98 protein-coding genes, 1 tRNA gene and 1 other RNA gene are annotated in these 115343 nt (G+C 67.7%); 43 read left to right on the top strand and 57 right to left on the bottom strand.

Translation table 11 applies throughout. The features are described 5' to 3' along the window. Positions 1-17 precede the first annotated feature (17 nt). Positions 18-353, bottom strand: coding sequence for a Rieske (2Fe-2S) protein (locus ACVOKU_RS10355; protein WP_481559851.1), 336 nt, complete (start codon positions 351-353; stop codon positions 18-20). A 181-nt stretch (positions 354-534) separates the two neighbouring features. On the opposite strand from ACVOKU_RS10355, the gene ACVOKU_RS10350 reads away from it, so the two are divergent. The 4 genes from ACVOKU_RS10350 (at position 535) to ACVOKU_RS10335 (ending at position 3668) form a co-directional block, all read left to right on the top strand. Beyond that, a complete protein-coding gene (locus tag ACVOKU_RS10350; RefSeq protein WP_053517067.1) occupies positions 535-816 on the top strand; it encodes a hypothetical protein in 282 nt (93 codons plus the stop codon). A 78-nt stretch (positions 817-894) separates the two neighbouring features. Continuing rightward, on the top strand, positions 895-1611 hold the full coding sequence (locus ACVOKU_RS10345; protein ID WP_065181655.1) for a fumarylacetoacetate hydrolase family protein: 717 nt from the start codon (positions 895-897) through the stop codon (positions 1609-1611). 52 nt (positions 1612-1663) lie between these two features. Beyond that, a complete protein-coding gene (mscL, locus tag ACVOKU_RS10340) occupies positions 1664-2068 on the top strand; it encodes a large-conductance mechanosensitive channel protein MscL (protein ID WP_053517072.1) in 405 nt (134 codons plus the stop codon). A 178-nt stretch (positions 2069-2246) separates the two neighbouring features. After that, entirely contained in the window at positions 2247-3668 is a 1422-nt protein-coding gene (locus ACVOKU_RS10335) for a M28 family peptidase (RefSeq protein ID WP_053517073.1), read from the top strand. A gap of 137 nt (positions 3669-3805) precedes the next feature. Here ACVOKU_RS10335 and ACVOKU_RS10330 read toward each other — a convergent pair whose 3' ends face one another. The 8 genes from ACVOKU_RS10330 to ACVOKU_RS10295 form a co-directional block, all read right to left on the bottom strand. Further along, complete coding sequence (locus ACVOKU_RS10330) at positions 3806-5257, bottom strand: alanine/glycine:cation symporter family protein (protein WP_481559850.1); 1452 nt, start codon at positions 5255-5257, stop codon at positions 3806-3808. A 9-nt stretch (positions 5258-5266) separates the two neighbouring features. Then, entirely contained in the window at positions 5267-6256 is a 990-nt protein-coding gene (locus ACVOKU_RS10325; protein WP_481559849.1) for a hypothetical protein, read from the bottom strand. A gap of 246 nt (positions 6257-6502) precedes the next feature. Then, complete coding sequence (locus ACVOKU_RS10320; protein ID WP_481559848.1) at positions 6503-7339, bottom strand: TrmH family RNA methyltransferase; 837 nt, start codon at positions 7337-7339, stop codon at positions 6503-6505. Further along, the gene (locus ACVOKU_RS10315; protein WP_053517082.1) at positions 7340-8848 is read right to left on the bottom strand and encodes an alanine/glycine:cation symporter family protein; all 1509 of its coding nucleotides are present in this window, start codon (positions 8846-8848) and stop codon (positions 7340-7342) included. A gap of 168 nt (positions 8849-9016) precedes the next feature. After that, positions 9017-9601 (bottom strand): GNAT family N-acetyltransferase, encoded by a 585-nt coding sequence (locus ACVOKU_RS10310; protein WP_481559847.1) that lies wholly within the window; start codon positions 9599-9601, stop codon positions 9017-9019. Further along, positions 9594-12719 (bottom strand): efflux RND transporter permease subunit, encoded by a 3126-nt coding sequence (locus ACVOKU_RS10305; RefSeq protein ID WP_111186761.1) that lies wholly within the window; start codon positions 12717-12719, stop codon positions 9594-9596. Before ACVOKU_RS10305 ends, ACVOKU_RS10310 begins: the two co-directional genes overlap by 8 nt. Next, the gene (locus ACVOKU_RS10300; protein ID WP_481559846.1) at positions 12716-13822 is read right to left on the bottom strand and encodes an efflux RND transporter periplasmic adaptor subunit; all 1107 of its coding nucleotides are present in this window, start codon (positions 13820-13822) and stop codon (positions 12716-12718) included. The genes ACVOKU_RS10305 and ACVOKU_RS10300 overlap by 4 nt, the downstream gene beginning before the upstream one ends. A gap of 351 nt (positions 13823-14173) precedes the next feature. Next, complete coding sequence (locus ACVOKU_RS10295; RefSeq protein WP_053517088.1) at positions 14174-15157, bottom strand: LysR family transcriptional regulator; 984 nt, start codon at positions 15155-15157, stop codon at positions 14174-14176. Between the two features lie 207 nt (positions 15158-15364). Between ACVOKU_RS10295 and cysK the strand changes: the two genes are divergently transcribed. After that, on the top strand, positions 15365-16324 hold the full coding sequence (cysK, locus tag ACVOKU_RS10290) for a cysteine synthase A (protein WP_481559845.1): 960 nt from the start codon (positions 15365-15367) through the stop codon (positions 16322-16324). Positions 16325-16597: 273 nt separating this feature from the next. Further along, positions 16598-17197, top strand: a complete 600-nt coding sequence (locus tag ACVOKU_RS10285) for an O-acetyl-ADP-ribose deacetylase (protein ID WP_053517092.1) — start codon at positions 16598-16600, stop codon at positions 17195-17197. 74 nt (positions 17198-17271) lie between these two features. Here the strand turns inward: ACVOKU_RS10285 and ACVOKU_RS10280 are convergent, their stop codons facing one another. From ACVOKU_RS10280 to gap, 8 genes are all read right to left on the bottom strand, one after another. Then, entirely contained in the window at positions 17272-18411 is a 1140-nt protein-coding gene (locus ACVOKU_RS10280; RefSeq protein ID WP_481559844.1) for an ABC transporter substrate-binding protein, read from the bottom strand. Between the two features lie 129 nt (positions 18412-18540). Further along, the gene (locus ACVOKU_RS10275; RefSeq protein ID WP_481559843.1) at positions 18541-19545 is read right to left on the bottom strand and encodes a class I fructose-bisphosphate aldolase; all 1005 of its coding nucleotides are present in this window, start codon (positions 19543-19545) and stop codon (positions 18541-18543) included. A gap of 166 nt (positions 19546-19711) precedes the next feature. Continuing rightward, a complete protein-coding gene (gene pyk / locus ACVOKU_RS10270) occupies positions 19712-21178 on the bottom strand; it encodes a pyruvate kinase (protein WP_053518499.1) in 1467 nt (488 codons plus the stop codon). A gap of 214 nt (positions 21179-21392) precedes the next feature. Further along, positions 21393-22079, bottom strand: a complete 687-nt coding sequence (locus ACVOKU_RS10265) for an HAD hydrolase-like protein (protein ID WP_481559842.1) — start codon at positions 22077-22079, stop codon at positions 21393-21395. Continuing rightward, positions 22076-23251, bottom strand: a complete 1176-nt coding sequence (locus ACVOKU_RS10260) for a phosphoglycerate kinase (RefSeq protein ID WP_053518495.1) — start codon at positions 23249-23251, stop codon at positions 22076-22078. The genes ACVOKU_RS10265 and ACVOKU_RS10260 overlap by 4 nt, the downstream gene beginning before the upstream one ends. Positions 23252-23374: 123 nt before the next feature. Then, a complete protein-coding gene (locus ACVOKU_RS10255) occupies positions 23375-24748 on the bottom strand; it encodes a DUF3999 domain-containing protein (protein WP_481559841.1) in 1374 nt (457 codons plus the stop codon). Further along, a complete protein-coding gene (locus tag ACVOKU_RS10250) occupies positions 24745-27402 on the bottom strand; it encodes a DUF2339 domain-containing protein (RefSeq protein ID WP_481559840.1) in 2658 nt (885 codons plus the stop codon). The genes ACVOKU_RS10255 and ACVOKU_RS10250 overlap by 4 nt, the downstream gene beginning before the upstream one ends. 127 nt (positions 27403-27529) lie before the next feature. After that, a complete protein-coding gene (gap, locus tag ACVOKU_RS10245) occupies positions 27530-28534 on the bottom strand; it encodes a type I glyceraldehyde-3-phosphate dehydrogenase (RefSeq protein WP_053518489.1) in 1005 nt (334 codons plus the stop codon). A 192-nt stretch (positions 28535-28726) separates the two neighbouring features. On the opposite strand from gap, the gene ACVOKU_RS10240 reads away from it, so the two are divergent. Further along, positions 28727-29356, top strand: coding sequence for an OmpW/AlkL family protein (locus ACVOKU_RS10240; protein WP_053518487.1), 630 nt, complete (start codon positions 28727-28729; stop codon positions 29354-29356). A gap of 98 nt (positions 29357-29454) precedes the next feature. On the opposite strand, the gene ACVOKU_RS10235 is transcribed toward ACVOKU_RS10240, so the two are convergent. Then, positions 29455-30579 carry a GGDEF domain-containing protein gene (locus ACVOKU_RS10235; protein WP_481559839.1) on the bottom strand — a complete coding sequence of 375 codons (1125 nt, stop codon included), beginning with the start codon at positions 30577-30579 and terminating at the stop codon, positions 29455-29457. 114 nt (positions 30580-30693) lie between these two features. Between ACVOKU_RS10235 and ACVOKU_RS10230 the strand changes: the two genes are divergently transcribed. Both ACVOKU_RS10230 and ACVOKU_RS10225 read left to right on the top strand, forming a co-directional pair. Then, positions 30694-31512 (top strand): S1/P1 nuclease, encoded by an 819-nt coding sequence (locus ACVOKU_RS10230; protein ID WP_065175752.1) that lies wholly within the window; start codon positions 30694-30696, stop codon positions 31510-31512. Between the two features lie 11 nt (positions 31513-31523). After that, the gene (locus ACVOKU_RS10225; RefSeq protein WP_481559838.1) at positions 31524-32324 is read left to right on the top strand and encodes an MBL fold metallo-hydrolase; all 801 of its coding nucleotides are present in this window, start codon (positions 31524-31526) and stop codon (positions 32322-32324) included. A 55-nt stretch (positions 32325-32379) separates the two neighbouring features. Here ACVOKU_RS10225 and ACVOKU_RS10220 read toward each other — a convergent pair whose 3' ends face one another. From ACVOKU_RS10220 to ACVOKU_RS10210, 3 genes are read right to left on the bottom strand one after another with little or no spacing between them, the layout of a single operon-like run. Then, complete coding sequence (locus ACVOKU_RS10220; protein WP_481559837.1) at positions 32380-32940, bottom strand: hypothetical protein; 561 nt, start codon at positions 32938-32940, stop codon at positions 32380-32382. Then, positions 32937-34190, bottom strand: a complete 1254-nt coding sequence (locus ACVOKU_RS10215; RefSeq protein WP_481559836.1) for a M56 family metallopeptidase — start codon at positions 34188-34190, stop codon at positions 32937-32939. Before ACVOKU_RS10215 ends, ACVOKU_RS10220 begins: the two co-directional genes overlap by 4 nt. Further along, positions 34183-34548 carry a BlaI/MecI/CopY family transcriptional regulator gene (locus ACVOKU_RS10210; protein ID WP_481559835.1) on the bottom strand — a complete coding sequence of 122 codons (366 nt, stop codon included), beginning with the start codon at positions 34546-34548 and terminating at the stop codon, positions 34183-34185. Before ACVOKU_RS10210 ends, ACVOKU_RS10215 begins: the two co-directional genes overlap by 8 nt. 121 nt (positions 34549-34669) lie before the next feature. Here ACVOKU_RS10210 and ACVOKU_RS10205 point away from each other — a divergent pair, with 121 nt between their 5' ends. Together ACVOKU_RS10205 and ACVOKU_RS10200 are read left to right on the top strand one after the other, a co-directional pair. Further along, a complete protein-coding gene (locus tag ACVOKU_RS10205; RefSeq protein WP_340044992.1) occupies positions 34670-35227 on the top strand; it encodes a flavin reductase family protein in 558 nt (185 codons plus the stop codon). Positions 35228-35260: 33 nt separating this feature from the next. Continuing rightward, on the top strand, positions 35261-37213 hold the full coding sequence (locus ACVOKU_RS10200) for an acetyl-CoA hydrolase/transferase C-terminal domain-containing protein (RefSeq protein WP_481559834.1): 1953 nt from the start codon (positions 35261-35263) through the stop codon (positions 37211-37213). A gap of 88 nt (positions 37214-37301) precedes the next feature. Here the strand turns inward: ACVOKU_RS10200 and tkt are convergent, their stop codons facing one another. The 13 genes from tkt to ACVOKU_RS10135 all read right to left on the bottom strand — a co-directional run bounded on the left by tkt (position 37302) and on the right by ACVOKU_RS10135 (position 53024). Then, entirely contained in the window at positions 37302-39299 is a 1998-nt protein-coding gene (tkt, locus tag ACVOKU_RS10195; RefSeq protein WP_481559833.1) for a transketolase, read from the bottom strand. 202 nt (positions 39300-39501) lie between these two features. Further along, on the bottom strand, positions 39502-40821 hold the full coding sequence (locus ACVOKU_RS10190; RefSeq protein ID WP_481559832.1) for a dicarboxylate/amino acid:cation symporter: 1320 nt from the start codon (positions 40819-40821) through the stop codon (positions 39502-39504). A gap of 57 nt (positions 40822-40878) precedes the next feature. Continuing rightward, the gene (locus ACVOKU_RS10185; RefSeq protein WP_481559831.1) at positions 40879-42573 is read right to left on the bottom strand and encodes a BatD family protein; all 1695 of its coding nucleotides are present in this window, start codon (positions 42571-42573) and stop codon (positions 40879-40881) included. Continuing rightward, a complete protein-coding gene (locus ACVOKU_RS10180; RefSeq protein WP_481559830.1) occupies positions 42570-44369 on the bottom strand; it encodes a tetratricopeptide repeat protein in 1800 nt (599 codons plus the stop codon). The genes ACVOKU_RS10185 and ACVOKU_RS10180 overlap by 4 nt, the downstream gene beginning before the upstream one ends. Continuing rightward, entirely contained in the window at positions 44366-45370 is a 1005-nt protein-coding gene (locus tag ACVOKU_RS10175) for a vWA domain-containing protein (RefSeq protein WP_053518465.1), read from the bottom strand. Before ACVOKU_RS10175 ends, ACVOKU_RS10180 begins: the two co-directional genes overlap by 4 nt. Beyond that, positions 45367-45816 carry a DUF4381 family protein gene (locus ACVOKU_RS10170; protein ID WP_481559829.1) on the bottom strand — a complete coding sequence of 150 codons (450 nt, stop codon included), beginning with the start codon at positions 45814-45816 and terminating at the stop codon, positions 45367-45369. The genes ACVOKU_RS10175 and ACVOKU_RS10170 overlap by 4 nt, the downstream gene beginning before the upstream one ends. Beyond that, a complete protein-coding gene (locus tag ACVOKU_RS10165; protein ID WP_481559828.1) occupies positions 45813-46742 on the bottom strand; it encodes a DUF58 domain-containing protein in 930 nt (309 codons plus the stop codon). Before ACVOKU_RS10165 ends, ACVOKU_RS10170 begins: the two co-directional genes overlap by 4 nt. A gap of 8 nt (positions 46743-46750) precedes the next feature. Then, positions 46751-47776, bottom strand: a complete 1026-nt coding sequence (locus tag ACVOKU_RS10160) for an AAA family ATPase (RefSeq protein ID WP_481559827.1) — start codon at positions 47774-47776, stop codon at positions 46751-46753. A gap of 172 nt (positions 47777-47948) precedes the next feature. Next, complete coding sequence (locus ACVOKU_RS10155) at positions 47949-49919, bottom strand: type IV pilus secretin PilQ (protein ID WP_481559826.1); 1971 nt, start codon at positions 49917-49919, stop codon at positions 47949-47951. A gap of 21 nt (positions 49920-49940) precedes the next feature. Beyond that, positions 49941-50474: a pilus assembly protein PilP gene (locus tag ACVOKU_RS10150; protein WP_053518457.1), complete on the bottom strand. Its 534-nt coding sequence runs from the start codon at positions 50472-50474 to the stop codon at positions 49941-49943. Beyond that, a complete protein-coding gene (locus ACVOKU_RS10145; RefSeq protein WP_460255958.1) occupies positions 50474-51130 on the bottom strand; it encodes a type IV pilus inner membrane component PilO in 657 nt (218 codons plus the stop codon). Before ACVOKU_RS10145 ends, ACVOKU_RS10150 begins: the two co-directional genes overlap by 1 nt. Continuing rightward, on the bottom strand, positions 51127-51966 hold the full coding sequence (locus tag ACVOKU_RS10140) for a PilN domain-containing protein (RefSeq protein ID WP_481559825.1): 840 nt from the start codon (positions 51964-51966) through the stop codon (positions 51127-51129). Before ACVOKU_RS10140 ends, ACVOKU_RS10145 begins: the two co-directional genes overlap by 4 nt. Further along, on the bottom strand, positions 51966-53024 hold the full coding sequence (locus tag ACVOKU_RS10135) for a pilus assembly protein PilM (RefSeq protein ID WP_053518451.1): 1059 nt from the start codon (positions 53022-53024) through the stop codon (positions 51966-51968). Before ACVOKU_RS10135 ends, ACVOKU_RS10140 begins: the two co-directional genes overlap by 1 nt. A 219-nt stretch (positions 53025-53243) precedes the next feature. Here ACVOKU_RS10135 and ACVOKU_RS10130 point away from each other — a divergent pair, with 219 nt between their 5' ends. Further along, positions 53244-55664 (top strand): penicillin-binding protein 1A, encoded by a 2421-nt coding sequence (locus tag ACVOKU_RS10130; RefSeq protein ID WP_481559824.1) that lies wholly within the window; start codon positions 53244-53246, stop codon positions 55662-55664. 155 nt (positions 55665-55819) lie between these two features. Beyond that, positions 55820-56467 carry a hypothetical protein gene (locus tag ACVOKU_RS10125; RefSeq protein ID WP_459040106.1) on the top strand — a complete coding sequence of 216 codons (648 nt, stop codon included), beginning with the start codon at positions 55820-55822 and terminating at the stop codon, positions 56465-56467. Positions 56468-56551: 84 nt separating this feature from the next. Here the strand turns inward: ACVOKU_RS10125 and ACVOKU_RS10120 are convergent, their stop codons facing one another. The 13 genes from ACVOKU_RS10120 to gmk all read right to left on the bottom strand — a co-directional run bounded on the left by ACVOKU_RS10120 (position 56552) and on the right by gmk (position 77521). Then, positions 56552-62755 (bottom strand): ESPR-type extended signal peptide-containing protein, encoded by a 6204-nt coding sequence (locus ACVOKU_RS10120; RefSeq protein WP_481559823.1) that lies wholly within the window; start codon positions 62753-62755, stop codon positions 56552-56554. A 53-nt stretch (positions 62756-62808) separates the two neighbouring features. Beyond that, complete coding sequence (locus tag ACVOKU_RS10115) at positions 62809-63516, bottom strand: pilus assembly protein (RefSeq protein ID WP_481559822.1); 708 nt, start codon at positions 63514-63516, stop codon at positions 62809-62811. Positions 63517-63538: 22 nt separating this feature from the next. Further along, positions 63539-64648 carry a CfaE/CblD family pilus tip adhesin gene (locus ACVOKU_RS10110; RefSeq protein WP_481559821.1) on the bottom strand — a complete coding sequence of 370 codons (1110 nt, stop codon included), beginning with the start codon at positions 64646-64648 and terminating at the stop codon, positions 63539-63541. Positions 64649-64665: 17 nt separating this feature from the next. Continuing rightward, positions 64666-67425 carry a TcfC E-set like domain-containing protein gene (locus ACVOKU_RS10105; protein WP_481559820.1) on the bottom strand — a complete coding sequence of 920 codons (2760 nt, stop codon included), beginning with the start codon at positions 67423-67425 and terminating at the stop codon, positions 64666-64668. A gap of 52 nt (positions 67426-67477) precedes the next feature. Continuing rightward, positions 67478-67996: a CS1 type fimbrial major subunit gene (locus ACVOKU_RS10100; RefSeq protein WP_065181680.1), complete on the bottom strand. Its 519-nt coding sequence runs from the start codon at positions 67994-67996 to the stop codon at positions 67478-67480. A gap of 291 nt (positions 67997-68287) precedes the next feature. Continuing rightward, positions 68288-69565, bottom strand: coding sequence for a citrate synthase (locus ACVOKU_RS10095; RefSeq protein WP_164150898.1), 1278 nt, complete (start codon positions 69563-69565; stop codon positions 68288-68290). Positions 69566-69861: 296 nt separating this feature from the next. Beyond that, on the bottom strand, positions 69862-70104 hold the full coding sequence (locus tag ACVOKU_RS10090; RefSeq protein ID WP_005410871.1) for a type B 50S ribosomal protein L31: 243 nt from the start codon (positions 70102-70104) through the stop codon (positions 69862-69864). An 88-nt stretch (positions 70105-70192) separates the two neighbouring features. After that, on the bottom strand, positions 70193-71131 hold the full coding sequence (locus ACVOKU_RS10085) for a nucleoside hydrolase (RefSeq protein WP_481559819.1): 939 nt from the start codon (positions 71129-71131) through the stop codon (positions 70193-70195). A 390-nt stretch (positions 71132-71521) separates the two neighbouring features. Continuing rightward, positions 71522-73633, bottom strand: coding sequence for an ATP-dependent DNA helicase RecG (gene recG / locus ACVOKU_RS10080; protein ID WP_481559818.1), 2112 nt, complete (start codon positions 73631-73633; stop codon positions 71522-71524). Between the two features lie 7 nt (positions 73634-73640). Beyond that, a complete protein-coding gene (locus ACVOKU_RS10075) occupies positions 73641-74027 on the bottom strand; it encodes a RidA family protein (protein ID WP_053519454.1) in 387 nt (128 codons plus the stop codon). 149 nt (positions 74028-74176) lie between these two features. After that, positions 74177-76339, bottom strand: coding sequence for a RelA/SpoT family protein (locus tag ACVOKU_RS10070; protein ID WP_481559817.1), 2163 nt, complete (start codon positions 76337-76339; stop codon positions 74177-74179). A 106-nt stretch (positions 76340-76445) separates the two neighbouring features. Then, positions 76446-76745: a DNA-directed RNA polymerase subunit omega gene (gene rpoZ / locus ACVOKU_RS10065; RefSeq protein ID WP_005410877.1), complete on the bottom strand. Its 300-nt coding sequence runs from the start codon at positions 76743-76745 to the stop codon at positions 76446-76448. A 110-nt stretch (positions 76746-76855) separates the two neighbouring features. After that, positions 76856-77521 carry a guanylate kinase gene (gmk, locus tag ACVOKU_RS10060; RefSeq protein ID WP_053519456.1) on the bottom strand — a complete coding sequence of 222 codons (666 nt, stop codon included), beginning with the start codon at positions 77519-77521 and terminating at the stop codon, positions 76856-76858. Between the two features lie 351 nt (positions 77522-77872). Between gmk and fdnG the strand changes: the two genes are divergently transcribed. From fdnG to selD, 9 genes are all read left to right on the top strand, one after another. Beyond that, positions 77873-80941, top strand: coding sequence for a formate dehydrogenase-N subunit alpha (fdnG, locus tag ACVOKU_RS10055; protein WP_481559816.1), 3069 nt, complete (start codon positions 77873-77875; stop codon positions 80939-80941). Between the two features lie 10 nt (positions 80942-80951). After that, entirely contained in the window at positions 80952-81869 is a 918-nt protein-coding gene (gene fdxH / locus ACVOKU_RS10050) for a formate dehydrogenase subunit beta (protein WP_065175731.1), read from the top strand. Continuing rightward, positions 81866-82513, top strand: coding sequence for a formate dehydrogenase subunit gamma (locus tag ACVOKU_RS10045; protein ID WP_053519460.1), 648 nt, complete (start codon positions 81866-81868; stop codon positions 82511-82513). Before fdxH ends, ACVOKU_RS10045 begins: the two co-directional genes overlap by 4 nt. A gap of 209 nt (positions 82514-82722) precedes the next feature. After that, the gene (locus tag ACVOKU_RS10040) at positions 82723-82887 is read left to right on the top strand and encodes a hypothetical protein (RefSeq protein ID WP_481559815.1); all 165 of its coding nucleotides are present in this window, start codon (positions 82723-82725) and stop codon (positions 82885-82887) included. Then, the gene (gene fdhE / locus ACVOKU_RS10035) at positions 82868-83851 is read left to right on the top strand and encodes a formate dehydrogenase accessory protein FdhE (protein WP_481559814.1); all 984 of its coding nucleotides are present in this window, start codon (positions 82868-82870) and stop codon (positions 83849-83851) included. Before ACVOKU_RS10040 ends, fdhE begins: the two co-directional genes overlap by 20 nt. A 4-nt stretch (positions 83852-83855) precedes the next feature. Beyond that, positions 83856-85280: an L-seryl-tRNA(Sec) selenium transferase gene (selA, locus tag ACVOKU_RS10030; protein ID WP_481559813.1), complete on the top strand. Its 1425-nt coding sequence runs from the start codon at positions 83856-83858 to the stop codon at positions 85278-85280. Further along, the gene (selB, locus tag ACVOKU_RS10025; RefSeq protein WP_481559812.1) at positions 85277-87208 is read left to right on the top strand and encodes a selenocysteine-specific translation elongation factor; all 1932 of its coding nucleotides are present in this window, start codon (positions 85277-85279) and stop codon (positions 87206-87208) included. Before selA ends, selB begins: the two co-directional genes overlap by 4 nt. Positions 87209-87232: 24 nt before the next feature. After that, positions 87233-87328: transfer RNA gene (locus ACVOKU_RS10020), tRNA-Sec, on the top strand. Positions 87329-87354: 26 nt separating this feature from the next. Further along, entirely contained in the window at positions 87355-88434 is a 1080-nt protein-coding gene (gene selD / locus ACVOKU_RS10015; protein ID WP_481559811.1) for a selenide, water dikinase SelD, read from the top strand. Between the two features lie 33 nt (positions 88435-88467). On the opposite strand, the gene ACVOKU_RS10010 is transcribed toward selD, so the two are convergent. After that, entirely contained in the window at positions 88468-89328 is an 861-nt protein-coding gene (locus tag ACVOKU_RS10010; RefSeq protein ID WP_340044974.1) for a YicC/YloC family endoribonuclease, read from the bottom strand. 123 nt (positions 89329-89451) lie between these two features. Here ACVOKU_RS10010 and rph point away from each other — a divergent pair, with 123 nt between their 5' ends. The 7 genes from rph (at position 89452) to pepQ (ending at position 96657) form a co-directional block, all read left to right on the top strand. Then, on the top strand, positions 89452-90177 hold the full coding sequence (rph, locus tag ACVOKU_RS10005; protein WP_053519465.1) for a ribonuclease PH: 726 nt from the start codon (positions 89452-89454) through the stop codon (positions 90175-90177). Continuing rightward, positions 90174-90563 (top strand): VOC family protein, encoded by a 390-nt coding sequence (locus tag ACVOKU_RS10000; RefSeq protein ID WP_053519466.1) that lies wholly within the window; start codon positions 90174-90176, stop codon positions 90561-90563. Before rph ends, ACVOKU_RS10000 begins: the two co-directional genes overlap by 4 nt. Continuing rightward, entirely contained in the window at positions 90560-91156 is a 597-nt protein-coding gene (gene rdgB, locus ACVOKU_RS09995; protein WP_481559810.1) for an RdgB/HAM1 family non-canonical purine NTP pyrophosphatase, read from the top strand. The genes ACVOKU_RS10000 and rdgB overlap by 4 nt, the downstream gene beginning before the upstream one ends. 56 nt (positions 91157-91212) lie before the next feature. Further along, positions 91213-92439 carry a radical SAM family heme chaperone HemW gene (hemW, locus tag ACVOKU_RS09990; RefSeq protein WP_481559809.1) on the top strand — a complete coding sequence of 409 codons (1227 nt, stop codon included), beginning with the start codon at positions 91213-91215 and terminating at the stop codon, positions 92437-92439. A 172-nt stretch (positions 92440-92611) separates the two neighbouring features. Continuing rightward, a complete protein-coding gene (locus tag ACVOKU_RS09985) occupies positions 92612-94879 on the top strand; it encodes a DUF1631 family protein (protein WP_481559808.1) in 2268 nt (755 codons plus the stop codon). After that, positions 94876-95250 (top strand): PilZ domain-containing protein, encoded by a 375-nt coding sequence (locus ACVOKU_RS09980; RefSeq protein WP_065175725.1) that lies wholly within the window; start codon positions 94876-94878, stop codon positions 95248-95250. Before ACVOKU_RS09985 ends, ACVOKU_RS09980 begins: the two co-directional genes overlap by 4 nt. A 75-nt stretch (positions 95251-95325) precedes the next feature. Further along, on the top strand, positions 95326-96657 hold the full coding sequence (gene pepQ / locus ACVOKU_RS09975; RefSeq protein WP_481559807.1) for a Xaa-Pro dipeptidase: 1332 nt from the start codon (positions 95326-95328) through the stop codon (positions 96655-96657). 458 nt (positions 96658-97115) lie between these two features. Here pepQ and ACVOKU_RS09970 read toward each other — a convergent pair whose 3' ends face one another. After that, positions 97116-98438 (bottom strand): aminopeptidase P N-terminal domain-containing protein, encoded by a 1323-nt coding sequence (locus ACVOKU_RS09970; protein ID WP_154582389.1) that lies wholly within the window; start codon positions 98436-98438, stop codon positions 97116-97118. A 5-nt stretch (positions 98439-98443) separates the two neighbouring features. Next, positions 98444-98992, bottom strand: a complete 549-nt coding sequence (locus tag ACVOKU_RS09965; protein ID WP_053519828.1) for a UPF0149 family protein — start codon at positions 98990-98992, stop codon at positions 98444-98446. 153 nt (positions 98993-99145) lie between these two features. On the opposite strand from ACVOKU_RS09965, the gene ACVOKU_RS09960 reads away from it, so the two are divergent. From ACVOKU_RS09960 to ACVOKU_RS09925, 8 genes are all read left to right on the top strand, one after another. Continuing rightward, the gene (locus ACVOKU_RS09960; RefSeq protein WP_005410898.1) at positions 99146-99367 is read left to right on the top strand and encodes a TIGR02449 family protein; all 222 of its coding nucleotides are present in this window, start codon (positions 99146-99148) and stop codon (positions 99365-99367) included. Then, positions 99364-99660, top strand: coding sequence for a cell division protein ZapA (locus ACVOKU_RS09955; RefSeq protein ID WP_053519829.1), 297 nt, complete (start codon positions 99364-99366; stop codon positions 99658-99660). Before ACVOKU_RS09960 ends, ACVOKU_RS09955 begins: the two co-directional genes overlap by 4 nt. A 98-nt stretch (positions 99661-99758) precedes the next feature. After that, positions 99759-99944: non-coding RNA, 6S RNA (gene ssrS, locus ACVOKU_RS09950), on the top strand. An 83-nt stretch (positions 99945-100027) separates the two neighbouring features. Beyond that, positions 100028-100621, top strand: coding sequence for a 5-formyltetrahydrofolate cyclo-ligase (locus tag ACVOKU_RS09945; protein ID WP_481559806.1), 594 nt, complete (start codon positions 100028-100030; stop codon positions 100619-100621). Continuing rightward, positions 100618-101097, top strand: a complete 480-nt coding sequence (locus ACVOKU_RS09940) for an EVE domain-containing protein (protein WP_111186787.1) — start codon at positions 100618-100620, stop codon at positions 101095-101097. The genes ACVOKU_RS09945 and ACVOKU_RS09940 overlap by 4 nt, the downstream gene beginning before the upstream one ends. A 22-nt stretch (positions 101098-101119) precedes the next feature. Then, positions 101120-101767, top strand: a complete 648-nt coding sequence (gene rpiA / locus ACVOKU_RS09935; RefSeq protein ID WP_065175077.1) for a ribose-5-phosphate isomerase RpiA — start codon at positions 101120-101122, stop codon at positions 101765-101767. 23 nt (positions 101768-101790) lie between these two features. Next, positions 101791-102237, top strand: a complete 447-nt coding sequence (locus tag ACVOKU_RS09930; protein ID WP_074899705.1) for a DUF192 domain-containing protein — start codon at positions 101791-101793, stop codon at positions 102235-102237. Between the two features lie 133 nt (positions 102238-102370). Continuing rightward, complete coding sequence (locus tag ACVOKU_RS09925; RefSeq protein WP_053519834.1) at positions 102371-103216, top strand: SirB1 family protein; 846 nt, start codon at positions 102371-102373, stop codon at positions 103214-103216. A 39-nt stretch (positions 103217-103255) separates the two neighbouring features. On the opposite strand, the gene ACVOKU_RS09920 is transcribed toward ACVOKU_RS09925, so the two are convergent. Beyond that, on the bottom strand, positions 103256-103480 hold the full coding sequence (locus ACVOKU_RS09920; protein WP_053519835.1) for a rubredoxin: 225 nt from the start codon (positions 103478-103480) through the stop codon (positions 103256-103258). A 34-nt stretch (positions 103481-103514) separates the two neighbouring features. Between ACVOKU_RS09920 and thiE the strand changes: the two genes are divergently transcribed. Next, the gene (gene thiE / locus ACVOKU_RS09915; protein ID WP_481559805.1) at positions 103515-104141 is read left to right on the top strand and encodes a thiamine phosphate synthase; all 627 of its coding nucleotides are present in this window, start codon (positions 103515-103517) and stop codon (positions 104139-104141) included. Positions 104142-104156: 15 nt separating this feature from the next. Next, on the top strand, positions 104157-105446 hold the full coding sequence (gene hemL, locus ACVOKU_RS09910; RefSeq protein WP_065175080.1) for a glutamate-1-semialdehyde 2,1-aminomutase: 1290 nt from the start codon (positions 104157-104159) through the stop codon (positions 105444-105446). A 159-nt stretch (positions 105447-105605) separates the two neighbouring features. Here hemL and azu read toward each other — a convergent pair whose 3' ends face one another. Further along, the gene (gene azu / locus ACVOKU_RS09905) at positions 105606-106055 is read right to left on the bottom strand and encodes an azurin (RefSeq protein ID WP_050509801.1); all 450 of its coding nucleotides are present in this window, start codon (positions 106053-106055) and stop codon (positions 105606-105608) included. 123 nt (positions 106056-106178) lie between these two features. Here azu and ACVOKU_RS09900 point away from each other — a divergent pair, with 123 nt between their 5' ends. Next, positions 106179-106781 carry an HAD-IA family hydrolase gene (locus ACVOKU_RS09900; RefSeq protein WP_481559804.1) on the top strand — a complete coding sequence of 201 codons (603 nt, stop codon included), beginning with the start codon at positions 106179-106181 and terminating at the stop codon, positions 106779-106781. A gap of 268 nt (positions 106782-107049) precedes the next feature. Here ACVOKU_RS09900 and ACVOKU_RS09895 read toward each other — a convergent pair whose 3' ends face one another. After that, positions 107050-108276: an acetylornithine transaminase gene (locus tag ACVOKU_RS09895; RefSeq protein WP_065175082.1), complete on the bottom strand. Its 1227-nt coding sequence runs from the start codon at positions 108274-108276 to the stop codon at positions 107050-107052. 63 nt (positions 108277-108339) lie between these two features. Between ACVOKU_RS09895 and ACVOKU_RS09890 the strand changes: the two genes are divergently transcribed. Next, positions 108340-109212, top strand: coding sequence for an ion transporter (locus tag ACVOKU_RS09890; RefSeq protein WP_277381802.1), 873 nt, complete (start codon positions 108340-108342; stop codon positions 109210-109212). A 105-nt stretch (positions 109213-109317) separates the two neighbouring features. Here the strand turns inward: ACVOKU_RS09890 and ACVOKU_RS09885 are convergent, their stop codons facing one another. Together ACVOKU_RS09885 and ACVOKU_RS09880 are read right to left on the bottom strand one after the other, a co-directional pair. After that, complete coding sequence (locus ACVOKU_RS09885) at positions 109318-110298, bottom strand: YiiG family protein (protein ID WP_481559803.1); 981 nt, start codon at positions 110296-110298, stop codon at positions 109318-109320. Positions 110299-110374: 76 nt separating this feature from the next. Then, complete coding sequence (locus ACVOKU_RS09880) at positions 110375-111193, bottom strand: SDR family oxidoreductase (protein ID WP_481559802.1); 819 nt, start codon at positions 111191-111193, stop codon at positions 110375-110377. A 108-nt stretch (positions 111194-111301) separates the two neighbouring features. On the opposite strand from ACVOKU_RS09880, the gene ACVOKU_RS09875 reads away from it, so the two are divergent. Further along, positions 111302-111985 (top strand): hypothetical protein, encoded by a 684-nt coding sequence (locus ACVOKU_RS09875; RefSeq protein ID WP_111186792.1) that lies wholly within the window; start codon positions 111302-111304, stop codon positions 111983-111985. 34 nt (positions 111986-112019) lie between these two features. On the opposite strand, the gene ACVOKU_RS09870 is transcribed toward ACVOKU_RS09875, so the two are convergent. Together ACVOKU_RS09870 and ACVOKU_RS09865 are read right to left on the bottom strand one after the other, a co-directional pair. Further along, the gene (locus tag ACVOKU_RS09870; protein ID WP_481559801.1) at positions 112020-112508 is read right to left on the bottom strand and encodes a DUF2867 domain-containing protein; all 489 of its coding nucleotides are present in this window, start codon (positions 112506-112508) and stop codon (positions 112020-112022) included. A 14-nt stretch (positions 112509-112522) separates the two neighbouring features. Continuing rightward, positions 112523-113185, bottom strand: coding sequence for a serine/threonine-protein kinase (locus ACVOKU_RS09865; protein ID WP_481559800.1), 663 nt, complete (start codon positions 113183-113185; stop codon positions 112523-112525). Positions 113186-113270: 85 nt separating this feature from the next. Here ACVOKU_RS09865 and ACVOKU_RS09860 point away from each other — a divergent pair, with 85 nt between their 5' ends. Continuing rightward, positions 113271-115268, top strand: coding sequence for a bifunctional DedA family/phosphatase PAP2 family protein (locus ACVOKU_RS09860; RefSeq protein ID WP_481559799.1), 1998 nt, complete (start codon positions 113271-113273; stop codon positions 115266-115268). Positions 115269-115343 lie beyond the last annotated feature (75 nt).

The raw sequence follows: 115343 nt of genomic DNA, 5'->3' as shown, positions 1-115343 counted from the left end.
CCGCCCCCTAGCCGGCTTCAAGCCAGGTAGACCTGCCCATCACGCACGTCCACCGGCACCGCGCGCAGGCGGTCGCCCTTGCAGGGGCCGGCGATGCAGTCGCCGCTGTCCAGCGCGAACGAGGCGCCGTGGGCGGCGCAGACCAGATGCCCCTCGCGGCTCTTCAGGAACTGCCCCGGCGCCCAGTCCAGGCGACGGCCGGCATGCGGGCAGATGTTCATGAAGGCGCGCACCTGTGCGCCGTCGCGATACAGCAGCAACGACTCGGCATCGCCCTCGACCACTGCTTCGACCTCGGCAAACGCACCATCGGCAATGGCATCAAGGGCGATCAGGGCAACAGCGGAAGTCATGGCGAAGGCTCGGACAGTAAAGATGCATTGTCGCACGCCTGCTCAGGTGACTGGCTGCAGGATGAACACAAGTCATTGATTCGTAATAAGCACAGGCTATATTTAACGAGTTTTTCACTCAATGACAGTGCCGGCTCCGGATACTCTGGTTTCGCTGATTTCCCAGCCTAATCGAGCCGCCATGTTCAATCGCGATTCCGCCTTCAACCAGTTCCGCACCCTGTTCGCGCCGCGCAAGCCGCGCCACCCGCTGGTGCGTGTTGCCGTGGGCCTGCTCGGCCTGGCGATCCTGGCCGCGATGGTGTTCATCGGCGTGTTCGTCGGTGCGGCGATGATCCTGGTCGGCCTGGCGTGGAAGCTGCTGGCCTCGCGCAAGACGGGTGCAGCCCGACCGGCCGACCCGACCGTGGTCGAGGGCGAGTACCGGGTGGTGCGCAAGCCGGTGCTGCCGGCCTCGCGCTGAGCCCTGCCGGCCGGCGTGCCCGCTGACGGCGGGCGCCATGCGTTCTAGACTGCGGGCACTCCCTTTCTGGATGCCCGCATGTCCGATGTTTCCGATGTGATCCCTGCACCTGCCACGCCGCGCGTTCCGGTGGTGGGCGGTGGCAGCTTCCCCGTGCACCGCGTCTACTGCGTGGGTCGCAACTTTGCCGACCATGCGCGCGAAATGGGAGCCGCGGTGCCGGCGGCCGACGACCGCGGCCGGCCGATGTTCTTCAGCAAGCCTGCCGATGCGCTGGTGGTCGGCCATGACGATGCCATCCCCTACCCGCCCGCGACGGCCAACCTGCATCACGAAGTGGAGCTGGTGGTGGCGATCGGCCGTGACGCCCCGGCCGGCGAGCTTCCCGTGGCCGATGCCGAAGCGCTGGTGTACGGCTACGCCGTCGGCCTGGACCTGACTCGCCGCGATCTGCAGGCGGCCGCCAAGGAGAAGGGCCATCCCTGGGATGCCGCCAAGGGCTTCGATGCCTCCGCACCGATCAGCGAGATCGTGCATGCCGGCGAAGTGGGCGATCTGGCGGCGCTGAACCTGTCGCTGGAAGTCAACGGCGAAGTGCGCCAGCAGGCCCTGCTGGACCAGATGATCTGGAACGTGCCGGAAATCCTGCACGAGTTGTCCAAGCTGTGGCAGCTGCGCGCCGGTGACCTGGTGTTCATGGGCACGCCGTCCGGAGTGGCCGCACTGAAACCGGGCGACCGTTTCAGCGCGCGCCTGGAAAACGTGGCCGAGCGCCACGGCGTGATCGCCGGCTGACACCACCTGCGCTACTCTGCGCGCTGTCCACATCCCCCACAGGAGAAAACACATGGGAGTGCTCACCGAATTCAAGGAATTCGCGATGCGCGGCAACGTCATCGACCTCGCCGTCGGCGTGGTGATCGGCGCCGCCTTCGGCAAGATCGTCACTGCACTGGTCGAGAAGATCATCATGCCGCCGCTGGGCCTGCTGATCGGCAAGGTGGACTTCTCGCAGCTGGCGTGGACGCTGTCGCCGGCACGCATCGGGCCGGACGGCAAGGAGATTCCGGCGGTGGTGATCGGCTACGGTGATTTCATCAACACCCTGATCCAGTTCGTGATCGTGGCGTTCGCCATTTTCCTGGTGATCAAGGTCATCAACCGTCTGTCGCGCAAGAAGGAAGCCGCTCCCGCCGCCCCGGCCGAGGAAGTGGTGCTGCTGCGCGAGATCCGCGACAGCCTGAAGAAATAAGGCGTAGCGCCGGGCCGTACCCGGCGAGGCTGCCGCATGTGAAAGCCCCGCTCCGGCGGGGCTTTCGCTTTGCCGGACGTGGCGGAAAACAGCGTTCGCTCCGGACATGACCTCCCGCCCATGCGCGCGTCTGAACGACTGTTAAGCTCCAAGGCTTGGTCCCTTCCCGGAGTTGTCCATGCGTCGCCGCGTCCTTGCCATCGCATCCTCCCTTGCCCTGCTGGCCGCCCCGGCCTTCGCAGCACCGCGCGCCACCACCCTGCCCCCGGCGTCGCTGGCTACGGCCGCGCAGCTGCGCGATCAGGCCCTGGCCGATGACACCGGCTGGAAGGTGGTCGAGTCGCTGACCACCGAAATCGGTCCACGCATCGCCGGCAGCGAAGCCGACGCGCGTGCGGTCGCCTGGGCCGAAGCCAAGTTCAAGGCCCTGGGTTTCGACAAGGTCTGGAAAGAACCGGTGACCTTCCCGAAGTGGGAGCGCCGCAGCGAACACGCCGCCGTGACCGGCAGGAACCCGCAGCCGCTGCAGATCACCGCACTGGGTGGCAGCCCGGGCGGTACCGTTGAAGCCGAGGTCGTGCGCTTCGCCGACCTGGCCGCGCTGCAGGCTGCGCCCGCCGGTTCATTGAAGGGCAAGATCGCCTTCGTCGATTACCAGATGCTGCCGTTCCGCGATGGCCGCGACTACGGCCGTGGTGGCGCGATCCGCAGCAAGGGACCTTCCGAGGCGATCCGCAAGGGCGCCGTCGGTTTCCTGATGCGCTCGGCCGGCACCGATTCGCATCGCGTACCGCACACCGGCATCACCCGATTCGATGACGGCCTGACCCCGGTACCGTCCGCGGCCCTGTCGGTGCCCGATGCCGACCAGCTGGCACGTCTGCTGGCACGTGGCAGCACTACGGTGAAAGTCGCGCTGGACTGCGGCTGGGACGGTACTGCGACCTCCTACAACGTGATCGGCGAGATCACTGGCCGCACCCTGCCCAAGGAAGTCGTGGTGATCGGTGGCCATCTGGATTCGTGGGATCTGGGCACCGGTGCCGTCGATGACGGCGCAGGTGTCGGCATCACCATGGCCGCGGGGCATCTGATCGGCCAGCTCAAGCAGGCCCCCAAGCGCACGATCCGGGTGATCGCGTTCGCCAACGAAGAGCAGGGGCTGTACGGCGGCAAGGCTTACGCCGAAGCACATGCAAAGGACGTGGCGCTGCACCAGCTGGCTGCCGAGAGCGATTTCGGTGCCGGCCGCATCTATGCGTTCAATACCGGCTCGCCAAACCCGGAAGGCTCGCGCGAAGCGACCCGGCAGATCGCCGAGGTGATGAAGCCGCTGGGCATCGAGTACGCAGCCGACAAGGGCGGCCCGGGTCCGGATATCGGCCCGCTGGCGGCCAAGGGTGGCGCCTGGGCGTGGCTGGCACAGGATGGTTCGGACTACTTCCACCTGCACCACACCGCCGACGACACGCTGGACAAGATCGACCCGAAGGCGCTGGCGCAGAATGTGGCGGCATACACCGTATTTGCCTATCTGGCCGCAGAGGCCGACGGCAACTTCGGCAGTGAAGCCAAAGCGACGACACCGCCGAACGAGTGATGCGGCAGCGCCAGGCCATGCCCGGCGAGCGCAGCGGGAAAGGAGGTGCGGACCAAGGTCCGCACCCACCAGAAGGGATCGCATCCACCAGAGGGGATCGCGCCCGCCCGGCTGGGTCACCCCATCTGCCCGGACAGTTACCGTTCCCACGCGCGGGTGTTGCGAACACCAAGCCGGTGCGGATCGAACAGGGGATCCGTCCCGATGCGACGGTGGTGTTCGTAATCGCGCAGCGCGGCCAGCGCCGGCTTCTGCAGCAGCAGAATGGCGATGATGTTCAACCAGCTCATCAGGCCGACGCCGATATCCCCCAGCGACCAGGCGACCGTGGCACTGTTCAGCGCCGAGTAGCCGGTGGCCAGCAGGAACAGCAGCTGGAACCCGCCCATCACCCACGGCATCCGGCGGTCCCGGCACAGGTAACTGATGTTGGTTTCGGCCATGTAGTACAGCGCCAGGATGGTGGTGAATGCAAAGGGCAGGATGGCCAGCGCCACGAATGAACGGCCGAAGCCCGGCAATGCCGATTCCACCGCGTACTGCACGAAACGCGGTCCGGCCTCGACGCCCGGCAGATTGCCCAGCAGCAGGCGCGCATCATCCGGAATGCCGTTCACCGCCGGGTCGTAGACGTTGTACAGGCCGGTCGAAAGAATGAGGAAGGCGGTCGCACTGCACACCACCATCGTGTCGATATAGACCGAGAACGACTGCACCAGGCCCTGCTTGACCGGATGGGAGACCTCCGCTGCGGCCGCCGGGTGCGCACCACTGCCCATGCCGGCTTCGTTGGACAGCACGCCGCGGCGCACGCCCCACTGGATCGCCGTGCCGATCATGGCGCCGAACGCCGCATCCATGCCGAAGGCACTGCGCAGCACCAGCCCTGCGACCTCCGGCACTTTGTCCGCGTTGAGCACCATCACCATCGCGGCCACCAGCAGATAGGCGATGGCCATCAGCGGTACCAGCCACTGGGCGACACCGGCGATGCGGCGTACACCGCCGACAAGGATGGCACCCAGTGCAACCAGCAGTGCGCCGGTGGTGAACACGACCGGTACGTCCCAGGCTTCATTCACCGCGCTGGTGATCGCATTGGACTGCGTACCCGCCAGCATCGCGCCGGCCAGCACGGCGACCAGTGCAAACAGCACCGCATACCAGCGCTGGCCCAGTCCCTTCTCGATGTAGTAGGCCGGGCCACCCCGATACTGGCCACCGGCGTCGCGATCCTTGTAGATCTGCGCCAGCGTCGATTCGATGAAGGCGCTGGACGCACCCAGGAAAGCGACAACCCACATCCACAGGATCGCACCGGGACCACCGAAGGCGATGGCCATCGCCACACCGGCGATATTGCCAACGCCCACCCGGCTGGACAGCGACAGGGACAACGCCTGGAACGGGGACACCCCTGCATCGGACCGCTCATGGCGGAACACCAGGCGCAGCATGTCCGGCAGCGCGCGCAGCTGGATGAAGCGGGTGCGCACGCTGAAGTACAGGCCGGCGAGCAGGCACAGCACCACCAGATAAGGGCTCCACACCACGCCGAGAAGGGCATTGACGATCGATTCGACGTTCATCGCGCCCCCTCAGAAGGACATGCCCAGGGCGACCTGGGGGCTGATGAGGCGGGCGGCATTGCGGCCGGCCACGGTGACCTCCACGCCGGCGATCAGGCCAAGCGAGGGGGTGAAGTGGTACTGCAACGCGGGGGCGAAGGTCAGCGTACGGCTGGCCGGGCGCCATTCGTCGACGCGCGCGATGGCGCCGTCGGCGCCGGGAGCGAAACCGCTGAGGCGTTGCCGGGTCTCGCGGCTGGCTGCCACTTCCATCACCGCTACCCAGCGGGGGTTGACGCTGTATTCGGCGCCGATCGACAGGCCCAGTACCGAACCACGCGCGATATGGCCCTGGAAGCCCGCGGCGGTACCGTACACGCTGGCACCGGTGAGGGCCGTGCGGGAAGGCGCCGGACCTGCGCTGAGCTGGGCACGCCAGCGCAGCGGCCGCTCGTTGCCCAACCACACCACCTGCTGCACGCCCAGCGCGGCGACGGTACGCTGCACGCCGTCACCCTGCGCGTCGAGCGGATTGCCGGTGATGCGGTCATGGCTGCCCGTGCTGAAGCGCTGCACGAGCGCTACTGAAACCGCGGGCCGGGTGCCATCCGCATTGGCCGCCTGCAGCAGATACTGCAGGCGCGCGGTGGTGTCACCCGCGCGGAAACCCCGGCTGTGCGCGGCACCGGATTCGGCGCGTGACGCGCTCAGGTTGACCTGGCCGGTGATCCGCTCGCCCAATCCATAGGCGATGGGCACCACCACCGTCCAGCCGCCACTGCGTTCGCCACTGCGCTGGCGCTGGCCACGGTCATCGAAGTGATCGCGGCTGTCGACACGTACCAGATAGGGTTCGATGTAGCCGTGCCCCTTCGGCATGCCGGCCGGATTCGGGGTGATCAGCGGACCCGTGAAATTGACGCCTTCCAGACTGCGTGCGCTGGCATGCACATCGACCGACGCAAGCAGGCTTGACAGCGAGAGGAGCGCGCCGAGGGCGCAACGATGACGACCATGCATGTGGAACACCTTGCCTGACAGGAATGGAACTCCAACCTGCGTCGAGCAAGAGGGCGCAACAATGAGGCAAGTTTCAAAAGCATGCTTGATCGGAAAAATCAGGCTGTACGCAACGCAAGACGACGCAATCCGCCTTAAGCCGCCTTGACGCTGCACGACGTCCGCGGCGGTCCCGCCGGCACATCGCGCAAAAAGAACCCGGCCACGGGGGCCGGGTCCTGGCAGCCGATGGCGGCGACCTGTCCGTCAGCCGTCGCGACGGCTCGCCCACTGCGCCAGCAGCACTGCGGTGGCCGAGGCCACATTGAGGCTCTCCACCGCGCCACTGCCGGGAATGGAGACCTGCAGGTCACATTCACCGGCCAGGTCGCGGTCCATCCCCTCGCCTTCGGCACCCATGACGTAGACCAGACGCGCCGGCAGCGACGTGCGGAATACATCGTCACCGCCATCGACGAGTGTGGCCGCCAGACCGAAGCCGGCATCGCGCAGCTGGGCCATCGCCTGCGGGGTCGCAGGCAGCTGCACCAGCGGCACTGCTTCGGCACCGCCTTCGGCCACGCGGGCAGCCGCACCGGACAGCGCCAGCGTGCTGCCGGCCGGCAACAGCAGCGCCTTCGCGCCGAAGTGCGCCGCCGAACGCAGGATCGCGCCGAGGTTGTGCGGATTGCCTACGCCATCCAGCCACAGCGCCAGTGACGGGCCTTCGCCGATGTGCTGCAACCACTGCGCCAGCGGCACGGTCGGCGCACGCAGCACGTCGGCCACCACGCCTTCGTGGTGGGTGGTGCCGGCCAGCTTGTTCAGATCGCCCTCCTCGACCACGCGGTAACCCACGCGGTTGGCCACGCACCACTTCAACAGCGGCTGCAGGCGCGGAATCCGGGCCTCCAGCAGGTACAGCTTGCGCAGTGCCTGCGGCCGCGCTGCGAACGCGGCCAGCACGGCATTCAGGCCGTACAGGCGCAGCTCATCGCTGCCTCCGCGTCCACCGCCGCCCGTTGCCGGCAGGTCCGTGCGCGGCAACGGTGTGGCGCGCGGCGGACGAGCGGACGGGCGGCGGTTGTTCCAGGGGTTGTTCACTTACACGTTCTCCTGCTTGCGCTGGCGCCAGAAATCGGCGTTCCGGATGCCCAGTGCATCGGGATCGAACGTCGGATCCAGGCCCAGCTTCTTCTGTCGTTCGTAATCGCGCAGCGCCAGCATCGCGGGCTTCTGGATGATGAAGATGGCGATGATGTTCAGCCAAGCCATCAGGCCCACGCCGATGTCACCCAGGCCCCAGGCCAGGGTCGCGTTGTGGAACGCACCGAACACCACCATGGCGATGATGCCCAGGCGCAGACACAACACGGTCAGCGGACGGTGCTTGTTGTGGTTCACATAGCTGAGATTGGTCTCGGCCATGTAGTAGTACGCCATGATGGTGGTGAAGGCGAAGAAGAAGATCGCCAGCGAGACGAACGACGCGCCCCAGCCCGGCAGCACGGCTTCAACGCCGGCCTGCGCATAGCCCGCCCCTTCCGGAATGCCGGCCAGGCCCTGGAACACCGGAGCCGCGCCTTCCACCGGCGAGTACACGTTGTAGGTGCCGCTGGCCAGGATCAGGAACGCGGTGGCGGTGCACACCATCATGGTGTCGAAGTAGATCGCGAACGCCTGCACGTAGCCCTGCTTGGCCGGATGCGAGACTTCCGAGGCCGCCGCCGCGTGCGGGCCCGAGCCCTGTCCGGCTTCGTTGGCATAGATGCCGCGCTTGACGCCCCATTCGATCGCCAGGCCCATCATCGCGCCGAACGCCGCATGGGTGCCGAACGCGCTGTTGAAGATGATGCCGAACATCTCCGGGACGCGTTCGTAGTTGATGATCATGATGACGACGGCAGTCAGGATGAAAGCCGCCGCCATGAACGGCACTACCACTTCGGCGAAACTGGCGATGCGCTTGACGCCGCCGAAGATCACCACGCCCAGCAGCAGTGCGACCACGATGCCGATGCCGAGCTTGAGCGCGGCAACCGATTCCATGCCGAAGGCCTGGCCATCCAGCGGACCGCACAGCGCACCGCCACGGCAAGCGTTGATGATGCTGTCGGCGATGGCATTGGCCTGCACCCCCGGCATCAGGAAGCCGGCGGCGATGATCGTGGCGATGGCGAAGGCCATGGCATACCACTTCAGGCCCATCGCCTTTTCAATGTAGTAGGCCGGGCCACCACGGTAGCGGCCTTCGGCATCCTTGGTCTTGTAGATCTGCGCCAGGGTGCATTCCACATACGAGGTGGATGCACCGAGGAAGCCCATCACCCACATCCAGAAGATCGCACCGGGGCCACCGAAGGCGATGGCCGTCGCCACGCCGGCGATGTTGCCGATACCCATGCGCCCGGCCATGGACATGGCCAGGGCCTGGAACGAAGAAACGCCGGCGTCGGACTTTTCACCCTTGACCGTGAGGCGGCACATTTCCACGAAGCCGCGGATCTGCATGAAGCGGGTGCGGGCACTGAAGTAAAGGCCGGCCGCCAGGCACACGAAGATCAGTGCCTTGCTCCAGATGATGCTGTTGACGAAATGTACGGTAGCTTCCACGCGCGCTCTCTCCAGTCGGCGGGGTGAATGGACGTCCCGTCGGCTGGAAGGGACCGGTCGATTCTCCCTGATCGAAGGTCGCTGCGATAGCGCCGGAAGGCATCCACCGGGCATGGCCCGGCGCTACCGGTTCCGCCGCGGGTAGCACCGGGCCATGCCCGGCGCCGTTCAGGGCAGCTCGGTGCGCACCCGCGCGAACCGGCGCAGGTCATGCAGGGTGCCGCGCTTGTAGATGGCGCAGCGCTCCACGCCCTCTTCCTGGAAACCGTTCTTTTCCAGCACCCGGGCCGACCCCAGATTGAAGTCCACCACGGTGGCCTGAAGCCTGAACAGGCGCAGTTCGTCCATCACCCACGGCGCGAAGACGCCCACCACGCGGGTCATGATGCCCCGCCCCCAGTACGCCCGCCCAAGCCAGTAACCCAGCTCGGCAGTATGGCCACGCTCGGCCAGGCCCGGCTGGGCACCGATGCTGCCGCAGGCCTGGCCGTCGATCTCGATGGCCAGTGCCAGGGTGCCCGGGGTCAACACGCGACCGGCAAGGAACGCCTCACCGTCCTCACGTGTGTAGGGATAGGGGAAGCGATCGCGCAGGCCGCGTGACACCTCGGCATCGTTGGCATGGCGCAGCAGCGATTCGAGGTCGCCGCCGCGCCATGGACGCAGCTGGAAACCGTCGCCGCGCAGCACTGGGGTCGGGGCCCTTTCCTGCGGGGAAAGGGATCCGCCCCCGTCGGCGCGACGGTCAGGCATGCCCGCCCACCGACGGCGACGCTGCTTCCTGCTTTTCCAGCTCGCGCTTCACTGCTTCCGGCGAGCGGGTGTACGGGGCCAGCCGTGCGTAGAACGCTGGCACCACGAACAGCGACAGGAAGGTGGACAGGGTGACGCCAAAGATGATCACGATGCCGATCGTGCCACGGCTCGCCGAACCCGGTCCACCGGCCACCACCAGCGGAATCGCGCCGACCACGGTGGCGATGGAGGTCATCAGGATCGGACGCAGGCGCACCATCGATGACTCGATGATCGCCTCGCGTACGCTGCGGCCGTCGTCGCGCAGCTGGTTGGCGAACTCGACGATCAGGATGCCGTTCTTGGCCGCCAGGCCGACCAGCATCACGATGCCGATCTGGCTGAACAGGTTCACCGTACCCCCGCTCAACCACAGGCCGACCAGCGCGCCGAGCACGCCCAGCGGCACCGTCAGCATGATCGTCAGCGGATGGATGAAGCTCTCGAACTGCGCGGCCAGCACCAGGTACACCACCAGCAGGGCCATGGCGAAGGTCAGCAGGACCGCACCGCCCGCGCTCTGGTATTCACGCGACTCGCCCTTCCAGTTCACCTGCGCGTACTGCGGCAACTCCTCGCGCGCCACATTCTGTGCCCAGGCAATGGCCTCGCCCAACGGGTAGCCCGGCGCAAGGCCGGCGCTGATGGTGATCGAGCGCAGGCGGTTGAAGCGGTTCAGCGTGCCAGCCTCGGCAACCTCGCTCAGGGTGACCAGGTTCGACAAGGGCACCAGTTCACCGGAGGTGGCACGCACGCGGATCGCGGCCAGATCGGCCGGCGTGGCGCGCCCGTCGCGGCCCGCCTGGACCAGCACGTCGTACTCTTCGCCGTTGTCGACGAAGGTGGTGACGCGACGCGAGCCCATCATCGTTTCCAGCGCCGAGCCGATCGCGGTGACCGGCACGCCCAGGTCGGCCGCGCGCTGGCGGTCGATGTTCACCCGCATCTGCGGGCGGGTTTCCTTGTAGTCCGAATCGGGGCCCACCAGGCCGGGATTGTCGGCCATGCGCAGCAGGATGCGGTCGCGCCACTGTGCGATCTCGGCGTACTCCGGGCCTCCCAGCACGATCTGGAAGGGCTGGCCGCCGCTGCGGACCAGGCCACCGCCGACCTGCGTGCGCACGCGCACGCCCTGGATGGTGTCCAGCTCCTTCTGCAGCTCATTGGCGACCTCCGGGGTGCCTTCGCTGCGCTGGCGCCACGGCTGCAGGAAGATGCTCACCCGGCCGGTGTGCATTTCCTCGCTCGCGCCCCAGCCACCGGGCACGCGCGGGTTGGCGCGCACGATCGGCTTGTCCGCTCCGACGTGGGGCGCCAGCATCGCTTCGACCTGCTGCACCTGCTGCACGGTGTAGTCGTAGCCTGCGCCTTCCGGGCCGTCGATCATGATCTGGAACGAGCCACGGTCTTCGGCTGGCGCCAGTTCCGAGGGCAGCACCTTGATCAGCAGCCAGCTGGCAGCCAATGCCGCCGCCATCACCAGCAGGTAGATCCAGGTGCGGTCGACATGGCGCTGCAGGATGCGGCCATACGCGCCGGCCAGCCGCTCCAGGTTGCGGTTGACGAAGCCATGCAGGCCACGCGGCGCCTGCCCGGTATGCGGCTTGAGCAGTTTGGAGGCCATCATCGGTGTCAGCGTCAACGCCACGAACGCGGACAGCGCCACGGCCGCGGCCAGCGCCACCGCCAGCTCGCGGAACAGGCGCCCGGTGTTGCCCTCGAGGAAACCGACCGGAAGGAACACCGCCACCAGCACCGCGGTGGTGGCGATCACCGCGAAGGCCACCTGCGTGGTGCCGCGCTTGGACGCCACCAGCGGCGGCTCCCCGAGATCGATCCGGCGCTGCACGTTCTCCACCACCACGATCGCATCGTCGACCACCAGGCCGATGCACAGCACCAGCGCAAGCAATGTCAGCAGGTTGATCGAGAAATCGAACGCGTACAGTGCGATGAATGCGGCCACCAGGCACACCGGTACCGTCACGGCCGGAATCAGCGCTGCGCGGAAGCTGCCGAGGAACAGCCAGATCACCGCCAGCACCAGGATCATCGCCTCCACCAATGTGGCATAGACGCGATCGACGGCCGCTTCGATGAAGGTGGTGTTGTCGAAGGCAACGAAGATCTGCGTGCCCTTGGGCAGCGTCAACGCGACCCGCTCGGCTTCGGCGCGCGCGGTGCGCGCGACGTCCAGCGAGTTCGCGGTGGAGGTCTTGACGATGCCCAGGCCGATGCCCGGCTCGCCATTGCTGCGGTAATAGGCGCGGCGCTCGGCCGACGCCAGCTCGATCTTCGCCACGTCGCCCATGCGCACGACGTAACCGTCGCTGCCCTTGCCCAGCGGGATGGTCGCGAAGTCTTCGGGCTTGATGTAATTGCGTTCCACGCGCAGGGTGAAATCGCGGTCGGTGGATTCGATGCGCCCGGCGGGCAGTTCCACGTTCTCGTTGCGCAGCGCGGTTTCCACATCACCGGTGGTCAGTCCACGCGCGGCCAGCTGATCGCGGTCCAGCCAGATGCGCATCGCATAGCGCTGGCGACCACCGATACGGACCTGGGCGACGCCATCGAGGCTGGAAAAGCGGTCGACCACATAGCGGTCGGCGTAGTCGCTCAGCTCCAGCGTATCCATGGTCGAGGAGACCATGTTGAACCAGATGATCGGATCGGCATCGCTCTCGACCTTGGCGATCTCCGGCGGGCGCGCCTCTTCCGGCATGCGGTCGGCAACCCGGCTGACGGCATCGCGCACGTCATTGGCCGCGGCCTCGATATCACGGTTGGAGGTGAACTCGATGCTGACCTGCGAGCGGCCGTTGGTGCTGCGCGCGTTGATGGTATCGATGCCTTCGATGCCGGCGAGCGCATCTTCCAGCACCTGGGTGATCCGGCTTTCGATGACTGCCGCAGAGGCACCGGTGTAGTCGACCGACACCGACACGATGGGCGGATCGATGGCCGGCAGTTCGCGCAACGTGAGGCGGGTGAAGGACATGATGCCCAGCACCACCAGCAGCAGGCTCATCACCACGGCGAACACCGGCCGCTGGATGGAAACGTCGGACAGCTTCATCCGCCCTGTTCCTCGGTCGCGACCGGCGCAGGCGCATCGGCAGGCTTGGCGCCACTGGCCGGCGCTGCATCACGGGCGGCCACCTTCAGACCCGGGCGCAGCTTGCCGGTGCCGTCGACCACGATGCGCTGGCCGGCGGCCAGCCCCTGCTTGATCTCGACCACGCCGGCACGGCGCGCGCCGGTGACCACGTCCACGCGCTCGACGCTGTCGTCGGCGCCGATGCGGTACACGAAACTGTCACGGCCCACCTGCACCACCGCGATCTCCGGGATCACCAGCGCCGGGCGCTCGGGGCGGAACAGGCGCACATCGAGCAGCATGCCCGGGCGCAGCGCATGGTCGGCATTGGCGAAGTCGGCCCGCACGGTCACCGCGCGGGTGGCCGGGTCGATGCGTGCATCGATGGTGGTGACCTCTCCTTCGAACGTGCGCCCCGGCCACGCGACGCTGGTCGCGCTGACCTTGTCGCCCGCCGAAAGCGCGGCCAGTTCCACCTCGGGCACCTGGAAATCGACGTGCATGCGCTCGATGTCGTCCAGGGTGGCAATCACCGTGGTCGGCGTCAGCAGCGTACCAGGGCTGACCTGGCGGATACCCAGCACGCCTGCGAACGGCGCACGCACGCGACGGTCGCCGATGTCGGCCTGCATCTGCGCGACACGGGCCTCGGCAGCATCGCGGATCGACTTCTGCGTATCCAGCGTGGCGCTGGACACCAGCCGCTGCGTGGCCAGCTCGCGCTGGCGGCGGTACAGCTGGTCGGCCTCGTGGAAGGTGGCCTGCGCCTGCACCAGCGCAGCTTCCTGGGCCTGGCCGCGCAGAGTCACGATCGGCGCACCCGCAGCGATCTGCTGGCCGCTTTCGAAGTGCACCTTCTCCACGATCTCGCTGACCTTGGCGGTGATGCTGATCGACTCCCGCGCCTTGGCCGTACCCAGTGCCTGCAGGGTGTCGTTCCATTGCGTGGGCTGCACGATCTGCGCGGTGACCGGCACCGCTTCCCCCTGCCGTCGCGCGGCGGCCTCCTGTTTGCCTGCGCACCCGGCCAGGACGGCCAGGCTGAGGCCAAGGGCCAGGGTCGAAGCGATACGAGCCAACATGAACGGTCCTGATTGATCCACGGCCGCCGAGTGTAGGCATCCCCCCGCGAAGGCGGTATATGCCAAGCGTTTACCGGCGTGGAACCGGCGTCGCGATAGCGGCCTGAACCCGTTCCATGCAAGGGTCTGTGCGGCGGTGTCGGCGTATGTCGGGATGTATCCGGGCGACCGCTGGGCGTGCTGCTGCCGTAGAGTCGGACAGGTCCGGCGGAGGGCGTCGGATCGGGTCGGATCCTGGCGGGGATCCGATCCGGTTGTTCCTCTCTGCGGCCGATCCATCGGGGCCTGGCCGCGTTGTTGCTGTTGCGCCAGTTCTTCGCAGGTGCAGGGCGCTGCCCTGCCCGAGCACCCTCACACCGTGATGGTCTGGGTCAGCGATTCCCAGGTCGGCGGCAGCGGCCACGCGGCCACCTGGTTGCCGTCCAGTACCCGGCGCAGGTCGCGCGGATCGATCTGCGGCGCCAACACATGCACCAGCTCCAGCGCGTAATCGCGCAGCACCCGGTCACGCGGCAGCACCGCCCAGGCGATGCACTCGGCGATCGGAGCGGGTGCCGGCCATGCCTTGAGGTCTTCGTCGAGGGAACTGACCGCCATTTCGGCCAGCAGGCCCACACCCAGGCCGGTACGCACATAGGTCTTGATCAGATCGGCGTCCAGCGCAGTCAGCGCCAGATCCGGAACCAGCCCGTTGGCAGCAAAGGCACGCTGCAGCGACGAGTTCGGGCGCGTGGACGATTCATAGCTGATCAAGGGCTGGCGGGCGAGCGCCGCCAGGTCCGGTGCGCGGCCCGCGCGATCCAGCGGATGGCCCTTGGGCACCACCACCAGCCGCCGCCAGCGGAACAACGGTACGGCGATGCCATCGCCAGGCTCCCCACCGGCCGTACTGATGATGGCGATGTCCGCATCACCCTGGTTCAACCGATCCAGCGCATCGGCTTCGGCGGCCTGCTGCAGGTGCACGCTGACCTGCGGATACGCCTGCTTGATCGCCGCCACCGCAGGCGGCAGCACGAAGCGCGCCTGGGTATGGGTGGTGGTCAGGATCAGCTGGCCCTGGCTTTCGCGGCGCTGGTTGGCCGCGTAGGTGCGGATGTTGTTGGCCTCGGCCAGTACGGCGCGCGCGCGGGAGATCACCTCGGTGCCGGCCGGGGTGACCGACTCCAGGCTGCGACCCTTGCGTACGAACAGCAGGAAGCCCAGCTCGTCCTCCAGCTGCTTGAGCTGCTTGGACAGGCCGGGTTGGGTGGCGTGCACGCGCGAGGCAGCCAGCGTGATGTTCAGCTCGGCGTCGGCGATGGCGACCAGATAGCGCAGCTGGGTCAGCGTCATGGGCGGGCAGGCAGCAGGGGCGGAGGTCCACTCTAGGGTCAATTACCGTCACCAGCTTATAACCAAAGGTTGTTTAAGAAAGGCATCTGGTCATTTCCGGGCGTCATATGCCGGCGCTACGGTCAGCCGGCAGCCGCTGGCGTGAACAGCCAGCTCTCCCTCTTCCCGCCCGCCGTCCTGGCGCGGCCCCGCCTCCGGAGCGCTTCCATGGCCCTGTACGACTCCATCCTCGACACCGTCGGCAACACCCCCATCGTCAAGCTGCAGCGCCTGGCGCCGCCGCAGGTCAGCCTCTACGCCAAGGTCGAGTCGTTCAATCCCGGCGGTTCGGTCAAGGACCGCCTGGCGCTGGCGATCATCCTCGACGCCGAGGCCCGTGGCCTGCTCAAGCCGGGTGACACCATCGTCGAAGCCACCTCGGGCAACACCGGCGTGGCGCTGGCGATGGTGGCCGCCGCCCGTGGCTACAAGTTCGTGGCGACCATGGTCGAGACGTTCTCGGTGGAACGCCGCAAGCTGATGCGTGCCTACGGCGCCAAGGTGATCCTGACCCCGGCGGCGGAACGTGGCAGCGGCATGGTGCGCAAGGCGCGCGAACTGGCCGAACAGCATGGCTGGTTCCTCGCCAGCCAGTTCGCCAATCCGGCCAACCCGGCCTACCACCGCAACACGACGGCGGCGGAGATCCTGCGCGACTTCGCCGGCAGGCGCCTGGACTATTTCGTCAGCGGCTGGGGAACCGGCGGAACCCTCACCGGTGTCGGCGAGGTACTGAAGGTCGCACGGCCGCAGACCCGCATCATCGCCACCGAGCCAGCCGGCGCCGCGCTGCTCAAGGGCGATGACTGGAAGCCGCACAAGATCCAGGGCTGGACGCCGGACTTCGTGCCGGACGTGCTCAACCGCGACGTGGTGGATGAACTGGTGTCGGTCGAAGATGACCGCGCCATCGCCACCGCGCGCCGGCTGGCTGCCGAGGAAGGCATCTTCGTCGGCATCTCCGCCGGCGCCACGGTCGCCAGCGCGCTGGATGTGGCCAGCCGTGCCGAGCCGGGTTCGGTGATCCTGGCGATGCTTCCGGATACCGGCGAGCGCTACTTCTCCACGCCCCTGTTCGCCGACGTGAACGAAGGTTCCGACGACGAGTGGCTGGCCGGCCTGCCGTGATGCACAGGGTCGGATCCCTTTCCCGTCCGGGAAAGGGCTCTGGCCCTGCCGGCGCACCTCGGAAACATGGGGTCAGAGCCTTTTCCATACGGAAAAGGATCTGACCCCTTTCTGCTTCAGCCTGCATGAAGGTGGCGACCGCCATCGTGCGTGAAGACCGTCGGATCGCAGCGCGTGAGACGGTCATGACGCAGCATCGATGGCCTGTCCCCTACGCTGGGTACAGCCGCCGCAGGTACTGCGCGGAACATCCGACAGGCAGGAGACGGACGCATGAAGATCGAAGTGTGGCAGGGCGACATCACGACCCTGGCGGTGGATGCGATCGTCAACGCGGCCAATGAATCGCTGCTGGGCGGCGGCGGAGTGGACGGTGCGATCCACCGTGCCGCCGGGCCCGGCCTGCTGGCCGAATGCCGGCAACTGCCGGAACTGCGGCCAGGCGTGCGCTGCCCGACCGGTGAGGTGCGCGCCACCGGCGCCCATGCATTGCCGGCGCGGCACGTGCTGCACACGGTGGGCCCGGTCTGGCACGACGGCCTGCGCGATGAACCCGCGCTGCTGGCCAACTGCTACTGGAAATCGCTGCAGCTGGCCGAATCGCTCGGGGTGCAGTCGATCGCGTTTCCGGCCATCAGCTGCGGCGTGTACGGCTATCCGCTGTACCAGGCCGCGCAGATCGCCGTGACGGAAACCCTGGCGTGGCAACGCAGCCATGCACAGCCGATGCGGATCGTGCTGGTTGCTTTCAATACCGCCACGGCCAAGGCCTATCAGCAGGCTCTGGCCAGCGCCGGGCAGAACGCGGACAACGAAGTACGCGGCACGCTGCTGCCGCCGCTGGGCGATACCGGCTTCGCTGCCGCGCATTGAGCACGGGGCGGCGGCACTGAAGAAAAGGCCGGGCAATGCCCGGCCTTTTCATTGCGGCAGTGCCCCTGGACGCGTCAGCGGCTGGCCGCCTCGACCGCGGCGTCACCCGGCACGGCCGCCGCATCCGCCGCCGCGCGGGCCGCCGACGCCGCGGCGCCGGCAGCGCTGGCGCCATCGATCTGCACGCGCACCTCGACCAGACCCTGCTCGTCGCTGAGGCTGGAAACATCGACGGTGTAATGACCGGCCGGCAACGATTCCTGCAGACGCGCGTTGGTACCGTTGCCGCCGTCGTCGTCGACCAGCTCGACATCACCGCCGACCACACGCAGCACGGTGTCCACCTGACCGGAGATCGCATCCAGGCGAACCTCGCCCGGACGCTCCAGTGTCAGCAGGAAGCGACGGCGACCTTCGCTGTCGAGCATGGTGAACACGCTGCCCGACTGCGGCAGTTGGGTACCGTCGCGCTCGACGATGTTGCCCGGCAGCTCGGTGCGGGCAACGGTCAGCTTGAAGGTGCCGGACGCATCGTCGTCCAGCCCGCGCACGCCCAGCGTGTACTTGCCGGGCTGCAACGGCAGCGACAGGCGCGAATTGGTGCTGTCACCGCCATCGTCGTTCTCCGCATCGATGTCGCCGCCCTTCAGCTTCAGCACGGTATCGAACGCGTCGGACGACAGATTGACCTCATAGAGGCCGGCCTTGTCCACCTGCAGGGTGTAGTCCTGCGATCCGGATACCAGCATGTCCACGACTTCGCCACTGCCTGCGATGGGCTTGCCGTCGTAGGGCACCAGCTTCTCCACCCGCAGGCGGTAAGGGCCGTAGGCGGTCGGGCTGTCGGCGTTGACCGCCACCTGGTAGGTGCCGGCACCGTTGGCGCGGAACGCCAGCGATACATCCCCGCTGCGCTCATAGCCGGTGCGGCTGCTGGCGACCAGGCTGCCATTGCTGAACACGGCAATCGAGCCACTGAGGGCACCGGTCAGCTTCATGCCCACCAGCTGCTTGTCCTCCAGCGTGATCTGGTACAGCTGGTGATGGCTGCCGTCATTGAAATTGATGCCGCTGCGCGAGGTGATCTCGCCGGAAACGGGCTTGTCGAACTCAAGCGACGGGGCCTTGCCCACATCCGCATTGCTGCCGGAACGGTTGCAACCTCCTGCGGCGAGGACCGTAGCAACGGCCAGCGTGATTGCTGCCAAACGCATGTTTTTCTCCTTGGCCTTCCATGTGTGTCCCCCGGGCCGGCCGGGCCCGCGGGAGGCGGAAAAGATACCCGCAAAAGCAAACGCCGGCGTGAGGCCGGCGTTGCCCTGTTCATCCTGCAATGGAACCGATCAACCGTTCCACTTGCCCAGTGCAGCCAGGCCGTTTTCCTTGGCGCGCTCGAACACGGTCTTCTGCGCGGCGGCGTAGTTGCCCTTCATGTCCTTGGCCCACAGCTTCAGTGCCGCCTGCTGCATGGCACGGCCATAGGAGAAGCTCAGCGGCCACGGCAGGTTGCCCAGCTGGTTCATCGCATTGAGGTGGGCGGTGGACTGTTCATCGCTCTGGCCACCGGACAGGAACACCACGCCCGGCAGGATCGCCGGCACGGTGCTCTTCAGGCACATCACGGTGGACTCGGCCACTTCCTCGACGTCGGCCTGCTCTTCGCAGTCCTTGCCCGAGATGACCATCGAAGCCTTCAGGATGGTGCCTTCCAGCAGCACGTTCTGCTGGTACAGGGCGTCGAACAGCGAACGCAGGGTGGCTTCGGTGACTTCGTAGCAGGTCTCGATGTCGTGGTCGCCGTCCATGATCACTTCCGGCTCGACCATCGGCACCAGGCCGCATTCCTGGCACAGCGCGGCGTAGCGGGCCAGCGCATGGGCATTGGATTCGATGCAGGTGCCCGACGGAATGCTCTCGCCGATGTTGATGACCGCACGCCACTTGGCGAAGCGCGCACCCAGCTTGTAATACTCCTGCAGGCGGTCGCGCAGGCCGTCCAGGCCTTCGGTGACCAGTTCGCCCGGGCAGCCGGCCAGCGGATGCGCACCCTTGTCCACCTTGATGCCCGGAATCATGCCGTGGTCGGCCATGTACTTGGCGAACGGCACGCCATCCTTGGTCGACTGGCGGATGGTTTCGTCGTACAGGATGGCGCCGGAAATGTGCTCGTTGAGCTTCGGCGTGGTCAGCAGCAGTTCGCGATAGGCGCGACGGTTCTCCTCGGTGTTCTCGATGCCCACGCCGGCGAAGCGCTTGGCGATGGTACCGGTGGATTCGTCGATCGCGATGATGCCCTTGCCCGGGGCAACCATGGCCTGGGCGGTTTCAGCCAGCTGTTCGATGCTCATGTACTTCCTGTGGCGGGTGCGGGAAAAACGTAAGTATAGCCCCGCAGCCCGTGGCCTCGACGTGGAGGCCAGACTGGAAACGATTCCAATGTCCATTCAGGACAGGCGCTGTCCTGCGGTGTTCCGGTCAGAGCCCCGGCGGGGCTCCGACCCGGTTCCGCAGCGGTTACAGATCGCCCAGACCGCTGGCGCGACCGTCTTCGCCCACCTGGAGCAGGCGCAGGGTGTTGGTCGCACCGTGGGTTTCCATATGCTCACCGCTGGTGAACACCACCCGATCGCCGGCCTGCAGCAGATCCGATTCGACCAGCAGGCGGATGCTGCCACGTGCGGCTTCGCGCGGGGTCAGGCCACGGCTGTCGAAATTGATCGGAAACACATCGCGCATCAGCGCCATCTGCCGGCGTGCGCCGTCATGTCGGGTCACCGCGAACACCGGTGCCTTGGCGCGGAAGCGCGACAGGTAGCGCGCGGTACCGCCGGACTCGGTCATGGCCACGATGGCCCGCACGCCCACGTGCTGGGACAGGAACATGGTCGCCATCGCGATGGCCTGGTCGGCGCGCTCCAGGTTGCGCGGCGACGCATTGAAGTCGGTCTCGGTCTGGAACTGGCGCTCGGCGCCCAGGCAGATGCGCGCCATCGCCTCCACGGCCTTGACCGGATACGCACCGGCAGCGGTTTCGGCCGACAGCATCACCGCATCGGTGCCGTCGATCACGGAGTTGGCCACGTCCAGCACTTCCGCGCGGGTCGGGATCGGGCTTTCCACCATCGACTGCAGCATCTGGGTGGCAGTGATCACCACCTTGTTCTGCGCCAGCGAAGCCTTGATGATCTTCTTCTGCAGGCCCGGCAGCTCGGCATCGCCGATTTCCACGCCGAGGTCGCCGCGCGCCACCATCACCACGTCACTGGCCTCGACGATCTCTTCCAGGTTCTCGATCGCTTCGGTGCGCTCGATCTTGGACACCAGCGCGGCGTAGCAGCCGTGCGATTCGGCGATCGCGCGGGCATCGTTCATGTCCTGCGCATTGCGGCAGAAGGAGACGGCGATGAAGTCGACACCGATCTTGGCGACGATCCCGATCAGCTCCTTGTCGCGCTCGGTCAACGCGCCCAGCGACAGGCCACCGCCCTGCTTGTTCAGGCCCTTGCGATCGGACAGCACCCCGTCGTTGAGCACGGTGCTGATGATCCGCTCACCCTGCACCTCGACGACCTGCAGCTGCATCAGGCCGTCATCGAGGAGCAGGACATCACCGGGGCCGACGTCCTGCGGCAGGCCGAGGTAGCTCACGCCCACCTGCGTGGCATCGCCGGCCGGTGCATTGGGCGAGGCGACCAGATCGAAACGGTCGCCCGCCTTGAGATGGATCTTGCCTTCGGCAAAGCGCTCGATGCGGATCTTCGGGCCCGGCAGGTCGGCCAGGATGCCCACTTCCACGCCCACCCGCTGCGCGGCAGCGCGCACGTCGGCGGCACGCTTGGCCTGGCCGGACGGGTCACCGTGGCTGAAGTTCAGGCGCACCACGTTGACGCCGGCGCGGAACAGATCCTCCAGCACGCCCGGCGGATCGGTGGCCGGACCGAGGGTGGCTAGGATCTTGGTGCGACGCTGACGCTCGAACATGGTGAATGGGCCTCTCCCGTTAAAGCACGGAAATTAGCACATCCTTCACGCCCCATGTATGCGGTTACAACCTTGTGCTGCCTGACTCTGCGGGACATCTAACGGACATCGCCCGGACATACGCCGGCGCAGGGTGCCCGGTAGCGTCGGCCATGGCTGGCGGGCTTCGGGCAAAGCCGCCGGGCATGGCACGCCGCGACCGGTCGAAGAGGCATCAGGCCAACAGTGTCGTCAGCTGGACCGGCTCGCGTGCCAGCTGGCCCGCACCGGCTTCAGTGAGTTCCGCTTCGCCACCAAACCCCCACAGCACACCGATGCTGCGCAGGCCGTGGTGACGCGCGCCCTCGATATCCATGCGACGGTCGCCGATCATCCAGCACTGCGTGGGCGACACCTGCAACCGGCGCAGCGCTTCGCCGACCAACTCGGGCTTGTGGCTGCGCGAACCATCCAGGGTCGAGCCGATGATGTCCTCGAACAATCCGCCGAACGGCAGATGGGCCAGGATCCGGCGCGCGTGCGGCTCGTTCTTGGCAGTGACCACCGCCAGGCGGTGGCCACGCCCATGCAAGGTGCGCAGGGCGTCCTCTACCTGGGGGTACACCGTGTGCTCGCGCCAGCCCTCGGCATCGAAGCGTTCGCGGTAGTACCCGACGGCCTGCTCCACCCGCGCCGGTTCGATGAACAGCGGCGCGAACGTGGTGCGCAGCGAAGGCCCGATCCAGCCCAGCAGGGTTTCCCGTGCCGGCACCGGATGCTCCATCTTCTGCAGCGCATAAGCGATGCAGGTGGTGATGCCCACCTGCGAATCGATCAACGTACCGTCCAGGTCGAAGAAGAGCGTCGCGCGTTCTTCCGGTGCCGGGTGGGCAGAACCGGCCTGGGTGCCGTCCCGGTTCATGCGCCGCGCGCGGCGAGCGCGGCCACGGCCGGCAGGGTCTTGCCTTCCAGGAACTCCAGGAACGCGCCGCCACCGGTGGAGATGTAGCTCACATCCTTGGCGATGTCGAACTTGTCGACCGCTGCCAGGGTGTCGCCACCGCCGGCGATGGAGAACGCCGGGGACGTGGCGATGGCACGCGCCAGCGCTTCGGTCCCCTTGCTGAAGGCTTCAAACTCGAACACGCCGACAGGGCCGTTCCAGACCACGGTGCCGGCATTCGCGATCAGCTGCGCGTACTGGGCAGCGGTCTGCGGACCGATGTCCAGGATCAGATCATCTTCGGCGACCGCATCCACGGCCTTCACTTCGGCAATGGCGTCGGGCAGGAACTGCTTGGCCGTGACCACGTCCACCGGAAGCGGAATCTCGGCCCCCCGCGCCTTGGCGTCGGCAACGATCTTCCGGGCGGTGTCCAGCAGGTCCGGCTCGTACAGCGACTTGCCGACCTTGTAGCCGGCAGCCGCGATGAAGGTGTTGGCGATGCCGCCCCCCACGATCAGCTGGTCGACCTTGCCCACCAGGTTGGCCAGCAGTTCCAGCTTGGTGCTGACCTTGCTGCCGGCCACGATGGCCAGCAGCGGCTTGGCGGGTGCGTCCAGCGCCTGCGCCAGGGCATCCAGCTCGGCCATCAGCAGCGGGCCACCCGCGGCGACCGGGGCGAAACGGATCACGCCGTGGGTGGACGCCTGCGCGCGGTGCGCGGTACCGAAGGCATCCATCACGAACACATCGCACAGCGCGGCGTACTTCTTCGACAGGGCTTCGTCATCCTTGCCCTCGCCGACGTTCATCCGGCAGTTTTCCAGCAGCACCAGCTGGCCCGGCTGCACCTCGACGCCGTCGATCCAGTCGCGCACCAGCGGCACCTCGCGACCCAGCAGTTCGGACAGGCGTGCGGCAACCGGTGCCAGCGAATCGGCTTCGCTCCACACGCCTTCCTTCGGCCGGCCCAGGTGCGAGGTGACCATCACCGCCGCGCCCTGCTCCAGTGCGCGCTTGAGCGTCGGCAGCGAAGCGGTGATGCGCTGTTCGGAAGTGATGCGGCCATTCTCGATCGGCACGTTCAGATCCTGGCGGATCAGCACGCGCTTGCCGGAGAGGTCGAGGTCGGTCATGCGGACGATGGACATGGGCAACTCTTGGGCTCAGGGACGGGGTGCCGGCGTTCGGCAGACCGTCATTGTATCGGCTGCGGCAGAACGGATGGCGCCGGCCGCAGCGCCGCTCCATGCGCGGCCGGGATTCGTCGGGATCTACGCCGAAGGCGCAGGCTTCTGCCTGAGCAGGCTGACCGCCAGACCGCCGACAACCAGTACCCCCACGCCCAGCAGCGCCCACAGCAGCCAGGCCTTCCAGTCCCGCTGCGGTTCCAGCGCTGCGTCTCCGGCCAGCGGCTCGGGGCGGCCCTCCAGGCGTGCCAGCGTCGGCTGCCAGGCCGGATCGTTGCGCTGGCGAAGTTCCTCGATCAGCACCCCGATCGGCGCCTCCGCGCGGCGCGCCGTCGCGCTGCCCACCGCCAGTGCATAGGGCGCAGCGCCCTGGCTCAGGAACACCATCACTTCCGGCTGGTAGCCCAGGCGCAGGGTGGGGGCGCCGGCGATCTCCGCCGGGCTTGCCACCAGCTTCCAGTAGCGGTCGCGGTGCACATCGCCCAGCACCTGCGCCGCCGACTGCTGACGCGGGCCCTGCGTTCCCTGCTGCAGCTGATAGGCGATCCACGGTGCACTGCGTCGTTGCCACTGCGCGCCTTCATCGTCGCGGCTGAACAGCGTCCACTGCACCAGGCTGTTGTCGGTACTGGCGACATCGGCGCGCGCGATCGGGAAACGGCCGTCCAGTTCGAAGGTGTATTCGCCCTTGCCCTGCGCTGTCGGCGTCAGTGACAGCCACTCCCACGGCAACGTCGCCGGTGCCGGCGGAAGCTCGGCGAGCACGCCATGCAGGGCAGGCAGTCGCGCGTCGCCCTGCGGCAGCACGCGCAGATAGCGCGCATTGCCGTCAACCTGCAGGCGTCGCTGCAGCAGGCGTTTGCCGGCGCGCTGCAGGTCCACCAGCGGAATGTCCCGGCCGATGGCGCGCCAATGCTGCAGGTCATCGCTGGCATCCAGCTGCACCTGCGCCTGCAGCGGCTGGCCACTGTCGGCCCAATCCAGCACCAGCGCCGCCAGCGGCTGCTGGCCGAGCACGCTGGCATCGATCAGCCAGCCGCCCTGCCCGTTCACCGTGCCGGCGCCCACGCGTGCTTCGACCCTGCGCACACGGCCGTCGGTATCGCGCTCGGTCAGCAGCTGCAGGTCGTTGCGTTGCGCATCGGCCAGCGGCGGCAGTGCGAACCAGGGCAGCTCACGCTGCACCGGCGGCTGTGCCAGCGGCGCGTCGGGGGCCAGCAATGCCGACGGCAGGGCCTGTCCGGCCGCATTGAACACCTGCAGGTCACCCAGGTCTGCTGCGCCTGCACGGCGGTAGATCGCCGGTTCCAGCACCACCCGATAGGCGCCGGACTGCGCACTGGACAGCGTCAGCGGCCACTGCTCGGCGTACTGCGTGCGGTAGTCGGACGCGTGTACGGCCATGGTGGCGAACAGGCCCAGCATCGCCGGCACCACCCCCCTGCTCCACATTCTCATTGGTTTTCCTCCACGGATGGCACCGCGCCCGGTGGCGCCGGTGCCAGATAACCGACGACCGTACACAGCAGGCCATAGGCGATGAACGATGCGATCCCGAGCAGGTTGCCCAGATGCTGGCGATCGATGAGGACCAGCTTGGCCAGGACCACGCCCATCAGCACCGCGCCGACCATCCACAACACACGCTGGCCACGACGCGAGCCCCACACCCAGGCGATCACGCCGAGCACGCTCCACAGCACGGTCAGGCTGGTCTGGGCCAAGCTGTAGCGCGCCATCGACGTACTCCAGGCCAGTCCCCCCCAGTGGTGCACGCCATGCAGGACCAGGCTGGTGAGGGCGATGAAGCCCGCCAGTGCCAGCACCGGCAGGCGCCGCCTGCGCAGCGCGGGCGGTGCCACATCGCTGTACAGCCAGCGCGCCAGCAGCAACAGGCTCAGCCACTGCCCCATCTCGGCCGGGTTCAGCACCGGCAGCCACGGCAGCGGTGCCGCAGTGCCCGGCAGCAGCTGGCCCAGCAGCCATCCGGTCGCCAGCAGCGCGAACAGCACGCACTGCAGCGGCACGCGTGCGGCATCGAATGCCGGGCCCAGCGGCCAGCGCAGCCAACCCCAGCGCCACAGTGACAGGGCGGCCAGCAGCAGCCAGGGCAGCGTCACCAGCAACAACGTCCAGCCCTGTGCCAAGCCAGCCTCGCCGCCTCCCCACAGGGCCAGCAGCGAAAGCAGCGATGGCCACAGCAGCCACCACAGGAACTGGGCGATGCGCGCCACCGTGTCGCCGCCCTGGCGCAGGCACAGCAACGTGCGCACCCCCAGCACGGCGAACAGCGCCCATGCCAGGGCGCCGTGGCCCGCGAACGGTTGCTGGTGTGCATGGCTTTGCGCCAATGCCAATGGGAACGCCATCGCCAGCATCGCCAGTGCGGTCATCCCCAGCGCACGTGCCGGTTGCCGGCGCTGCACCTCGGCTGCCAGCCAGGCGGTCGCCGCCACCAGCACCAGCAGTGCATCGGCCTGCGAAGCATGCGCGAGAAAACGACCGATCTCGTGCACCCAGCCGCCGAGCCACCACAGCAGGCCCCACAGGTAGTAGACCAGGGCGATCTCATGACGTGCCCGGCGCTGGTAGCTCCACGCCGACGCCAACCCCGCCACGGCCAGCAGCAGCGCACCGATCGCGGTGGGATTGAGCAGCAGGCGCGCGTCCTCGTGCCAGTGGTTGCCACCTGCCACGAAGGCGAATGCCGCCGCCATCTGCAGCAGCGCAGCGGACACCTGTGGCAGCCAGCGCCTCTGGCGCAGACCGAGCCAGGCCAGCCCGGCACCTTCCAGCGCGAACACCGCACCGGTGGCACGGGCGGACAAGGCCAGCGGCACGGCCAGCGTGGCGAAACCCACCGCCAGCACCGCGTGCGACTGCGCCAGCACCGTATACGAGGCCCGGGCGATCAAGGCACGCGCCAGCACCGCGTAGATCACCGCAAGGCCCAGCGCGCACAGCGCCAGTGTCATCGGCTGTTCGTGCAGCATCGCCGCCTGCAGCGAGAAGGCGATCAAAGGCGTGCCGAACACCAGGCTGCCATCGACCAGATCGCGGCGACCGGCAGGCTGCCTGCGCGCGTACAGCAGGGGAATCAGCAGATAGAAGGCGAAGAACAGCAGCAGGAACGGTTCGGTGCTGGAGAACTTCTCGGCCCTGTACTGAAGCACGCCCCAGAACGTGCCGATACCGAAGGTGAACGCGAAGCCCAGCAGGTTCAGCGCGCGCCACGGACGGAACCAGGCGATGGCGAAGATGCCGGCGTTGAGCACTGCGTAGTAGCTGAAGAGGCCGACATGGTTGCCACTGCCGGTCGACAGCCACAGCGGGGCCATGAAGCCCGCCAGGATGCCCAGCACCGCCAGGGTGCGCGAGTTCTGCAGCACTGCCAGCACGCACAGGCCGGCGACCAGCGCGATTGAACTGGCGAACGCAAATCCCGGCGCAAGCAGTTCAAAACGCTTGAATGCCGCGAAGATGGTCAGCAGCAGCACACCGATGGCGCCGCCCTGCAGGGCCAGCGCGAACAGACGCCGGCGTTCGCGCTGATGCCAGCCGAAGGCCAGCAGGCCCAGCGCACCAGCGGTGACGGCCGCCAGCCGGAGTTCGACCGGGAGCACCAGCCAGCCCTGGTCACTGACGTACTTCAGCAGCGCGGCAACACCGGCCAGCAGCACCAGCATGCCGATCTTGACCGGCACGTTGCCCTCGGTGAACCAGCGTTTGACGGCGCCGATGCCACGCTCGAAGAAGCCCGGCCCGGCCGGCTCGACCGGCGGCGCAGGCGGGGGCGGCGTGGCCGGCAGCGGTGGTGGTGGCGGCGCTGCCTGCCGCGGCGGCGCCGGCACGGAGGATTCCGGCGCATGGGCCGCCACGGGAGAAGGTGCTGCCGCAGCCCGCGGTCGCTCCATGGCGGGCGCGTCCGTTGCCGGAACGGGGGCGGGCCCGGGCGGTGGCGCGGCAGCGCGCGGCGATTGCGACACATCGGCCAGTGCGCTCTCCAGCGCGGTGACCCGGCGCCGCAGGCCGGCGATCATCACCAGCGCGACCACCAGCAGCAGCGGAATCGCCAGCAGTATCAATACGACCAGGGCTATCAGTGCTTCCATTGCGTGCCTTCCCATGCGATCCCGCGCCCCTGCGGCGGCGGTCGGACCGCCCCATGCTACGACAGGGCCGGTCTCTCAAACGACGAACCCCGGCCAGGCCGGGGTTCGTGCGCGATCTTCGCCGGCCTTACTTGGCGGCGACGACCCTGGCCATTTCCAGGCACTTGTTGGAGTAGCCCCACTCGTTGTCGTACCACGACACGAGCTTGACGAAGGTACCGTCCAGGGCGATGCCGGCTTCGGCATCGAACACCGAGGTGTGGGTCTCACCGCGGAAGTCGGTGGCCACGACCTTGTCTTCGGTGTAGCCGAGGATGCCCTTCAGCGCGCCTTCGCTCTGTGCCTTCACTTCGGCGCAGATCTCGGCGTAGGTGGCTTCCTTTTCCAGCTCGACGGTCAGGTCGACCACCGACACGTCCGAGGTCGGCACGCGGAAGCTCATGCCGGTGAGCTTCTTGTTCAGTTCCGGAATGACCACGCCGACCGCCTTGGCCGCACCGGTGGAGGACGGAATGATGTTCTCCAGGATGCCGCGGCCGCCGCGCCAGTCCTTGTTGGACGGGCCGTCAACGGTCTTCTGGGTAGCCGTGGCGGCGTGCACGGTGGTCATCAGGCCACGCTTGATGCCCCACTTGTCGTTGATGACCTTGGCCAGCGGGGCCAGGCAGTTGGTGGTGCACGAGGCGTTGGAGATGATCGCCTGGCCGGCGTAGGTCTTGTCGTTCACGCCGAACACGAACATCGGCGTATCGTCCTTGGACGGGGCGGACAGGATGACCTTCTTGGCGCCGGCATCGATGTGCTTCTGCGCGGTTTCCTTGGTCAGGAACAGACCGGTGGACTCGATGACCACGTCCACGCCCACTTCGTCCCACTTCAGGTTGGCCGGATCGCGTTCCTGGGTCAGGCGGATCTTCTTGCCGTTGACCAGCAGGTCGTTGCCCTGCACCGACACGTCAGCCTTGAAGCGACCGTGCACGGAGTCGTACTTGAGCATGTAGGCCAGGTAATCCGGCTCCAGCAGATCGTTGATGGCCACGATTTCGATGTCGTCGCCGAAGTTCAGCACCGCCGAGCGCAGGACGTTACGCCCGATGCGACCGAAACCGTTGATACCAACCTTGATTGCCATTTCTCAAGCTCCTGCAGCCGCGACGGGTGCGGCGGGGTGGATAGGGCCCACAAGTCTAGCAGGCCCGGCCTGGCCACCGCCGGCCAGACCGGGCCGGTGGCGGGCGGGCTGGCCGGATTTGATCCGGATCAAAGCGTTAGCGCGGCGTGAGGCCGAGACTGGCCCCATCCACCCCGCAACGAGAACACCCCCATGCGCAAGACCTCTCCCCTGATCGTGGCCAGCCTGGCCGCCGCCCTGTCCCTCGCCGCCGCCCCGGCGATGGCCCAGTCCAAGGGCGACTGGACCCTTTCGGCCGGCGTGCACCAGGTGGCACCGAAGTCGAACAACGGCTGGCTGGCCGGTGGCACGCTGAAGGTCGACGTCGACAACGACGTCAAGCCGACCATCACCGGTGAGTATTTCATCGCTGACAACCTGGGCATCGAAGTGCTGGCGGCACTGCCGTTCAAGCACGACATCAACATCAACGGCCTCGGCCGTGTCGGCAGCACCAAGCAGCTGCCGCCGGTGGTGACCGTGCAGTACCACTTCAACAGCAAGGGCAAGGTGTCGCCGTTCATCGGTGCGGGCGTGAACTACACGACCTTCTTCAGCGAAGACACCACGGGCGCGCTCAAGGACAGCCGGCTGAAGCTGCAGGACTCCTGGGGTCTGGCCGCGCACGCCGGCGTGGACTTCGCGATCGGCGAGAAGGGCGCGCTGCGCGTGGACATGCGCTGGATCGACATCGACAGCAAGGTGAAGCTGGACGGCCAGAAGATCGGTACGGTCAACATCGATCCGCTGGTCTACGGCGCCTCCTACGTCTTCAAGTTCTGAGCGCGGCCTCCGGCGTGGCGGGCCTGCCCCGCCCTCCGGCCAACCGCTGAACCCTCCGCAGCATGTTGCCCCGGTGATCGCCGGGGCTTTTTTTCGGCCTACCCATCCGTGGCCAGCTCCACCCGGTTGCGCCCGGACGCCTTGGCCCGATACAGCGCGGCATCCGCACGCGCCAGTGCCTGCTCCAGCGAATCGGCGCCATCGTCATGCCACCGCGCCACACCAATGCTGACGCTCACCACCGGCGCGGCGTCCGAATCGGCATGGGCGATCGCCAGCGCCTGGACCTGCTGACGCATCCGCTCGAACGGCGCGGTTTCCGGCTCGCCTGGCGACCACTGCCCCAGCGCCACGAACTCCTCACCGCCGTACCGCGCGACCACCGAGTCAGCGCCGCGAAGCTGCGCGGCCAGCGTCACCGCCACCGCATGCAGGACCGCATCGCCCGCCGGGTGACCATGATGGTCGTTGTAGCGCTTGAAGTAGTCGATGTCGATCATTGCGATGCGCAAGGCGCCACGCGCGTGCGGCCGGCGGAGATAACGCTTGAAGATCTGGTTGGCACGACGATCGAATGCGCGCCGGTTGAGCAATCCGGTCAATCCGTCGTGGTTGGCCAGTGCGTCCAGCCGCTGCTCGGCGCGCCAGGTTGCACGCGCCTGCCTTTCCAGGATGTAACTGCCGAAGATGCCAGCCAGGTTGCTGGCCAGCACGAACGTCACGCTCTGCAGCATCTGCGCCCAGTGTCGGCCGACCTGCAGCTCCGCCAGCACGAACGCCGATGCGATCAGGGTTCCGGTCAGCGTGGCGACGCCGAAGCGCAGGCCACACAGGAAGTAGTTCAGCAGCAGGAACAGGCTGACGCCTTCATAGGGATAATCCACGCCGGCGCGATGCGCCGTCCAGATCATCGTCACCAGCGCCAGCCCGCTGATCAGCACCGCACCGCCCCCCAGCCACTGCAGATGGCGGCGGAACGCCGGGACGAAGGTGAGTGCTACCGCCACCAGCAGTACCGGCAGCAGCAGCCCGAGCCGCCAGCGCAGCACCTGTGCATGCACATCCGGCGGAAGCCAGAAATGGTCCAGCACGGCAAAGCCGATTGAAAAGATGCCGGCAACGGCACAGGCCCAGCGCATCCGCCAGACCACCTGTTCATCGAACGCGCGGGCAAGGCCGTCGTCCGCATGTACTGCCGTGATGCGCCGGTCCGTGATGCTCATCGCGATGTCCCCGCCCGTGGCCGCGCCACCGTAACGGTCCGCGCATCAAGGGCGCGTGGCGAGCGGCCATGCTGGATCAAACGCGTCCGGCCGCCGCCCCGCTAGAATGCCGGTATGAAAGCCCTGCATTCCCTGTTCCTCGCCGCCGCGATCGCGCCGGCTCTGCTGTCCGCCTCCGCCCCTGCCCATGCCTGGGGCGCGCAAGGTCATCGCCTTGTCGCTGAGGTAGCGGATTCCCGCCTCTCGCCCGCTGCACGCGCCGAAGTCGACCGACTGCTGGCCACCGAACCCGGTGCCACCCTCGCCAGCGTGGCGCCCTGGGCCGACCAGCTGCGCGCCAAGGACCCGGGCCTCGGCCGCCGCTCCGCCGGCTGGCATTACGTCAACATCGCCGAAGACGGCTGTCACTACGAAGCGCCGAGGCACTGCACCAACGGCAACTGCATCGTCGAGGCGCTGAAGGCACAGAGCGCGATCCTCGGCGATCGCAGCCTGACCGACGGCGAGCGGCTGCAGGCCCTGAAGTTCGTGGTGCATCTGGTCGGCGACATCCACCAGCCAATGCATGCCGGCTACGGTCACGACAAGGGCGGCAACGACTTCCAGCTGCAGTACGGCAACCGCGGCACCAACCTCCATTCGCTGTGGGACAGCGGCATGCTCAATACCCGCAAGCTGGACGACAACGGCTATCTGCCGGTGCTGCGGTCGCTGCCGGCGCCGAAACTGGCGCGCCAGTCCAATCCGCAGCGCGATCCGCAGGCGTGGGCTGAAGCCAGCTGCCGCATTTCGATGCAGGCCGGCGTTTATCCAGCCTCGCGTAAGATCGGTGATGAATACACCGCGCGCTACCGCCCGGTGGCGGAAGCGCAGCTGCGGCTGGCCGGCGAGAATCTGGCGCAGCTGCTGAACCGCGTGCTCGCCGCACGCTGAGGAGGTTGCCGATGCCGGTCCAGGTCCAGTCGTTCTTCCATCGTGACAGCAATACCTTCAGCTACCTGGTCAGCGACCCGGCCAGCGGCGAGGCTGCGCTGATCGATCCGGTGCTGGACTACGACCCGGACACCGATGCCAGCAGCGAGTCGCCGGTCCAGCCGGCACTGCGCGCGATCGAGCAGCAGGGGCTGCGGCTGAGGTGGCTGCTGGAGACCCACGCCCACGCCGACCATGTGTCGGCCGGGCGGCGGCTCAAGCAGCGTTTCCCTCACGCCACGCTGGCCATCGGTGAGGGCATCCGCGCCGTGCAGGCGACCTTTGCGCCGCGGTTCGGCCTGCAGCTTCCTGCCGCAGACGACATCTTCGACCACCTGTTCGCCGACGGCGAGACCTTCACGCTGGGCGAACTGCGCGGCCAGGTCATCGCCGTACCCGGCCACACCAGCGACAGCATCGCCTACCTGATCGGCGACGCACTGTTCACGGGCGATTCGCTGTTCATGCCCGACGGCGGTACCGCCCGCTGCGATTTCCCCGGCGGCGATGCGGCGCAGCTGTACCGCTCGATCCAGCGCCTGCTGGCGTTGCCCGAGTCCACCCGTGTGTTCGTCTGCCACGACTATGGCCCGGGCGGCCGCGACATCGCCAACGAGACCACCATCGGCGAGCAGCGCGCGCGCAACATCCACGTGCATGACGGCGTGGCCGAAGCCGACTTCGTCAGCGTGCGCCAGGCCCGCGACGCCACGCTGGCCGAACCGGCGCTGATGCAACCGGCGGTGAAGGCCAACATCCAGGGCGGCGCCTGATCGACGCCGCTGTGCTGGCCGGGCATGGCCCGGCGCTACCCGGCATCACGCGTGATCATTTTCCCTGCGTGCGGACCGTCTGCCGGCCCTTCACGATCTCGAAGGTGAAGGCGTACAGCAGGCTGACCGGCACCGGCTCGATGCGCTCGGCGCTCCCGCAGTCGCCGCGGTCGGATGGGACCTTGCCGACCGGATAGTGACAGACCGCGGCAGCGCTGTACTTCCACATCGCCACCGCCTCCTGCGCCGCCTGCAGCAGCGGCGCGTTCTCCGCTGCAGCGCCGGCGGCGCACTCGGGGCGGTCGGTCAGCGGCAGGCTGCGCTCGACCACGCCTTCGGCATCGACCACTACCTGCAGGCAGATGGTGGTGGGCGCCAGTTCGGTACGCGGATCGCGGTCGCCCACCTTCGGATCAGGCGCCGCATACAGCTGCGGCATCCGATAGCCTTCGCCCGCCGCCAGCGCATAGGCCTGCACCTGGCCGCTGCCGCCCGCCGCCGTGGGCTGCAACCGCTGATGGCCGACACTCTCGCTGCGGGTGTCAACCGTGCCCAGTCGTTCCTGGGTGGCACAGCCTGCCAGCAGCGTGGCCAACAGCAGCGCGGCCTGCCTCACCGCGCGCGCTCCGCTTCCTTCTCGTCCTCACTCATGGAGAACGTCAGCGGAATGCGCACGGCGGAAGCCACCGGACGCCCATCCTTCAGGGCCGGCCGGAAGGTCCAGCCCTTGGCGGCCGTGACCGACACCGCATCGAACACACCGGGATTGGTGGCACTGAGCACCTGTACGTCGGTCGGCCTGCCCTCGGCATCGATCTCGACCTTCAAGGTGACGACGCCGGTCAGGCCCTGCTGGAACGCAGACTCCGGATACTTCGGCGGTGCCATCCTCTCGACCTGCGCTGGACGCTGCAGGCCGGCCGCAGCGGCATCGGCCTGCGCGTACTCGGCTGGCTCGACGCCGATCGACGACACGCCGGCCATCCCGAGCTGGCTTGCCCACGCCACCGTGGCCAGGCCCGCGCACACCCCGACCACCAGCACCTGCCCGGACACCCACGGCAATGCCTTCCGCTTGGACTGCTTCAACATGGCGATTCGCTCCTTCAACACGGGTTGGCTGCGCCAGTGACACACTGCCGGCGCAACCGGGTGAACCAGCTGCGCCTTCAGCAGCGTGCTGGCGTAAAGTCCGCGCAGCGCAGGCTGCGTGGCAATGGTGCGGGCATCGCAGGCCAGTTCCTGGTCGCGCAGGAACCTGCGTGTTGCCCACGGCATCAGCGGATGGAACCAGAACGCTGCGCGTGCCAGCAGCAGCGCGCCGTTTGCCCAGTGATCGCCATTGCGGCGATGGCTGCGTTCATGTGCCAGGATCAACCCCTGCTCGCGTGCATCGAACTGCTGGTCGAAACCGGGGCCGACCACGATGCGCGGCCGCCACAGGCCGACCAGGGCCGGCAGACCGGGATCGGCACTGGCCTGCCAGCTGCCGTCGGCGCGCGCCTGCAGACGGCCCAGGACACGTTCGAAGCGCTGCTGCGCGCGCAGGCTGCGCAGCAGACTGATCGCCACGCCAAGCATCCAGGCCAGCAGCACCCATTGCGGCCAGCGCATGACCTGGGTGGGCGCGCCCTCCGGCGCGACAGGCATCACGTTCAGGGGCAGGGTCGGCACATGCTGCAGCAGGGGCAGCGCAGGCAACGGCAGCAACAGGCCTGCCAGCAGCAGGGGCAACAACCACCAGCTGCGATAGGCCAGCGAGGGCCCTCCCAGCCGCAGCAGCAGCGGCCGCATCGCCGCCAGCAGGATCACCGCCAGCGCCAGCCACACGCTGGCCCGCCACACACTGTCGAGCACCTCACTCATGGTCCAGCTCCTGGATCAGCTTCTTCAGTTCGGCGATGTCCTGCGCGCTGAGCTGGCCGCGCTCACTGAAATGGGCAACCAGTGGCGCCACCCGTCCTTCGAACACCCGGCCAAGAAAGTCCTGGCTCTGCGCCGCCACCCAGGCCTCGCGCTGCAGCAGCGGCCGATACAGATAGCGGCGGCCGTCGCGTTCGGCAGCGATCGCACCCTTGGTCAGCAGGCGGTTGAGCAGCGTCTTGATGGTCGGTTCGGCCCAGTCCCGGTGGGCCAGTGCGGCAACCACCTCATCGGCACCGCGGGGCGCCTGCTGCCACAGCACGTCCATCACGACCGCCTCGGCTTCACTGATCGGATTCATTGTTTACGCTCGTAATCGACAATTCGATTACGCACGTAATCAAAACTGCTGTCAAGCCTTCCATCGACCTGCACTTCATGCGCCCTGGCCCAGCATCGGCCGTCCCGGCCCCGGAGTGCGCATGAAACCGCTGCCCAAGAAGGATTTCCCCGTCGAACAGGCCCGCCGCTTCCTCGAACCCGGCCCGATCGTGCTGGTCAGCAGCGCGTGGCGTGGCCAGCGCAACCTGATGACGATGGGCTGGCACATGGTGATGGGCTTCTCGCCATCACTGGTGGCGACCTATCTGTGGAACGAGAACCACAGCTTCGCGCTGGCGCGGGGCAGCGGCGAATGCGTGATCAATGTGCCGGGCGTGGAGCTGCTCGATACCGTAGTGGACATCGGCAACTGCAGCGGGCGGGAGGTCGACAAGTTCGCGCACTTCGGCCTGGATGCCCTGCCCGCCCGCGAGGTCGGCGCGCCGCTGGTCGGCCAGTGCCATTCGTGCTTCGAGTGCCGCCTGTACGACGACAGCCAGATCGAGACCAGCAACCTTTTCATCTGGGAGATCGTGCGTGCCCACGTCGCGCCGCGGCCGAAACTGCCGCGCACCGTGCACTACCGCGGCGATGGCCGCTTCATGGTGGCCGGTGCGGAAGTCTCGCGTCGACGGCGGTTCAAGCCCGACATGCTGTAATGCCGGAACTCCCCTTACGCAGGACTGCCCCGGATGACCGAACACCTCACCGACCTGGACGCCGCCGTCGATTGGCTGTTCGCGCGCGTGGAAGGGCCGCTGCGGATCGGAGCACCGCTGGCGCTGGGCAAGCCACACCGGTTGCTCAATGCACTGTATGCACGGGTCGAGAACGATCCCTCGCACCCCCTGCAGCTCTACACTGCCCTGTCGTTGAATCCGCCGAAGGTGCGGGGCAGCGGCCTGGAGGCCCGCTTCCTGGGCCCCTTCGCGCAGCGCCATTTCGGCGAGGATTTCCCCCGCCTGGCCTACGCCGACGCGATCGCCCGTGACGCACTGCCCGCCCATGTGCAGGTGGAGGAGTTCTACATGCAGTCCGGCGCCCTGCTCGGTTCCCGGCAGGCGCAGTCCAGCTACACCAGCCTCAACTACACCCATGCCGCTGATGCGGTAGCCCAGCGCGCGCCGCAGGTGATCGTGCAGAAGGTGGCGATGCGCCCGGACGATCGCCGCCTCTCGTTGTCCTGCAACAACGACATCACCCAGGACACGCTCGATGCCATCGCCGCACGCGGCCTGCCGCGTCCGCTGATGGTGGCCGAGATCGATCCGCAGCTGCCTTATCTGGGCGGCACCGCCACGGTCGATGTGTCCTTCTTCGACCTGGTCATCACCCCGCCGCCGCCGTATCCGGCGCTGTTCGGCCTGCCGCGGCAGCCGGTCGCCGACGCCGACTATGCGATCGGCCTGTATGCCAGCACCCTGGTGCGCGATGGCGGCACGCTGCAGATCGGCATCGGCACGCTGGCCGATGCACTCAGCCATGCACTGGTGCTGCGGCATACCGACAACGCGCGCTACCGGCGCGTGCTGCACGCGCTGGATCCGCAGCTTGCGCGGCATCCGCTGGTACAGGAAATCGGCGGCCTGGAGCCGTTCGAGATCGGCCTGTACGGCTGCAGCGAGATGCTCAACGAGGGCTTCCGGCGGCTGGTCCAGACCGGCGTGATCAAGCGCAAGGTGCATGACGATCTGGCGCTGATGCAGCGCATCGAGAACGGCAGCACGCTGTCCATCGACCATGCCACGCTGGCCGCCGAAGGCGAATACCTGCATGGCGCGTTCTACCTGGGCTCGCCGGAGTTCTACCAGTGGCTGCGCGAGCTGCCGGCGGATGAACGTCGCGCCATCGGCATGCGCCGCATCAGTGAGATCAACCAGCTTTACGGCGGCAACGAGACGCTGGAGCGCCTGCAGCGCCGCCATGCACGCTTCTTCAATTCCTGCATGATGGCCACTGCGCTGGGGGCGGCGGTATCCGATGCCCTGGACGATGGCCGCGTGGTGTCCGGCGTCGGCGGCCAGTACAACTTCGTGGCGATGGCCCATGCCCTGCCGGAAGCACGCAGCGTGCTGATGTTCCGCGCCGCGCGCGATGACAAGGGCCAGCGCGAATCGAACGTGCGCTGGAACTATGGCCACACCACCATTCCCCGCCATCTGCGTGATATCTACCTGGACGAGTACGGCATCGCCGACCTGCGCGGGTTGACCGACGAGGACTGCGTGCAGGCGATGGCGGCGATCACCGAGGCGCCGTTCCAGCAGGGCCTGCTGCAGCAGGCACAGGTCGCGCGCAAGCTGCTGGCCGCAACGCAGCCCGATCCGCAGCGGCTGCAGCGCAATACACCGCAGGCCCTGGCCGCAGCGCTGGCACCCTTCCGCTCCGACGGCACCCTGCCCGACTACCCGCTGGGCAGCGATTTCAATGAGATCGAGCAGGTACTGGTCAAGGCGCTGGGCTGGTTGAAGGCCAACACGCAGACGCGTGGCGACATGCTGCGTACGGTGTGGGCGGCACTGCGGCAACGGGCCGGCGACGGCGATGCGGTGTACCTGCAGCGCATGGGCCTGCAGTCACCGAAGGACTTCGGCGAGCGGCTGGACGCGCGCCTGCTGCGACTGGCACTGGCACGCACGGCCTGAAGCCGGTAGCGCCAGGCCATACCCGGCGCCAGCCCAAAAGGAAAGGCCGGCTTGCGCCGGCCCTTCCTTCATTGCATCGCGAAGCTGCTTACAGCGCCTTGGCGGCGTCCACCACGTGCGCGGCGGTGATGCCGAAGTGCTTGTACAGCGCATCGGCCGGGGCCGACGCACCGAAGGTGTCGATACCCACTACCGCGCCATCGAGGCCGACGAACTGGCGCCAGAAACCAGTGACGCCGGCTTCCACGGCCACGCGCTTGCGCACGGCGTTCGGCAGCACCGATTCACGGTACGCCGCATCCTGGCGCAGGAACACATCGGTGGACGGCATCGAGACCACGCGGGTCTTGAGGCCGGCCGCGTCCAGCTGGGCTTTCGCTTCCGTGGCCAGCGAGACTTCCGAACCGGTGGCGATCAGAATCACATCCGGGGTACCGGCGGCGTCGGCCAGCACGTAGCCGCCACGCTCGATCTGCGCGATCTGCTCGGCGCTGCGCGGCTGGTGCGGCAGGTTCTGACGGCTGAACACCAGGCAGCTCGGGCCGTCCTGGCGGGTGATCGCCGCCTTCCAGCTCACCGCCGACTCGACGGCATCGCACGGGCGCCACACGTCGTTGTTCGGGATGTAGCGCAGCGAGGCCAGATGCTCCACCGGCTGGTGGGTCGGACCGTCTTCGCCCAGGCCGATCGAATCGTGGGTGTAGACGTGGATGGCATGGGCCGGGATCAGCGCGCTCATGCGCACGCCGTTGCGGGCGTAATCGCTGAACACCAGGAAGGTGGCATCGAACGGAATGAAGCCGCCATGCAGCGCCAGGCCGTTGGCGATCGCGGTCATGCCGAACTCGCGCACGCCGTAGTACACGTAGTTGGCGTTGGCGTCGTCGCTGGCGACCGAGGTGCTGCCCTTCCACAGGGTCAGGTTGGAGTGCGCCAGGTCGGCCGAGCCGCCGACGATTTCCGGCAGCAGCGGCGCGAAGGCCTCGATGGCCAGCTGCGAGGCCTTGCGCGAGGCGATCGTCGGGCCTTCAGCCGCGACCTTGGCGATGTAGGCGTCGGCCTGGGCAACGAAGTCGGCCGGCAGTTCGCCGTGCGAACGACGGGTCAGTTCAGCGGCTTCGGCCGGATACTGGGCCGCATACTTGTCGAACAGCTGTTCCCATTCGGCCTGGCGCAGGGTGCCGGCACCGTTGGCTCGCCAGCCGTCGTAGATCGCCTGCGGGATTTCAAACGGGCCGTACTCCCAGCCCAGCTGCTTGCGGGTGGCTTCCAGCTCGTCCTTGCCCAGCGGGGCACCGTGGCTGGATTCCTTGCCGGCCTTGTTCGGCGAACCAAAGCCGATCGTGGTGCGGCAGCAGATCAGGGTCGGCTTGTCGCTCTGCGACAGCGCGGCCTCGATGCCGGCCTTGATGCTCTCCGGGTCGTGACCATCGACATCGCGGACCACGTTCCAGCCATAGGCCTCGAAACGCTCCGGCGTGTTGTCGGTGAACCAGCCTTCGACGTTGCCATCGATGGAGATGTGGTTGTTGTCCCAGAAGCAGACCAGCTTGTGCAGGCCCCAGGTGCCGGCCAGCGAAGCGGCTTCATGCGAGACGCCTTCCATCAGGCAGCCATCGCCCATGAACACCCAGGTGCGATGGTCGACGACTTCCAGCTCCGGACGGTTGAAGCGCTGCGCCAGCAGCTTCTCGGCCAGGGCGAAGCCCACGGCATTGGCGAAACCCTGGCCCAGCGGGCCGGTGGTGGTTTCCACGCCGGGGGTTTCATGGCGTTCCGGGTGACCGGCGGTGTGGCTGCCAAGCTGGCGGAACAGCTTGAGCTGCTCGATCGGCAGGTCGTAACCGCTCAGGTGCAGCAGCGCGTACTGCAGCATCGAGCCGTGGCCGTTGGACAGCACGAAACGGTCGCGGTTGAACCAGTGCGGGTTGCTCGGGTTGTGGCGAAGGTAGTCGTTCCAGAGCACTTCGGCGATGTCGGCCATGCCCATGGGCATGCCGGGGTGGCCGGACTTTGCGGTTTCAACCGCATCGGCGGCAAGGAAGCGGATGGCGTTGGCCAACTGGCGACGGGTAGGCTGCGTCATGGTTCTGTCGGAATCGGGAGGCGGCCGCGGACGTGCGGGCGGCCTATTGTCCCATAGTCACCGGGTGGGGGTCAGTTCCACTTGCCCGGTCGTGCGGCCGCTGGCCGGCAACGTCGTGATCTCCGCCGGATTCCGCATGTGAAAAGGGGTCGGAGCCCTTTCCTTGCGGAAAGGAATCCGACCCCGATCAGGTCGCCAGGACTCAGTCGCGGTCGGGAACCAGCGCCGGGCCTTCGTGGCCCTCGCCCTTGGCCACCAGGGTGGTCAACGCCAGATCGCCGGTCACGTTCAGCGCCGTGCGGCACATGTCCAGGAAATGGTTCACGCCCAGGATCAGGCCGATCCCCAGCGGGTTGACCCCCACCATGGCGCAGATCATCGCCACCACCGGCAGCGAACCCGACGGCACACCCGCGGTACCGATGCCCCCCAGGATGCACACCGCCATCACCATGATCTGCTGGCCGATGCTCAGGTCCACGCCGAAGAACTGGGCCAGGAAGATCACCGTCACGCCCTCGAACAGCGCCGTGCCGTTCTGGTTGGCGGTGGCGCCCACGGTCAGCACGAAGCGGGACACGCGCTGCGGCAGGCCCATCTGGTCGGCCACGCGCAGCGCGGTCGGCAGGGTGGCGTTGCTGGAGGCGGTGGAGAAGGCCATCACCGTCGCTTCCTGGGTATCGCGGAAGAACGACAGCGGCGAACGGCCCGACAGCCACACGGCGGCGCCGTAGGTCACCACCATGTGCAGGCCCAGTGCCAGCACCACCACGCCCACATAGGCGCCCAGGCGGATGATCAGCTCGAAACCGAACAGCGCGGCCAGGTTGAACATGAAGCAGGCCACCGCATACGGTGCCAGGCGGATGACCAGGTTGATCAGGGTCATCGAGATTTCGAACACGCCTTCGATGGCGCGGCGCAGCGGGGCGACCTTCTCGTCATCGGTCAGCACCATGCCGATGCCGAACATCAGCGCGAAGAACATCAGCGAGAGGATCGCGCCGTTGTCGGAGGCCGCCTGCAGCACGTTGCTCGGCACGATCGACAGCAGCATGTCCATGCCCTTCGGCGTGCCATGGATGCCGGCGACGATCTCCTTGCTGCGCTCGGCGTTCTCCGAGAGCATCAGCGCGGCGGTCTGCGGATCGACGCCGACGCCGGGCTTGAGCAGGTTGACCAGCACCAGGCCGATGGCCACGGCGATGCCGGACAGCAGCACGGTATAGGCCAGCGTCTTCCAGCCGATGCGGCCGAGGGCGCGGATGTCGCCCATCTCCGACACGCCCATGATCAGCGCCGAGAAGATCAACGGCACGATGAGCATGAAGATCAGGTTGAGGAACAGTCCCGATGCAGGCGTGGTGATGTAGTCCATGACCCACTTGGCACCGGTCTGCAGACCATCGACGCTGCCACCCAGGGCGTGCACGGTCAGTCCCAGGATCAGGCCGATCGCGAAGCCGATGCCCATCTTCCAGTGCAGGGGCAACGTCTTCTTGCCGGCGGCAGCTGCTGTCATACGCAGGTTTCCTCGAAAAATGAATGCACTCTAACAAAGCGCGCAAGCGGCGCCGGTTCAGGTTCGACGCTGCGGATACAGCGGCGCCAGCCCAGTGTCGGTGCCGCGGGCGGTCCCCGACCAGTGCGGTCCGTCACGGAAGGCCTCGCGCAACCGCGCACGCAGCGGTGCCGGCTCTCCCTGCCCGCCCCATCGCACCTGCTGGAGCTCCTGCAGCACCTGGCGCTGGTTCGGATCACCCAGCCTGGCGATGACCTGCTCCAACCGCGGTACACCTGCCATCGCGCACAGCTGCGCTTCGACCTGGTCGAAGCCCTCGCCGTCCAGCGCCCGGCGCAGTTCGGCGACACTGCCGCGTCCTTCGCTGGCTTCCGGCCCGGACGACGGCCCCGGCAGGCCGGTCGCACCGCGCGTGGACGGCCCACCGCGTCCGCGCTGCCAGCCCCACAGCAGGGTCAGCAGCCACAGCATCGCCAGGCCGATCACCGCGGCAATCCAGGGCCAGGGCTGGCTCGGCGTCCCCGAGGCGATCGGATCGGTGGCCGCAATGCGCGTGTCGTCGTCGGGCAAGGCTGCATCGGTGTCGATCGGCGGCGGCGCGGCGGGCGCGGCAGTGCCCGTACCGGCGCTGACCGTCAGTGCCAGGTCCGGCAGTCGTGCCTGCTGCGCGCTGCCGTCGCGCACGTTCCACCATGACACCCTCGGCCCCGGCACCTGCAGCGGACCTGGCTGGCGTGGCACGACGGAGTAACGACGGGTGATCTTCAACCGCGGGGTGCTGCCGTTGAAGGTCTCTTCGTACTGTGCCGGTTCGGCGAACACCTGCGCCGCCGTGCCGAGGTCCGGAACCGGAAGGTCGGTGAACTGGGCACGGGTGGCACCTTCGGCGATCGCTTCGACCACGATGGTGGCCGCCTCGCCGGTACGTGCAGTACCCGGCGCGCTGGTATAGCGCAACTGCAGGCCCTGCAACGGCAGCCACGGCTGCGGCGCCTGCGCCGGCTGTGCCTGCACCTGCAGCGTGCGGTCGGCGCCGGTGGCGTTCATGCGGCCATCGCCCCCTCCGAAAAAGTCATCGAAGAAGCCGCCTGCGCTGCGCCCGTTGAAGCGCGCGCCGGCCAGGCGCAGTGTCCCGCTGCGCTCGGGAATCAGCAGGAAGCGGCGCTCGACCACGTTGTAGCGGCGTCCATTGACCTGCCTCACGTCGGTGCGGTCGTCGCCCACCCGCTGCAGCGAGGCACCGGCGGGCGTATCCACGATGAGCTCGCCGGAGGCCAGCTGCGAGGCGAAGAACAGGCGCACGACCACGCCCACGCTCTGCTGCACGTAGGGCGTGTCATCGTCGACATCGGTCTGGATGAACGCCATCGCCGCACCGTTGGCAGCGGTGACCGGGGCGGCGGCATCCACCTGCAACGTCAGCGGTGCGGTCTGCGCAGTGCCCACCTGCAGGGCCGGGATCCTCAGCGTGCCACTGCGTCGCGGCGTCAGTGCCACGCCATACAGACTGCGTTGCTGCATGCTGCCGTTGCTCCACTCCACCTGGCGGCTGCTGGTCTGCCCACTGAGATCGAAGTCACCGCGCAGCGGCGCGAAGTCGGGCGCACCGGCATCACTCTGCACGTTGAGGGTGACGGTATCGCCCATCGCGATGCGATCGCGGTCCAGCCATGCCCGCGGCTGTGCCCAGGCCATCAATGGCAGCCACAGCAGCAGCATTGCCGCACACCGGCGTAGGCCGTGCATGTTCATCGCCCTTCCCTCTTCCTGCGCTCGTTTTCCAGCTGGAACTTGGCCCGCAGCAACGCTCCGGGATCATCCGGCACGCGCCGCATCCAGGCCTCCACCGCCTGTTGTTCCTCGCGCTGGCGCGGCGTGCGGCCGTCGTCGCCCGCCACGGTCGGATCATTCTTTTCCCGGCCCTCGCGCCCCTGTTCGATGGCCTGCTGCATGCGCTGGCGCTGCTGCGCGTCGGCCTCGGCCTGCGCATGGGCATCCTCGGCCTGGGGCGGTGACGGCGGCCCCTGATCACCACGCTCACCGGGCTGCGGCTGCGGCTGCGCGCCGGAGTCCGAAGGCGGGGGGCGCTGCGAGGGCGCCTGCGGCTGCCCCTGTCCCGACGGTTGGCCCTGCTGTGGCTGGCCCTGCTGATCCTGCGGCGTCGAGGACGGCTTCCGGGGCGGATTCTGCTGTCCCGGGTTCTGCCGCTGGCCGCCCGGCGGCTTGCGCTTGCGTGCGGCATCGACAACCGCACGGTTGGCCACCGCGTCGGCCATCCCCGGATGCAGGGCCAGTGCGCGATCGTAGGCGGCAATGGCATCGTCGTACTGGCCCTGGCGGGCCAGCACATTGCCGAGGTTGTACCAGCCGGCCGCGGTGTCGAGCCCTTCGAACTGCTGCCGGGCACGTGCGAAGTCACCCTGGCGGTAAGCCTGTACACCTTCGGCCAGACGCTGATGCTGCACCTGGTCCGCCCGCTTCCACAGCGTGCCCTGTACCGGCCGCGTCTGTGCCTGCGCCTGCGCGCCGTCCGTCCACGGCAACAGGCCGACCGCGAGCACGGCAGCCAGCAGCGCACGCCGTCGGAACGCCAGCAGCGCAAGCAGCATCAACGGCGGCAGCAACCAGAAGCCTTCGTCGCGCCATTGGTGACCACCACCCGGCCGCTGCAGCGCTGTGCCTTCACGGGCATCGAGCACACCCAGCGCGCGCAGGTCGCGGTCATCGGCGGCGATCCGCACATAGCGGCCGCCGCCGGCCGTCGCCACGGCGCGCAGGCGGCCTTCGTCCAACGCGGCCTGACGGATCTGGCCGCTGCTGTCGCGGTACGCGGCACCGCCCGGAGTTCCCAGACCCAGCACCGACACCTGCAGCCCCAGGCTGCGGGCCTGCGAAGCAGCGAGTTCGGCCTCATCGTCAGCCTGGTCGGTGACCACCAGGATCTGCCCCTGCGGCGCGCCGGTCTGCCGCATCAGCCGTGTCGCCCAATCGATGCCACGATCGGCACGCTGGCCGTCGCGCGGCATGACATCCGGCGACAGCGCGTCCAGATAGAGCGCGACATTGCCGGCATCCTCGGTCAACGGAGCGACGGTATAGGCATCGTCCGCATAGACGATCAGCCCGACCTGGCCGCCCTCGCGGGCGCGCAGCAGCGTGCCGATCTTGGCCCGCGCCTGCAGCAGGCGCGACGGTGGCAGGTCGGTGGCGGTGATCCGGCTGGACAGGTCCAGCACCACCAGCAACGGTGCGCTGGCCTGGAACATCGGCTGCGCCTGCTGTCGCCAGCTGGGCCCGGCCAGGGCCAGGCACGCCAGCGTCCAGCCCAGCAGCTGCGCCCACGGCAGGCGCATGCGACGGCGCGGCCCCGACGCCAGCAGATGGGGCAGCAGATGGGCATCGACCGCCTGCCGCCATGCATCGCTGCGGCGCTGTCGATATACCGCCACGGCCACGATCAACGGCAGCGCGGCCAACGCCCACAGCCAGTCCGGCCGCAGGAAATGCAGCACGTTCCAGTCCGGCAGATGGGATGCCAGGGCGATCATCGACGACGCTCCGGCCATGCCCACGCAAGCGCACCGAGCAGCAGCGCCACGCCCAGCGGCCAGGGATAACGCTCATCGCGCGGGCGCAGGGCCGGCCCCTTCTCCGCGATGGGCTCCAGCCGGTCCAGCTCGGCGTAGATGCCTGCAAGCTCGGCCGTGTCGCGGGCGCGGAAGAACTGGCCGCCGGTCATCCGGGCGATCTGCCTGAGCGTCGCTTCGTCCACCGGGTCCTGGTCAGCGGAAATCGGAATGCCGAGAAAGCGCATGCTGCCATCGCCGCCGAAGGCGACGGTGTGGATGCGCACGCCCTCGGCACGCGCTACCTCCGCCGCACGCAGCGGTTCCAGCACGCCTGCATTGCTGACGCCATCGGTGAGCAGGATCAGCACACGCTGGCCCTCGGGCTGGCTGCGCAGGCGCTTGACCGCAAGGCCGATGGCATCGCCGATGGCGGTCTCGCGCCCGGCCAGGCCGACCACGCTGTCGCGCAGCTGGTCGCGGACGCTGGCCAGGTCGGCCGTGAGCGGGGTCAGCGTATAGGCCCGATCACCAAAGATCAGCAGGCCGATGCGATCGCCTGCACGACGGTCAAGAAAGTCGGCCAGCACGGCCTTGGCGGCGGTCAGCCGATCGACGGCCTGGCCGCCGAGCACCATGTCGGCCTCGCCCATGCTGCCGGACACGTCCATCGCCAGCATCATCTGGCGCCCCTGCTGCGGCGGTGTGATCGCCTCGCCCAACTGCTGCGGCCGCGCCAGCGCCACGCACAGCGCGATCCAGCCCAGCCACAGCAGCAGCGCGCGCCACCTGCGCGCATCGATACGGCCCGCTCCGGCCAGGGCCTCCAGTTCGGTCGCGGCATAGGGCACGCGCAGCGCAGCGCCGGGGGCGGCACGGCGCTTCCAGGCCAGCATCAGCAACGGCAACGGCACCGCCAACAGCGCCAATGGCCAGGCCAGCTGCAGGTCCGGCCAGGGCCAGTAACTCGCCAGCGCACTCATCGGCGCCGCTCCTGCAGCATCGCCAGGTAACGTCCGCGTGCCCAGCGGCGCAGCACTGCGACATCGGCCGCATCCACCTGCGGCCGGTACGCGCCCTCGGCAAGGAGATCGCGCTGCGCCGCCGGCAACGTCGCCTGCGGATCCACCCGCTGCCACCAGGCGTGGTCATGCAACGCTTCGCTGCCCGGCCGTGCCTGACGCGCGGCACGGCGCAGCAGGCCCGCAATGGCCGCCACCTCAGCGGCGGCATCGGTCGCGCCCGCCAGTTCGCGATCAAACGCCTGCAACCAGCGCTGCTGACGCCAACGGCGACGCCACCACAGCAGGGCGACGATCAGCAGCGCCAGCAGCAGAACCGCCCCGATCATCAGATAGCCGGGGGCCGGTGGCCACCACGACGGTGCCGGTGGCAGCTGCACATCGCGCAGGGGCAGCGCTGCGCTCATGCGGGTACCTCGGTAGGCGCCGGCGCCAGCCAGGCATCGCTGGCCGCATCACTGCTCAGTACCTGCACATCGATGCGGCGTGCCCCCAGCTGGCGCTGCAGTTCCTGCAGCGGCTCAACGAAATGCGCATGCCACTGCGCCTGCACGTCGCCACGGCGCAGGTCCAGTCCGATGCGCTGCTGGGCGGCAAGGAACTGCAGGGGGGCCGACGGCGGCTGCAGCTCCAGCGGATCGACCAGCAGCACCAGGCTGAGGTCGTGATGCTGGGCCAGCGCTCCCCATCGCGCCGGCGCAATGCGGATGGCCTGCTGCGGGTCGGCCAGCACCAGCAGTCGTGCACCCGGACGCAGTACGCGCGCCGCGTGATCCAGCGCGCGCTCCAGGCCCAGGTCATCGGCCGGAGGTTGCGCATACCAGCGCGTCAGCGCGTCGAGGACACGCAGCACGCCACGCGGTCCACCGGCCGGCGCCACCGGCGCTTCGCGGTCACTGCCGCGCAGCGCACCGATGCGGTCGCCGCGGCGCTGCGCCGACCAGGCGGCGACTGCGCCGGCACGCGCCGCCTGTACCGACTTGAAGCGCACGCGGGTGCCGAAATACAGCGCAGGCGAGGTATCGGCCACGATCAGACTGACCCGTTCGCGTTCGGCCTGGAACAGCTTGGTATGGGCACGACCGGTGCGCGCGGTCACGCGCCAGTCGATATGACGGGCATCGTCACCGGCGACGTACTCGCGCGATTCGGCGTACTCCATGCCGCGCCCGCGCAGCGGCGACGGTGCCTGCCCCGCATTGCCGGCGCGGCCGCGACGGGGCGGCGGCGGACGCTGGGCCAGACGGCGCAGCGCCACCAGCTCGGCCAGCTGCGGGCGCAGTCCATCGCCGTCGCTGGCGGACACTCCATGCTCCTGGGATGTATCGGTCATGCGCAGGCTCAGGGTGCCGGCACCCGGGCCAGCAGTTCCTGCACCAGCCGTTCGCCATCCCAGCCTTCGGCGGTCGCCTCGTAGCTCGGCAACACGCGATGGCGCAGCACGTCCGCAGCCACCGCACGCACATCATCAGGGGTGACGAAGTCACGGCCGGCCAACCATGCGCGCGCACGCGCGCAACGCTCCAGCGCGATCGAACCGCGCGGGCTGGCGCCCCACGCGATGCGACGGCCCAGCGCAGGGTCGTAGCGGGCCGGATCCCGGGAGGCCAGCACCAGCTCCACCAGGTAGCGTTCCAGGGCCGGTGCCATGTGCAGGTCCAGTACCTGGCGACGCGCCTGGAAGACATCCTGCATCGGCATTTTCTCCGGCGCCGCCGGGGCTTCACCCAGCGCGCCGCGCGCGCGTTCGCGCGCCAGCCGCAGGATTTCCGCCTCGGCCGTCTGGTCCGGATACCCGATGCGCACATGCATCAGGAAGCGGTCCAGCTGCGCTTCGGGCAACGGGAACGTACCTTCCTGCTCGATCGGGTTCTGCGTGGCCATCACCAGGAACAACGAGGGCAACGCATAGGTGTGGCGACCCACGGTGACCTGGCGCTCGCCCATGGCTTCCAGCAGCGCCGACTGCACCTTGGCCGGTGCACGATTGATTTCATCGGCCAGCAGGATCGGATGGAAGATCGGGCCCGGCACGAATTCGAAACGGCCTTCCTGCGGGCGCCAGATCTCGGTACCGGTCAGATCGGCAGGCAACAGGTCCGGGGTGAACTGCACGCGCGCGAAATCGGCGTCCAGGCGCGCTGCCAGGGCGCGGATGGCGGTGGTCTTGGCCAACCCGGGCGCACCCTCCACGAGCAGATGGCCATCGGCCAGCAGCGCGATCAGCAGGCGCTCGACCAGGGCGGCCTGGCCGACGATCTCGGCCGACAGCGCTTCGCGCAACGTGTTGAACGCCGCGTGCAGACGGGACGTGGCCGGCGTGGCAGCCGGCATTGCGGATTCGGGCATCGGCGGGGGCAGGTTCATGAGGGCCTTTGACCGGCACAGGACGGCACGGGTTCCCGACATCATCGCAGGGTGCCCCGGCGATGGCATCAAGAGACGCTGAACAGCATCCACGCCCTGCGTGGATGCGTGGCCGCAACGCAGACGGGGCCGCACATGGCGGCCCCGTTTCGCACCTGCTGCAGGCGGTGGCTCAGTTCTGCTTGGCCACGCGCAGCACCTTCGGCGTCACGAACACCAGCAGCTCGGCCTTGTCCTTGTTGCGACCGCGCTTCTTAAACAGATTGCCCAGGAACGGCACATCGCCCAGGAACGGCACCTTGCTGATGCTGTTGCGATCGGTGAACTCGTACACACCGCCGATCACCACGGTCTGGCCGTCCTCGACCAGCACCGCGGTATTGACTTCGCGGCGGTTGATCGACGGCACCGTGCCGTAACCCTGCAGTTCGATCAGGCGATCGACTTCATCCTTCTTGACCTGCATGTTCAGGAACACGCGGTTGTCATTGGTGATCGTCGGGGTCACCCGCAGCTCCAGCACGACTTCCTTGAACTGCACGTTCGGCGTCGAACCCGCGCCCCCGGCGGCACCGGTACCGCTGATGGTGACGTAGCCGATCTCCTTGCCCTGCTTGATCATCGCCTCGCGCTGGTTGGTGGTGACCACGCGCGGATTGGAGATCACTTCGCCACGCGATTCCTCCTGCATGGCCGACAACTCGACATCCAGCAGGTAGCCCGCGTTGAGGATCGACAGCGCCAGCGAACCCGGGTTGTTGGCCAGGGCCACCGGCAGGTTCCAGTTCAGGCCACGCTCGATGGTCGAGCCGGTCGGCACCGGTGCCGGACCGACACTGCCACCGGCCTGCCACTCACGCACGGCCTTGGCGTTCTCCAGCGCGGTATCGACCTGCGATTTGCGGGTCTTGGCGTTGGCGTCGAGGCTGCCGCTGAAGTAGACATTGTCGCGGCTGCCGCTGATGCCGAACTTCGCACCCAGTTCGCGGGCAAAGGTGTCGGTGGCGATCACGATGCGGCTTTCGATCAGCACCTGGTCCACCGGACGATCGATCACCCCGATCAGTTCGCGCATGCGTGCGATCTTCTTGGGGATGTCGCTGATCATCAGCGTATTGGTGCGCTCGTCGGCAACGATGCGGCCGCGCGTGGACAGGAACCCGCTTTCCTCCTGCGACGAGGAACCGCCACTTCCACCACCGCCACCGCCGCCGATGCCCTTGGCCTCGGTCAGCGCTTTGAAGATCTGCGTGGCGCTGTGGTAGTTGATCTGCACGTAATCGGTCACCAGGTCTTCGCGGTTCTCGATGGCGATGCGGGCGTCTTCCTTCTCCTGCTCGAACTTGGCCAGCTCGGCCTGCGGCGCGACCCAGATCACGCTGCCATCGCGACGCTTGTCCAGGCCCTTCGCGCGCAGCACGATGTCCAGCGCCTGGTCCCACGGAACGTTGACCAGGCGCAGGGTCACGTTGCCCTGCACCGAATCGGACGCCACGACATTGAGGTTGGATTCTTCGGCGATCAACTGCAGCACCGTGCGCACCGGCACGTCCTGGAAGTTGAAGGTGACCGGCTTGCCCGAGTAGCCACGCTGGCCGACGGCCTTCGCCGCCTGGGTGACCGTACCGGCGTTGACCGCACCGACGGCGGCGGGCGCCTGTCGCGGACTGATCTCGACCACGTATTCGTTGCCGCTCTGGTAGGCCAGCGACTCCACCGTACCCGCCGTGCTCAGCACCAGCTGGGTCCCGGCGCCCGATGGCTTGGCATCGATGCGCTGCACGGGCGTGGCGAAGTCGACCACGTTCATCGGCTTCTGCAGGTTGGCCGGCAGGCGCGCGTTGCCCACGTCGACCACGACGTTGCTGCCCTGCGTGCGCAGGTCAGGAATCGCGCCCTGGCCGTCGAACTGCAGGATCAGGCGGCCGACGCCGTCATCGCCGCGCTTGAAATCGATCTTGGACACCGACAGGCCAGCTGTCGCCGGGGCCGAAGGGGCCACCGCGGTGCTGGCCGGTTTCTCCGCCGGTGCGGCGGCCAGCGCCGGAGCGCAGGCCAGCATCAGCGCGACTCCCAGCGCGCTGACACGGTTCAAGGTAGAGCGCCGGATGGGACGCAGCCCCTTGGCTTGGTGAAAGGTCATCGTGCTATCCCCAGTAAACGATCATTGATCTTCCAGCGCGAGCGTCGCTGGCCGTTCCAGCCAACCACCCGCGCCATCCGGCACCAGTTCGATCAGTTCAACGCGGTCCTCGAAGACCGCGGTGACCCGCCCGTCGCTCTGCCCCAGGTAGCCGCCCGGGCGGACCCGGTAGGTGACCTTGTCCGGCCCCATCACCAGCGCGACGGTGCTGCCGCCGGTGCCGATGGTGCCGACCATGTCCAGTGCGTCCAGCGGGAAGCCCTCCAGGGGCTCCTTGCGCCGGTTCGGGTCCGGTCGCAATCCGCCGTTCCCCTGCTGCGGATTGGTCCAGGCATCGGTGAACGGATCGCGCATGCCCTGCGCGGAGTATTCGAAGGTCTCGAACTGCTGCATCACCGGCAGCGGCTCCAGCGGCTGCGCCGGTCGCGCACGCTCGCCCTCCACCCACTTCTCCAGGTTCGGTGCATCGCCCGGCGTGCTGGTCACGCCGCGGCCACAGCCGGCCAGCAGCAGGACCGCCAGCACCATCGACCCGCGTACGATCTGTGCGCGCATCACTTCCCGCCCTCCTTGCCGGCGTCAGCGCTCTGCTGCGCCTGCACTTCGGCTTCGTCCAGATACCGGTAGGTCTTGACCGTGCCGGACAGCTCCAGCGCACCTGCGCGGACATTGCCGCTGGTCTTGTCCTTGGGCTTGAGGTTGATGTCGTGCATGGTCAGGATGACCACCCGCGGCAACGAGGCCACACCGCTGACGAACGCACCGAACTGGTGGTAGCTGCCCACCATCCGCAGCTTGATCGGCTTCTCGGCGTAGAACTCCTTGATCTGCTCGGACTCGGGTTCGAACAGCTCGTTGGACAGGCCGCTGGACAACGCGGTCTGCGAGATGTCGATGATCAGGTCCGGCATTTCGGTCTTGCTCGGCAGCTGCCGCAGCATCTGCTGCAGCACCTGCTCCATCTGTGCCAGCTGCTGCTTCAGCGGCGCCAGGTTCACCGCACGTTCCTGCTGCTTGGTGAACTCGGTGCGCAGCTCGCTCTCCTGCCGCTCCAGGCCCTCCAGTTCCTCGCGCTTGCCACTGATCAGCAGCATCCACGCCACGAACATGATGACCAGCGCCAGCAGCGCGCAGAAGACGATCTTGGCCTTCTGCGGCCAGTTGCCGATGTCGTTGAAATCCAGGTTCTTGAGATCGATCTTCTGGCTCATGCGCGGTCCCCCTGCAACGGGGCGTGGAAGGCCTGCGGCGGCTGCGCCAGGCGGCTGCCCTCCGGCTTGGCCGGCGCGGCGGCCGGCGGGGCCGTTGCCGGGGCCGGCGTGGTGGCAGGTGCGGTGGCGGGTGCGGCCGGTGCGGCGGGCGCGGCGGCTTCGGGCGCGGCCGACAGCGGTGCGACCGGTTCGGCGGCTGCGGCCGGTGCCACGGTGCCATCGGCGTTCAGGCCCGGCGGCGCGGTGGTCTCCTCGCTCTGCGCCGGCAGCTTCACCTTGACCACGAACACATACGGCAGCGCCTTGATGTCCGATACCGGGCCCGGGCGACCGTCCTTGTCCTTGTCCGGCTCACGCGCCTCGATGATCGACAGCTCCGGACTGGCCATCCAGCCGGACGTCTCCAGGTTGCGCATGTACGCCGAAACGCGGGCGTTGGACTGGGTGCGGCCTTCCAGGGTAAGGGTGTCGCCTTCCTGCTTCAGGGCGGTCAGCACGACGCCATCGGGAATGGTGCGCACCAGCGCGTCGAACAGGTGGACCATCTGCGAGCGCTTGGCCTGCAGTTCCTCGATCACCTTCTTGCGCGCCAGCAACCGCTCCTTCTGCGCGTCCAGGCGGTCGATCTCCTTGTTCTGCTCCTTGACCTTGTCGATCTCGGCCTGCAGGTAGGCATTGCGGTCCATCTGGCCACTGACCTGGCGGTCGTAGTAGAACCAGATCATCAGCGACAGCAGCAGGCCACCCACGGCGGCCATGCCCAGCATTGCGTAGAACTCGCGCTGGCGTTGCTTGCGCCGTTCGGCGCGCCAGGGCAACAGGTTGATGCGTGCCATCAGTCGAAGCTCCTCAGCGCCAGACCGGTCGCGATCATCAGCGCGGGAGCATCCTGGGCCAGCGCATGCGCGTTGACCTTCGGTCCCAGCGTCATCTGCGCCAGCGGATTGGCGACCACGGTCGGCACACCCAGCTGCTCCTCGACCATCTCCGGCAGGCCCCCAAGAACCGCGCAGCCTCCGGCCAGCACGATGTGATCGACACGATTGAATTCGCTGCCGGCGTAGAAGAACTGCAACAGGCGGCTGATCTGCTGGACCGTGGCTTCCTTGAACGGCTCCAGCACTTCCATCTCGTAGCTTTCCGGCAGCCCGCCCTGGCGCTTGGCCAGGCCGGCTTCCTCGTAGCTCAGGCCGTAGCGGCGCATGATCTCGTCGGTCAGCTGCTTGCCGCCGAACACCTGTTCGCGGCTGTACAGGCTGCGCCCGCCACGCAGGACGTTCAGGGTGGTCATCGTGGCGCCGATGTCGACCAGCGCGACCACGCCGTCGGTGGACACCGGCAGCTCACTGGCAACCAGGGCGAAGGCGTTCTCGACCGCGAAGGCCTCCACGTCCATCACCTTGGCCTGCAGGCCGCCGAGTTCCAGCGCCGACTGGCGCAGTTCCACATTCTCGGACCGCGACGCGGCCAGCAGCACCTGGACCATCTCCGGGTTGTTCGGGATCACCCCGATCACCTCGAAGTCCAGGTTCACTTCCTCGATCGGATAGGGAATGTAGTTGACCGCTTCCAGCTCGATCTGCGCTTCCATGTCGTTCTCGTCGAGCTCGGCCGGCATCGGGATCACCTTGGTGATCACGGCCGAGCCGGCCACGGCGGCGGCGGCCTGCTTCGCCTTGCTGCCGGAACGGTTCAACGCCCGGCGGATGGCCTCACCCACGGCCTCTACCTCGACGATGTTCTTCTCCACGACCGCATTCGGCGGCAGTGGTTCCACGGCGTAATGTTCCACACGGAAACGATTGCCACTGCGGGAAAGCTGCAACAGCTTTACCGCAGTCGAACTGATGTCGACGCCAATAAGCGGCGACTGACTTTTTGGGATGAGCCCCACGGTTTCTCCCCTGCCGACGGGCACTTGGACGCAAGAACTGCGACCGCGCATTAATAACGTATTCTTAGCAAATGGCAACCGCCCTGCTGTGAATTCCCTCACAGGTTCACGATGCAGCCCCTGGCGTTTCCCCTTGCGCTCCCCGGTGCCGACCCCAGCCGCCACCTTGCGTAATCTATACTCTGCGACCACGAAATTCGCAATCGGAATCTGAACCCGATGACTCGACTCCGCCGCTGGCTGCGCTGGATCTTCCTGATTGTCCTGGTCCTGGCGCTGATCGGTGCGGCCGCTGTGGGCGGTCTCTACTACGCTGTGTCCTCCAAGCTCCCCGACGTGCAGACCCTGCGCGACGTGGAGATGCAGGAGCCGATGTACGTCTATGCCGCCGACGGCAAGCTGATGGCGGTGTTCGGCGAGACCCGGCGCACCCCGGTCACCATGAAGGACGTGCCGGAGAAGCTCAAGCAGGCTTTCCTGGCCACCGAGGACGCCCGCTTCTATGAACATGGCGGCGTGGACTACAAGGGCATCGCCCGCGCGGTGTGGCTGCTGGCCACCACCAACGACAAGCGCGTGCCCGGCGGGTCCACCATCACCCAGCAGGTGGCCCGCCAGTTCTTCCTCAGTTCCGAGTACAGCTACACCCGCAAGCTGGCCGAGATCCTGCTGGCCCGCAAGATCGAGTCCGAGCTGAGCAAGGACGAGATCTTCGAGCTGTATCTGAACAAGAGCTTCTTCGGCAACCGTGCCTACGGTGTGGCCGCGGCAGCGGAGTTCTACTACGGCAAGAAGCTGGCCGAGCTGGACCTGGATGAGATGGCCTCGCTGGCCGGCATCCCGAAGTTCCCCTCCTCCGGCAACCCGATCTCCAACCCCGAACGCGCCCGCCAGCGCCGCGACAACTATGTGCTGCAGCGCATGGCCGATCTGAAGTTCGTCAGCCAGGCCGAGGCCGATGCGGCCAAGGCCGTGCCGATGCATGCCACCGCGCATGAGCCGCCGGTGCAGGTCGAGGCGCCCTACGTGGCCGAACTGGTGCGCCAGGAGATGATCGCGCGCTTCGGCGGCGATGTGGTCAACAAGGGATACCACGTCACCACCACCATCGATTCGACCCTGCAGACCGCGGCCAACCTGTCGGTGCGTGACGGCCTGCTGCTGTATGACCACCGCCACGGCTGGCACGGCGTGGAGAAGCAGGTGCAGCTGGGGGCCGGCGACGATGCCGCCGCCCTGGCCGAACATCTGCGCGGCATCCCGGCGCAGGCCGGCCTGCTGCCGGCGATCGTTGCCAGCGCCGGTGCCGATGGCAGCGCCACGGTGGTGCTGGCCAACCGCAGCGAGATCGTGCTGCCGGCCGGTGCCGCCCGGTGGACCAACAAGCCCCCCGGCAAGCTGGTGCAGCGCGGCGACATCGTGCGTGTGCGCGCCGGCGACAAGGAGGGCGAGTGGCTGCTGGACCAGATCCCGCGTGGCCAGTCCGCGCTGGTCTCGCTGGATGCCCACAGCGGTGCGCTGAAGGCGCTGGTCGGCGGTTTCAGCTTCTCCGGCAACAAGTTCAACCGCGCCACCCAGGCCCGTCGCCAGCCCGGTTCGAGCTTCAAGCCGTTCGTCTATGCCGCAGCGTTCGACAAGGGTTACAACCCGGCTTCGATCGTGCTTGATGCGCCGGTCGTGTTCCGCGACCGCCGTGGCAAGACCTGGGCACCGCAGAACGATGGCGGTGGCTTCCGCGGCCCGATGCGCCTGCGCGAAGCCCTGGTGCAGTCGCGCAACCTGGTCTCGGTGCGCCTGCTCGACGGCATGGGCGTGGACTACGCCCGCAAGTACATCAGCGAGTTCGGCTTCGCCGAATCGGAGCTGCCGCCGAACCTGTCGATGTCGCTCGGCACCGCCTCGCTGACCCCGCTGTCGGTGGCCCGTGGCTATGCCGTGTTCGCCAACGGCGGCTCGCGCGTGGACACTTGGCTGATCGATCAGGTGAACGACCGCGACGGCAACCTGGTGTTCAAGGAGAATCCGGCGCTGGCCTGCCGCGACTGTGCCGGCAGCAGCGACCAGCCGGTCAGCCAGGTCGTGGACGGCTTCAACTTCGGTGCCCCGGCCCCCACGCCGGACCCGGCCGCCGCCAAGGCGCAGGCCACCACCGAAACCGCTGCCGCACCGGTCAACCCGGATGCGCGCACCGCGCCGCGCGCGATCGATGCACGCACCGCCTACCAGCTGGTGTCGATGATGCGCGATGTGGTCCAGCGCGGTACCGGCACCCAGGCCAAGGTGCTCGGCCGCGAGGACGTGGGCGGCAAGACCGGTTCCACCAACGACCACCGCGACGCCTGGTTCTCCGGCTTCGGCGGCCCGTACGTAACCACCGTGTGGGTGGGCCGCGATGACTTCCGTTCGCTGGGTTACCGCGAATACGGCGGCAAGGCCGCGCTGCCGATCTGGATCGAGTACATGCGCACCGCGCTGAAGGACACGCCGATCGCGCAGAACGACCCGCCCAGCGGCATGGTGCAGACCACGCTCAACGGCGCGACCGAATGGGTCAAGGTGGAGGACATGGATCGCCTGACGGACTACGACCTCAACCTCAATACCCCGCAGGCCGACGCGGCTGCGTTCGATATCTTCTGACGCGCGCCGCGGGCGTCACCGTCGAGCCGGCGCATGCCCGGCTCGACGGCCCGGCCAGCCGAGCGTGGGCCCTGCCCCGCATCCCTCCTGCATTCCCCACGCAGATGTCACACCGTTGCGCTAGTCTGTAGCCAGGTCGCAACAGGAGTTCCCGCATGCATCGCGCCCGCCAGCATGCCACCACCCAGACCCGTGAGCGTCGTCACCGCCTCGCCCACGAAGCCGCCCGCCTGATGGCCGAAGGCGGCATCCGCGACTTCCACCAGGCCAAACTGAAGGCGGCCAGCCGGCTCGGCATCCATGACGACGCCTCGTTGCCCCGCAATGTCGAGATCGAGGATGCGCTGCGCGAGTACCAGCGCCTGTTCGCTGGTCCCCAGCACGGCAACGAGCTGCAGCGCCGTCGCGAAGGTGCGCTGCGCGCACTGGAATTCCTGCATGCCTTCGCCCCGCGCCTGGTCGGCCCGGTGCTGGACGGCACCGCCGATGCCAACAGCCCCGTGCAGGTCCATCTGCACAGCGACGACCCCGAAGCCGTGCATCGCTTCCTGGACGAACAGGGCATTCCGGCCGAGTCGCGCGTGCGCCGGCTGCGCCTGGACCGCGAGCGCAGCCTGGACGTGCCGGTCTGGGTGTTCAGTGCGGAGGAACTGACGTTCGACCTGGCCGTGCTGCCGTATGACGCCCTGCGCCAGGCACCGCTGTCACCGGTCGACGAGAAGCCGATGCGGCGCGCCTCGCAGGCCCAGCTGCGCGAACTGCTCAGCCAGGAGCAGATCGAAAGCTATCTCGGCAGCATCTGAGCCCCACAACGCAGACGCCCCACGCGGCGGACCGCGTGGGGCGTCGTCATGCATCAGGGCGACCGGACCGCGTCGCCCTGCCGGTTACCAGCCCACGCCGAAGCCCACGCCCACGGTGCGCTCACCGCTGTTGGTGAAGGCACCATTGAGGCTGAAGGTGGCCGAGCCGCGCTCGTTGAGCACGCGCTGGTAACCCACCGCCAGCGCCGACTCGCCTTCGGCATGGCCCACACCCGCGCCGAGGCGGTTGTAGGTCTGCAGGCCGGCGGTGTTCATCGCCATCGCCGCCTGCGCACTGCCCATTGCCGCCATGCGGTTCAGGCGCTTGTCCATCCGGTCCAGCCGGCGGTCCACGCTGGCCATCGCCTGGTCGGTGTAGGCCTGCGCCTGGTTCACCGCCTGATCCACGGCACGCGAGTCCACCTGCGGCAACGGATCGTCGGCTTCCGGCTTCGGCTTCGGCGTGTCGGTGGAGGCCACCGACGGCGCATCCTTGACCGGCGGAGCCGGGGTCTGGCTGTCCGCCGGCGACTCGCCCGCGACGTCGTCCACCGCTGCCTGGCGGCTGGCCGTCGCCGACCCGTCGATCTGCGACTGCAGTCCGTCGATGCGGCCGTTGAGCTGCTGCTGCACGGCGTGCAGCTGACCGCCATTGACCGCATCGCGGCTGCCCGGCGCGATCATGCCGTTGGCCACGTTGCCCAGCACCCTGCCGTGTTCCCCGGCCAGCCGCAGCTGGCCGGTACCGTCATTGCGGACGCCGCCATCGTCGAACAGGCGCTCGAAACGCGCATCGATGCTGGCCAGATCCCGGCGCGTGTCGACCACCGCGCCGTCGAGCGACTTCAGCGCATCGCCGACCGTGGCCTGCCGCTGGCCCTGCACGTGGAACTCCGGCGCGATGATGTTGCCGTCGGCATCCATGCGCATGTCGCCGCCGAAGGCCGCGAAGGCGCTGCGGAGCTGGGAGACGGTGGTGAGGTCGCTGGCATCGCGGCCGTTGGCAGCGTTGGTTACTCGGCGCTTGAGAGTCGCATGCCCCAATGAAACTTCATTGGCTCCTCGCGCTTCAGACCATGAGCCAAGTGCAACACTCTGAGTAGCGCCAGAGTGAACTACAGCGGAAGAACCAAGTGCGACACCATTGAGCACTTGCACTTGAGAGCGTGCACCCAGCGCAAAGCCATTCTCCGCACCCTCATGAACCAATGCCGCGCGACCCAGAGAAACTGAATTTTTGCCCCGAGCTTGAGCAAAACTGCCGATTGCAGTGGCCCCCTCAGCCATAGCCAATGTGTCACTTCCCATTGCCGTTGCCAGAAGCCCTGCTTGAGCAGGCTTGCTCAGCTCGTCATAGCCCACGACCGCGTACAGGTGCCTCTCCTCCAGGCCCGCGATCCGCTGGTTGCTGGCATGAAGCTGCCCGCCCGTGACCACCTCCCGGCTGCCCGCGTGGCTGATATCACCTTCGCCGACGTTGATGAGGCGCGCGCCACCGAAATCGACGGCGGAACGGTCGGCGCCGAAGCGCACGGCACTGGCATCCGCCATCGCCCGCGCCTGATCCAGCGTATCCAGGCGCGCGTCCAACGCATCCAGTCCGCCACGATTGCTGTCCACGCCTGCATCCAGCGCGGCCAGTGCATCGCCTACCGTGCCGTGTACGGAGCCCTGCACACCATAGGAGGGAGCGATCACGCTGCCATCTGCGGCAAAGCCCGCGCCGCCGCCGAGAGCGCTCACCACGCCGGAGAGCTGCTCGACAGTGGTTACGTCATAGGCGTGAACACCATTCATCGCGTTGGTAACTCGCCTCCTGAGACCTTGACCGCCTAGCGATACCACACCCGCCTCAGTAGCGACAGATCCGTAGCCTAGCGCAACACTGTTGGTTGCTCCCTCCCAAATTTGGGTAGAGCCACCGATCGCCAACCCGTTCTCGGCACTGACACGTGAGCGTGCACCCAGTGCGAATCCGTCATCGGCACCCGCCAAGACCTGAGCCGCACGTCCCAGCGCAACTGAATTGGTTGCCTGCGCATCAGCGAAGCTGCCAATTGCGGTAGATCCGGAGCCGAGAGCCTTTGTATCACTGCCCATCGAGGTAGCCAGATGGCCGGCGCGCGCCGCGAGGCTCTCTCCATCGGCACCAACGACTGCATACTTCTGCGCCTCCTCCAGCACCGACACCCGCTCATTGGTCACGAACAGCTGCCCGCCCGTGACCGCCTCGCGGCTGCCTGCCGCAATCTCGCCATCAGCCAGAGCAACCAGACGCGCATCCTTCAGGTCCACCATGCCATCCTCGCCGAACTGCACGACGCTGCCCAGGTCAGGCGTGTAGTTGTCGAAGTCCACGCGCAACGCGTCCAGGTCTTCCCGCGCGGAAGCGATCTGCGCGCTCTGCTCGGTTACCTTCGTATTGGTGGCGAACAGCTGCGCGCCATTGACCGCCTCGCGGCTGTCGGCACTGAGTTGCCCGTCGCCTACGGCGAGCAGGCGGCCACCCTCAAGGTCGACATTGCCGCCTGCGTCGAAGCGCACCACATCGGACAGGTCCGGATCGAAGTCCTCGAAGTCCGCGCGCAGGCGGTCGATATCCGTACGGTTGCGGGCGATCTGCGTGTTGCTGTCGAACAGCTGACGGCCGCTGACCGCATCGTCGCTGGTGGCCGACAGCTGCCCGGCAGCAACGCCGTGCACGCGACGCGCCTGGTAGCCCTGGTTGCGCACATCCAGCACGCCGCCACTGTTGGCGGCACCCAGGCGTACGTCGCCGCTGGACGAGGTCTGGCTGAGCAGGCCACCGAGCACGTTGGCCTTGCCCTGTGCATCGTTGGCGGTGGACTGGGCGGCGTTGGCCACGGTGTGCGCCGTATTGGCCAGGGTGGTGGCCGTGGTCACGTTCTGGTTGGTGGTGTTGAGCTGGCGACCACTCACCGCGTCGGTACTGGCTGCACTCAGCACACCATCGGCGACGCCAGTGATGCGACGGTTGGCATTGCCCTGGTTGCGGACGTCGAGGAGGGTGCCGCTGTTCTGCGCGCCCAACCGCAGATCGCCGCCGGCTGCTACCTGCCCGACCAGGCCACTGAGCGTGGCGGCGGTGGCGGTGACCTGCGTGACGTTCTGGTTGGTGGCATGCAGCTGCCGGCCACTGACCGCATCGGCACTGGTGGTGCTGAGTGCCGCGTCGGCCACGCCAGTGACGCGACGGTTGGCGCTGGACTGGTTGCGCATGTCCACCGCGCCACCTGTATTGCTGGCACCGACGCGGACGTCGCTGTTGCCGGCACTCTGGCTGAGCAGCCCCCCCAGCGCGTTGGCCTTGGTCTGCGCATCGTTGGCGATGCTGTGTGCGGTGTTGGCCAGTGCATTCACCGTGGCGAGGTTCTGGTTGGTCGCATGCAGCTGCTTGCCGGTCACCGCCTCGGCGCTGGTTGCGCTCAGCGTTCCGTCAGCCACATTGACGATGTTCCGCTTCACCGTGGCACTGCCCACCGAGACCTGGTTGGCGCCGCTCGCCACCGAGCCCGCGCCCAGGGCAACGCTGTTGCCCGCCTGCGCATTGACCTTGGCGTTGGTACCCAGTGCGATGGCGCCACTGGAAGTGGCATCCACGGCGGCACGATTGCCCAGCGCCACCGAGGAGTCAGCCGCGGCGCCCGCCAGCGTGCCCGCGCCCACCGCATTGGTGCCGGCCGCGCTGGCCTGGTAACCGAAGGCATTGCTGTGGGAGCCCTCCGCTTTCGCCGAATGGCCCACCGCCACGGCATTGCCGCCGGCCGACGCCCCTTGGCCGACGGCGATGGTGGTGCTGGCCAGGGCCGTCAGCGCGCGTGTGGCATCGGCCTGGGCCGCAGTAGCTGCCTGGGTGACTGCGGTGACATTCTGGTTGGTCGCATGCAGCTGCTTGCCGGTGACCGCCTCAGTGCTGGTGCTGCTCAGCGTGCCATCGGCCACATTGACGATACGGCGCTTGAGATCGTCATTACCCACGGAGATTTCATTGTCGCTGCCGGACTTCGAGTGCTGCCCCAGTGCCACCGAGCCGGCATGGCTGGCTTCGGCCTGCGCCCCAAGCGCCACGGAGCCGCCGCGCCCGCCGGTGTACGCGCCGTGCCCGATGGCGACTCCTTCCGCATAGCCTCCGGACCGCGCGCCGGTACCCAACACGACGGCATGCTGCGCATTTGCGTTGGACAGTCCGGCCCCGTCGCCGATGACGATGGCTCCGGCTGCAGGTGCATTGGCCTTGCGTCCCAGTGCAATGGCGGTCTGGCCGCCCGCGCTGGCTTCTTCGCCGACACTGATGGACGTGGAGGTCAGCCGCGTTGCCAGAGCATCGGCCTGCTGCTTGGCTGCAGCAGCCACCTGGGCGGCGCTGGCAACATTCTGGTTGGTGGCATGCAGCTGCTTGCCTGTCACGGCTTCGGCGCTGCTGGTGCTCAGTGTGCCATCGGCCACATTGACGATGCGGCGTTTGAGCGTGGCATTACCGACTGAGACCTGGTTGCTGCCGGAGGTGGTGGAGGAACTGCCCAGCGCCACCGAACCGGTGTGGTTGGCCAGCGCGCGGTCGCCAAGGGCGGCACTGCTCTCGGCCGTCGCTTCGGACAGATTGCCGACGGATGTAGCGAAGCGGGCGCTGGCCACACTGCCGCGGCCCAGCGCCGTGGCCTGGTTGCCAGTAGCCGCCGCCTGATAGCCCAGTGCGGTGGCATGGATCACGTCGGCCTTGGCGTCGTTGCCGATGGCCACGGCACGATCGCCCGTGGCCGATGCACGCAGGCCCGATGCCACGCCGCCATTGCCGCTGCGCGAGCCGGTGCCGAGCGCCACGCCGCCGTTGGACGCGTCAACGCGCTCACCGGCCGCATTGACGCCGCTGCGGGCATTGTTGCCCAGTGCAAGACCGTCGTTGTTGTAGGCCAACGCCGCATTGCCGATGGCCACGCCGTTGTCGCCCCCCTCGGTCCGCGCGCGGTTACCCAGTGCCACTGCACTGCTGCCGTCCGCAGATGCCAGGGTGCCCATCGCCACGGCGTTGCTGCCGGCGCTGGACGCCTGGAAACCCACGGCGTTGCTGTAGCCACCGGACGCATCGGCGGCATTGCCGATGGCGGTGCTGCTGGTGCCCGTTGCAGTGGCGCCGGTCCCGATCGCGATGCGGCTGCCATCCAGCCTGGCCAAGGCCTGCCCGGCTTTCGTCGCAGCCTGGTCTGCGGCCGTCTTCGCCGCGTTCGCCGTACCCGTTGCGCTGGCGATGCTCTGGTTGGTGGCGTGCAGCTGCTTGCCGGTCACCGCTTCGCTGCTGGTGGTGCTCAGGGTGCCATCGGCCACATTGACGATGCGGCGCTTCAGGGTGTCATTGCCCACCGAGACCTGGTTGCTGGCACTGGTGACCGAGCCGGCGCCCAGCGCCACTGCGTTGCTCTGCCCGGCATTGGCGTTGGCACCCAGCGCCACGGCTTTGCCGTGGCCGTCGGTCACGGCGTTCTGGCCGATGGCGATGCCCGCATCGTAGCCGCCGGAGCGCGCACCGCTGCCGATCACGATGGCGTGGTGTGCGTTGCCGTTGGCAAGCTTGCTGCCGTCGCCGATGACGATGGATCCCTGCGCCTGCGCCTGTGCGTTGTTGCCCAGCGCAACCGATCTGGATCCCGACGCCTGTGCCCCCGGCCCCATCGCCGTGGCATTGCTGCCCTCGGCCCGGGCATTGCGCCCGACCGCAACCGCACTGTTGCCAGGCGCGCCAACGTAGCTGTTGAGGCCGATCGCGACTGCCCCGACTCCCAGCGCCGTGGCGCTTTTGCCGATCGCAGTCCCCCCTTCGCCGCTTCCTGTGCCCGCATTGATGCCGATGGCCACGCCACCGGCAATGCCCTTGGCATTGTTGCCGATACCGACGCCGTCGAACGCCGTGACCGAACCCACGCCGATGGCCACGCCCTTGGTGCTGTTGGCCGTGGAACCTCCACCGATCAGCACGTTCTGGTAGCTGGTGGTGCCGACACTGCGCGACGTGGCAGGCGAGCCGATGAACGCGCTCATCAACGCGTCCCACTCTGCCGGTGGTGCGTCAGCCTCTGCGGCCGTGGCGTCGGGCGCGCTCAACGGATCCGGTGCAGGCTCGGTCGCGAATGCGGGAGCGGCCAACATCGCGCACAGGGCGGCGGCAAGCGGGCGTGCCGCCGAAGCCGGCTTGCCGCGCGAACGGGTGTGCTCGCTGGCCACGGCCCAGCAGCGCAGGCGGGTATTCCAGATCAAACGGTAGATGCGATTCATCGATGTCTCGGTGGTTGGGAAACGGGAACTTGAGGGCGCGCAAGGCCAGGCAGTCAGGGCTGCAGCGTCTGCCGGTGCTCACGGAAGCCGGCGTGGCTGAGCCGGTAGTCGATCTCCACACGCCCGCCAGCGCGGGGCACGAACGGCAGCGTCATCGCCGCGCCGGGGTAAAGGCTGCGTTTGATTTCGTACGTGGTGCAGCGGCCGTCTGCGGCGCAGTCCTGCACCTGGTTGACGCCGAGCCGCAGCGTGCCGCGGTTCAACAGGCGATCACCGTCCAGGGCCATCTCGACGCGCCCCTCGGCGGGCAGCACATTGACCAGCACGCCCCAGACCAGGCTGACACCCAACGTGGCGCTGGCGCCCTGCACCGGCACCTCCGGCGTGCTGTCATCAGGACCGCGTACGCCTTCGAAGTAGATGCGGAACGCGGTTTCCTGCTCGACCGGTTGCAACGGAATGATCCGTATCAGGCGCGTGCCGCCCCCTGCCAGACCGAAGCGTCCTGGCGTGACCGCCATGACGGCGGCGGTGCCGACGGCCTCATCGACTTCTTCCTCGTGGTCACTGGCCGGGTGCAGGATGCGTTTCACCGTGGCCTGCACGTACTGCGGCTGCGGCGACTGCGAATGCACACGCACGGTCGTGGTCTTGCCGGCCTCGGCATGCACGCGCATGGGATGGACGTTGAGATTGGCCAGCACCGGTGCCGCTGGCAGAAGGGCCAGCAGCAGCGCGCCGGCCAGGGGAATCTTGCTCATGGGATCGGGTTCCAGGGGAAGGTCAGAGGCGGTCGGTCGGCAGGCGCATTTCGAGCTTGAGGCGGCCGTCGTAATAGCCCTCGCGTTTCTCGGACGCCGGCACACGGGGGGTTTCCAGGGTCAGCGGCGTGGGCACGCAGTACACCCACTGGTTCATGTCGGGCAGCATCACCAGCCGCAGCTCGGCGGTATCGATGCCGCGCAGCAGCACTTCCTCGTTGTTGCGCAGGGCGATCTTCTGGCCGCTGTGGTCCAGGGTGAGCTGGTAGTCCAGGCGGTCCTGCGCCTCGCGCCCACCGTCGCGGTGCCAGACCGAGTACTGCGATGGCGGACGGCCCGGCGCGGCGGGGCCCATGTCGCGCGCGGTGATGGCCAGATACTCGCTCTGCGAGCCCATGCCGTCGTACAGGCACATGTCCAGCACGGCGGTGCCCCCGATCGTGCCGGGTGAGGGAATCGGCCGGTAGTCCAGCTGCAGGCCCACCAGCGGCTCGGCCATGCCGAACTCGGGCAGGTAGATCATGGTGCGGTCGCGATCGGTGATGGTCAGATCGAACCGGAACACGTGGGTGGCGATGATCGGGCCGTCGGGATCGATGCGCAGGTTGAGGCGGAGTTCTGCTCTCCAACGACCCGCAACGAGATTCCCGACGTCTTCACTGTGAATGATGAGCCGCGCAGCTGTACCACCTGGAGGTATCTGGCAATCGCGAGTCGTGGAACTCCAGAGCGGATATCTGTTCTTATCCCAGAAATCATCGCTGCAAGTGCGCTGCCACTCGGCCCGCTCTATCCACCCTACAACGTCGATGCCGATGTCCTGACCGCTTCTCAGTTCGCGAAACTGAAGTGGGAAGGATGCGTGGGACACAGGCCCCTCCTGCGTATCACGCGTCGGACAACGCCCATACGCAGGGTCTTCGTCACACGTCAGATGGATCTTCCCGTACCCCAGCTCCACCTCCCCATACCCGAGCACGGTCCTGGGCGCCCACAGCTCCAGCGCTTCGGGCGCGGAGCGGTCGAAGGTGCGGACGATGTCGGTGGTGATCACGCCGGTTGCCGGCGTCGTTGCCGGTGGGCGCTGTGCCAGCGCCTGTGCACTGCCAAGCAGGCAGGCCGCGGCCAGCATCAGCCTCCATGCGGTCCTCATCGCGCACCTCCACTCATCACGTTGCGTTCGTTGCGCCCCGCGACCGGGGCTAGTTCGTTGAGCAGCCGCTGTACCCGCGCCTGGTGGCGGATCGGTGCCGGCAACTGCTCCAGCGCCAGCGGTTCGCACTGCACCTGGCCGACCAGCAGCACCACGCTGCGGCGCTCACGCACGGTCAGCGGGCACTGCAGCAGGTCGCCTGCACGCAGCAAGTAGAGCATCGGCTCGCGCTGCGGGAATTCGGCGATGAAGCCGCCGTCGCGGCCCAGCGAGGGCACCGGCGCATTGAGGATGCGGGCGCCTTCCAGCGGGGTACCGGCGATGTCGCGTGCGTTGCCGATGAAGGTGTAGGTCACGTCCAGCGTGACCGGCAGCGCGATCACTTTCCCTGGCAGCAGGAAGGCGTGCTGCGCCGCGCCCAGGCGGGCGACACGCACTGCGGCGTCGCTGTCGTGCGCGCTGGCGTCCTGCACGTCCACGCGGTGGCGCTGGTAGCCGCCCAGCGGCAGCAGCCGGCGCTCACCGAAGCCGAGGATGCGGCGCCGGTTGCTGCCGGCGCGGATATCGGCAGCCGCGCCACTGAGCTCCAGATCGCGCGCATCGTCCACGCTGACCACTACCCCGGCATCGGCGCCATGGGCGCCGCCCCAGTGCAGCCCGCGTGCGGACAGCGACAGCCCCGACGTGTGGTTGCCGCTGTAGGCCAGTTCACCCCCACCGTGGTGCTGGTAGTACGACACCGATGCACCGCTCTGCCCGAAGCGGTTGTCGATACGGGCGCTGGCCAGCGCGCTGTAGCGGTCGTCGTTGTACGCGCTCAGCTCGGCGCCCAGATCGCGCGCGTCGCCGTCGCGCTCCTGCCGCAGCGAATGCGACAGGCCCAGGCGGGCATCCGGGCGGCTGTGCTGGGGCTGGCGCATGTCCAGCGCCACGCGCTGCTGCACGCTGCCGTCGTCGATCCGCTGCAGCCGCGAGACTGCAATGTTCAGGTAGAGGCCGCGATCACGGGCAGGCCCGCGCCCGCTGCCAGTGTCGGTGTCCTGCTGCCACACGCCCAGCCGGCTGCCGATGCTCAGTCCACGCCACTGCCGGGTACGGCTGTAACTGGCCTGCAGGCTGCGCGAGGTCTGCGCAGGACGCAGCGCCGGCACATGAGGCGGCAGCAGGCCCGGCGGCAGGCCCGTCCAGGCATCGTCGTCTTCGCCGGGCAGGCTCCACTCCGGGGTGAAGCTGCGCCGGCGCGTGTATCCCAGGTACAGGCTGCCGCCGAACAGGGGCGCCGATACCGAGGCACTGAGCGCATCGACACAACCGAAGCGGTCACGCAGCACCGGCGTGCTGCTCTGGCAGGCGCCACCGCGCAGGCGTTGCCGATAGACATTCCAGGACGCGTAGTGGCGATAGCTCAGCTGCTGCTGCAGGCCGTGGCTGCCATCGCCTCCGTTCAGCACGCCGACCATCGCCTGCAGGTCATGCCGCCCGAACTGCTGGCGTCCCTCCATGCGCAGTTCGCCGTAACCGGTATCGGCGACGCGGGCGATCCCCGCTGTCATGCCGTAGTTGCGCGCAAGGGGGATGCGCAACCCCGCCTGTACCGCCGTGTCGGACGCATCGCCGATGTCACTTGCACGTGTCGCATGCGCACGACGGCGCCCGCCCTGCACGAACCACTGCAGGCTGCGCTCGGACCAGTCGCCGCCCCGGCTGAAGGGCGCCTCCTCGCTGCGCACGAAGCGGCCATCCTCATAGATGCGCAGGGTGACGGTGTAGCTGCCGAGCGGAAACCGGCGCGTATCGAGATCGTTGACACCGGCCTGCAGATAGAAGGTCTGCAGCAGGCGATCACCGTCGAAGGCATCCACGCGTGCATCGCGGCCGAGCAGCACAGTCAACGGGGTGGAGGTGACGTTGGCGTCGGTATCGACGTAGGCCTGCGTGGTACCCACGCGCAGCCCCTCGAAGCGATCCAGCGGCAGCATGCCCAACCCGAAGGTGCCGCCCTGCTGGCTGGAGAGATTGCGCCGGTCCATGCGGCCCAGCTGCACGTAGTGGCGCTGGGCAAGATCGTGGCGATAGTAGAGATCGTCCAGCTGGAAGCGGTCATGCGCGCGGTAACCCTGCCGCGCCTGGCGGCTGTAGTTCCAGCTGCTGGCGACATGGCCATCGCGCAGCACGCCAAGCACCGTGCTCCCCTGCACGCTCAACGCCTGATAGCCATCGCCCCCGCTGAAATTCACGGTCTGCTGCTGCAGCAGCGCGTTCTGTGCCTGCTCGGACACCTGATGGAACGGCGAGCGCTGCGCGCTCTGCTGTGGCAGCCACCGGCGTGCCGGAAACAACATCAGCACGCCATCGCTTTCATCGAAGATGGCGTGCACCTGCGCAGGATCGTCCGGACTGTCGATCCAGCCGCAGCCGGGATCCGGTTGGCCGTAGGGACAGGCCAGATGACTGTTGCGCGGCAGCGGTGCAGCCAGTGCCGCCTGCAGCGCGTCGCGCGCATCGGCGCTGAGACCCAGGGCTTCCAGTACCTGCGCGGGCTGGTCCAGCTGCACCGTATCCAGCGTGACCCAGGCAGACCACAGGCCGGCCGACTGCCCGAACAGGCGTACCTCGACACGCTCGGTCTGGCCGCTGGCGAGGTCTTCGAAACCGGCCGGTACCGGCCGTGCGTGGACAGCCGGCAGGGTCGGAATGGCCAACGTCAGGGCGAGCGCGACCGCCAGCCGGCTGTGGGCAGGTGCAGGTATCAACATGGGGAGACAACCGATGGCCGGCCGGCCCGCGAACGGGCCGGCGCGGTGGGGATTACGGCGCGGCGGTGTTCTGCGACACGACCAGCGCAACGGTGCCGCTGTACAGGCCCGCGAAGTTGATCTCGCCGGACACGGTCTGCTGCACGCGCAGCGGCATGGCGATCGACGCACCCGGAATCGCGCTGTCGAACAGGTCGTCTGCAGCGAAGTCGATCGGGGTGGTCTCCAGGGCGCGGCCGTTGAGGCTGACCGTCAGCGGCACGTTGATGGCACCCGGTGCGGCCAGGTCGGGACGCAGCACGGCGTCGGCCGCCAGGCGCACGCTGACGTCCTTCTCGGTGTCGTTGGTGAAGATGCGCACATCTTCGCTCCACGACGACAGGCCGGCACCGCCGGCGCGGTAGACCAGCTGCACCGCGTCCGGCAGCGCGGTGCCGTCGGCCTTGAGCAGGGACAGGGTCGGATCGACGTTCGCCCACACGGTGATGTTGGTTTCCACGGCGGCCTGCGCGGTCAGCGAAGCGCCGGCGAGCGCCACGGCCAGGGCGGCCTTCTTGAACATGTGCGACATGGTTTCTCTCTCTGATGGATTGGGTTGCCTCCTGAAGGGAAGCACTGCCGGCACGGACGTGCCCTGCCAGCAGCGCGGACAAGGTATTGATCGACTCCTGCGGTGTACATGCAACGTTTCTTGATTGCCGATTACGCGTACTTCTGCGACATCACACACGCATCGCGCGTGCCGTGACCAGCAGAATGCGACGCTTTCGGCATTGCTACAGCCAGAGGGGGGACCACGGCATGGGCAAAAAAAAAACGCCCCCTTGCGGGGGCGTTCTTCCACGTTGCGATTGCGGGGCGATCAGCCCTGGTAGTCGCGCACGTCGCTGCCGGTGTAGACCTGGCGCGGACGGCCGATCTTCATTTCCGGATCGACCTGCTGTTCCAGCCAATGCGACACCCAGCCGGAGGTACGGCCCAGGGCGAACATGACGGTGAACATCTCGGTCGGAATCTGCAGCGCCTTGTAGATGATGCCGCTGTAGAAATCGACGTTCGGGTACAGCTTGCGGGCGACGAAGTAGTCGTCCTGCAGCGCGGCCTGCTCCAGCTTCACGGCCACGTCCAGCAGCGGGTCCTGCACGCCCAGCTGCTTGAGCACCTTGCTGGTCATCTCGCCGATGACCTTGGCGCGCGGATCGAAGTTCTTGTAGACGCGGTGGCCGAAGCCCATCAGGCGGAAACCGGAGGTCTTGTCCTTGGCCTTGAGCACGGCCGATTCCACGTTGTCGGCCGAACCGATTTCTTCCAGCATCTTCAGCACGGCTTCGTTGGCACCGCCATGGGCCGGACCCCACAGCGCGGTGACGCCCGCGGCAACCGACGCATACGGATTGGCACCGGTCGAGCCGACCAGGCGCACCGTCGAGGTGGACGCGTTCTGCTCGTGGTCGGCGTGCAGGATGAACAGCAGGTCCAGCGCCTTGACCACGTCCGGATTCAGTTCGTACTGGCCGTCGGCCGACTCGAAGGTCTGCTTCAGGAAGCGGCTGACGTAATCCAGCGAGGTGTCCGGCGTGTTGGCCGGCAGGCCCTTGCCGTGACGGTAGATCAGCGCCGAGAGGGTCGGCACCTTGGCAATCAGGCGCACAGCGGCCTGGCGGCGCTGTTCGGCGTCGGACAGGTCCAGCGCGTCGTGGTAGACGGCCGACAGCTGCGCGATCGCGGCAGCCAGGATGGCCATCGGATGGGCATCCTTGGCGAAGCTGCCGATCAGGGTGTTGATCGAATCGGGGACGTTGGCCTCGGCAGCCAGCTCATCGGTGAAGGCCTTCAGCTGCTCGGCGCTCGGACGCTCGCCGTTGATCAGCAGGTAGGCCACTTCGACGTAGCTCGACTTTTCCGACAGCTGTTCGATCGGGTAGCCGCGGTACAGCAGCACGCCCTTGTCGCCGTCGATGTAGGTGATGGCGGACTTGCAGCTGGCCGTCGCGGTGAAGCCGGAATCGTAGGTGAAGAACCCCGTTTCCTTGGTCAGCTTCGCGATGTCGACGCAGTCGTTGCCAAGGGTGGGTTTGATGACGGGCAGAACGACCGACGTGTCGCCGGCGTTGAGCGTGACCTGATCAAGATCGGACACTGTGTGCGCTCCTTCATGGGAAGGCGCCTGCCCAAGCGCATTGGTCAGGCACGTGAATGACGTCCACGACCTGTGTCGTGGATCACGCCATTATCGCACAGCAGCATTTGCCCGGTGCTAGACGGAAGTCGTAGACGGCAGGCGGCTGGAACCCGGCCAGCGAGTGGCCCGGATCGGCAAAAGCGTTGTCACGCGAACGCAGTGTTCTGTCCATCCAAACGCCTGTTGGGCAGGCGCCGGGGAAAAACAAACGGCCGCGCAGAGCGCGGCCGTCGGTTCGGAGCGGGATCGACAGATCAGCGCGCGTAGCGCTTCTGGAACTTGTCGATGCGGCCCGAGGTGTCGATGACCTTGTGCTTGCCCGTGTAGAACGGATGCGAAGCCGAGGAAATTTCAACCTTGACCAGCGGGTATTCGTTGCCGTCTTCCCACTGGATGGTTTCCTTCGTCGCCATGGTGGAGCGGGTCAGGATCTTGAAATCGGAGGTGACGTCATGGAAGACGACGTCGCGGTAGTTCGGATGGATATCGGCCTTCATGGGCTCACACCGTAAATGGGCTGGTGGTCAAGAGCGGCATTATAAGCACCGGCCGCCCCTTGGGGCAACCGGTTGCGTGGATCCGCGCTCAGTCCGCGCCAAGTGCCTGCCGCACAAGGCTTTCGAAGCGGGCCTGGTCGTAGGCCATCAGCAGGTCGCAGTTGTCCGGCTGGCCGGTCTGGCGGTTCCAGTCGACGAGGGTCGCGCCGCGACTGAACGTGCCGTTCAGTTCCACGTTCAGCGGCCGCGATTCCACCCGCAGCTGCCCTTCCGGGTTCAGCGCCCAGGCCATGGCCAGGGCATCGGCGGTGTACCAGCGGCCGCCCTTGCTGTCTTCGGACAGGCCACGGGTCTTGCGCGAGATCAGCTCATAGAAGCGGGCGCGCTCCGAATCGGCCTGCAGCCACGTCTCGGCCTGCTGCAGCGGCAGGCCGTGGGCGACGGTGGCTTCCCAGTCCGACACCAGCAGGTGCTTGAATGCGGTGAACACCACGTGCGCCGCTTCCGGATCGAAGGCGATGTTGAACTCCGCCGCCGGCGTGATGTTGCCGTGGCAGGTGACCGCGCCGCCCATCACCACGATGCGCTTGATGCGCTGAGGCAGGGTCGGGTCCAGCTTCAGCGCCAGCGCCAGGTTGGTCAGCGGGCCGAGCATCACCAGCATCAGTTCGCCGGCATGCTTGTGCGACAGGCGCAGGATCGCCAGCGCGGCATGCTCGGCTTCGGCCTGTCGGCTCGGCGGCGATAGATCGACATCGCCGTAGCCATCACGGCCGTGCACATGCGCGGCATCGACGGAGGGATGCAGCAGCGGATCGGGGCTGCCGGCAAACACCGGCACGTCGGGACGGCCGACGATGTCGCAGAGCTTGAGGGCGTTGCGGACGGTGTACTGCAGGCCGACATTGCCGGCGGCGATGGTCAGGGCGACCACGTCATGCCGTTCATCGGCAAAGGCCATCAGCAGGGCCAGGGCGTCGTCCACACCGGGATCGGTGTCGATCAACAGGGGGATCTTGTGGGTCATCGTTGCCGTCTTCAGATCGGCAACGAAGTGTGGACCGGGATGATGACCGTTGCAAGACCAGGGGAGTCCGGCAGGGCTGCGCCCTGCACCTGCCGGATCAACGGCAAACGCCAGAGCAACGGCAAAAGCTGGTTTTCTGGGGGATGGCGGGGTGGGTCCGGTTGCGGGGGACGCTGCAAGTACGTCCATGTAAGCTCGGTCGCGCCATCCATGGCGCTCACGCCCCCGCAACCGGACCCACCCCGCCTTCGACAGTTTCCTGCGGCCTGTCGGAACGGCATTTTGCTCTGGTAGGTGTCGACCGTGGTCAACACCTCCACGGGATGATCGAGAAGGCTGTCTGTAGAGTCGAGCCATGCTCGACTCACGCGCGCAGCGCACAGAGACCGCTTACGCCGAGGCGTAGCGAACGGCCGTGCCGATCCAGCGGCTGACCACGCGGTCGGCCAGTGCGGGCTGCTGGGCCAGCAGGCGCTCGGCCAGGTCATGCACGCCGGGCAGCAGGCCGGCGTCGCGTGCCAGATCGGCGATGCGGAAGCCGGCCAGGCCTGTCTGCCGCGTACCAAGCAGTTCGCCCGGCCCGCGCAGTTCCAGGTCCTTCTCGGCGATGACAAAGCCATCGTTGGTGTCACGCATGGTCTGCAGACGCTCGCGCGCCATCTGCGAAAGCGGTGCCTGGTACAGCAGCACGCAGCGCGACACCGCCGAACCGCGGCCAACGCGACCGCGCAGCTGGTGCAGCTGGGCCAGGCCCAGGCGCTCGGCGTTCTCGATCACCATCAGCGAGGCATTGGGCACGTCCACACCCACTTCGATCACCGTGGTCGCCACCAGCAGGTCGATGTCACCGGCCTTGAACGCGACCATCGTCGCCTGCTTCTCGGCGGCTTTCATCCGCCCGTGCGCCAGCCCCACGCGCACGCCCGGCAGCAGCGCCTGCAGCGATTCGAAGGTGGCCTGTGCGGGCGTGGCGTCCAGCTCTTCGCTTTCCTCGATCAGCGTGCACACCCAGTACACCTGCCGTCCTTCCGCGCAGGCCAGGGCGATGCGTTCGATCAGCTCCGGCCGGCGGTCGTTGTTCAGGGCCACGGTCTGCACCGGCGTACGGCCCGGCGGCAGTTCGTCGATGGCCGATACGTCCAGGTCCGCGTACTCGGACATCGCCAGCGTGCGCGGAATCGGCGTGGCGGTCATCACCAGCTGGTGTGGCACGCTGTTGCCACCGGCGCCCTTGTCGCGCAGCGCAAGGCGCTGGTGCACGCCGAAGCGGTGCTGTTCGTCGACGATGGCCAGGGCCAGGTCCTGGAACACCACCGCCTCCTGCATCAGCGCGTGGGTACCGACCACCACCTGTGCTTCGCCACTGGCGACCTGTTCCATCACCTTCGCGCGCGCCTTGCCGGTGACCTTGCCGGCCAGCCAGGCAATACGTACGCCCAGCGGTTCCAGCCAGCCGCGCAGGTTGTTGAGATGCTGTTCGGCCAGCAGTTCGGTGGGCGCGGCCAGTGCGACCTGCTTGCCCTGCTCTACCGCCAGCATGGCGGCCAGCGCGGCCACCACGGTCTTGCCGGAACCCACGTCGCCCTGCACCAGCCGCAGCATGGGACGGGGTCGCGCGAGGTCTTCGCGGATCTGCTTGAACACGCGCGCCTGCGCGCCGGTGAGGGCGAACGGCAGCCGCTTCAGCAGGGCCTTGGCCAGCGCACCGGGGCCGGCCAGCGGCGGCGCATGATGCGCCTGCAGCGCGATGCGTTGGCGACGCAGGCTGAGATGGTGTGCCAGCAGTTCTTCCATCGCCAGCCGGCGCTGCGCCGGATGGGTGCCGGCGGCCAGCGCGGCCAGGTCGGCATCCGGCGGTGGCCGGTGCACCGTCAACAGCGCACTGCGCAGCGACGGCAGGCCGAGGCCATCGAGCCAGCCCACGGGCAGCAGTTCCAGCGCGGCTTCTTCGGGGAGGCGATCCAGTGCCTGGCCGATCAGCCTGCGCATCGTCATCGGGCCCACACCTTCCACCGTGGGATACACCGGATCGAGGCGGTCGCCAAGTTCAGGATCATCGTTGCGCCCCAGCACCTGGTAGCTGGGATGAACGATTTCCAGGCCAAGGTGGCCCGGCTTGGGCGTACCGAAACAGCGCAGGCGGTTGCCGACCGCGAACTGGCCGACCTGCTGCTGGCGGAAATGGAAGAAGCGCAGCACCAGGGTGCCCTGCCCCTCGTCCTCGACCGCCACCTTCAGCATCGGCCGGTAGCGCATGCCGCGCTCGACCGCGACGACGCGCACTTCCACCTGTGCCGGCACGCCGGATCGCAGGTCTTCGATGCGGGTCAGCCGGGTCCGGTCCTCATAGCGCAGCGGCAGGTGAAGCCAGAGATCCTGCAGGGTGGCCAGGCCACGCGCCTGCAGCTTGGCGGCCACGGCCGGACCCACGCCGGCGAGCATCGCCAGGGATGCTTCGCCGGACGGTGACAGGACCGGAGTGACCGCCGCCTTGCGTGCCACGGGGGCGTCAGTCGATGACCATCACCGCGTCGACCTCGAAGTTGGCGCCCTTCGGCAGGCCGGAGACTTCGATGGTGGAACGGGCCGGGAACGGAGCCTGGAAGTAGTCCTGCATGACCGCGTTAACCTTGGCGAACTCGCCCAGGTCGGTCAGGTACAGGCCAAGGCGCACGACCTGGTCCAGCGAACCGCCGGCAGCTTCGGCCACGGCCTTGAGGTTGTCGAACGCGCGGCGGGCCTGGGCTTCGACATCACCGGCACCGACGATGTCGCCGGTCGCCGGATCAAGCGGGATCTGGCCGGAGAAGTACACGGTGTTGCCGGCGCGCACGGCCTGCGAGTAAGGGCCGATGGCGGCAGGCGCCTTTTCGGTGTTGATGATCTGGCGGGACATGGTCGCTCCGGTGCATTTGGAAAACAGAGCGGCGATTGTAGCAACCCGGTAGCGCCGGGCCATGCCCGGCGACGTTTGGTTCATGCTGCGTGGCGCGCTCGCCGGGCAGGGCCCGGCGCTACCGGTGCACCCTCTACGCATGGGTGGGATTATTGACGGCGCACCGACTGCACGACCGACAGGCGGCGCAGGCGCCGCATGACCTCGGCCAGGTGGTTGCGGTCGCGCACCTGGATGTTGAACGCCAGCACGGCAGCGTTGAAGTCGCGATCCAGATAATCCACGCGCTCGATGTTGGAGTGGCTCTGCGCGATCGCGGCGGCAAGCTGGGCCAGCACGCCGGTGCCGTTCTCCACTTCCACCACCAGCGAGGTGTCGTAGTCACCGGAAACGGTGGTATCCCAGCCGATCAGCACCCAGCGCTCGGGAGACTTGCGCAGCTCGGCCAGGTTCGGGCAGTCCATGCGATGCACCACGATGCCCTTGCCGGCGGTGTGGTACCCCATGATGTCGTCGCCGGGAATCGGCTGGCAGCAGCCCGCGAAGGTGACCACGCCGCGCTCGCTGCCATTGATCAGGATCTTCTCCTGCGAATGGTGGCGCGAATGCGGGCCGCCACGCAGTTCCGCATAGGCCATCAGCGCCTGCGCGGCCTGGGTCGGCATCCAGTTGCCGAGCGCGACTTCGGCCAGCAGCGCCTCCAGGCGCGGGAAACGGTGCTCGGCCAGGAATGCATCCAGGCGCCCCTTCGGCAGCCGCTCCAGCGAGGAATCCATCGCCTCCAGCGCACGGTCAAGCATGCGGTGGCCCAGCTGCACGGCGTCCTCGTGCTCCAGCTGCTTGAGCTGGTGGCGGATCGCGGTGCGTGCCTTGCTGGTGACCACGAACTCCAGCCACTGCGGTTTGGGCGTGGCCGAACGCGCGGTGATGATCTCCACCGACTGCCCGGAGACCAGCTTGGTGCGCAACGGCACCAGCTTCTTGTCCACGCGTGAGGCCACCGCCATGTTGCCGACATCGGTATGCACGGCGTAAGCGAAATCGAGCGCGGTGGAATTGCGCGGCAGGGCCAGGATCTTCCCCTTCGGCGTGAACAGGTAGACCTCGTCCGGGAACAGGTCGACCTTCACGTTGTCGAGGAATTCCAGCGAGGAGCCGGCCGCGCGCTGCGAATCGATCAACTCGACGATCCACGCGTGGGCACGGCTCTGCGCGCTGTTGGGAGAATCGCCACCGAACTTGTAGGTCCAGTGTGCGGCCACGCCTCGCTCGGCGATCAGGTCCATTTCCTCGGTACGGATCTGCACCTCGATCGGCGAGCCATACGGTCCGAAGAGCACGGTGTGCAGCGACTGGTAGCCGTTGGCCTTGGGAATGGCGATGAAGTCACGGAAGCGACCGTCCAGCGGCTTGAACGTGGCATGCACCGAGCCCAGTGCGTGATAGCAGGTGGGCACGCTGCGCACGACCAGGCGGAACCCGAACACGTCCATCACCTGGTCGAAGCTCTTGTTCTCGTCGCGCATCTTGTTGTAGATGCTCCACGGCGTCTTGATGCGGCTGACCAGGCGGTGTTCGATGCCCTCCTTCGCCAGTCGCTGCGAGAGCTGCACTTCCACCTGCGCCATCGCCTCGCGGCGCACCACCGGCTGGCTGCGGATGTGCTTTTCCAGGATCGCGTGGCGCCACGGATACAACGCCTTGAAGCCCAGGTTCTGCAGCTCGCTCTTGACCAGGCTCATGCCCAGCCGCTGCGCGATCGGCGCGTAGATCTCCAGCGTCTCGCGGGCGATGCGGCTCCTCGCTTCGCGGCTCTGGGCGCCCAGCGTACGCATGTTGTGCAGGCGGTCGGCCAGCTTGATCATGATCACGCGCAGGTCGCGCGACATCGCCAGCAGCATCTTGCGGAAGCTCTCCGCGGCAGCTTCCTGGCGGTCCCGGAACTTCAGCTTGTCCAGCTTGGTCACGCCATCGACGAGTTCGGCAACCGGCTCGCCGAACTCGGCGGCCAGCGCCTCGCGGGTCAGCGGCGTGTCCTCGATGGTGTCGTGCAGGATCGCGGCGATCAGCGCTTCGACATCCAGGCCGAGCTCGGCCAGCACCTGCGCAACCGCCACAGGATGGGTGATATAGGGCTCGCCCGACTTGCGTGTCTGCCCAGCGTGCGCAGCGGCCCCGACTTCCCAGGCACGGCGCAGCAGCGGCAGCTGCTCCGGCGGCAGGTAATGGGCGGCGCGTTCAAGCTGGAGGACGTAGTCGGGTACGGCGGCAGTGGGGGCTGCGGCGACCTTGGCAGTGGGGCCTGGGTTCATGCCCGAAGCCTATTCCAGCGCGACGTTTACGGCAAATCCTGAATGCGAAACAGCCCGCACGGGGCGGGCTGTTCGGCGTGTCCAGCGATGACGTTGATCGATGCGATCAATCGTCGTTCTTGGACATGTCTTCGTCGGCGACCACTTCCGCGGCGGCCCACTCCAGCGCTTCGCGCTCGGCGCGCTCACGCTCGGCCTTCTCGACTTCGTCGATCAGCGCGTTGTCGATCTTGCGGGCAGCGATCTCGCGCAGCGCCAGCACGGTCGGCTTGTCCTCGGTCTCGCTGTTGTCCAGCGTGGCCTGCACGCCATTGGCGAGCTGGCGGGCACGCTTGGAGGCCATCATGACCAGCTCGAAACGGTTGTTAACGACTTCCAGGCAATCTTCTACGGTGATGCGGGCCATACGGGCTCCCGGCGACCGGTCGGCCGCTCAGTCGAATGAGGGAAAGGGGACGGAGTGTACCGGCAGGGGTTGGACAAAATCAAGCCAACCCTCACCCGATTCTTTTGGAATCAGTCAGTTGCGCCCGGATCCGGGGTCAACAGGGCCTGGATCAGCCCGGCGTGGCGGACCTTCTGGGCCTCGCGGCGCAGGCGGCTGGCGGTGAAGATCGCGCACAGCTCGTCCACGGCGGTGTCGAACACCTCGTTGACGATGACGTAGTCGAACTCATTGAAGTGCAGCATCTCGTCGCGGGCGGCGCCCAGGCGCTGGGCGATCACCGCCTCGCTGTCCTGCCCACGCTTGCGCATGCGGTCCTGCAGGGCCTGCTTGGACGGCGGCAGGATGAACACGGTGACCGTGCCCGGTACCAGCTGCCGGACCTGCTGCGCGCCCTGCCAGTCGATCTCCAGCAGCACATCCTGGCCGGCCGCCAGCTGCGGTTCCACCGACTGCCGCGCCGTGCCCTTCCAGTCTCCGTGCACCCACGCATGCTCGAAGAAGTCGCCCGCAGCAATCATCTGCTCGAACTTCTCTGCGGTGACGAAGTGATAGTGCTCACCGTTCACTTCACCCGGCCGCATGGCCCGCGAAGTGAAGGAGATCGACAGGGCAATCTGCGGGTCGCGGGCCAGCGTCGCGTTGACGATGCTGCTCTTGCCGGCGCCTGAAGGGGCGGCAACGATGTACAGCGTGCCGCGCGCGATGGTGGCCGACGGGGTGGACGGGGCGCTCATGCACGGAACCCAACTGGTTGATTTCGCAAAATTTTTCCTCGATGTTCCAGACATGGCGCGGAGGATCGCGCCAGGACGGCGGGGACTGCGCGGAACATCCTGGAACCAGGCCCGGCAGACGGCTCCCCGGGGTGCGGGCACGCAACTTTACCAGAGCGGCCCCTCCCCGCGCCCGGCCACACCCGGCCGGCCTTGTGCCACATGGGCATGCGGGGGGCTGTGCTATAACCGGGGCATTGCGGTCGTTCCCGGAAAGACGCTCGCGGCATGCTGGCGGTTCTCCCCTTCGACGGCCGTACCCACCGACAGCCCGGAGGCCTGCACGCCTCCCCGCCATCCAAGGAGAACGGCATGCCCTCGATGAGTCGCCGCCAGTTCCTGAAGGTCACCGGGACAACCCTGGTGGGCTCCAGCCTGGCCCTGATGGGCTTCGCGCCCGGCATCGCGCTCGCGGAGGTGCGGCAGTACAAGCTGACCCGCGCCACCGAGACCCGCAACACCTGTACGTACTGTTCGGTGGCCTGCGGCATCCTGATGTACAGCCTCGGCGATGGCGCCAAGAACGCCGAGCCGAGCATCTTCCACATCGAGGGCGACCCGGACCATCCGGTCAACCGCGGCACGCTGTGCCCGAAGGGCGCCGGCCTGGCCGACATCATCCACAGCAAATCGCGCCTGCTCTACCCGGAATACCGGGCACCGGGTACGAACGAGTGGAAGCGCCTGAGCTGGGACGACGCTCTGGACCGCATCGCGCGGCTGATGAAGGAAGACCGCGACGCCAACTTCGTGCAGAAGAACGAGGCGGGGCAGACGGTCAACCGCTGGCTGACCACGGGCATGCTGGCGGCCTCGGCCACCAGCAATGAAACCGCGGTGTTGACCCACAAGGTCGTCCGCTCGCTTGGAATGCTCGCATTCGACAACCAGGCACGTGTCTGACACGGCCCGACGGTGGCAGGTCTTGCCCCGACGCTAGGCCGAGGTGCGATGACGAATCACTGGGTCGACATCAAGAATGCCGACCTGATCCTGATCATGGGTGGCAATGCCGCCGAGGCACACCCGTGCGGGTTCAAATGGGTGACCGAGGCCAAGGCACACAACAAGGCCCGCCTGATCGTCATCGATCCACGCTTCAACCGCTCGGCCGCGGTGGCCGATGTCTACGCGCCGATCCGGACCGGCACCGACATCGTGTTCCTGGGTGGCCTGATCAACTACCTGCTGGCCGAGGACCGCATCCAGCACGAGTACGTGCTGAACTACACCGACATGTCGTTCCTGGTGAAGGACGAATTCGCCTTCACCGATGGCCTGTACTCGGGCTATGACGCGCAGAAGCGCAGCTATGACCGCTCCAGCTGGGACTACCTGTATGGGGACGACGGTTACGTACGCAGCGACCCGACCCTGAAGGACCCGCGCTGCGTCTACAACCTGCTCAAGCAGCACTACGCACGCTATACCGTGGAGATGGTCGAACGCATCTGCGGTACGCCCGCCGACAGCATCCGCCAGATCTGGGACATGATCGCGTCCACCGCCGGCAAGGACAAGGCGATGACCATCCTGTACGCGCTGGGCTGGACGCAGCACTCGGTCGGTGCGCAGAACGTGCGCGCCGGCACGATGGTGCAGCTGCTGCTGGGCAACATCGGCGTGGCCGGCGGCGGCATGAACGCCCTGCGTGGGCATTCCAACATCCAGGGCCTGACCGACATCGGCCTGATGTCCGACCTGCTGCCGGGCTACCTGACACTGCCCAGGCAGGACGAGCAGGACTACAACGCCTACATCGCCAAGCGCACGCAGAAGCCGCTGCGCGCCAACCAGATGTCGTTCTGGCAGAACTATCCGAAGTTCCATGTCAGTCTGATGAAGTCGTGGTGGGGCGATGCCGCCACCGCCGACAACAACTGGTGCTTCGATCACCTGCCCAAGCTCGACAAGCCCTACGACATGCTGCAGGCCTACGAGCTGATGAACGAAGGCAGGATCCATGGCTACATCTGCCAGGGCTTCAACCCGCTGGCCTCGGCACCGAACAAGGGCAAGCTGATCAGCGCGTTCTCCAAGCTGAAGTTCATGGTCAGCATGGACCCGCTGGAAACCGAAACCATCGCCTTCTGGCAGAACCATGGCGCACTGAACGACGTCGACCCAAGCACCATCCAGACCGAAGTGTTCCGCCTGCCGACCACCTCGTTCGCCGAGGAGAACGGCGCGGTGGTGAACTCCTCGCGCTGGCTGCAATGGCACTGGAAGGGCGCCAACGCACCGGGCGAAGCGCGCAGCGACATCGAGATCATGTCCGAGCTGTTCCACCGCATCAAGGCGCTGTACGAGAAGGACGGCGGCGCGTGGTGGGAGCCGGTGCGCGACCTCGCCTGGAATTACGCCGACCCGAAACTGCCGACGCCGGAAGAACTGGCGATGGAGTACAACGGCAAGGCCCTGGTGGACGTGTTCGATCCGAAGGACCCGACCCGGCTGGTGCGCAAGGCCGGCGAACAGCTGGCCACGTTCGGCGACCTGCGCGACGACGGCAGCACGTCTTCCGGCTGCTGGATCTACATCGGTGCGTGGGGGCCGACCGGCAACATGATGGCACGGCGCGACAACAGTGATCCCACCGGTATCGGCAACACGCTGGGCTGGGCCTGGGCGTGGCCCGCCAACCGCCGCGTGATGTACAACCGCGCCTCGTGCGACGTCGCCGGGCAGCCGTTCGATCCACGACGCACCCTGCTCGCCTGGAACGGCAGGAACTGGGGCAACATCGACGTGCCCGACTTCAAGGCCGATGAAGACCCGGCCGGCGGGATGGGCCCGTTCATCATGAATCCCGAGGGCATTGCCCGCTTCTTCGCCAAGGCCGGCATGGCCGAAGGCCCGTTCCCGGAACACTACGAGCCCTTCGACACGCCGTTGCGCAGCAACCCGCTGAGCCCGGGCCAGGCGCTGACGCTGAACAATCCGGCCGCGCGCGTGTTCGACAGCGACCGCGCGCAGATCGGCTCGCCGGACGAGTTCCCGCATGTGGCCACCACCTACCGGCTGACCGAGCATTTCCACTTCTGGACCAAGCACGGCAAGCTCAACGCCATCATCCAGCCGGAGCAGTTCGTCGAGATCGGCGCAGCCCTGGCCGACGAGCTGGGCATCGGCAACGGCAGTCGCGTGCGGGTCAGCTCCAAGCGTGGCCACATCGAAGCCGTGGCGATGGTGACCAAGCGCATCAAGGCACTGCAGATCGATGGCAGGACGGTGCACCAGGTCGGCGTGCCGATCCACTGGGGCTTCCTGGGCGCTGCCAAGCCCGGTTACATCGCCAATACGCTGACCAACGCCATCGGTGACGGCAATTCGCAGACGCCTGAATCGAAGTGCATCCTGGTCAAGGTCGAGAAGGTGTAGGAGACACGCCATGTCACTGCAATCGCTGGACATCATCCGCCGCTCGGCCACCACCACGCCCTCGCCGCAGGCGCGCGGCGCCCACACCGGGCAGGTCGCCAAGCTGATCGACGTGAGCAAGTGCATCGGCTGCAAGGCCTGCCAGGTCGCCTGCATGGAGTGGAACGACCTGCGCGACGAGGTCGGCAGCTGCGTCGGCAGCTATGACAACCCGCCGGACCTGAGCGACCAGTCGTGGACGGTCATGAAGTTCCGCGAGTACGAGGACGAGAAGGGCAAGCTGGAGTGGCTGATCCGCAAGGAGGGCTGCATGCACTGCAGCGACCCGGGCTGCCTGAAAGCCTGCCCGTCGCCGGGCGCGATCATCCAGTACGCCAACGGCATCGTCGATTTCCAGGAGGAGAACTGCATCGGCTGCGGCTACTGCGTGACCGGCTGCCCGTTCGACGTGCCGCGGATCTCCAAGAAGGACCACAAGGCCTACAAGTGCACGCTGTGCTCGGACCGCGTGGCCGTGGGCCAGGAGCCGGCGTGCGTGAAGACCTGCCCGACCGGGGCGATCACGTTCGGCAGCAAGCAGGCGATGACCGAGCATGCCGCCGGCCGCGTCGAGGACCTGAAGTCACGCGGCTACGGGAATGCCGGGTTGTACGACCCGCAGGGCGTCGGTGGCACCCACGTGATGTACGTGCTGCAGCACGTGGACAAGCCGGAGCTGTACGCCGACCTGCCCAAGGACCCGCGCATCAGCCCCATGGTCGAGGTCTGGAAGGGGGTGGCCAAGCCGCTGGGCGTGCTGGCAATCGCCGCGACAGCCTTCGTGGGCTTCCTGCACTACATCGGCATCGGCCGCAACACGGTCAACGATGAGGAGGAAGAGCAGGCCGAGCACGAAGCAAAGAAGATCGAAGAGGAGCAGCGGCCATGAAGTACGCCCCGCACCCCCGCCAGATCGTGCGCTACCGCGCTCCGACCCGCATCAACCACTGGATCGTGGCGATCTGCTTCGTGCTGACCGCGCTGTCCGGCCTGGCCCTGTTCCACCCTGCGCTGTTCCCGTTGACGGCGCTGTTCGGTGGCGGGCCGTGGACACGCATCCTGCATCCCTTCGTCGGCCTGGCCATGGTGGTGGGCTTCGCCCTGCTCGCCTTCCGCATGTGGCGTGACAACCTGCCTACCGCCGACGACCGCGCATGGCTGCGCGGCATGCGCGAGGTGCTGCGCAACGAGGATGAGACGCTGCCACCGGTCGGCCGCTTCAACGCCGGCCAGAAACTGCTGTTCTGGGCGATCATCGGCTGCCTTTCGGCGTTGCTGCTGACCGGCTTCGTGATCTGGCGGCAGTATTTCAGCCATCTGTTCCCGATCGGCGTGATCCGTTTCTCGGTGCTGGTGCACGCACTGTTTGGCTGGGTACTGGTGTGCGCCATCGTGGTGCACATCTATGCCGCGATCTGGATCAAGGGTTCGGTGCGCGCGATGACCCAGGGCAAGGTGACCTATGGGTGGGCCTACAAGCACCATCGGCAGTGGTTCAGGGACATCCTGCGCGGGCGGCGCGGAGAGGGGTAACGGCAGGGCCTGCGGCCCTGCACCCGCCGGATCAACGTCAACGTCAACGTCAACGTCAAAAGCGGGCTTCCTGAGGGATGGCGGGGCGGGTCCGGTTGCGGGGGCCGCTGCAAGTACGTCCATGTAAGCTCGGTCGCCGCATCCATGCGGCTCACGCCCCCGCAACCGGACCCACCTCGCCTTCGACAGTTTCCCGCTGCTGTTGGTGGGTGTCGACCTTGGTCGACACGATGAACACGGCAACAACCGATGGGAAAACGGATCTGAGCCCGACCTTTCAGATGGCCGGCAACACGCTGGACGCCAGCGTCGACAACGGCGAGGATGGAGGCTGGTTCTTCCGGCTGGCCCCGCATGGCGCAACGCATCCTTGAACCCGGTGAGATCGAGACGCTGGCCTCGCGCGATGTCCCGCGCATCATTCTGCCGGATGCCGCCTCGCTGTTCGGCGGACGTGCGGACCGGTTGCGCAGCCTGGCCGGACGCAGTGCCATCGGTGGCTACCTCCAGCTGCTGGCGGCACTGGCCGATGCACAACAGGCGCTGCTGGACGAACTGACGCCGCAGCAACGCGAGGCGCTGCAGGCGCAGGCCCGCGCGCAGCAGTCGAGCGCGGCGGCCAGCGCCGGCATGCCATTGCGGCCCGCCAACACACTTCAGCTCGATGGCCGATGGCGCGACTGGTTGCGCGCGCTGTGCCGGCACTGCGCCGATGAAGCCGGGCTGCCTGCGGAGACCCGACAGGAACTGCAACGGGTTGCCGCGGCCGCTGACGCCTGGCTGGATGCACAGGCGCATGCGGTGCTGGAGCGCGACGACGCACCGTCGCTGGACGCGGTCGCTGCCCTGCTGGTGATGAACGCACTGCAGGTGTACTGGGCCGTACTCGCGGCCAGCTTCCGCCCCACCGACCTGAAACCGCTTGCCGATGCCCCCGGGCTGTGCCCGCTGTGCGGCTCGTTGCCGGTGGCCAGTGTGGTGCAGGCGCGCCCTCCCTACGCCTCCTACCGCTATCTGTCGTGCTCGCTGTGCGCCTGTCAGTGGCACTACGTGCGCGTGCAGTGCAGCCAGTGCGGCACGGCCGGCAAGGATATCGCCTATCGCGCACTGGCCGAGGTCGACGGCGATGCAGGCGAGGTGGTGCGTGAAAGCGCAATCCGTGCCGAGACCTGCGATCACTGCCACAGCTACCGCAAGATCCTGTATCTGGAGAAGGATCCGGCGCTGGAGCCGGTCGCCGACGACCTCGGCACCCTGGCGCTGGATCTGTTGCTGGGCGAGGAAGGCTACATGCGCGCCAGCCAGAATCCGCTGCTCTGGCAGTCCGACGGCGACTGAACCGATGCCTCGCGTGCATGCCCCGACCGCCCCCGCCAGCGCCCTGCCCTCGCTGGACCGCCTGCTGCGCCTGCCGGCGTTGTCGACGCTGATCAGGGACCACGGCCGCAGCCGCGTCGCCCATCTGCTGCGCGAGCACGTGCAGGAGTTGCGCGAGCGCAGCGGCCGCGGCCAGCTGTCACCGGAACAGCTGCAGCGGGCCGTCGCGGAACCCGGCGTGGTCGCGGCCCTGCAGTCGGCGCTGGCAGCCGATGCACGCCTGGATCTGCAGCCGGTATTCAACCTCACCGGCACGGTGCTGCATACGAATCTCGGCCGCGCGCTGTTGCCGGACGCCGCGGTACGCGCAGTGACCCGCGCGATGACTGCGCCGGTGGATCTGGAATTCGACATCGCCCTGGGCCGTCGAGGCGACCGCGATGCGCGCGTGCGGGCACTGGTCTGCGAACTGACCGGCGCCGAAGCAGCGACCGTGGTCAACAACAACGCAGCAGCAGTCCTGTTGCTGCTCAACAGCCTGGCCAATCGCCGCGAGGTGGTCGTGTCGCGGGGCGAGCTGGTGGAAATCGGCGGTGCCTTCCGCATTCCCGATGTGATGCGCAGCGCCGGTGCGCGGCTGCGCGAAGTGGGCACCACCAACCGCACCCATCCGGCCGACTTCGACAGCGCCATCGGCACGCGCACCGCGCTGCTGATGGAGGTGCACGCCAGCAACTACGCCATCACCGGCTTCACCGCCAAGGTCGATACTGCACGGATGGCGTCGATCGCGCACGGGCACGGGCTGCCACTGGCGGTGGACCTTGGCAGTGGCAGCCTGTGCGACCTGTCTGCCCACGGTCTGCCGCGCGAACCTACAGTGCAGGAAACGCTGGCGGCGGGCGCCGACCTGGTCTCGTTCAGCGGCGACAAGCTGCTAGGTGGACCGCAGGCCGGGATCATTGCCGGCCGCGCCGACCTCATCGCACGCATCAACCGCAATCCGCTCAAGCGCGCCCTGCGCATGGACAAGATGGGCCTGGCTGCGCTGGAAGCGGTACTGGCGCTGTACCGCGAACCGGAACTGCTGCCGCAGCGGCTGCCGACCCTGCGCACGCTGTCCCGCGAACAGGGCGACATCCATGCCCAGGCACAGCGCCTGCTGCCTTCCGTGCAGCAGGCGCTGGCCGCGCATTACGCGGTTGAAGCGGTGCCGATGTACAGCCAGGTCGGCAGTGGCGCGCAGCCACAGGCGCAACTGGCCAGCGCCGGCCTGCGCATCCGCGTCGCTGCAGCTGTCGGGTTGGACCGCCTGGCCAAGCGCCTGCGCGGCCTGCCACGGCCGGTGCTCGGGCGCATTGCCGAGGATGCGCTGTGGCTTGACCTGCGCGGGCTTGAGTACGGGGATGAGGCTGCTTTCCTCGCCCAGTGGAGCGCGCTGCAGGCATGATCGTCGGTACCGCCGGGCATATCGACCATGGCAAGACCAGCCTGGTGCGGGCACTGACCGGCATCGAAACCGACCGCCTGCAGGAAGAGCGCGCGCGCGGCATCTCCATAGAACTGGGGTATGCCTATGTGCCGGTGGAGGCCGCACGCGCAGAGGGGCCTCCGGCGATGCTGGGCTTCGTCGATGTGCCGGGTCACGAGCGCTTCGTGCACACGATGGTGGCCGGTGCCACCGGCATCGATGTGGCGCTGCTGGTGATCGCCGCCGATGACGGCGTGATGCCGCAGACCCGCGAGCACCTGTCGATCCTGCAGCTGCTGGGTGTGGACCGCGCTGCAGTGGCATTGACCAAGATCGACCGTGTGGATGTGGCGCGCATTGCCGAAGCCGAAGCGGAGATCGTTGCCCTGCTGGCCGGCACACCGCTGCAGGGGTCTGCGGTATTCGCCTGCAACAGCACCGACAGCGCGGATGCCGGCGTCCATGCGCTGCGCGCCCACCTGCATGCCTGGGCCGCCGGCAACGACAGCCGCGGGACGACCCAGCGCCGCAGCGAGCTGTTCCGCATGCCGGTGGATCGCGTGTTCTCGCTGGCCGGTCACGGCACACTGGTCACCGGCGCGGTACAGGGGGGCGTGGCCGCGGTCGGCGCGCATCTGCAGTTGATGCCGGCCGCCATCGACGTGCGCATCCGCAGCATCCATGCGCAGAACCAGGCCAGTGGACAGGCTGCCGCGGGACAGCGCTGTGCCCTGAACCTGGCCGCCATCGCCCGCGACGGCATCACCCGCGGCGACTGGATCGCCGATCCGCGCGCGCTGCAGGCCACCACCCGCGTCGACGTACGCCTTCGCCTTGCGGCACAGGTGCGGCCCCTGCGCGACTGGACACCGCTGCACATCCACTGGGGCACGATGCACCGGCAGGCCCATGTGGTGGTGCTGGAGGATGAAGACAGTGGCAACGGCCAGCTGGTGCAGCTGGTGTTCGATGCCCCGGTCTGCGCGATGTGCGGCGACCGCTTCATCGCCCGCGATTCGGCCGCAGCGCATACGCTGGGCGGCGGCACCGTGCTCGATCCCGATCCACCGCAACGACGTCGGCGCAGCCCGGCACGCCGGGCGTGGTTGGCCGCCCTTGAACAGCTCGCGGCCGGCGCCGGCGTCGGGCCGCTGCTGCAGCAGGCACCGGCCGGCATCGCGCTGGCCGCCCTGCAACGCTACTGCCGGCGTGAGGCCGCACAGATCGATCTCCCTGCAGATGCCCGGCGCATCGCCACCCGCGAGGACACGGTGATCATCCTCGCCTCGCACTGGCAGGCGCTGCGCGAACAGGTGATCCGCTCGCTGCACGACTGGCACGAGCGACGGCCGGACGAGCCCGGTGTCGACAGCGGGCGCCTGCAGCGCAGCACCCTGCCCGCGCTCTCGACCAGTCTCTGGAACGCGCTGCTGCAGGACCTGTTCGACGATGGCGCGTTGCAGCGCGTGGGCGCGTGGTGGCGGCTGCCAGGCCACGACCATGCGCCGCCGGAACGCGAGCGCGCGCTTCTCGAACGCGTTCTCCCGCGTCTGGACGCCGGTGGTTTCGATCCGCCCTGGGTGCGCACGCTTGCTGCCGATCTCGGCTTCGCCGAGGAGGAGATGCGTGCGGTCCTGCGCCGCGCCGCCGCGCGCGGCGAGCTGTTCCAGGTGGTGCCGGACCTGTTCTACGCACCGGCCCGCATCGACGCGCTGGCGGCAACGGTCGCCCGGCTGTCACAGGCAACCGGCAGGGTGGATGCGGCAGCATTCCGCGATGCCATCGGCCTGGGCCGCAAGCGCAGCATCCAGATCTTGGAGTTCTTCAATCGCGTTGGCTACACTCGACGCGTCGGTGACCAGCATCGGCCGCGCGGCGACCTGCAATGGAACACCGCCCACGGTTGACTTCACCGGTACCGCCGTACCTTCGGAAGGCATGCGCATCCGGGCATGCGGCTGGGCTTCAAACCCAGCAGGGGGCGTCGATCGCTCCCTGGTAGGTTCGACTCCTGCTGCCTTCCGCCATTCGTGTTCCTGCAGGAGATGCCGGCATGGCCTCGCATGTGCAGTCCCCCCTCCTCCCGTCGGCCGAGGCTCCGCAGCGATTGACGTCGCTGGCCCACGGCGGCGGTTGTGGCTGCAAGATCGCACCGGGCGTGCTGGCCGAACTGCTGCGGGGCAGCCCGGCGTTTCCGGCGCCGGCCGAACTGCTGGTCGGCCGCGAGACCAGTGACGATGCCGCAGTCTACCGGCTTGATGATCGCCAGGCGATCGTCGCCACCACCGACTTTTTCATGCCGATCGTCGATGACCCGTTCGACTTCGGCCGCATCGCCGCCACCAATGCGCTGTCGGACCTGTATGCGATGGGCGCGCGGCCGCTGTTCGCACTGGCCATCGTCGGCATGCCCATCAATACGCTGCCACAGGACACGATCCGCGGCATCCTGCAGGGCGGCGAACATGCCTGTGCCGACGCCGGCATCGTGGTGGCCGGGGGCCACAGCATCGACTCGGTGGAGCCGATCTATGGCCTGGCCGCGATCGGCGTGCTGGATCCGCAGCGGCTCAAGCGCAATGCCGATGCCCGCGCCGGTGACGTGCTGGTGCTGGGCAAGCCGCTGGGAGTGGGGGTGTACTCGTCAGCACTGAAGAAGGGCGTCCTCGATGCCGACGGTTACCGGCAGATGCTCGACTCCACCACCCGCCTGAACGCGGTAGGCGTGCCACTGGCGGCGTTGCAGGGGGTGCATGCGATGACCGACGTCACCGGCTTCGGCCTGCTCGGCCATCTGCTGGAAGTGTGCCGCGCCAGTGGCGTGGCCGCCGAAGTGGACAGTGCACAGGTGCCTCTGCTGCCGCAGACCCTGGACCTGCTGCAACGTGGCTGCGTAACCGGCGCATCCAACCGCAACTGGGCCTCGTATGGCGGCCAGGTGCATTTCGCCGAAGGCGTGGCAGAACACTGGCAGCCGCTGCTGACCGATCCGCAGACCAGCGGCGGCCTGCTCGTATCCTGCGCAGCGGACGCGGTGGATGCGGTGAAAGCCGTTTTTGCCGACGCCGGGTTTGCCCAGGCCGCGGTGATCGGCCACCTGCTGGCGGGGCCTGCCGGCGTCAGCGTGCGCTGAAGCGATGAGGGCGCCCGAAGGCGCCCCGCAGCATCATTCGATGTTCTGCACCTGCTCGCGGATCTGGTCGATCAGCACCTTCAGCTCGACCGCGGCATTGGACGTGCGGCTGTCCACCGACTTCGAGCCCAGCGTGTTGGCTTCGCGATTGAACTCCTGCAGCAGGAAGTCCAGGCGGCGGCCGACCGGCTCGCGCTGCGTGAGCACGCGGCGGATCTCGACGATGTGGCTCGACAGGCGGTCCAGCTCCTCATCCACGTCCAGCTTCTGCAGCCACAGCACCAGTTCCTGCTCGGCGCGGCCGGGATCGACCGGATGCGGCAGATCGGCCAGCCGCGCAGCCAGCTTGGCACGCTGGCCATCACGGATGGCGGGAATCAGCGTGCGGACGTCGCCCGCGATGCGCTCGATGCCATCCACGCGCTCGGCAATGGCCGCGGCGAGCTTGCCGCCCTCGCGCTCGCGGGCCTCGACGAATCCGTCCAGCACCTGATCCAGCAAGGCCAGCGCCTCGGCCTGCAGGGCCGCCGCATCGGTGGCCTCGCCCCGGGTCACGCCCGGCAGCTGCAGCAGATCGGTGAAGCTGACCTGCAGGTTGGGAAAATCCGACGTCAGGCGGTGGGCCAGATGCCCGAGCTGGCCCAGCAGGGCCTCATCGACCTGCAGATTCCCCGCCGCGTCCGGCGCACGCAGTCGCAGCACCAGATCCAGCTTGCCGCGGCTCAGGCGCGCGGCGATGCGCTCGCGCAGCTGCGGCTCCAATGCCCGCAGCTCTTCAGGCAGGCGGGTGCCGACCTCCAGGAAGCGGTGGTTGACCGAGCGCAGCTCGCAGCCCAGCGTGCCCCACGGGGTGACCCGCTCGCCACCCGCGTAGGCGGTCATGCTTCGAATCATGGAATGTGTCCGGTGCGTGCAAAGGGGGAATGGTACCCTAGCGCCCTCACCAGAGCCCCCCTGCCCGCCCCGTGAAGGTCGCGGGCATGGCGGCGTACTCCCCGCCCTTACGGAACCCGCATCATGTCCGATTCCCGCCCCAGTGGCCGCCAGCCCGACCAGCTCCGCCCGGTCGTCATCCAACGCGGCTTCACCCGCCACGCCGAAGGCTCGGTACTGGTGTGCTTCGGTGAAACCCGCGTGCTGTGCACGGCCAGCGTCGAGAACCGGGTTCCGGGCTTCCTGCGCGGCAAGGGCGAAGGCTGGGTGACCGCCGAGTACGGCATGCTGCCGCGCGCCACCCACACCCGCAGCGACCGTGAAGCGGCGCGTGGCAAGCAGGGCGGCCGCACGCTGGAGATCCAGCGCCTGATCGGCCGCAGCCTGCGCGCCTGCGTGGACCGCAATGCCCTCGGCGAACGCACCATCACCCTGGACTGCGACGTGCTGCAGGCCGACGGCGGCACCCGCACCGCGGCCATCACCGGCGCCTACGTGGCCCTGGTCGACGCCGTGAACGTGCTGATCAAGCGCGGCGAGATCAAGCGCAACCCGATCCTGGGTGCGGTGGCAGCGGTGTCGGTGGGCGTTTACCGCGGCACTCCGGTGCTGGACCTGGACTATGCCGAAGACAGCGACTGCGACACCGACATGAACGTGGTGATGAACGATGGCGGTGGCTTCATCGAGCTGCAGGGCACTGCCGAAGGCCATGCCTTCCGCCGCGATGAACTGGACGCGCTGCTGGGACTGGCCGAAAAGGGCGTGAACGAACTGCTGGCCGCACAGCAGGCGGCGCTGTCGGCATGAACCGGCGCCTTGCCCTGACCACCCTGGTGGTGGCCGACTATGACGAGGCCATCGCCTGGTACACCGGCAAGCTCGGCTTCGCACTGCTGGAGGACATCGACCAGGGCCACAAGCGATGGGTCGTGGTCGGACCGACCGACGGCAGCGCCGCCGCCCTGCTGCTGGCGCGCGCCAGCAACGAGGAACAGCGCAGCCGCATCGGCAACCAGACCGGTGGGCGCGTTGCGTTCTTCCTCAACACCGACGACTTCCACCGCGACCATGCGGCGATGCTGGCCGCCGGGGTGGAGTTCCTGGAATCGCCGCGCGAAGAACCCTATGCAACGGTCGCGGTGTTCCGCGATCTGTATGGCAACACCTGGGACCTGCTGGAGCCCCGTCAATGAAGAAACTGGTACTGGCCAGCCACAACGCCGGCAAGCTGGTGGAGATGCAGGAGATCCTTGCCGACCTGCCGCTGCAGATCACCTCGGCCGCGGAACTGAGCCTGGGCGACGTCGACGAGACCGGCCTGACCTTCGTCGAGAACGCGCTGCTGAAGGCACGCGCGGCCTGCGAAGCGACCGGCCTGCCGGCGCTGGCCGATGATTCGGGGCTGATCGTCGATGCGCTCGGTGGCGCACCCGGCCTGTACAGCGCGCGCTATGCCGGCCACCCGACCAATGCCGCCGCCAACAACGCCAAGCTGCTGGACGCGATGGCCGACATCCCCGATGGCCAGCGCAGCGCCCGCTTCTATGCGGTGATCGTGCTGCTGCGCCACGCCACCGACCCGCAACCGCTGATCTGCGAGGGCCGCTGGGAAGGCCAGATCATCCGCGAACTGCGTGGCACGAACGGTTTTGGCTACAACCCGGTATTCCTGGACACCACCCACGGCCTGACCGCTGCGGAAATGGAGCCGGCCCTGAAGAACGCCATCAGCCACCGTGCCATTGCCCTGCAGCAGCTCAAGCATCAGCTGGCGACGCTGTACTGAAGCCATCCGATCGAACCAGGGAAGCCGGCCAACGGCCGGCACTACCGATGAAGCCCATGCCGCACGCCCACGACCACTGCAACCACCTGCCCGGCGAAGCCTGCTCCGCTGACCACGACAGCCCACCGCGACTGGTGCCACCGCCGCTGTCGTTGTACGTGCACCTGCCGTGGTGCGTGCGCAAATGCCCGTACTGCGATTTCAACTCGCACCAGGCCAAGGGCGAGCTGCCGTTCGAGGCCTACATCGATGCTCTGCTGCGCGACCTGGACCAGGACCTGCCGCTGGTCTGGGGCCGGGTGGTGCACAGCGTGTTCTTCGGCGGTGGCACGCCCAGCCTGTTCCCGCCGGAGGCGATCGATCGCTTCCTGCAGCAGGCCAGCGCCCGCCTGCGCTTCGCGCCGAACGCCGAGATCACGCTGGAAACCAATCCCGGCACCGCCGAGCATGGTCGCTTCGACCGCTACCGCGCGGCCGGCGTGAACCGCCTGAGCTTCGGCATCCAGAGCTTCGACGACGCCGCGCTGAAGCGGCTGGGCCGCATCCACGACAGTGGCGAAGCCGAGCGTGCGGTGAAGATGGCCCAGGATGCGGGGTACGACAACTTCAACATCGACCTGATGTACGCACTGCCCGAGCAGACGCTGGCCGGTGCCGAATCGGACCTCGAGCGCGCCTTTGCACTGCAGCCGGCGCACATCTCGCACTACCAGCTGACCCTGGAACCGAACACGGTGTTTTTCGCGCGGCCGCCGCAGGGTATTCCCGATGAAGACAACGCCTGGTACATGCAGGAGCACTGCCAGGCGCTGCTGGCGCAGGCCGGCTTCGGCCAGTACGAGGTCAGCGCCTACGCGCGCCCCGGCCGGCAGAGCGCGCACAATCTGAACTACTGGCGCTTCGGCGATTACCTGGGCATCGGCGCCGGTGCACACGGCAAGATCAGTTCCGGCGCCGAGGAACACGTGCTGCGGCGCTGGAAGCTGAAGCACCCGCAGGCCTACCTGGACAGCGCTGGCACCCCGGCGTCGTTCGGTGGCGATGACGTGATCACGCCCGCGCGGCTTCCGTTCGAGTACATGCTCAACCTGCTGCGCCTGCACGAGGGCTTCAGCCTGCGTGATTTTGAATCGCGCACCGGCCTGCCGCGCAGCGTGCTCGACGCACCGCTGGCCGAGGCCGTGCAGCGCGGCTGGCTGGAGACGGCCGATGGCCAGGTCCGCCCGACCGAACTGGGCCGCCGTTTCACCAATGATGTGGTGAGCCTGTTCCTGGACGAATGAGCGCCCCGTCGCATCCGCCGGGCATGGCCCGGCGCCACCCACCGGCCAGCATGCGGTAGCGCCGGGCCATGCCCGGCGTGCAGCGTGTGCATTCACCCTAAAGTAGCGCCGGCCTCGGCCGACACGGTAAATTCACAGGATCGCTCCGCGGGAATCCGGGTTCCGCACGCCGATGTCAGCTGTCTTCTCCCTCTCCGCCACCGACGCTGCCCGCCTGGCCAGCACCGACCTGCCACCGCGGGTACGTGAACTGCTGGGGGCATTGACCGGCCTGTGCCGGCAGGCACTGACCGCGCCGCTGATCCTGACCGTCGAAGCGCTGGAACAACTCCTGCTGCACGATGCCGACCGCGCGCGCAGTCCGCAGCAGCAGGCTGAACTGATGGCGCAGCGTAGCCAACTGCATGCCTTCGCCGGCCACTTCAGCGAGCGCATGCTCGATGCGGTGGCCGAGGCACTGGCGCGGCTGCGTGAACCAGCCGCCATCACGGCAGCACCACCGCCCGCACTGCCGGGCACGATCGGCCTGTCGCTGGTCGACGAGCATGAGGTCGACCGCGACCTGCTGCTCACCGAAATGGTCCGGCGCGAGACGCAGCGCTCGGCCAACGCCCTGAATCTGCTCGGCCAGCGCCTGGCCGTGCTGGCTGCGGCGCCTGCATTCGAAGCCGATACCCTTCCGCTGGCACCGCAGGCACTGTGCGCCATGGTGCGCAGGGTCGCCGAACAGGATGGCCTCGAGGCAGAGGTGCAGCTGGCGCTGTATCGCAGTTTCGAGCGCCAGGTGCTGGAACGCCTGGGCGACCTGCTTGATCGGGCCAATGCCCTGCTCGCCCAGCAGGGCGTGCTGCCAGGCCTGGTCTACACCCCGTATCTGGCCCGCTCGTCGAGTACGCGACGGATCATCACCCAGTCCGTCGCCGGCGGCCGTGCCACGCAGCCCGCCAGGCGCGCGGCGGCCCCCATGACCGGCTGGGGCGAGAACGTGCCTGCCGGCTCCTGGTCGACCCTGATGCAGGATGCCCTCCAGTCCGGTTCCGCATCCGCTGCAGCGGCCCCCGGGCTGACCACCGCCACCGGCACCCTGCTGCACGACCTGCTGCAGCGCGCGCGCGCCACGCCGGCGGCAGACGCGCCTGCGGTACCGACTGCTGCCGTCGATGCGGTACTGGCACGGCTGCAAAGCCAGACCAGCGCCGCTACCGGTGTGGTCGACCTGCAGGCCGCCGTGGTCGCGCAGCTGCGCAGCGAGCATGGCCCGCATGCGCAGATCGGCAGCCATGATCGCGACAACCTGGACCTGCTGCGCCTGTTGATGCAGCAGATCCAGCAGCAGCAGCGCCCGGACCCGGTGCCCGCCGCCCTGCTGGCGCGCCTGCAGGTACCGTTGGCACGTGCAGCGATGGCCGATCCGGGCTTCTTCGTACGCGACGAGCATCCTGCGCGCGAGCTGCTCAACCATATCGCCGAAGCCGGTGCCCGCTGGCTTGGGGACGACGACGTCGATCCGCAGTTTCTGCAGCGCATGGCACAGAGCGTGCAGAGCCTGCTCGGCGAGGATGCACGCACGCCGGAAGCCTTCGCTGCTGCCAACGAAGAGGTGCAGCAGCACCAGCGCGCGGCCGCCCATCGCGCCGAACTGGCCGAACGCCGCCACGTCGAAGCCGCGCGCGGCAGGGAGCGCCTGGAACTCGCGCGGCGCCAGGCCAGCGCCCAGATCGAGCAGTGCTGCAGCACGCAGCAGCCGCCGCGCTTCGTCCAGACCCTGCTGCGCCAGGCCTGGTCCGACGCGCTGACCCTGACCCGGCTGCGCCATGGCGAGGACTCGCCCCAGTGGCAGGAGCGGCTGCAGCAGACCGAGCGCATCGCGGCGGTCACTGCAACCGCCGCCAACGGCGTCGATGGCACCGATGGCGCCTTGGCCGCCGATGTGGAGGCCGCGTTGCTGCAGGTGGGCTATCACGCCGAGGAAGCCTCAGCGGTGGCCCGTCGTCTGGCCACACCCGGGGGCGAGGACGACAGCACGTCGCGTACCGAACTCAGCGCGCGGCTGAAGGCCCGCGCCCGGCTGGGCGAGCACACCGACAGCCGCAGTGCGTCCGCCCCTGCCGCGCCACGCAGCAGTGCGGAGGAGGCCGCCTACGAGCAGCTGTGCTCCCTGCCCTTCGGCAGCTGGTTCGACATCGATAATGGCGATGGGACGCTTCGCCGCCAGCGCCTGTCCTGGTACAGCCTGCTGACCGGCCATGTACTGTTCGTCAACCCGCGCGGGCAGAAGATTGCCGAAACCGACCTCGACAGCCTGGCGCGGCAGATCAGTGCCGGCCGTGCGCATCTGGTCACCGAAGACAAGGGCCGGCTGATCGACCGCGCCTGGAAGGCCAGTCTGGGCGCCCTGCGTGCCCTCGCCGGCCGTAACCCGCAGGACACCCCCGCATGAGCATGACGCCGCCGCAGGACACCCGCCGCGCGCCCCGACGCCAGGTGTCGGACCTGGTGCCGGTCACCGACCAGATGCGCGACTGCGTGGTCGGTCGCCTTGGCAATGTGTCCGAAACCGGCATGCTTATGCTGGCCAGCACTGCGCTGCGCGACGACGCGCTGTATCAGTTCCGCTTCCCGCTGCCGCTGGGCGATGGCCAGCAGGCAGCCATCGACGTGGGCGTGCACCTGTTGTGGAGCGAGCCGGCGCACGCCCCGGGACAGAGCTGGGTGGGCTTCCGGTTCCTCACCCTGTCACGCGAACACCGCCAGCTGCTGCGTCAGTGGGTAGGCGAAGACAGCGACGAAGGACCGCTTTCGACGGACTGACTGCCGGTTCCGGCACAGCGGTTTCCGCCGGTATGCGGCAGAATCTAGGGCCGTTTTCCGTGTCGAGCCACCGCAATGATCCAGCAAGACCCCGGCGCCCTGTTTCCCGATCACCTGGCCGTGCTGTGCCGACGCGCCGAGCAGGCGCTGGCGCGCGGCGGCTTTGATCACCTCGTGGTGCCGAGCGGCACCCTGCACTACCAGGTGTTTGATGATCGCGACTATCCCTATGCGGTGAATCCGCAGTTCAAGGCATGGTTGCCGCTGACGCGCGTGCCCAACAGCTGGATCGTGTTTACGCCCGGCAAGCGGCCGGTGGTGATCTTCCATCAGCCGTTCGATTACTGGCACGTAGTGCCGGACGCGCCGAGCGGCTGGTGGGTGGAGCACTTCGACATCCACATCATCCGCACGCCGGATGAAGCGCTGGCGTTGCTGCCGGCCGATCCGTCGCGCTGCGCGATCCTGGGTGAGCCGCAGAGCGCGCTGGGCAGCCACGTGCCGAACAACCCCCCGGCGGTGGTGAACTACCTGGAATGGCACCGTGGCAGCAAGACGCCCTACGAGATCGCCCTGATGCGCCAGGCACAGGTGCTGGGCGTGCGCGGCCATCGCGCCGCCGAAGCCGCATTCCGCAACGGTGCCGACGAATTCAGCATCCACATGGCGTACTGCCAGGCAGTGGGCCAGGACGCCAATGAGCTGCCCTACGGCAACATCGTGGCGTTGAACGAGCACGCCGCCGTTCTGCACTACACCGAACTGGGCCGCAAGGCACCGCAGCCGCTGCGCAGCTTCCTCATCGATGCCGGCGCCAGCACGCACGGCTACGCCAGCGACATCACCCGCACCTACGCGGCGCACGGCCACGACGAATTCGCTGCGATGATCGCTGCCGTCGATGCCGCCCAGCAGCAGATGTGCGCGGCGGTGCGCCCGGGCGTTGATTACAGGACGCTGCATGTGAACGCGCATCTGTCGCTGATGGGCGTTCTGAAGGACTTCGGCGTCATCAGGGTATCGCCGCAGATCGCGCTGGAAACCGGCGTCAGCGCCGCATTCTTCCCGCACGGCATCGGCCATCTGATCGGCCTGCAGGTGCATGACGTGGCCGGATTCGCCGCCAGCGACGAAGGCGGCCGGATCGAACGTCCGGCGGGTCATCCCTACCTGCGCCTGACCCGCGTGCTGGAACCGGGGATGGTGGTGACCATCGAGCCGGGCCTGTATTTCATCGACATGCTGTTGAACGAGGTCAAGGACGCCGGCCATGGCGATGCGATCAACTGGGAGCGCGTGGACTTCTTCCGTCCGTATGGCGGCATCCGCATCGAGGACGAAGTGCTGTGCACCGATGGCGAAGCGGACAATCTGACGCGGCCGGAGTTTGCAGCAGCCAACGGCTGAGCCCCTCGTGGTTGGATGCTGAATGCATCCGGATGACGGAGGTTGGCCGGGCGGGGTGGGTTTGCAGGACACGCCGTAAACCCGTCCATGGGGGCTCGATGGCGCCATCCATGGCGACAACGGTCCTGCAAACCCACCCCGCCCGGCCTTTGACAGTTTCCTGCCGCGTCCAACCACGGAAAAGAAAAAAGAAAAGCAAAAGCGGGTCGCTCGCTGCGCTTGCTCTGTGTCGACCAAGGTCGACACCTACCAACAGCTACCGGACCACTGTCGAACGCGGGGCACTGTGGGTTTGCGGGGTGTGAGCGGCATGGATGCCGCGACCAAGCCCCCATGGACGGGTTCACGGCGTCCCCGCAAACCCACAGTGCCCCGCCATCCCACGGAATGCTCGCTTTGGCTTTGGCTTTGGCCGTTGCATTGAGCAGGTGCAGGGCTGCAAGCCCTGCCGGCCCCCCTCAACCCGCCATCACCGCTTCGATCTCGTCCGCACTCCGCGCCAGCCCTTCGGTCAGCACGCGATGGCCATCGTCGGTGATCAGCACATCGTCCTCGGTGCGGATGCCGATGCCACGCCAGCGCGGCTCCACCGTCGTATCGTCCACGCCGATGTACAGGCCCGGCTCGATGGTGAACGCCATGCCCGGCTCCAGCAGCCGCGAGTCGCCGGCCAGGCGGTAGTCGCCCACGTCGTGCACATCCAGCCCGATCCAGTGGCCGGTCTTGTGCCGGTAGAAGCGCTGGTACAGGCCTTCGGAAAGATTTTTCTCCAGCGTGCCCTTCAGCAGGCCGAGCCGCAGCAGGCCCTCGGTCAGCGTCTGCACCGCCGCCAGGTGGCCGGCTTCGTAGGGTATGCCGGGCCGGGCCTGGGCCAGCGCCGCCGCCTGGGCCTGGCCGACCAGATCATGCAGCGCGCGCTGCTCGGCGCTGAAGCGCCCGTTCACCGGGAAGGTACGGGTGATGTCGCTGGCGTAGCCACGGTACTCGGCACCCGCATCGATCAGCACCAGCTCGCCGTCGCGCGCACGCCCGTTGTTGTCGCGATAGTGCAGGATGCACCCGTTGCGGCCGGCGCCGACGATGCTGCAGTACGCCGGCACCGCATCGCTGGCGCGGAAAACGCGCTCCAGTTCGGCCTGCAGTTCGTACTCATGGATGCCCGCCTTCGCCGCCTTCATCGCTGCCAGGTGCGCACGCACGCTGATCTGCGCGGCGTGCTGCATCAGCGCCACCTCCGCGCCGGACTTGAACAGACGCTGCTCATGCAGCAGGTGGCCCAGCTCCAGGAATTCGTGCGGCGGCTGCGCACCGTGGCGCACCTGGGAGCGGACACGGTTGACCCAGCCGATCAGCTTCAGGTCGAAGTCCGCGTCACGGCCGAAGTGGTAGTAGACGCGCGAGCGTCCCTCCAGCAGGCCCGGAAGGATGTCGTCCAGATCATCGATCGGATAGGCATCGTCCATGCCGAACTGCGCCACGGCGCCCTCCTGGCCGGCGCGGCTGCCGTCCCAGGCCTCGCGCTCGGCATCGCGTTCGCGGCAGAACAGGATCGCCTCGCCGTGACGACGCCCCGGAATCAGCACCAGCACGGCTTCCGGCTCCGGGAAGCCGCTCAGGTACTGGAAGTCCGAATCCTGCCGGTACGGGTAATGGGTATCCAGGCTGCGCACCTTCTCGGACGCGGCGGGCAGCACCAGGATGGCGTCTTCGCCGGCCATGTCCATCAGCTGCCGGCGACGACGCTTGTACTCGCCGGCCGCGATGCCGGTGCGCTGCTTGATGTCCATCAGTTCAGGCGCTGCCGGTGGCGCGCGGCCAGCACCACATCGCCGTGCAGCAGCAGCACCGCCACGCGGATGAATTCCTCGATCTCCGAGAGCGCCTCATCGTCGTCCTCGCCACCTGCCTCGAAATCCTCGCTGGAAGCACGCGCCAGGCTGGCCATGTCGGTCAGCGCCTCTTCGCCCTCTTCGGACAGGGCCGGACGACGGCCGCCACTGCCCAGCCCGAATCCACCCAGGAAGGCGCGGGTCCAGCTGAACATGGCGTCGGCCTGCGCAGCCACGTCCTCGCTGTCGCTCAGCAGCAGCTCGAACGCGAAATCGCGGTCCTCCAGCTGCTTGATGGTGGCCTGCAACAACTGCCCAAGGGCGCTGTCGGCCGCCACCGGCGGCAGGCTGTCGTCGGCCAGCACACGCGCCGGCCAGTCGTTGCCGGGAGCTCCACCGGCGGCCAGCCAGCCGCACAGGCCGCCATGCAGCTCGGCAGCGGTGGCGCCCAGGCCCAGGTCCTGGCTGGCGCGGGAAACGTCGTCGACGGAGGGAAGTTCGGTCATCGTGCGGCTCGTTCGGAGAAGGAAACCCCGAGCGCGCACGCGCGCGCCCGTGAGCCCTGTAGTGTAGCAACCCGATAGCGACCTCCCCGTGGCCATCCCGGCCTCCTGCGACAGCGCTTGACCGTCCTGACCCGGCTTGCCTATCGTGCCTGCATGGAACCCGCCGATCCCCTTGCCCAGCTGCAGGACTTCGCCGCCCGCGTGGAAGCGTTGCTTGAACGCAACCAGCGCCTGGCCGAAGAGAACCGCAGCCTGCGCCACCAGCAGGAACAGCTGGTGGCCGAGCGCTCGACGCTGCTGGCCAAGAACGAACAGGCGCGCTCGCGGGTGGAAGCAATGATCAGCCGGCTCAAATCCCTGGAGCAGCACACATGAGCGCCGAACCGGTCAGCGTCCGCATCCTCGACCGCGAGTACACCGTCGGCGTGGGCGCCGATGAACGCGACAGCCTGATGGCGGCCGCGCGCCTGCTCGACGCACGGATGCGCGAGATCCGCGGCAGCAACCGCATGGCGGCGGTCGACCGCATCGCTGTCCTGGCGGCACTGAACCTGGCCCATGAACTGCAGCTGCTGCGTGACGAGAACGCCCGCCAGGCCGTGGCCCTGCAGCAGACGCTGGCCGACCTGAACCGGCGACTGGACCGCGCCATCGACGGCAATCCCTGACAGATCGCGCGACACGCGTCTTCTCATTTCTGAATTGGCACGGACTGTTGCCGACGAACGGCCTATCCAGATCAGGACCGGCCGCTATAATGGCGCTGCGTTCTCTGCGGTACTCGACGGCATGTGCAAACATTCGCCTTGTCCCTTAAGAACGACACCGGGAGCGCGACAGCGCCGGGAGTGCAGGTCCGCCTCGTAGCGGGAAGCCCGATGGTTCTCCAGCGTTCCCACTTGAGCCCCCGGGTTCAAGGTCGTTTCGCATGCATCGACATTGCGGAGAATGCAATATTCCAGCAAGGGCGGCGTCTTCGGGCGTCGCCCTTGTTCTTTCCGGCACAATGACGGCTGTTCCTTGCCGCACGCTGCCATGACCGACCCGCGCCAGGCCCTGCGCCACGACCTGCGGCAACGCCGCCGCGACCTTTCCGCCAGCGAGCGCATCGCCGCCGCCGATGCACTTGCCGATGGCCTGCTGGCGCTGCCGTTCGCGCCGCTTCACGGCCACGTTGCCGGCTATTGGGCGCTGGACGGCGAGATCGCGCTGCATCGCTGGCAGCTGCAGCTGCCCGATGGACTCACCTACTGCCTGCCGGTGCTGGCCGGCGACGTGCTGCGCTTCGCGCCCTGGCGGCCCGGCCAGCCCCTGACCGGCAACCGCTACGGCATTCCGGAACCGGACGTGGCCGTGGAAGACACGCTGGAACCGGCGCAGATGGCGCTGGTAGTGACCCCGCTGGTGGGTTTCGACACACAGTGCCGGCGGCTGGGCATGGGGGGCGGCTGGTATGATCGCAGCTTCGCCTTCCGCCACGACCGGCCGGCGCCGCCCTGGCTGGTCGGTGCCGCCTTCGCGGTGCAGCAGGTCGAATCCTTGCCGGTGGCGTCGTGGGACGTGCCGGTGGATGCGATCTGCACCGAAGCCGGCACCCTGTTCCCCTCCGCTGCCCCCGTGAACGCATGACCGCCCGCAAGCGCTATTGGCTGATGAAGTCCGAGCCGGACGCCTTCTCCATCGATGACCTGGCCCGGGTCAAGGTCGAGCCGTGGAACGGGGTACGCAACTACCAGGCGCGCAACTTCATGCGCGATGGCATGCAGGTCGGCGACGGCATCCTGTTCTACCACTCCAATACCAAGGTCCCCGGCATCGTCGGCCTGGCCACGGTCGCCAGCCCGGCCTACCCGGACGATACCCAGTTCGACCCCCGATCCGACTACCACGACCCGAAAAGCACGCGCGAGAACCCGCGCTGGATGCTTGTGGACGTGGCCTTCGACCGCAAGCTCAGGCAGGTGATCGCGCTGGACGAGATCAAGCTGCACGCCGAAGCGCTCGGCGAGGGCTTCCCGCTGGTTGCCAAGGGCAACCGGCTGTCGGTGTTCCCGGTGACCGCCGCGCAGTGGAAGCTGCTGCTGTCGCTGGAAAAGAAATCCTGATTCCCTGCTGAGAGTTCCTCCCATGTCCGAAGCCAAGCGCCTGGCCGCTGAGAAAGCCATCGAGTACGTCGAAGACGGCATGATCGTCGGTGTCGGCACCGGTTCCACCGTCGCCTATTTCATTGATGCGCTGGCGCGCATCCAGCATCGCATCAAGGGTGCGGTGTCCAGCTCGGAACAGAGCACCGCGCGCCTGAAGCAGCACGGGATCGAGGTGATCGAGCTGAACCACACCGGCAACCTGTCGCTGTACGTCGACGGCGCCGACGAGTGCGATCCCGGCAAGTGCCTGATCAAGGGCGGTGGCGCTGCACTGACCCGCGAGAAGATCATTGCCGAGGCCAGCGAGCGCTTCGTCTGCATCGTCGACCCGAGCAAGCAGGTCCCGGTGCTGGGCAGGTTCCCGCTGCCGGTGGAAGTGATTCCGATGGCACGCAGCCTGGTGGCCCGGCAGATCCGCGACATGACCGGGGGCCAGCCGACCTGGCGCGAGGGCGTGGTCACCGACAACGGCAACCAGATCCTGGACATCCACAACCTGCAGATCACCGATCCGGAAAAGCTCGAGCGCGAGCTCAACCAGCTGCCGGGCGTCGTCTGCGTCGGCCTGTTTGCCCGTCGCCGTGCCGACGTGGTGATCATCGGCGGCGAACCGCCGGTCGTGCTCTGACCCTCACGCGAAGGATCCTGACGATGTCGCTGCTGCGTTCGCTGCTGATGCTTCCCCTGCTGGCCCTGGCCGGCTGTGCCACCGATGCGGCCCGTCACTGGGTCGAACTGGACGGCGCCCGCTACCACGTGGAGCTGGCAACCAATGACGAGACCCGCGCACGCGGGCTGATGTTCCGCGACCAGATGCCCGTTGACCACGGCATGCTGTTCATCCATGACCGCGAGGAAATGCAGGCGTACTGGATGAAGAACACCAAGATCGCGCTGGATATCCTGTACTTCGACAGCCAGCGCAAGCTGGTCAGCCAGCAGCGCGACGTACCGCCGTGCTCGGCCGGCGACATGTGCCCGCCCTACCCCAGCGGCGGCCCGGCCCGCTACGTGCTGGAACTCAACGCCGGCCAGGCCGAGAAGCTCAAGCTGAAGGACGGTACCGAACTGACCTTCGGCCCGGGCATCGAGAAGTAGGCCCACGCGGCCCGGCGGCCGGCCAGCGCCCCGGTCGGGGGCAGATCCCTTTCGCACGCGGACGGGATCTGGCCCCTGGATTTTTCACGCCACACCGCTTGAATCCGTCTGCGATTGCCGCCAGTCTGTGACCATGCCGGACCGGATCACACTCCCCGACTGGGATGCACTGGCCGACCTCGAAGACGAGGCGCTGCCGTTGTTGCCGACCGCGCTGCTGATTGCGCGCGATGAATATCCGGATCTGCAGCCGTCCACCTACGACGCGCTGATCCAGAGCCATGTCGACCACCTTCGCGCCGAAGTGGACAGCATCGAGCGCAGTCCGCTGAAAATGGCCGCGATCAATCGCCACCTGTTCGACGAACTGGGCTACAGCGGCGACCACGACGAGTATTACGATCCGCGCAACAGTTATCTCAACCAGGTCTTCGAGCGCAGGCTCGGCAATCCGATCTCGCTGGCGCTGGTACAGATGGAGGTCGCGCGGCGGCTGGGCATTCCGCTGGACGGCGTGTCCTTCCCCGGCCACTTCCTGGTGCGCCTGCCGGTGGATGACGGTGTCCTGGTGATGGACCCGTTCAACGGCGGACGGCCGCTGGATGTGGACGAACTGCGCGAGCGCGCAAAGTCACATCTGGGCGGGCAGATGCCCGACGACCAGGTGCTGGCGCAGATTCTCGATCCGGCACCCTCCCGCGCAATCCTGATGCGGATGCTGCGCAACCTGCACGGCGTGTATGCCGAGGCCGGTGAATGGGACCGTGCCGCGCGCAGTGCCGACCGCCTGCTGAAGCTGGCGCCGGAGCAGGACGACGCCCTGCGCGACCGGGGCCTGGCCTACCTGCAGCTGGAGTACCTGACGGGAGCCCGGCACGATCTGGGGCAGTACCTCAAGCGCAATCCCGAGGCCAGCGACGCGCAGTGGCTGCGCGAGAAGCTGATCGATCTGGGCGGGCCGATGCCACGGCTGCATTGAGGTGGCCGGTGCGCGGACCTGCGGCCCGCCCCACGTCCATCAATCGACCTCGACCATCTCGAAATCGGCCTTGGTGACGCCGCAGTCAGGGCAGGTCCAGGTGTCCGGAATGTCTTCCCAGCGCGTGCCCGGCGCAATGCCCTCTTCCGGCAGGCCGTCGGCCTCGTGGTAAAGGAAGCCGCAGACCACGCACATCCAGGTACGCAGGGTGGTGGGGGTGGCATCGCTCATCGGATAATCGGGGTTGAATTCACGGGCCGCCATTGTCCCATCGCGGTCCACTCACCGGTAGCCATCGATGACTTCTGCTTCCCCGGCGCCCCGTGGCGTCTACCTCATCACCCCGGATGAGCCCGACACCGCACGCCTGCTGGCCCGTACCGCGCCCTTGCTGGCCGCCGACGCCACCTGGCTGCAGTACCGCAACAAGACCGCCAGCGACGCGCTGCGGCTGGAACAGGCCACCGCACTGCAGGCGCTGTGCGCGGAGCACGGCGTGCCGCTGATCGTCAATGATGACCCGGCACTGGCCCGGGCCGTGGGCGCAGCCGGCGTGCATCTGGGCGGTACCGACGGCGACATCGCCAGCGCGCGCGCCCTGCTCGGTGCCGACGCCATCATCGGCGCCTCCTGCTACGACCAGCTGGCCAACGCCGACACCGCCGCAGCCGCTGGCGCCAGCTATGTGGCCTTCGGCGCCTTCTTTCCGACCACCACCAAGATCACCACCAGCCGTGCCCACATCGATCTGCTGCGGCAGAGCGCCGCACTGGGCTTACCGCGGGTGGCGATCGGCGGCCTGACGCCGGACAATGTCGGTCCCCTCATCGAGGCCGGCGCCGACCTGGTGGCCGTGGTCAGCGGCATCTACGCCGCACCGGACCCGGTCGCCACCCAGCGCGCCTACCTCGCCCAGTTCCGGTAACACCCAGGAAACCCGATGAACCACGACCAGTCCCACGCCCTGTTCTCCCGTGCCCAGCACTTGCTGCCGGGCGGCGTCAATTCGCCGGTCCGCGCGTTCAAGTCGGTCGGCGGCGAGCCCTTCTTCGTCGAGCGCGCCGATGGCGCCTACCTGTACGACGTGGACGGCAACCGCTACATCGACTATGTCGGTTCCTGGGGTCCGATGATCGTCGGCCACAATCATCCGGCCGTACGCCAGGCGGTGAAGAAGGCCGTCGAACAGGGCCTCTCGTTCGGTGCGCCGTGCGCCGCCGAAGTGACCATGGCCGAGACCATCACCCGCCTGGTGCCGTCCTGCGAGATGGTGCGGATGGTCAACTCCGGCACCGAGGCGACCCTGTCGGCGATCCGCCTGGCGCGCGGTGCCACCGGTCGCAACCGCATCGTCAAGTTCGAAGGGTGTTACCACGGCCATGGCGACTCGTTCCTGGTGAAGGCCGGCAGCGGCATGCTGACCCTCGGTGTGCCCACCTCCCCGGGCGTTCCGGCAGGCCTGAGCGAACTCACCCTGACCCTGCCCTACAACGACTTCGAGGCCGCCACCGCACTGTTCGAGGCACAGGGCAGCGAGATCGCCGGCCTGATCATCGAACCGGTGGTGGGCAACGCCAACTGCATCCCGCCGCGCGACGGCTACCTGCAGCACCTGCGCGAGCTGTGCACGCAACACGGCGCACTGCTGATCTTCGATGAAGTGATGACCGGCTTCCGCGTGGCGCTCGGCGGCGCGCAGGCGCATTACGGGATCACGCCGGACCTGACCACCTTCGGCAAGATCATCGGCGGCGGCATGCCGGTGGGCGCCTATGGCGGTCGCCGCGACCTGATGCAGCAGATCGCCCCCGCCGGCCCGATCTACCAGGCCGGCACGCTCAGCGGCAATCCAGTGGCGATGGCGGCCGGCCTGGCAATGCTGGAACTGGTCCAGCAACCCGGCTTCCACGCCGACCTGGCCGAGCGCACCGCACGCCTGTGCGAGGGCCTGGAAGCTGCGGCCGCAGACGCCGGAGTGGCCGTGACCACGACCCGGGTCGGCGCGATGTTCGGGCTGTTCTTCACCAGCGAGAAGGTGGAGACCTATGCGCAGGCCACCGCCTGTGACATTCCGGCGTTCAACCGTTTCTTCCACGCCATGCTGGACCAGGGCGTGTTCCTGGCGCCGTCGGCGTACGAGGCGGGATTCCTGTCCAGCGCCCACGACGATGCGGTGATCGAAGCGACGCTGGCCGCTGCACGCGTGGCGTTCAAGGCCGCCAAGGGCTGAGCCCTGCCCATGGCGGGTGCCAACCTTGGTTGGCACTGCCTTGCACCGTATCCACGCATGGCGTGGATCTGCTGCAACGTGTAGAGCCGAGCCATGCCCGGCTCATCCTACGCGGCGCGGAAAAGAGCAGTCGAGCATGGTGCGACGCTACAAACGGCATCAACCAAAGACGAACGTGCCCTTCATCATCGCGAAGTGGCCGGGGAACGAGCAGAAGAAGGTGTAGTCACCGCCCTTCTGCAGGCCCTGGGTAGAAAAGCGCACGCGCGTGGTCTCGCCGCCGCCGATCACCTTGGTGTGCGCCAACACGCGCTTGTCGGCCTTCGGCAGGTAGCTGTCGGCCAGGGTCATGCGCATGCCCGCCATCGCCACCGGCTGGTAATCGGCACTGCGGGTCAGCACCCAGTTGTGGCCCATGGCAGTGGCGGCCAGCTTGCCGGTGTGGCGCAGGGTCAGGTCCACGGCGGTGCAGTCGGCGGCGACCTTGATCTCGCGGCTGCTGAAGCTCATCTGGTCGGTGCTGTCGATGCTCACCGCACACACACGCGCCATCGCCGACGGCGCCAGCATCAGCGCGCCCAGTCCCACTGCCACCATCCAAGCCTTCATCGTTGCCTCTCCTGCGGATTCAAGCGCCATTCTAGGCAGCCCCCTGTGGCCGCGTCTGCGACCGTCTGTCGCATGCCCACTCCAGGGTTTCCCGCACACTTGCCGCAATGGCATGCTCGGCCGATGCGGATCGACCTGTTGCTGCTGGATGTGGACGGCGTGCTGGTGCATTACCAGCGCGCGCAACGCGTGCTGCATCTGGCGAATGCGCTGGGGGTGCCGACGCAGGCCGTGCAGGCCGCGTTGTACGACAGCGGGCTGGAAGCCGCGCATGACAATGGCTCGCTGGGTGGCCCGGCCTATCTGGCGCGATTGTGGGAGCTTCTGCACAGGACCGTCGACGTGGACACCTGGACGGCAGCGCGGCAAGCCGCGAGCCATCCGCAGCGCGCAGTGCTGCAACGGCTGCAGGCCCTGCAGCTGCCGATGGCGGTGCTGACCAACAATGGCGCGCTGATGAAGCAGGCGTTGCCTTCCCTGCTGCCGGAGCTGTTCCCTGCCCTGCTGGGTCGCGTGTTCTGCAGCGCCGATTTCGGCCTGCGCAAACCGGCGCCGGAGGTGTTCCTGCGCACGCTGGAGATGCTCGATGCAGCGCCTGCGCACACGCTGTTCGTCGATGACCTGTTCGCCAACGTACGCGGCGCACGCGCCGCCGGCCTGCACGCGGAAACCGTGCACGATGGCCGTGGGCTGGGCAAGGTGTTGAAGCGCTACCGGATCACGTGACTGCTGTAGAGCCGAGCCCATGCTCGGCTGCTGTTGCCTGACGTCGCGATGAGCCGAGCATGGGCTCGGCTCTACAGCGATTCCGCGGCAACGGGGTCAGCGCCAAGGCTTCAGCGTGCGGCGATGAACGCCGCAACAGCGGCACGCAGGCGCTTTTAGGGCCAACGGAAGCGCTACGCGGCGAGGTAGCGCCGGGCCATGCCCGGCGTCTCCTGATCCTGATCCGCGGCGATCGCCGGGCATGGCCCGGCGCTACCGCATCGGTGGATCAGCGTGCGGCGATGAACGCTGCAACAGCGGCACGCAGGCGCTTCAGGCCTTCGGCCACTTCCTCGTCGGTGATGTTCAACGACGGCACAAAGCGCAGCACGTCCGGACCGGCCTGCAGGGTCAGCAGGCCGTGTTCGGCCGCGTGATCGAGGATGGCACCGGCCTGCCCGGCGAAGTCCTTGGCCAGGACCGCGCCCAGCATCAGGCCGCGACCGCGTACGCCACTGAACACGCCGAATTCCTCGCTGATGCGGGCGAAACCATCGCGCAGCGCCTTCGACTGGCGGCTGACATTGGCGGCGATCTCAGGCGAGGACAGTTTGCGCAGCGCTACGCGGGCGACGGCAGCAGCCAGCGGATTGCCACCGAAGGTGGTGCCGTGCGCACCGAACTGCATGGTCTCGGCGACCTTCGGGCCGGCCAGCATCGCGCCGATCGGGAAGCCGCCTCCCAGCGCCTTGGCCAGGGTGACCATGTCCGGCACCACGTCATCCTGCCAGTGCGCGAACAGCGTGCCGGTACGGCCCATGCCCGCCTGGATCTCATCCAGCACCAGCAGCGCGCCGTGCTGGTCGCACAGCTCGCGCACGCGCTTGAGGAAACCGGACTTGGCCGGCATCACGCCACCCTCGCCCTGCACCGGCTCCAGCATCACCGCCGCCACGTCGCCCGCGGCCATCGCCGTTTCCAGCTGCACTTCGTCGTTGAAGTCGATGTAGCGGAAGCCACCGGGCAGCGGCTCATAGCCTTCCTGGTACTTCGGCTGGGCGGTGGCGGTCACCGCGCCCAGGGTGCGGCCGTGGAAGCTGCCGCGGAACGTGATGATCACCCGCTTGTCAGCCGGCCGCCCCTGGCTGGAGGCCCACTTGCGCACCATCTTGATCGCCACTTCATTGGCTTCGGCGCCGGAATTGCACAGGAACACGCGCTCGGCGAAGCGGCTGGCCTTCACCAGCTCTTCCGCCAGGTGCAGCGGCGGTGCGCTGTAGAACACATTGCTGGTGTGCCAGAGCTTGCCGGCCTGCTCGACCAGCGCCGCCACCAGATCCGGGTCGTTGTGGCCCAGGCCGCACACGGCGATACCGGCCGCCAGGTCGATGAACTCACGGCCCTGGCTGTCCCACACGCGGGCACCCTGGCCACGCTCCAGCACCACCTGGCGAGGCTTGTAGACCGGCAGGTAGTAGTGCGAAAGGGAGATCAGCGGGTCGGTCGCGGCGGTCATGGCAGTCGGCAGGATTCAGGAATGCCCATTCTCGCGCCGGAACCCCTGCGGCACAATGCGCCCATGCGACCGTTCTCCGCCCCCCAGCTGAACCCCGCCACCGAAACCGGCTGGCGCCGCCAGTGGTTCGACATCATCTACCGGCACGATACCCGGCCCTCGCGCAATTTCGACCTGCTGCTGGTGGTGACCATCATCGCCAGCATCCTGGTGGTGATGATCGACAGCGTGCAGCACCTGCACGCCGAGTGGTCCACCAGCCTGTACGTGCTCGAGTGGGGCTTCACCCTCATCTTCACCGCCGAGTACCTGCTGCGGCTGGCCGTGGTCAAGCGCCCGCTGCGCTACGCCGTGAGCGTCTGGGGCATCATCGACCTGCTGTCGATCCTGCCCGCGTACCTGTCGATGTTCATTCCCGGCGCGCAGAGCCTGCTGGTGGTGCGTGCACTGCGCATCCTGCGCGTGTTCCGCATCCTCAAGCTGACCCGCTACATCGAGGAAAGCGGCGTGCTGATGCAGTCGCTGTGGCGCAGCCGGCGGAAGATCCTGGTGTTCCTGTTCACGGTGATCACCATCACCATCATCGCCGGCGCGCTGATGTACGTGATCGAAGGACCGGAAAACGGCTTCAGCAACATTCCTGCCAGCATGTACTGGGCGGTGGTGACCATGGCCACGGTCGGCTTCGGCGACATCGTGCCGCAGACCGTACTCGGCCGCTTCGTCACGTCCGTGCTGATCCTGATCGGCTACAGCATCATCGCCGTGCCCACCGGCATCTACACCGCCGAACTGGCCAGCACCATGCGCGAGGCCGAGCTGGCGGCACGCCGCGATGCCCGGGGCTGCCCGCACTGCGGGCTGGAAGGCCACGAACCGGATGCACGCCACTGCCGGGCCTGCGGCAACGCGCTGCCGGAAACCTTCAACCGCTGACCCGTACCTGCGCGGGGCGGTGAGCGGCCTGCCGCCGCTCCCGCCTCAGCGCATCTGATTGCTGGCACTGACCAGTGTGTCGGCACACTGGACTGTCGCCCGGATCTACTGCCGGTTGCTCTGGAACACCAGCGCGTTGTAGACATGCAGCAGTCGCCCGGCCGAACCCCGCGGGGCCATCGACGGCGAATCCAGCATGCGCCGCTCGAAGTCGTTGTACGGGGTCTTGCTGCTGACCCGCTGCAGGCGCTCCTTGCCCTCGCGACGGAAGTTCTCGGCTTCGCGCTCGAAGCTGTTCCAGTCCAGCTTGCCCGGCTCCTGATCGGCCACCTTGGCATGCGCTTCGTCGGAAATGCGATTGAAGGCCTGCAGCCGCTCACCGGCCTGCGCCGGATCGAAATCGTCGTCGCCCATCAGGTCCATGATCGCTTTCGCTTCCAGCATCATCGCCAGCCGGTAGTACTCGCGGGTGCGGCCCTCGGCCTGTTCCAGCGCCTTGAGCTGCTCGCGCTGGGCAGCATCGTTCTGGCGCTCCAGTTCAGTGTTGAACGTTTCGCTGGCGCCAGCGAAGGCCTTGAACGCAGCCATCAGCGGCGCGTGCAGCTGCTTGCCCTTGGCGAACTGGTCGTCCTCGTAATCCTGGCGCTCGTAGTAGTCGTGTGCCTCATGGCTGACCGGCACCAGTGCCTTCAGCGCCTGCAGGTAGCGGCCAGCCGCCGCATCGAGTTCCGGCAGCGCGGGCTGGGCCGCGATCGCCTCGGTGATCGGTGCGTCGCACTGCTTCATGTCGTAGTCGTCGATCTCGCTTGGTCCGTACACACGGGTCTCGCGTCCGCTCGGACCGGCCTCCAGATCCTTGATCCAGCCCGTGTACGCGCGGGCGCTGCCATGCACCTCGGAATCGACCGCGTTGAAGCAGCCGATATAGGCGTTGAGCTTGGCGGTCAGCTGCTGCTGGGCATCCTGCGCCGGCGCGGCATCGGTCTTTCCGGACGTGCCGGGCGAGGTGGGCGGCTTGCCACCACAGGCGACCAGGGCAAGCGACAACGACGCAGCGAGCAGCGCTGCAGTGGTACGACGGAGCATCTACGCACATCCTTGTTGAAAACGATTACAGCCGCGAATTCTATCGCAGTTGGCCGATCATGACACTCGCATCGGATCAGTCGAGGAACAGATCCGGCAGCAGCGGCCGCGACGGATCCACCGCGTAGCCGGACAGGTCGGTGATGCCGGCCTGTGCCAGCACCTCGTCATCGATCAGGAACTGGCCGTGGAAACCCGCGGCTTCGCGTACCAGCACTGCGTGCGCGGCATCGGCCATGATCTGCGGCGTGCGGCATCCCGCCGCGTCAACGCCGGGGATCATGTTGATGGCATCGGTGGCGATCACCGTGCGCGGCCACAACGCATTGACCGCCACGCCCTGCGGCCCGAACTCGGCGGCAAGACCAAGGGTGACGAAGCTCATGCCCATCTTCGCCAGCGTGTAGCCGGTATGCGCACCCCACCACTTCGGTTCCAGGCTCGGCGGCGGCGCGAGGGTGAGGATGTGTGGATTCGGGGCCTGCCGCAGGTACGGCAGGCAGGCCTGTGCGCACAGGAAACTGCCACGCGCATTGACCTGCTGCATCAGGTCGAAGCGCTTCATCGGTGTCTCCAGCGTGCCGCGCAGCCAGATCGCGCTGGCGTTGTTGACCAGGATGTCGACGCCACCGAAGGTATCGACCGTAGCGGCGACGGCCGCCTTTACCTGCTCTTCCTCGCGGATGTCGCATTTCAATGCCAGGCCCTGGCCACCGGCCGCATTCACCGCGTCGGCAGCGCTGTGGATGGTGCCCGGCAACTTCGGGTTCGGCACCGACGACTTTGCCGCGATGGCCACGTTGGCACCATCGCGCGCGGCACGCAGCGCGATCGCCAGGCCGATGCCACGCGAGGCGCCGGTGATGAAAAGGGTCTTGCCCTGCAGACTGCCCACGTTCCAGACTCCAGCGTATGCAATGAGCGGCTAGTATGCCGCGCCGACGCGGAGTTCACCCGGTCTTGACGATACTCGGGCCTCCAGTCAACGCACGAGGTCCACGCCATGCGCCGTTCCCGTCTGCTGCTGCCTGCCCTCGCACTCGCCCTGATGACCGCCTGCCAGGGCAGCTCGCCCGAGCCCGGCAAGGAACCTGTCGCCACGGACACCCCCAGCGCGGAGAAGGCAGCGACCGATGGCCGGATGCGCTGGAGCGAGGCGGTGGTGTGGGACGGCGACCTCAACGCCTGCCGTCAGGGAGGCGATGCGGCGACGCGCGACTGCCTGCGCGATGCGATGCGCAGCGGCGGCGCCAGCTCGGATGCAATCACGGCCGCCGAGCAGCTTTCCACCGGCGGCGAACTGGCCTATGTCAGCGCGTGGCATGAGCATGACGGACTGGGCGTGGCCACGGTTGAATATCCCTTCCGTGCCAACACCAACCAAGGCACGCGTCTGGTGGATGCAGGCGGCAAGCGCATCGATGTCGATGCGGTGCAGCTGGACGATGCGCTGCGCGCCGACCCGACTGTGCAGGCAGTGCTGAAGGCCAACCCGCAGGCGACGCCGTTCGCACCGGCGCAGGCCGCAGGCACCGCACCACTGGAAGGCGGCGGCATCCGCCTGCTGTACCGCACGCCGCTGCGCGACTGCCATGCCTGCCCGGATGTGGGGCAGCTGCAGATCGGCTATGACTTCGATGCCAAGCGGAACTTCATTGGCCAGCAGCTGGTGCCGGCAACGCCCTAGCGCTCTGGTAGCGCCGGGTGCCGCCGGGCCCGGCCTACCCGTACGCGCGTACCTGCCTGCGCAGCAGATGCGGCACGATCAGCCGGTGCATCGGGTCCACCGGCAGCATGTACAGGCGCCCGAACGCGTTGTGCGTATGCACCACCGTCGCCACTTCCAGCGTGTCACCCTGCCACTGCAGCGCCAGCTGCACGTGCAGGTGCCGGTCGTCATCCTCCAGCACGATGGCATCATCGTGCAGCGACTGCAGGGTGAAAATGCCGAGCCGCTGCCCGGGACTCGGATGCTGCGCAGCCTGCACCGCACGCAGCGAACCCAGATCCTTCATCCCGAGCAGGCGCATGCCCTGGTTGCGCAGCGCCATCAGCCCGTCAAACCACGCCGGGACCGTCGCTGCCATGTCGCGATAGGCCTGCAGCGCACTGCGCCCCTGTCGATGGGTGGCGACGCGGCAGGCATGCACGAAATCCGCACCCGCCAGCTGCGGATGCAGGACGCTGGCCGCGCTCGGCAGCGTGGTCACTACGTGCCACCGTCTCACGGCTTCGGCCCCTGCCCTTCGTTGTCTTCCCAGTGCAGGATGCGCCGTGTGACGAAGCGGTAGACCGGCTTGCCGGTGGCGAACCACAGCTCGCGTACCCACGACGTGCGCTTGAGCACGCGCTTCTCCACCGGCGTCAATGACTCGCGGCAGTACATGCGTTTGTGCTTGAGCAGATGGCGCAGATCCTCGCGGGCCAGCAGGCGCATCCAGCGCGAGCGCGGATTGCCGATCACCGCCAGCTGGAAGTCGATCAGCGCCGGACGACCATCGTCGGTGACCAGCCAGTTGGCCTCCTTGGCCAGGTCGTTGTGGGCGACGCCGCGCCGGTGCAACTGCTGCAGCAGGCGCCGCGCGGCGCGGAACCAGGCGAGGTCGCCGCGCGGCGGGCGCTGGTACATGGCATCGCCGGCCATGAAACTGCGATCCAGGTGGCGGCCATCCCAATCGATCAGCTGCGGGACATCGGCCATGCCGTGGATATGGCGCAGCGCGCATGCTTCGCGCCGCGCCAGCCACCACGCCGGCAGGCGCAGCCACAGCGGCGTCGCCCCCAGATCGCGGCGCACGAACGGCCCGTCGGGGCCCTCCATACGAAGGATGCGGCCGAAGCTGTCGGCCTTCAATGCATGTGGTGGGACGTCTGGCGAATGCGGCATGGCGCCATTCTAGGCGATGCCGACGGTGGCAAACGGTCGGCAAGCGGCTGGGAACCAGTCACCTTCACGCCTTTATAATCGGGCAATGGACTCTTCATGGATCGACGCCACCCTCGCGTGGATTGCCGCTCATCCCGTGCTGGCGGGCGCGGTCATTTTTCTGATCGCGTTCTGCGATGCGGTCATCATTCTCGGCGCCATCGTGCCCGCACTGCCCCTGCTGTTTGCCGTGGGCGTGTTCATCGGCCTGGGCCAGATCTCCGGGCCGTACGCGGTCGCTGCGGCAGCGCTGGGTGCGTTCGCGGGCGACGGCATCAGCTACTGGATCGGCCGCCGCTGGGGCGATCGCCTGCGCGGCGTATGGCCGTTCAGCCGCTACCCGCAACTGCTGGACCGTGGCGAGAACCTGTTCCGCCGCAATGCCTTCAAGAGCATTCTGGTGGCCCGCTACGTCGGCGCGATCCGGCCGTTCGTCCCCGCCATCGCCGGCATGATGAACATGCCCGCCAGCCGCTACATGCAGGCCAGCGGCATCGCCAGCATTTCCTGGGCCGTGCTGTTCCTGGCGCCAGGCTGGATCCTGGGCGAAGCCTATGACGCGGTCGCGGCCGTGGCAGGTCGCCTGGTGGTGGTGGTCGGCCTGCTCGCGGTGATCCTCAGCCTGGTCTGGGCGATCGTGCTGTACGGCTACCGCTGGTCCGCCGCGCGCATGGATCATTGGCTGTCGCGCCTGCTCGACTGGTCCAACCGCCATCCGACTCTGGGCCGTTACACGGTCGGCGTGCTCGACCCGAGGCGCCGCGAGTCGGTGCCGTTGGCGATGCTGGCACTGATGCTGCTGCTGCTCGGCTGGGGCTGGTTCGCACTGCTCACCCTGGTGGTCGCACACGGTGAACCGCTTGCGGTCGATCTGCTGGTGCACCAGGCCATGCTGGCGCTGCGCAACCCGCTGGCCGACTACCCGATGGCGGCGCTGGCCTCGCTCGGCGCATGGCCGGTACTGCTGCCGGCCACCGCCGCGGCGATGGGCTACCTGATCTGGCGCCGGCGCTGGATGGCTGCGGCGCACTGGCTGGCCGCGCTCGCCTTCGGCCTGGCCCTGACCCTGCTGCTCGGCGCGACCGTGGATGTGGTCCGCCCGGTCGACGCCAGCAGTGGCTTCGGCTTCCCGTCGGTGTCGGTGACCATGGCCACCATCACCTTCGGCTTCTTCGCGGTCCTGATCGCGCGCGAGATGCCCGGCCGCACCCGCGTCTGGCCGTACCTCGTATCGGGCATCGTGGTCAGCCTGATCGGCTTCTCGCGCCTGTATCTGGGCGCACACTGGCTGAGCGATGTGATCGGCGGCATGCTGTTCGGCACGTTCTGGCTGCTGGTGCTGGGCATCGCTTACCGCCGCCGGTTCAACCGGTCGTTCTGGGTCAAACCGGTCGCCTGGCTGTTCTACGGCGTCTTCGCCGTGGCCGCGATGTGGTATGCGCCGCGCAACATCGCGGTGAAGCTGGAACGTTTCGAGCCGTCCCTGCCCGCCGCGCAGGCGATGGATATGCAGGCGTGGTGGCAGCACGACTGGTCCGCGCTGCCGGCGCGCCGCAACGAGTTCGACGATGACCAGCGCTGGCCGCTCGATGTGCAGGTCGCCGGTCCCCTGGCCCCATTGCAGGCACAGCTGGAGGCGCGTGGCTGGACGCTGCAGCAGCAGGCCGGCTGGCAGGAAGCATTGCTGATGCTGGACAAGGACACCGGTGCGGAGCAGCTGCCGGTCTTGCCGGCAACGCTGGACACGCGCGTGGAAGCGTTGCTGATGGTGCGCCAGGGGGCGCGTCCGGACGAGCGCTACGTGCTGCGCCTGTGGCCGGCCGCCGTGCAGCTGCAGCCGGGCGATACGCCACTGTGGCTGGGCAGCGCACAGACCCTGCGCTACGAGCGCCACTTCCAGTGGATCGGCATGTGGCATCCGCTGCGCGGCGTGGATCCGGCCTTGAACGCGGTGAAGGACGCCGTGCAGGACCTGCCGCAACGCGAGGATGTGCACGGCGAAACCGGGTTGCCGGTACTGCGGCTGAAGACCATCGCGCCGTGAGGATGCCGCCGGGGCGGGGCCCGCCCGACCCCCCGGGCCGGGGGGTGGGGGCGGGCCGGCCCCCCGGGTCCCGCC

Source organism: Stenotrophomonas sp. STEN147 (assembly GCF_056757995.1).
This window is presented reverse-complemented; position numbering and strand designations above follow the sequence as displayed.

What these genes read in the sequence shown, in the direction of transcription:
- ACVOKU_RS10155 (WP_481559826.1), bottom strand. Translation starts at nt 49,919, where the DNA reads ATGACCTTTCACCAAGCCAAGGGGCTGCGTCCCATCCGGCGCTCTACC.
- ACVOKU_RS10250 (WP_481559840.1), bottom strand. Translation starts at nt 27,402, where the DNA reads ATGGAAGCACTGATAGCCCTGGTCGTATTGATACTGCTGGCGATTCCG.
- ACVOKU_RS09945 (WP_481559806.1), top strand. Translation starts at nt 100,028, where the DNA reads ATGACCGACCCGCGCCAGGCCCTGCGCCACGACCTGCGGCAACGCCGC.
- rdgB (WP_481559810.1), top strand. Translation starts at nt 90,560, where the DNA reads ATGAAGAAACTGGTACTGGCCAGCCACAACGCCGGCAAGCTGGTGGAG.
- pyk (WP_053518499.1), bottom strand. Translation starts at nt 21,178, where the DNA reads ATGTTCGAGCGTCAGCGTCGCACCAAGATCCTAGCCACCCTCGGTCCG.
- ACVOKU_RS10150 (WP_053518457.1), bottom strand. Translation starts at nt 50,474, where the DNA reads ATGCGCGCACAGATCGTACGCGGGTCGATGGTGCTGGCGGTCCTGCTG.
- ACVOKU_RS10205 (WP_340044992.1), top strand. Translation starts at nt 34,670, where the DNA reads ATGAAACCGCTGCCCAAGAAGGATTTCCCCGTCGAACAGGCCCGCCGC.
- selB (WP_481559812.1), top strand. Translation starts at nt 85,277, where the DNA reads ATGATCGTCGGTACCGCCGGGCATATCGACCATGGCAAGACCAGCCTG.
- ACVOKU_RS09940 (WP_111186787.1), top strand. Translation starts at nt 100,618, where the DNA reads ATGACCGCCCGCAAGCGCTATTGGCTGATGAAGTCCGAGCCGGACGCC.
- ACVOKU_RS09965 (WP_053519828.1), bottom strand. Translation starts at nt 98,992, where the DNA reads ATGACCGAACTTCCCTCCGTCGACGACGTTTCCCGCGCCAGCCAGGAC.
- ACVOKU_RS10335 (WP_053517073.1), top strand. Translation starts at nt 2,247, where the DNA reads ATGCGTCGCCGCGTCCTTGCCATCGCATCCTCCCTTGCCCTGCTGGCC.
- ACVOKU_RS10105 (WP_481559820.1), bottom strand. Translation starts at nt 67,425, where the DNA reads ATGTTGATACCTGCACCTGCCCACAGCCGGCTGGCGGTCGCGCTCGCC.
- ACVOKU_RS10330 (WP_481559850.1), bottom strand. Translation starts at nt 5,257, where the DNA reads ATGAACGTCGAATCGATCGTCAATGCCCTTCTCGGCGTGGTGTGGAGC.
- ACVOKU_RS09890 (WP_277381802.1), top strand. Translation starts at nt 108,340, where the DNA reads ATGCGACCGTTCTCCGCCCCCCAGCTGAACCCCGCCACCGAAACCGGC.
- gap (WP_053518489.1), bottom strand. Translation starts at nt 28,534, where the DNA reads ATGGCAATCAAGGTTGGTATCAACGGTTTCGGTCGCATCGGGCGTAAC.
- ACVOKU_RS09930 (WP_074899705.1), top strand. Translation starts at nt 101,791, where the DNA reads ATGTCGCTGCTGCGTTCGCTGCTGATGCTTCCCCTGCTGGCCCTGGCC.
- ACVOKU_RS10225 (WP_481559838.1), top strand. Translation starts at nt 31,524, where the DNA reads ATGCCGGTCCAGGTCCAGTCGTTCTTCCATCGTGACAGCAATACCTTC.
- ACVOKU_RS10180 (WP_481559830.1), bottom strand. Translation starts at nt 44,369, where the DNA reads ATGATCGCCCTGGCATCCCATCTGCCGGACTGGAACGTGCTGCATTTC.
- hemW (WP_481559809.1), top strand. Translation starts at nt 91,213, where the DNA reads ATGCCGCACGCCCACGACCACTGCAACCACCTGCCCGGCGAAGCCTGC.
- ACVOKU_RS10265 (WP_481559842.1), bottom strand. Translation starts at nt 22,079, where the DNA reads ATGAACCGGGACGGCACCCAGGCCGGTTCTGCCCACCCGGCACCGGAA.
- pepQ (WP_481559807.1), top strand. Translation starts at nt 95,326, where the DNA reads ATGATCCAGCAAGACCCCGGCGCCCTGTTTCCCGATCACCTGGCCGTG.
- ACVOKU_RS10075 (WP_053519454.1), bottom strand. Translation starts at nt 74,027, where the DNA reads ATGTCCCGCCAGATCATCAACACCGAAAAGGCGCCTGCCGCCATCGGC.
- ACVOKU_RS09865 (WP_481559800.1), bottom strand. Translation starts at nt 113,185, where the DNA reads ATGCCGCATTCGCCAGACGTCCCACCACATGCATTGAAGGCCGACAGC.
- ACVOKU_RS10145 (WP_460255958.1), bottom strand. Translation starts at nt 51,130, where the DNA reads ATGAGCCAGAAGATCGATCTCAAGAACCTGGATTTCAACGACATCGGC.
- ACVOKU_RS09960 (WP_005410898.1), top strand. Translation starts at nt 99,146, where the DNA reads ATGGAACCCGCCGATCCCCTTGCCCAGCTGCAGGACTTCGCCGCCCGC.
- ACVOKU_RS10215 (WP_481559836.1), bottom strand. Translation starts at nt 34,190, where the DNA reads ATGAGTGAGGTGCTCGACAGTGTGTGGCGGGCCAGCGTGTGGCTGGCG.
- cysK (WP_481559845.1), top strand. Translation starts at nt 15,365, where the DNA reads ATGGCCCTGTACGACTCCATCCTCGACACCGTCGGCAACACCCCCATC.
- fdxH (WP_065175731.1), top strand. Translation starts at nt 80,952, where the DNA reads ATGTCACTGCAATCGCTGGACATCATCCGCCGCTCGGCCACCACCACG.
- ACVOKU_RS10305 (WP_111186761.1), bottom strand. Translation starts at nt 12,719, where the DNA reads ATGAAGCTGTCCGACGTTTCCATCCAGCGGCCGGTGTTCGCCGTGGTG.
- ACVOKU_RS10240 (WP_053518487.1), top strand. Translation starts at nt 28,727, where the DNA reads ATGCGCAAGACCTCTCCCCTGATCGTGGCCAGCCTGGCCGCCGCCCTG.
- fdhE (WP_481559814.1), top strand. Translation starts at nt 82,868, where the DNA reads ATGGCGCAACGCATCCTTGAACCCGGTGAGATCGAGACGCTGGCCTCG.
- ACVOKU_RS10010 (WP_340044974.1), bottom strand. Translation starts at nt 89,328, where the DNA reads ATGATTCGAAGCATGACCGCCTACGCGGGTGGCGAGCGGGTCACCCCG.
- selD (WP_481559811.1), top strand. Translation starts at nt 87,355, where the DNA reads ATGGCCTCGCATGTGCAGTCCCCCCTCCTCCCGTCGGCCGAGGCTCCG.
- ACVOKU_RS09895 (WP_065175082.1), bottom strand. Translation starts at nt 108,276, where the DNA reads ATGACCGCCGCGACCGACCCGCTGATCTCCCTTTCGCACTACTACCTG.
- ACVOKU_RS10310 (WP_481559847.1), bottom strand. Translation starts at nt 9,601, where the DNA reads ATGCCTGACCGTCGCGCCGACGGGGGCGGATCCCTTTCCCCGCAGGAA.
- ACVOKU_RS10285 (WP_053517092.1), top strand. Translation starts at nt 16,598, where the DNA reads ATGAAGATCGAAGTGTGGCAGGGCGACATCACGACCCTGGCGGTGGAT.
- ACVOKU_RS10100 (WP_065181680.1), bottom strand. Translation starts at nt 67,996, where the DNA reads ATGTCGCACATGTTCAAGAAGGCCGCCCTGGCCGTGGCGCTCGCCGGC.
- tkt (WP_481559833.1), bottom strand. Translation starts at nt 39,299, where the DNA reads ATGACGCAGCCTACCCGTCGCCAGTTGGCCAACGCCATCCGCTTCCTT.
- ACVOKU_RS10085 (WP_481559819.1), bottom strand. Translation starts at nt 71,131, where the DNA reads ATGACCCACAAGATCCCCCTGTTGATCGACACCGATCCCGGTGTGGAC.
- ACVOKU_RS10090 (WP_005410871.1), bottom strand. Translation starts at nt 70,104, where the DNA reads ATGAAGGCCGATATCCATCCGAACTACCGCGACGTCGTCTTCCATGAC.
- selA (WP_481559813.1), top strand. Translation starts at nt 83,856, where the DNA reads ATGCCTCGCGTGCATGCCCCGACCGCCCCCGCCAGCGCCCTGCCCTCG.
- ACVOKU_RS10185 (WP_481559831.1), bottom strand. Translation starts at nt 42,573, where the DNA reads ATGAACATGCACGGCCTACGCCGGTGTGCGGCAATGCTGCTGCTGTGG.
- ACVOKU_RS10130 (WP_481559824.1), top strand. Translation starts at nt 53,244, where the DNA reads ATGACTCGACTCCGCCGCTGGCTGCGCTGGATCTTCCTGATTGTCCTG.
- ACVOKU_RS10280 (WP_481559844.1), bottom strand. Translation starts at nt 18,411, where the DNA reads ATGCGTTTGGCAGCAATCACGCTGGCCGTTGCTACGGTCCTCGCCGCA.
- thiE (WP_481559805.1), top strand. Translation starts at nt 103,515, where the DNA reads ATGACTTCTGCTTCCCCGGCGCCCCGTGGCGTCTACCTCATCACCCCG.
- ACVOKU_RS10115 (WP_481559822.1), bottom strand. Translation starts at nt 63,516, where the DNA reads ATGAGCAAGATTCCCCTGGCCGGCGCGCTGCTGCTGGCCCTTCTGCCA.
- gmk (WP_053519456.1), bottom strand. Translation starts at nt 77,521, where the DNA reads ATGAGCGCCCCGTCCACCCCGTCGGCCACCATCGCGCGCGGCACGCTG.
- ACVOKU_RS09900 (WP_481559804.1), top strand. Translation starts at nt 106,179, where the DNA reads ATGCGGATCGACCTGTTGCTGCTGGATGTGGACGGCGTGCTGGTGCAT.
- ACVOKU_RS10190 (WP_481559832.1), bottom strand. Translation starts at nt 40,821, where the DNA reads ATGACAGCAGCTGCCGCCGGCAAGAAGACGTTGCCCCTGCACTGGAAG.
- ACVOKU_RS10110 (WP_481559821.1), bottom strand. Translation starts at nt 64,648, where the DNA reads ATGCTGGCCGCGGCCTGCCTGCTTGGCAGTGCACAGGCGCTGGCACAG.
- ACVOKU_RS09985 (WP_481559808.1), top strand. Translation starts at nt 92,612, where the DNA reads ATGTCAGCTGTCTTCTCCCTCTCCGCCACCGACGCTGCCCGCCTGGCC.
- ACVOKU_RS09860 (WP_481559799.1), top strand. Translation starts at nt 113,271, where the DNA reads ATGGACTCTTCATGGATCGACGCCACCCTCGCGTGGATTGCCGCTCAT.
- ACVOKU_RS10160 (WP_481559827.1), bottom strand. Translation starts at nt 47,776, where the DNA reads ATGAACCTGCCCCCGCCGATGCCCGAATCCGCAATGCCGGCTGCCACG.
- ACVOKU_RS10345 (WP_065181655.1), top strand. Translation starts at nt 895, where the DNA reads ATGTCCGATGTTTCCGATGTGATCCCTGCACCTGCCACGCCGCGCGTT.
- ACVOKU_RS10170 (WP_481559829.1), bottom strand. Translation starts at nt 45,816, where the DNA reads ATGAGCGCAGCGCTGCCCCTGCGCGATGTGCAGCTGCCACCGGCACCG.
- ACVOKU_RS10275 (WP_481559843.1), bottom strand. Translation starts at nt 19,545, where the DNA reads ATGAGCATCGAACAGCTGGCTGAAACCGCCCAGGCCATGGTTGCCCCG.
- ACVOKU_RS10165 (WP_481559828.1), bottom strand. Translation starts at nt 46,742, where the DNA reads ATGACCGATACATCCCAGGAGCATGGAGTGTCCGCCAGCGACGGCGAT.
- mscL (WP_053517072.1), top strand. Translation starts at nt 1,664, where the DNA reads ATGGGAGTGCTCACCGAATTCAAGGAATTCGCGATGCGCGGCAACGTC.
- ACVOKU_RS10045 (WP_053519460.1), top strand. Translation starts at nt 81,866, where the DNA reads ATGAAGTACGCCCCGCACCCCCGCCAGATCGTGCGCTACCGCGCTCCG.
- ACVOKU_RS10350 (WP_053517067.1), top strand. Translation starts at nt 535, where the DNA reads ATGTTCAATCGCGATTCCGCCTTCAACCAGTTCCGCACCCTGTTCGCG.
- ACVOKU_RS10120 (WP_481559823.1), bottom strand. Translation starts at nt 62,755, where the DNA reads ATGAATCGCATCTACCGTTTGATCTGGAATACCCGCCTGCGCTGCTGG.
- ACVOKU_RS10210 (WP_481559835.1), bottom strand. Translation starts at nt 34,548, where the DNA reads ATGAATCCGATCAGTGAAGCCGAGGCGGTCGTGATGGACGTGCTGTGG.
- ACVOKU_RS09980 (WP_065175725.1), top strand. Translation starts at nt 94,876, where the DNA reads ATGAGCATGACGCCGCCGCAGGACACCCGCCGCGCGCCCCGACGCCAG.
- ACVOKU_RS10235 (WP_481559839.1), bottom strand. Translation starts at nt 30,579, where the DNA reads ATGAGCATCACGGACCGGCGCATCACGGCAGTACATGCGGACGACGGC.
- ACVOKU_RS10230 (WP_065175752.1), top strand. Translation starts at nt 30,694, where the DNA reads ATGAAAGCCCTGCATTCCCTGTTCCTCGCCGCCGCGATCGCGCCGGCT.
- azu (WP_050509801.1), bottom strand. Translation starts at nt 106,055, where the DNA reads ATGAAGGCTTGGATGGTGGCAGTGGGACTGGGCGCGCTGATGCTGGCG.
- ACVOKU_RS10355 (WP_481559851.1), bottom strand. Translation starts at nt 353, where the DNA reads ATGACTTCCGCTGTTGCCCTGATCGCCCTTGATGCCATTGCCGATGGT.
- ACVOKU_RS10260 (WP_053518495.1), bottom strand. Translation starts at nt 23,251, where the DNA reads ATGTCCATCGTCCGCATGACCGACCTCGACCTCTCCGGCAAGCGCGTG.
- ACVOKU_RS10295 (WP_053517088.1), bottom strand. Translation starts at nt 15,157, where the DNA reads ATGACGCTGACCCAGCTGCGCTATCTGGTCGCCATCGCCGACGCCGAG.
- ACVOKU_RS10000 (WP_053519466.1), top strand. Translation starts at nt 90,174, where the DNA reads ATGAACCGGCGCCTTGCCCTGACCACCCTGGTGGTGGCCGACTATGAC.
- ACVOKU_RS09920 (WP_053519835.1), bottom strand. Translation starts at nt 103,480, where the DNA reads ATGGCGGCCCGTGAATTCAACCCCGATTATCCGATGAGCGATGCCACC.
- ACVOKU_RS10325 (WP_481559849.1), bottom strand. Translation starts at nt 6,256, where the DNA reads ATGCATGGTCGTCATCGTTGCGCCCTCGGCGCGCTCCTCTCGCTGTCA.
- ACVOKU_RS10140 (WP_481559825.1), bottom strand. Translation starts at nt 51,966, where the DNA reads ATGGCACGCATCAACCTGTTGCCCTGGCGCGCCGAACGGCGCAAGCAA.
- ACVOKU_RS10070 (WP_481559817.1), bottom strand. Translation starts at nt 76,339, where the DNA reads ATGAACCCAGGCCCCACTGCCAAGGTCGCCGCAGCCCCCACTGCCGCC.
- rpiA (WP_065175077.1), top strand. Translation starts at nt 101,120, where the DNA reads ATGTCCGAAGCCAAGCGCCTGGCCGCTGAGAAAGCCATCGAGTACGTC.
- ACVOKU_RS09885 (WP_481559803.1), bottom strand. Translation starts at nt 110,298, where the DNA reads ATGCTCCGTCGTACCACTGCAGCGCTGCTCGCTGCGTCGTTGTCGCTT.
- ACVOKU_RS10300 (WP_481559846.1), bottom strand. Translation starts at nt 13,822, where the DNA reads ATGTTGGCTCGTATCGCTTCGACCCTGGCCCTTGGCCTCAGCCTGGCC.
- ACVOKU_RS09955 (WP_053519829.1), top strand. Translation starts at nt 99,364, where the DNA reads ATGAGCGCCGAACCGGTCAGCGTCCGCATCCTCGACCGCGAGTACACC.
- ACVOKU_RS10175 (WP_053518465.1), bottom strand. Translation starts at nt 45,370, where the DNA reads ATGAGTGCGCTGGCGAGTTACTGGCCCTGGCCGGACCTGCAGCTGGCC.
- hemL (WP_065175080.1), top strand. Translation starts at nt 104,157, where the DNA reads ATGAACCACGACCAGTCCCACGCCCTGTTCTCCCGTGCCCAGCACTTG.
- ACVOKU_RS10255 (WP_481559841.1), bottom strand. Translation starts at nt 24,748, where the DNA reads ATGAGAATGTGGAGCAGGGGGGTGGTGCCGGCGATGCTGGGCCTGTTC.
- rpoZ (WP_005410877.1), bottom strand. Translation starts at nt 76,745, where the DNA reads ATGGCCCGCATCACCGTAGAAGATTGCCTGGAAGTCGTTAACAACCGT.
- ACVOKU_RS09925 (WP_053519834.1), top strand. Translation starts at nt 102,371, where the DNA reads ATGCCGGACCGGATCACACTCCCCGACTGGGATGCACTGGCCGACCTC.
- ACVOKU_RS10200 (WP_481559834.1), top strand. Translation starts at nt 35,261, where the DNA reads ATGACCGAACACCTCACCGACCTGGACGCCGCCGTCGATTGGCTGTTC.
- ACVOKU_RS09875 (WP_111186792.1), top strand. Translation starts at nt 111,302, where the DNA reads ATGCGCCGTTCCCGTCTGCTGCTGCCTGCCCTCGCACTCGCCCTGATG.
- rph (WP_053519465.1), top strand. Translation starts at nt 89,452, where the DNA reads ATGTCCGATTCCCGCCCCAGTGGCCGCCAGCCCGACCAGCTCCGCCCG.
- ACVOKU_RS10125 (WP_459040106.1), top strand. Translation starts at nt 55,820, where the DNA reads ATGCATCGCGCCCGCCAGCATGCCACCACCCAGACCCGTGAGCGTCGT.